Genomic DNA, 113,554 nt, shown 5'->3' with positions numbered 1-113,554 from the left:
TGCCACAGCGGTGAATCCGGCGCGGTGTCAGGGCCGTTGACGACGGCCGCCTTGAACTTCTGCGGCTCCTTGAGGACGGCCTTCAGCGCGGCGAAGCCACCGGACGAGGAGCCCATGAAGGCCCAGCCGTCACGGCTGTCGTACGTACGGAAGTTGGCCCGCGCGAAATCCGGTACGTCCTCGGTCAGCCAGGTGCCCATCTTGGGCTGCCCGGGGATGTCACTGCCGTCGTAGTACGTACGGCCCGGATTGAGCACCGGCATCACGACGATGAACGGCAGCGTCCGGCCCTGCCGCGACCACTTCGCGATCCGCTCCTCCAGCGCGAAGGCGTCCCCCGCCCAGTAGTTGAACGGAAAGCCGTAGGCGCCGGGCAGCGCGATCAGCACCGGGAAGCCGCTCCGGGCGTAGCGCGCCTGGTGGTACTCCGGCGGCACCCAGGCCCAGATGTCGCCGGAGAAACCGGACTTGCGGCCGCGCCACTTCGTCGTGACGACCCGGCTCCCTCCCCCGGTCGGACGGAACGCAGTGAAGGATGAGCGGGGTCCGCGGGGCGGCACCACCCGGGGCTGTCCGTTGCGGGCGTCCGCGGCATGGGCCGCCGGCTGCGGCACGCCGGAGGCGTGGACGGTGTCCCGGCCGCCGCCGCAGCCGGCCAGCATGCCCAGGGCCGCCACACTCACCGCAACGCGGACGCGCAGGCACTTCATCGGGACGTTCTCCTTGGCTTCTCGGCCGGCCGCGGGCAGTCACGCTGCCACCAAGCCGCCGATCGCAAGACATCACCTTAAGATCGCCCGCGGCGCCCCCGATGCCGCCTCCGGCCACCCTGACCTGGTGGTCCGCGCGCCCAACTCCGCGCAACGACGCACCGGCACGTCAAATACACCGGCCGGGTTTCCCTCGTTCGATGAGGCCACGGGTTGTTTACCGGTCGGTCGGTTCTGGCAAGGTGGGTTTCCAATTCCGAAGGGCGCGGCGCTGTGCCGTGGTTGGGGATGACCGATGACCGCGAGGGCCGATCGCCGGCCGCTGCCCGGCGTAGTGGGGCGGGCCGTTGAGCACGAGCTGGTGTCCGGGCTGCTGGGCAGCGCACCGCTCGTGACGCTCACCGGAGCCGCGGGAGTGGGCAAGAGCGTGCTGGCCCGCGCCGTCCTGGAGGAGCACACCGCCCGGCACGACGGCACGGTCCTCCGTGTCGGCTGCTGGGACGGTCTGCCCGAGGGCGGGCTGGCGGCGGCGCTGCTCCGGGCGGCGCGGCCGGCGGACAGCGCCCGCCGGGACACCACGGCGGCCCTCGCCCGGCGGGCCGCCCCGTCCCGCGTCAGCGAACCGGCGCACGGCCGGGCTGAGTCGAGGGAGGCCCCAACAGGGCGCGCCCCGGCGGACGATACGAAAATTGCAGCGCTCGCCGCGCACTGCCGCCGGTCTCGCGCGACCGTGCTGCTGGACGACTGCGATCCGCTGCGCGACGAATGCGCCCAGCTCGTGCGCCGGCTGCTGCGGGCCGATCCCACCCTGCGCATCGTGGCGACCGCGCGGGGTGCGCTCGGGCTGCCCGAGGAGCGGACCGTCGCGATCACGGCGCTTCCGGTGACGCTGGGCGAGGGGATCGCCGGGCCGGCCGTCGAGCTGCTGGCCGCACGGGCCGGGGCCGCCACACCGGAGCTCCTGGTCGCCGTGTGCCAGGCGCTGGAGGGCTCGCCGCTGGCGATCGCGCTGGCCGCGCAGCAGCTGGACCGGATGTCGTTGCCGCAGCTCGCGGCGCAGGTGGGGTCGGACGGTCCGCTGTTCTACTCGGGGCCGGCGGCGACCGTGCGGCACACCTCGCTCTACGCCGCGCAGGCCGCTGGCTACGCCCTCTGCTCGCCTCTCGACCGGCGGGTCTGGGCGCGGCTCTCTGTGTTGCCCGGCGACTTCGATCCCTGGCTCGCCGGTTGTGTCTGCACCAGCTGTGACGTTCCTGCGGCCGCGGTCGAGGGCGCACTGGAACGGCTGCTCACCGCGTCGGTCGTGGAGCGCGTACGGGACGCCGGGGGCACGCAGGAAGACACCGGGACGGCGCTGCCGCCGCGCTACCGACTCCCCCGCGCCGCCCGGGACTTCGGGCGGACCCAGCTGCGCGAGGCGGGCGAGGAGGCCGCGGCGCTGCGCCGGTTCCGGCAGGCCTGCGCGGCGCTCGCGGCTGAGGCCCAGATCGCCTGGCAGGGCCCCCACCAGCAGGTCGCCGTACGGCTGGTGGAAGACGAACAGGCCAACCTCGACGCGGCGCTGACCCGGCCCCCACAGGACGCGGAGGACGCGCTCGGCGCGCTGGAGATCGCGGTATCGCTGTGGTTCCACTGGGCGGCCTGCGGCTTCCGCCGCGAGGGGCGGGCGCATCTGGACCGACTGCTGCTGCTCTCCCGGGACGACACCGCGCTGCGGGCCCGCGCGCTGTGGCTGGCCGGATACCTCGCGGCGCAGGAGCACGCGCTCGGCGCCGCGGAGGCGCTGCTCGACGAGGCGTGGTCGGCGGCCGTGATGCATGCGGACTCCGACGGGCTGGCCCGTATCGCGCATGCGCACGGAGTGCTGGCGCTGTACCGGGGGAACACCGCGGCGGCGGTGTCCTGTCTGGAGGAGGCGGCCCGGCACCGTTCCCGGGACCCGTGGTTCGGCCCGGGGCCCGCGCACAGCTGGGCGCTGCTCGCCGTCGCCCTGTCGTCGCCCGACCCGGAGCGGGCCCGGGACGCGGCGCGTCGTGCCTGGGAGAGCCGGCACTCGGACGGCGATTTCTGGCTGTATTCGACGGTCCTCTATGCCTGTGCCGCGACCGAGCGCGCCCATGGGGAGCCGGCGGCGGCGCTCCGGGCCTGCCATGCGGCGCTGGCGGCCAAAAAGCTCATCGGTGACCCGCTGTTCATCGCCGGGGCCCACGATCTGCTGACCGGTCTGCGGCGTGAGGTGCGTGACGGGGAGCCGCCGCCGGACCATGACGAGAAGGCCCCGTGGTGGCGGCCCGGCGGGCCGGACGTACCGCCGCAGCCGTTCTTCTCGCGACTGCGGACAGGGCCATGAAGGACGGGGAGCCGGGGGCCACCCCGAAGGCGGACACGGTGGGTGATGATCCCGTCGCGCGCGGGATGCGGGGGTGCGGTGACGGTCGCATGCTGGGGCGTATGAAGCGTGCCCCCGTGATCGTGCATCCGCCCTGTACCGGCGGTCGCCGTGTGACGCTCTACGGACAGGATCTGGGGCGGGCGCTGCGCCCTGGCGACGTGGCCGCGATCCTGCGCCGGGCCGGTTTCTGCGCCACCACGTTTGTCTGGGACGACACCGGCGTCTTCGAATGGCGTGACGGCGGACCCGACGTCTGGCTGATGCCCTGACGCGCGATGCCCGTCCGTCAGCGCACGGAACGGGCATCGCCTGTAGGTGAGTTGCCGTGCTCGGGCGTTCAACTACCGGTGTTCATCAGCAGTTGCGCCCCACGGGCCGAGCCGCGGGAAGCGGCCGCGCGGTCAGTCGACCGTTGCCGCGACCGGGCTCTCCGCCGCCTCGCGGGCGGCGGCCGCCTTCTTCGCCCGGTGCTTCATCAGGAGGAAGGAACCGAGGCCGAACAGCAGGGCGGCGACCAGCCCGAGCCAGGAGAAGCGCTTGAGCCACTCCTCGGCGACGACGCCCACGCTGTAGATCAGCGCGGTCGTACCGCCGGCCCAGACGATGCCACCGAGGACGTTGGCGATCAGGAACTTCCAGTACGGCATCTTGAGGACACCGGCGAGCGGGCCGGCGAAGATGCGCAGCAGCGCGATGAAACGGCCGAAGAAGACCGCCCACATACCCCACTTGTCGAACTTCGCCTCGGCCATCGCGACATGGTCGGGGCCGAAGTGCTTGGGGAACTTGCGCCCGGCCCAGTGCAACAGGGGCTGGCCCCCCTTGCGTCCGATCAGATACCCGATGGAGTCACCGATGATCGCGCCACCGGTCGCACAGGCGCCCAGCACGAACGGATTGATGTGGTCCTGGGTCGCCGCGAGGATCGCCGCGCTGACGAGGACGATCTCGCCGGGCAGCGGAATGCCCAGGCTCTCCAGGCCGATGACCACCCCCACCAGGAGGTAGACGCTCACGGCCGGTACCGACTCGAGCCACTCCTGGATGTGCAACGCCGATTCCTCCGCTGGTGTAGGGCCCCGTGGGCCGTGGCCCGACGTCCGTGACACCGTGCCGATCAGTCCCCTGGCGCACACCTCAGCGCGCCCCGGGAAGCGTACTCGATCGGGCCACCCGGGGGCCGAATCCACGTGCGCTACGCAACATCTGGCGCCCGGACACGGCGACGGCCCGCCGCGCGGTGCACGGCGGGCCGTGAGGGCCTCATGGAGAGGCAGCTCACTTATTGGGGCGCAGGGTCCACACGATGCTCATCTCGCCGGTCACCGCGCCGTCCTCGCGGGTGATGGCGATGTTCACCGGGAATTCCGGGCGCTCGCCGGCGTCGAGCTCGGCGACGATCTCGGCCACCGACCGGCCCAGCTCCGCGGTGGCGGTGACGGGCCCCATGGCGAGCTTCTTGTAGCCGATCTCGGCGCGCACCGCGAGCGGCACCGCGCGGCCGAGCTGGTCGCCGAAGGCCGCCATGACGATGGCGCCGCTCGCCGACTCGGCGAGGGTGAACATCGCGCCGGCGTGCGGACCGCCGACGTGGTTGTGGAAGTCGGGCTGGTCGGGCATGCGGACCACGGCGCGCTCGGCGGTGGTCTCGGTGAACTCGAGGTTCAGGGTGCGGGCCATCGGCACGGATGCCGCCATCATTTCGCCGATCGACGGCAGGGTCTCGGAGGACATGAGGTCATGTTACCTAGCGGTAGCTTAGGTGGGAAGAGCCGGCCGTTTCCCGGGTCGGCGCTTCGCCGGACGCCGGGCAATAACCCGGTGCTGCCCGTCCCACGCCCGCCTTATCGTTGACGCCCATGTGGCCAGGACAGCAACACAGCGGAGACGGACGGGTGACGTGCCCGGCACACCCGGTGCACCGACCGGACGACCCGAGCCGGAAGCGGTCCGGCACGGCACCTTCCCGGTCGGTGCGGTCGTGGTGAAGTCACTCCCCCCATGGGCGGGGCGCAACTATCTGCTGCTCACCGGCGCCACGGTGATCGCGAGCCTCGGCAGCTCCGGCGCGCTGATCGCGAGCGCGTTCGCGGTGCTCGCCGCCGGCGGCTCCGCCACCGATGTCGGCCTGGTGGCCGCCGCGCGGACGATCCCGCTGGTCTTCTTCCTGCTGATCGGCGGTGCGGTCGCCGACCGGCTCCCCCGGCATCGCGTCATGGTCGCCGCGAACACCCTCAGCTGTGTCTCCCAAGGCCTGTTCGCGCTGCTCGTACTGGCCGGGGAGCCGCAGCTGTGGCAGATGGCGCTGCTGGCCGCGCTCGGCGGCACCGGGCAGGCGTTCTTCGCGCCGGCCTCCGAGGGCATGGTCCTCGCCAGCGTCTCCGGCGACCAGGCGGGACGCGCCTTCGCCGTGTACCGCATGGGCATGAACGGCGCGAACATCGGCGGCGCGGCACTGGGCGGCGCGCTGGTCGCCGCGGTCGGCCCCGGCTGGGTGCTGGCCGTCGACTCCGCCGCCTTCGCCCTCGCGGGGGCGCTGCGCGCCTTCCTCGACGTCAGCGGGGTCCCCGAGCGGGCCCCCGGCGGCGGGATGCTGCACGATCTGCGGGACGGCTGGCGCGAGGTCGTCTCCCGGCCCTGGCTGTGGGCGGTGGTGGTGCAGTTCTCCCTCGTCAACGCGGTGGTGTCGGCCGCCGAGGCGGTCTACGGGCCCCTGGTCGCCGAGCAGCATCTGGGCGGCCCCGGCCCCTGGGGGCTGGCGCTGGCCGCGTTCGGTGTGGGCACGGTGGGCGGCGCCCTGCTGATGGCCCGGGTGAGACCCCGCCGCATGCTGCTGACCGGTGCTCTGTGTGTCTTCCCGCTCGCCCTCCCGTCCGCCGCGCTCGCCGTCCCGCTGCCCGTGGCCGGACTCGCCGCGATCATGTTCGGCACCGGGATCGCCATCGAGGTCTTCGCGGTGACGTGGATGACCGCGCTGCACCAGGAGATCCCCGAGGAGAAGTTCTCCCGGGTCTCGTCCTACGACTGGCTCGGGTCGCTGGCCATGGTCCCGCCGGCCACCGCGCTGGCCGGCCCCGTACAGGACCTCATCGGCCGGACGGCTGCGCTGTGGGGCTGTACGGCGGTGATCGTGCTGCTGACGGCGGCGGTGCTGTGCGTACCCGAGGTCCGGCGACTGACGCGGCGTACGACTGCGGAGCCGGTCGCCGGGGTGTCGGCCGGGGCCACGGAACCCGACACCGCGGCTGCGGAGTAGCCGGTCGCGGCGGCGACGGGCCGCAGCGGGCCGAGGTCAGCCCACGCTGAACGCGCCGTCCGGCGGCACCGGGGACGCCACCGCCTCGGCATCGCGTACGGGAGCCGCGTTCGCGATCAGGCGGCGCAGCGCCGCGCCGTGCTCGACGCGGGCCGGGAAGGCGTCACCGGCCATCCGCCGGGCCAGGGCGGCGACGGGGAGCGGCGCCGGCGAGGCGAGCAGCACGGCGTTGCCGAACCGGCGGCCGCGCAGCACCGAGGGTTCGGCGATCAGCGCGAGATGCTCGAAGACCGTGGCGAAATTGGCGAGTTGGCCGCGCAGAAAAGCGAACGGGGCGCTGTCCGCGAGGTTCGCCGCATAGCAGCCGTCCGGCCGCAGCACCCGCGCGGCGGCCCGTGCGTACTCGACCGAGGTGAGCTGGGCCGGCACCCGCGACCCGCCGAAGACATCCGCCACGATGACATCGGCGCTGTCCTCCGGCGCGGCCTCCAGCGCCGTCCGGGCGTCCTCCGGATGCACGGTGATCCCGCTGTCGCCGCGCAGCGGCAGATGCTCCGTGACCAGGGCGAGCAGCCCGCGGTCGGCTTCCACGACGTCCTGCCGGGAGTGCGGACGGGTGGCGGCGAGGTAGCGCGGCAGGGTCAGCGCCCCGCCGCCCAGATGCAGCACGTCGAGCGGCTGCCCCGGGTCGGCCGCCTCGTCCAGGACGTATGCCAGCCGCCGCACATACTCGAATTCCAGATGGGCGGGCGCGTCGAGGTCCACGTACGACTGCGGTGCGCCGTCCACGGTCAGCAGCCAGGCGCGGGGCCGGTCGACGTCCGGCAGCAGCTTGGCGGTGCCGCAGTCCACGGTCCGGGTGACGGGTATCGGCTCGGGTGCTTCGTCCACCGTCCCATTGTGCCGGTGCGGCCGGGGCGCCCCTGCCACGGTCGCCGCAGGCACCGGCCGGCCGGTCAGTCCGACCAGATCCGCCGGATCTCCGCCACATGCGCGGCGGCCTGCCGGCGCCCCGCACGAGCCGCGTCCGCGCGCTTGGCCGGGTCGAGGACGTTACGGCCGAACGCCGACCTCGCCACCCGGTCCGGCGTGATCACACACACCCGGGCGCCACCGCGCGCCAGTCGCTCGCCCTGCGCCCGCGGTCCGGCGATCGGCCCACCGGAGGCCGCCATCGGCGCGACGACCACCACCCGGCTGTATCCGGCGGCCAGATCGGCGTTGGCGGTGGAGTGCACCCCGCCGTCGATCCAGCGGGTGCCGTCGATGGTGACCGGCGGATAGATGCCGGGGACCGCGCAGCTCGCGCCCACCGCGTCGAGCAGCCGCACCCCGCTCGTGTCGTCGAACGCGGTCCGCTCCCCCGTCGACGCCTCCACCGCCGTGATGACCAGCCGCCGGTCCGGCCAGTCGGTCATTCCCAGGGTCCGGGCGATCACCGCGCGCTGTTCCGCCTCGGGGAGGGTGCCGGCTGCGAGCGCCAGCTTGCCCATGCGGACGCCGAAGGAGACCGTGTCACGGGAGCGCAGCGCGATGGCCGCGAACCGGGCCAGGGCGGCCGGGCCCATACGGGCGGCCGAGTGGGCCTCCGGTACGGCGAGCTGGCGTTCGTACATCTCCTCCAGGGACAGCTGCCGGGAGGTGAGATGGGCGCCGACGATCGAGCCCGCCGAGGTGCCGATGACGACATCGGCCCCGGTGAGATCGGCGCCCGCCTCGGCCAGTCCGGCCAGCATCCCGATCTCCCAGCCGATCCCGGTGAGCCCGCCGCCGCCCAGGACCAGTGCCGTACCCGCCATGGGGTCTCCGTAAGTTGTTAGGCGGCCCGGGAGGGCCGGACTGGGCTGTGGACATCTCCGGTACTTCCTCCGCATTGCTGCTGGCCATGCTCGCAGCTCACGGTCAGCGGGCCGTCTATGTGCCCGGCCGCACCGTCAACCGCATGTCGGGCGCCTACCGGGGCGAGGCGAAGACCGATGCCCGGGACGCCTATGTGATCGCCGAGACGGCTAGGCACCGCAGCGACTTCGCCGCGATCGACGTGCCCGCGCAGCTGGCTGCTGACCTCGCGCTGCTGACCGCCCACCGCTCCGACCTGGTGGCCGACCGCACGAGGATGATCAACCGGCTGCGCGACGTGCTCACCGGGATCTTTCCCGCGCTGGAACGGGCCTTCGACTACAGCTCGCAGAAGGGCGCGCTGGTCCTGTTGACGGGCTACCAGACTCCGGCCGTGATCCGCCGCCGTGGCCGGGCCCGCCTGACGGCCTGGCTCGCCAACCGCGGCGTCCGCAACGCGGACACCGTCGCCGCGACTGCCTTGGAGGCGGCCCAGGCCCAGCAGACCGCGCTGCCCGGCGAGGACGTCGCCGCCCAGATCGTCGCCGACCTCGCGGCACAGATCCTGGCCCTGGACGACCGGCTCAAGCGCATCGACAAGCAGATCCGCGAGACATTCCGCAGCCACCCGCAGGCGGAGATCATCGAGTCCCTGCCCGGCATGGGGCCGATACTCGGAGCCGAGTTCGTCGCCGCCGGCGACCTGTCGGCCTACGCCGACGCCGGCCACCTGGCCTCCGCGGCCGGGCTCGTGCCCGTCCCACGCGACTCCGGACGCCGCACCGGCAACCTGCACCGCCCCAAGCGCTACAGCCGCCGCCTGCGACGAGTGTTCTACATGTCCGCGCAGACCAGCATCATCCGCGAGGGCCCGAACCGGGACTTCTACCTCAAGAAGCGCGGCGAGGGCTGCAAACACGTCCAGGCCGTCATCGCCCTGGCCCGCCGACGCGCCAGCGTTCTGTGGGCACTCCTGCGCGACAACCGGGTCTTCACCCCCGCCCTGCCGGTCACGCAAGCGGCTTGACTTCGTCATTGAGACTCCCTCGCGCCGTCGGGCCGGCCGGCCGCGCCCGTACGGCGCGGCCGTAGCACCCTCGTCATCCGTGGCGAGCAGTTTCGCACCCCGCCTGTCCCCGGGACAGCGGACGGCTGCGCCCGGCACCGGGAAGGCGCCGGGCGCAGCCTGATGACCTGCGGTTTCTCACTCCTCGACGGTACGTACCGTCCCCGCGCCGACGGTCCGGCCGCCCTCGCGGATGGCGAAGCCCAGCCCCCGCTCCAGCGGCACCTCACGGCCCAGTTCGACCGACACCGTCACCGTCTCGCCGGGGCGGGCGATGCCGCGCTCGCCGAGGTCGAGGTCGCCGACCACGTCCGCGGTACGGATGTAGAACTGCGGCCGGTAGCCGGTGGAGAGCGGCGTACGGCGGCCGCCCTCCTCGGTGGAGAGCACATACACCTCGGCGGTGAAACGGCGCCGCGGTGTGACGCTGCCGGGCGCGGCCACCACATGCCCGCGGCGCACCTGGTCACGGTGCAGACCGCGCAGCAGCAGCGCGACATTGTCGCCCGCCTCGGCGGACTCCATGGGCTTGCCGAACGTCTCCAGCCCGGTGACCGTCGTCTCGGCCTCCGCGCCGAGCACCGCGACCCGGTCGCCGATCCGCACCGTGCCGCGCTCGACGGCTCCGGTGACGACCGTGCCGCGCCCCGTAATGGTCAGCACGTTCTCCACCGGCAGCAGGAACGGCGCGTCGACATACCGCTCGGGCATCGGGACATAGGTGTCCACGGCGTCCAACAGCGCCTCGATCGCCTGCGTCCAGCGCGGGTCGCCCTCCAGGGCACGCAGCCCCGAGACCCGGACGACGGGCACATGCTCCCCGTCGTAGCCCTGCGCGCTCAGCAGTTCGCGCACCTCCAGCTCCACCAGGTCGGTGAGCTCCGGGTCACCGGCGTCGGCCTTGTTGAGGGCCACGACGATGTGCTGGACGCCGACTTGCCTGGCGAGCAGCACATGCTCGGAGGTCTGCGGCATGATCCCGTCGAGCGCGGAGACGACCAGGATCGCGCCGTCGAGCTGCGCCGCACCGGTCACCATGTTCTTGATGAAGTCGGCGTGGCCGGGCATGTCGACATGGGCGTAGTGCCGGGTGCCGGTCTCGTACTCGACGTGCGAGATGTTGATGGTGATGCCGCGGGCGGCCTCCTCCGGGGCCCGGTCGATCCGGTCGAACGGCACGAACGTCCCGCTCCCCCGGTCGCTGAGGACCTTGGTGATGGCCGCCGTCAGGGTCGTCTTGCCGTGGTCGACGTGGCCCATGGTGCCGATGTTCAGGTGCGGCTTGGTGCGCACGTATGCCGTCTTGGGCATGGTGTTCTTCCTCGCAACAGTGCGGTGAGAACGGCGACTTGGCGCCGTGGGGACCCCTGAGACCCGCCGACCCTCCCCCTGCGGGGTCCGCCGGACGATCCGGAGAGGGTCAGCTTCGTGCGCCGTCGGTCGCTGCGACGGCCGGGACGCCGGCTGCTGCGACGGCGGTGGCCACTGCCACCGAGACGGCACCCGCGGGTGCGAAGTCCGCTGCGGCGAGGGCCGCGAGAAGGTCGACGGCAGCCTTCGGCGCGTCCGCGACTGCGGACGGGAGCGCGAGGAAGGCGTGCCGGAACATGCGTCATATGGTGCCGGGCGGCCGATCCGGCGTCTAACGAATTATCCGGGGTCGGGGCCAGTACGGCAGGTACGGCGATGCGCTCGGCTCATGGGGGGTAGGCGACGCGCTCGGCTCACGGGGCGGACGTACGGGCCCGGCGACGGCTCCTGAGCGCCGCCGTCGGTTACGCTCCCGGAATGTTCCCGCCCGCCGCAACGCCCGACGGCCTCGCCGCGCGCTGCACGCGTGTGCTGTTCTCCCCCTGGGCCCGGCTGGGGCTGCTGCTGGCCCTGCTGGCCTGCGCCGCGGCCGCGATGCTGCTCTGGCAGCCGCAGCACCTCCTCACGGGTGGCTGGCCCGACCGGCTGTCCGGCCCGACCGCCCTCCTGCTCTTCGCGCTGGCATACGGCGGGTGCACCACCGCCTTCGTACCGCGCCCGGTCCTCAACCTCGCGGCGGGCGCCCTCTTCGGCGGCCAGGCCGGCCTGGCCGCCGCCCTCGCCGGGACGGTGCTGGGCGCCGGGCTGGCCTTCGGGCTCGGCCGGCTCCTCGGCCAGGACGCCCTGCGTCCGCTGCTGCGCGCCCGCTGGCTGACGGCCGCCGACCGGCAGTTGAGCGAGCACGGCTTCCGCTCGATGCTGGCCCTCCGGCTCTTCCCCGGCCTGCCGTTCTGCGCCACCAACTACTGCGCCTCGGTCTCCCGGATGCGCTGGTTCCCCTTCCTGCTGGCGACGGCGCTCGGCAGCATCCCGAACACCGCGGCGTACGCCGTCGCCGGAGCGCGCGCCGCGACGCCCACCTCTCCGGTCTTCCTCCTGGCCCTGGGCTTCATCGCCGTCAGCGGTCTGGCCGCGCTGGCGGTGGCGTGGCGCAAACGGAAGGCGCTGCGCGGGCACTGAACGCGGCAGCACAGCCGACGGAATTCACCCCGGCCGCCGCGGGGCGGGCACCGCAGTCCAGGACCCTTTGGCCGGCCGGACATCTTCGGACGTTACGCTGCCCGGGTCGGCGGTGATCCGCATCCGCCGCCACTGTCCGCTTTCTCCCGTCTCGCGCAGGTCAGCGCTTGATCACCCTTGGATAGCGTAGTTTCCATGTCTTGGTTTGAATCTTTCGTCCTCGGACTTGTCCAAGGGTTGACCGAGTTTCTGCCCATCTCCTCCAGCGCGCATCTCCGTTTGACCGCGGCGTTCGCCGGCTGGCAGGACCCCGGTGCGGCGTTCACCGCCATCACGCAGATCGGCACCGAGGCGGCCGTCATCATCTACTTCCGCAAGGACATCGGGCGGATCCTCTCGACCTGGTCCCGCTCCCTCTTCAACCGGGAGCTGCGGCACGATCACGATGCCCAGATGGGCTGGCTGGTGATCGTCGGCTCCATCCCGATCGGTGTGCTGGGCATCACGCTCAAGGACGCCATCGAGGGCCCGTTCCGCGATCTGCGGCTGATCGCCACCACCCTCATCGTCATGGGTGTGGTCCTCGGCATCGCCGACCGGCTGGCCGCCCGCGACGAGACCGGCGGCCGGCACCGCGCCATCAAGCAGCGCAAGACCCTCACCGACCTCAGCATCAAGGACGGCCTCCTGTACGGCGTCTGCCAGGCCATGGCGCTCGTCCCCGGCGTCTCCCGCTCCGGCGCCACGATCAGCGGCGGCCTGCTGATGGGCTACACCCGCGAATCCGCGGCCCGTTATTCCTTCCTTCTCGCCATCCCCGCCGTACTGGCCTCCGGCGTCTACGAACTCAAGGACGCCGGCCAGGGCCATGTCTCCTGGGGCCCCACCGTGTTCGCCACGATCATCGCCTTCGTCGTCGGCTACGCGGTGATCGCCTGGTTCATGAAGTTCATCTCCAACAAGTCCTTCATGCCTTTCGTCATCTACCGCATCCTCCTGGGCATAGCCCTCTTTGCCCTGGTCGCAGCGGGCACACTGTCACCGCACGCGGGGGAGACGGCGGGCTAAAGAGTTGGTGGGAGGCAGTTTCCGCCGCCTTCCCGAATGGTCATTCCTGGGAGGTTCTCGCAGAATCTCGCATCCCTTTGCAGATGCTTGCCATGATCATCTCCCACTCGTCTCCCACCTCTCGCCCTCGCGAGAAATGGCCGACCCCGAACCACCCGCCAGGGAGGTGGGATGACGGCCAGGGGTCGGTGATAGACCCGCCCGCCGATGCAGCAGGCTCCAATCCACAGTCAAGGCTCCCCCCCCGGCGTGCATTCCGGCACCCGCAGCTCCGCCACCTCCGGCGGCGGAGCCCTGCCGGCAACCTGCGGGAAGTGGCCGTCGGGGCCGGTAAGGACTTCGTCCTCATCTTCACGCCGGAGGGCCGGCCTTACTCGCCTCTGCTGACGGAGTAGAGCACCGCCGCGCAGTCGGCAAACACCTTGCAAGTCCGGGGCCGTACCCTCCCGGTTCGACAAACCGGCCGCCCCGATTCCCTCGCCGGACGCCGGAAGCCGGGTCGTAGCGCTGCTTGCGCACCATGAACCGGCGCGATCCACCGCGATCGCCCTCGCCCGGCGCCTCGTGTGACGCCGACCACGGGCGCCACCTTCCCCTCCCGCCCTCCCCCTTGGGCATCCGGCACGCCTGCCCGCGCGCCGTGCCCACCAGGTCTGTGGCCTGCTCTCTTGGCATCCTTGCCACGGCTCCGCACCAGGGGAACCGGGCGGGGACGCGTCGCCCCGGGCCGGACCGGGGACTGCCTACGAGGCAGGTACGTACGTATCGCCATGGCATCGGGTTCCGTCAAGAACCTGGCCGGTATCAGGAACTGAGGTGGTACTGAGCCCAGGGCTGATGGGCCGGTGCGGCCTCCTCGTGTGAGGGCGCGAGGGTGCCCCACGGGGCGAGCGCGTTGTCCCATTCGGAGGCCAGGGAGGCCATGTCCGGGACGGAGTCCGTGGACGGCATCGTGCCGGTGTGCCATGCGGACGCCATGGGGTGCGCCGAGGGGGCGGCGTTCCAGGCGGCGGTCTGCTGGGCGGGGATGGAGTATTCGGACTCGTGAACATCGCCGGGGCCGCGCCGGTGGCGTCCCGCGTGGGTTTCGACCGGGCCGGGATAGAACCGCCCCTGGGCGGAGAGCTGTTGGGCCCGGGTGACCAAGCGGGTGAGGTCGAGCCCGAATTCAGCGGCGAGTTCCCGCAGATCCACCCCGGTCTGCCAACTGCCGATGAGCACCGCGTCCATCGCCGGGGACCAGGTCTGCTCCGCGGCCCCCACGCCACCGGTGGCCTCGCGGGTGGTGCCGGCCGGGCGCGCTCCGGCGGGCGGGTTCTGGTGGGAATAATCGACCGCGGGCTCCGGCGCCGGGATGGCCTCCTCGTGCTCCCGCGGGGGTGTGGCGGGCGTGGCGGCCGCCAGCAATTCGTCGGCGACGGCGCGGGCGTCCTCCTTGCCCACCGTGCGCCGGGCGATGCGCACTTCCCGCTCGTTCAAACCGAACAGCCCGGCCACCGCGCCGGTGCTCCCCACCGTCACCGCGAATGCCGCCAGAACCCGCGACCGGTCGGCCTGGGCCTCGTCAAGCCTGGCCTGCGCCTCACGCACCCGCTCGTCCCCCAGGCAAAACGCTTCTGCCAGCACGGCGTTGCGGTCCCACAACTCTCTAGGATCCATACTCATTCAACGCCTCTTGGGCGCAGGTGTCCCGATCTGGTTCAGCAAAGCACCCCAAAGCACCCATCGAACCACCAGATGAAAATCGTCCCGGGTGCGCGACCGCGGATGGCCCCCATACCCCGTCTGGGGTCATATGCCCTGGCCAGAGGCCCGCGAAAATACGCAACGCGGATTGTCAGTGCCGTGAGCTACTGTCTCGATCAGTCGCATCTTCGCATTTCCATGTGTTCATGGGGGGACCATGACTTATCGCTCCCGCACCGCATTCCGCGTCGTCGGGGCGCTGCTCACCGGCGCCGTGCTGGGCGGCACGGCGGCGTGCACGGCCGGCGGCGCGGCCGGGGACCGCTCCGGCGCGTCGGCGCGTCCCGACGCCACCACGGTCGCCGCGGTGCAGCGGGCCGCCACCAAGGGCGCGGGGCTCAACTCCCTGTCGTATCGAGTCTCCGGCAAGGTCCCCGGGCAGGGGGCCGTCAAGGGCAAGGCATCGTTCAGCCTCCGCCCGCGCGTCGTCGAGATGCGGATGACGGCGTCCGGGGGCTTGCAGGAGGGCGAGTTCTCGGTGCGGCTCGTGCGGGACGCGGTGTATGTCGGCGGGGGCGAGCAGGCGGCTGTCGTGCTGGGCGGCAAGCACTGGCTCAAGCTCGCCATGACGGACCAGGGGGCCGGCGGCTTCGGGGGCATGCAGCGGCAGGCCGACCAGGACCCGGCGGCGCAGGCGTCGTTGCTGCCCGGGTCCGATGACGTCAGGAAGGTCGGCGAGGAGACCGTCGACGGGGCGCGGACGACGCATTACGCCGGGGTGGTCGATGTGGCGAAGGCGGCGAAGGCGGCGAAGAAGCCAACCGGCAAGCGTTCGTCGGGCGCCGAGCGTCGCACGAAGGTCATCGAGCAGTACCAAGAGCTCGGGGTGAGCGAGCTGAAGCTCGACCTCTGGGTCGGCCCCGGCGACCGCACGGTGAAGTTCCGTCAGCGGGCGCGGGCGACCCAGGGGCCGTTGGACATATCCATACGGTTCCTCGACGTCAACAAGCCGGTCACGGTCCAGGCGCCACCCGCGTCCGACACGGTGGATCCGGAAGCGAAGCTCAAGGGGGCGAGCCGGCGGCTGGGCTAGGCGTCGCGAGTCGGACGGGACTTTGCGGACACACCCTAGGCATCGGTGTAGCGGCGTACGGGCTCGTCGAGGTGGGGCAGGCCGATCGGGTTGGGGAAGGGGAGGACATCAGCGGCCAGGATGCGGCGGACCACGGGTTCCAGGCCGTGCAGTAGCCCCTCCGTCTCCGCCTCGGGGAGTGCGCGCAGCAGTCGGCCGGCCAGCCGGTCGGTGGCCTCCTCGATGCGCTCGCGCTCCCGGCGGCCATGGTCGGTCGCGTCGCCATGTGCGTCCACGAGGTCACGGGAGCGCAGCCGGTCCGTCGCGGCGGCCCACTCCTCCTCGGTCCAGCCGCGATCCTCCCGCATGGTGTCCTTGGGGACGCGTCCGGACGCGGCGGCCAGGACCAGGGCCTCGCACCCGTCCAGGCCCTCGTCGGCGAGCACGGCGTGGTGGGCGTCGCCCCTGAACTCCCGGACGGTGGTCGCCAGTTGCCACAAGCGCTCGACGGGGTCGGCGTGGTCGCACAGGGCGCGGTTGGCGGCGAAGAGCGGCCGTGCGGTGGCCGGCGCCTCGTCGACGACCGCCTGGAGTGGAGGCAGCAGCTCGGCCGCCGCGTGGTCCAGTTCGGGGTCGATCCCGCGCAGGGCGTGCGCCGCACGGCTGCCGCGTTCTTCGAGGACATGCGCCGGGCTGACGACACTCCAGGCCGCGGGCAGCGCACGGGCGACCATCCCCGGGGCGAAGCCCCCGAGGAGGGCCGTGACCGCCGCGGGTTCCACTGCCCCCAACGGCGCGGTGCGCGCGGCGAAGTACCCCATCCAGAAGCCCTTGAGGCCGAGGTCTTTGCCCAGGTCACGGCATCGCTCGTCGAAGTAGCACACGGCGTGCAGCGGCTCGGTCAACAGCCAAAGCGATCGTGCTTGCAGCTCCATGCAGCGCACGCTACCGCCGCCCGACGCCGACCGCAGCGCACGGAAGGCGAAGAGCGCTCGCGCCGACCCCGTCGGCGCACCCGACCTGCATCTAGAGCCATCGAGAGGCGGAGCGGCAGAGAGGCGGGCGGGGCCTCCGCCGTCGGCCGACCGTTGCGCCGTCGGCCGCAGCCGCCAACCGTCGCCGTCAGCCGCCCGTGCGGCCGCCGGCTCCGAAGCCCGACTGCCAGGCCCACAGGTGGGTGCAGTTGGGGCACTGGAGGTGCAGCACGCTGCCCTTGTTCGACAGGAGGTAGCGCCAGTGGTCGGCGCAGGTGCGGCCGTCGAGGCAGGTTCCGCAGTCCCGGTGGTCCTGGCAGCCGGGGCAGGGGACCCAGGCCCGGCGACCGATGTCGGCGGTGGGGTCGAGCGGCAGCATGCTCAGCCCTGACCGGAGGCCGGCAGCACCCCGGCGGCGACCAGCGCGTCGTAGGTGGCCTGCTGCTCCGCGTCCAGGCCGGAGTAGAGAAGCCGGTACGCGTTCGCCTCGCCCTCCATCACCGCGATCGGGTCCCAGGTGTCGCCCAGCGCCGCGAGGACCTCGGTCCGCCGCCGCGTTTCGTGCGCGGTGAGGTCGATCTCGAAGGTCCGGAGGTCCGGTATCCGGGGTTCCGAGGTGTTGCGGTCGTTCATGGTGCGCGTCCCATGCCACTTGCGGATGATTCGGACGTGTCTATCAAGTGGAGCGACACTGAGGAAGCGTCAGAGGGGGCGGGCAGGAGCAGGGGGACCACAGAGGGGATGGGTGGTGGCGGAGCGTGACGGGGCGAAGCGGGATGGAGGGGGGTGATTCGGACTCGCGGGCGGAACATTCCTTGCGGTATGACCGATATGTTTGGGAATTCATGGCGTGATGAAATTCATCCGTCCCTCATCGGCTGCCGACCGGGGTGTCGGGGAGTCCGGCCCTGTTGACGCGCCCCGCCGACCGGGCCACGCTCGGGCCTCCGCCCCTTTCCCAGGAGGTATCCATGCCCCGACGTACGGCGGCGAGCGGGCTCAGCATTGTCATGCTCGCGGCGGCTGCGCTGGTGGCCGCCGCCGGCACCTCGTACGCCGCCACTCCCGGCTCCCCCGGAACCGCCAGCGCGGCCCCGCGGACCGGCCCCGGGCTGTTCGCCAAGCTCACCCATGCCCAGGCCACCGCGAAGTTCCGGGCAGCCGGTATCAGCTGGTCCTCCAGCGGTGGCTGCTCGGACCGGAACAACGCGACCTGCACCTCGTTCGACCAGATCTACGCGGCCACCGTGGACGGGGTGATCACGCTCAAGGGCGCGACCGGCTGTGCGATCAACCTGACCGGCGGCACCGAGACCGGCCATGCGAGCGGCACCTACAGCCACTGGAACGGCTACAAGGTCGACTTCAGCCTCTCCTCGTGCCTGACCAACTACATCACCGGTACCTTCACCTCCCTCGGCGGCTCCAAGTGGCGCTCCGCCGGCGGGAACGTCTACTACAAGGAGGGCAACCACTGGGACGTGACGTACTACAACTGTGGTGGCTGCGTGGCCGCCGAGCGACGCTAGTGCTCTGACCGAGATGGTTCACCGGGTTACGGGCTCGCAGTCAGGGGCCAAGCGGACGCTTGGGTGTGAGGGCACATCCGGCTCGGCAGTGCAGCACGGTGGCAGAACCCGTCAAGGTCCGCGGACTGACCGATCAGGAGGGGCGGAGGCTTCAGCAGCAGATCGTGCGCGGGACAGCACCAGTTCGGTGCGCTATCGGAGGGCGATGACGCTGTTGGTCTCGGCCGGCGTTGCGTCGTCCCCCACCGGTACCGGGATGGCCAGGGGCAGGCGCGGGGCGAGCCGGGGCAGCCAGTCAGACTCCTTCCTGGCCTGCCCGATAGCCCCGGCGTGGCGGGGCAGTCGAACGGTCAGCTCCTCCCCCAGCCGGTAGATCACATCGTCCGAACCGGCCGGATCGTGCAGCTCCAGGCCCACTCTGGGCGGCGGGCAGTCGGAGCCATCACATTGCGTCGCGCCCTGGCATGTCGACCGGTTTTCTCGGCTCACTTGGCATGAGGCAGCGAACCCGCGTGTCCGCTTGCGGAGACACCCCGATCACCGTGGGTGGGCGGCTCGAACCCGGAGATGGAGGCGTGCGGCTGCTGGTACGGCCGGGCCGTCAGAGGCTGCTGGAGGGGGCTATCGATGGCAGGGGGCCGGCGAGGGCAGGCGGCTGCGGAGGGTGGCTTCGGAGGCTTCGGCGTGGGAGAGCTGGGTGTGGAGTTTTTCGACCTGTTCGGCAGCGGCCTGTTGGTAGGTGCGGACGCGGTGTAGCAGAGCTTCGCGCTCGTTGGTGCTGAGGGTGTCGTCCGTGTCGAGTTGGTCGGTGGCATCCAGGAGGTCGCGCATTTGGTGCAGGGTGAAGCCGAGGGGCTTCATGCGGCGGATGACCATGAGGCGGGCGACGTCGGTTTCGGTGTAGAGCCGGAAGCCGCCCTGCGAGCGGGCGGAAGGAACCACGAGGCCGGTCTCCTCGTAGTGCGGAGGGTGCGCAGGGGCAGTTCGGTCCGTGCGGCGGCCTCGCCGATCTGCATGTGCTTGCCGTCCATGCCCGTGATCCTCTGGTCCTTCTCGTCCTGACCGTGCCCCTGCACAGCCCCGGAACAGCCCCGCTGATCTCTACCTAACGTCAGGGTAGAGTTGCCGGCGGCGGTAGCGTCGTTGACGTCCGCCGTTGCCGTGTTGGGGCCGATGGCGCTCCCGGTGAAGATCCTGATGCTTGCAGGAGAGAAGCGTGCGCGAGCCCACGGTGCCCAGCGCTGCCGCCTGCCCGCCGTGAGGCTTCGCCCCCGGACGTGAGCCTGGGCGCCTACGAGCGCCGGTTCCGTCCCGTTCCGAACTCCCGGCTCCTGCTCACGGGGCCGCCCCGCGGGGTGCCGACCCGGCCCCTCCGCGTCCTCCCGCACGTCCCGGCCTGCCGCAGGGGAATGTGCCCGAGCACGACAGGTTCCTACGCCCTTGTCTTCCGCCGCTTCCACCGTGTCTCCGGTCGCGCGCCTGCGCGGCCGGAAACCCGACTGGCTGTCCGACCCCAAGGTCTGGCGCACCGAGATCCTGGCCGGCCTCGTTGTCGGACTCGCACTGATCCCCGAGGCGATCTCGTTCTCGATCATCGCCGGGGTGGATCCCGCGATCGGCCTGTTCGCCTCGTTCACGATGGCCGTGGTCATTTCGATCGTCGGCGGCCGCCGCGCGATGATCTCCGCGGCCACCGGCGCCGTCGCCTTGGTCATCGCCCCGCTCAACCGGGAGCACGGCTTCGGCTACCTGGTCGCCGCGGTCATCCTGGCCGGCGTCTTCCAGGTGATTCTGGGCGCGTTGGGTGTGGCCAAGCTGATGCGGTTCATCCCCCGGTCGGTGATGGTCGGCTTCGTCAACTCCCTCGCCATCCTGATCTTCATGGCGCAGGTCCCCGAGATGCGGAATGTGCCCTGGGCCGTCTACCCGCTGATCATCGGCGGGTTGGCGCTGATGGTCTTCTTCCCGAAGATCACCACCGTGATCCCGGCCCCGCTCGTCACCATCATCATCCTCACCGTCATCACCGTCGGCGCGGCCATCGCCGTTCCGACGGTCGGCGACAAGGGGGCTCTGCCGTCCTCGCTGCCCGTACCGGGCCTGCCCGACGTGCCGTTCACCCTGGATACCCTGACGACCATCGCCCCGTACGCCTTCGCCATGGCGCTGGTCGGTCTGATGGAGTCGCTGATGACTGCCAAGCTGGTCGACGACATCACCGACACTCATTCCAACAAGACCCGCGAGTCCGTCGGTCAGGGCATCGCCAATATCGTTACCGGCTTCTTCGGGGGCATGGGTGGCTGCGCCATGATCGGCCAGACGATGATCAACGTGAAGGTCTCCGGAGCCCGCACCCGGCTGTCGACCTTCCTGGCCGGTGCGTTCTTGATGGTGCTGTGCATCGTCTTCGGCTCGGTCGTCTCCGACATCCCCATGGCCGCCCTGGTCGCCGTGATGGTCATGGTGTCGTTCGCGACCTTCGACTGGCACTCCATCGCCCCCAAGACCCTCAAGCGGATGCCTGCCGGGGAGATCGCCGTCATGGTGATCACTGTCGCCTGCGTGGTCGCCACCCACAACCTCGCCATCGGCGTCGTCGTCGGCTCCCTCACCGCCATGGTCATCTTCGCCAAGCGCGTCGCCCACCTCGCCGAAGTCACGGCAGTGATCGACCCGGACGGCACTGCGGTCGTCTACCGGGTCACCGGCGAGCTGTTCTTCGCCTCCTCCAATGACCTCGTGGGCCGGTTCGACTACGCGGGCGACCCCGACAAGGTCATCATCGACCTCTCCGCCGCCCATGTCTGGGACGCCTCCTCCGTCGCCGCCCTCGACGCGATCGAGACGAAGTACGCCCAGCGGGGCAAGACCGTCGAGATCACCGGCCTGGACGACCCGAGCGCTCACCTGCACGACAAGCTCAGCGGCGAACTGGCAGCCGGTCACTGACGATTGCCGCATGTCGCGCAGAGAGCCTCCGGCTTGGCGCCCGGGGGACCTCTGCCCTTCAGGGGGCTCGGCTGCGCGGCGGTGGTCCGTGCGCGGTCCATCGCCGCCACATGTGGCCGGTCAGCGCACTAGCGGGCGCCTTAGCCTCCATGGCCCGGCGGCCGGCCCGGCAGGCGTCGTACGGCGACCGCGGCGGCGTCGTCGCCCAGGCGGCCGTTCGTATGTGCCAGCAGGTCCGTGCGCAGCTGCCGTAGCACCTGCTGCGGACTGAGGGCGCTCCAGGCGCCGGCGCGCTCGGCCAGTGGGTAGAACGTGCCCTTGTCGTCGCGGGCCTCGCTCACCCCGTCCGTGTAGAGAAGCAGCAGTTCTCCGGGCTCGAAGGGGAAGGTCTCGACCTCGTAATCGGGGGCGCCGGGCAGGTCGCCGAGCCCGATCGGCAGTGCGGGCCACTCCGCCGCCAGGGTGCGCACCCGCCCGTCGGCCAGCAGCAGCGGGGGCGGGTGGCCGCAGGTGATGGTGTGCACGACGTGCCTGCGGTCGGGGATGTCCAGCAGGATCACGGTCGCGAAGGTCTCATCGGGGTCGGAGTCGGTGACGGGGGCGGGATCGGGGGCGGCATCCGTAGCGGCGGGGACGGAAGCGGCGCCCGGCCCGGAGTCGGCCGCCACGTCCGGCGCACGGTCAACCACCACGTCCGCCACAGACTCGGCCCCCACCTCCGCCCCCGCGTCCCCTCCACCCCCACCCCCCGGCACGTAATGCCACTGACTGCTGTCCCAGCGGACCGCGCCGTCGAGGTGGATGGCCAGTCTGGGGAGGGTGGCCTCGCGGTGGGCGGCCGCGCGGAAGGCGCCGAGGAGGAGGGCGGCGTGGCTGTAGGCGGGCAGGCCCTTGCCCCGGACGTCGCCGATGATCAGCCGGGTGCTGGTGGTGGTGCGGGCGGCGGCGAACAGATCGCCGCCCATCTCGGCTTCCTCCTCGGCCGCCAAATACAGGGAGGCGATCTCCAGGAGGCCGCTGCGCGCGGGGAGCGGGCGGAGCAGGACCTGCTGGGCGACTCCGGCCACCGAGCGGCTCCGAGTGAGGCGGCGCTCGTTGCGGTCGCGGACGACGGTGAAGAGCACGACCAGTGCGGAGACCACCACCAGCGAGGCGATCTGGGCCTCCAGGTTCTCGGTGAAGAGCACATGGCGCGCGATGCCGATGAAGACCTGGGCGGCCACCGCCAGTACACCGATCGCCGCCGTGAGACGGGGACCGGCGAAGGCCGCGGTGATCGCGGGAGCCGCGACGAGCAGGGGCCCCAGATGGATGTCGGGCGGCGCGAGGACGTCGATGGTGCAGACCGCCACGATGATCCCGACCGGGATCAGCACCAGGACACGACTCAGCTCCCGTCGTCCCCGGAGCTGCCTCGGCCATGCAAAGGGCATGCTTCATGGTGGCACCGGGGCGGGCGGAATGCCCGGCTCATCCCGTTACCGCGACCGCTCCGCCGCCTCCTGCCGTATGGCCGCGATGAGCAGATCGAGCGTGGGCTCGACGGCCGAGCCCCCCATGAGCAGCAGCTGCTCCCGTACGCGGTGCAGGCTGGGGTACTCGTCCGCGGGCAGGTTGCCGTACTCGGCCTGCCAGGCCTGTTCGTCCGCCGCGCGCTGGGCGGGGGCCAGCCGCAGGACGCCGGCGTCCACGGCCGCATGACCGAGGGCGGTGTCCACGAGGGTGTGGTAGTGCCGGACGGCGGTGGCGTCGTCGAAGCCGGCCTGGAGCAGCAGGCCGATGCCCGTGTCGACGGCGCGCTGCTCATGGGGCCGGCCGGTGACCCGCACGGTGCTGAACACCGCGATCTGCGGGTGCCGCAGCGCGGAACGGTACGCCCGCAGTGTGAGGTCGCGCAGATCGGCGGCCCAGTCGCCGCCGGGGACGAAGTCGGCCATGGACTCGCCGATGAGCCGGTCGGCCAGCGCCAGCAGCAGATCCTCGGTGTTGCGGAAGTAGCGGTAGATGGCGGAGGGGTCTGCGCCCAGCGCCGCGCCGAGTTTGCGCACGGTGAAGGCCTGCGCCCCCTGGGCGTCGATGAGTTCACATGCCGCGTCGATGATGAGGTCGGCCGACAGGACCACGCCTGAGCTGGTCGGCCGGCGCCGCTTGCGCTTCACCGGGACGCGCTCGCTCTCCGCCACGCCGTACCCCTCCGCTTCGCTTCGCCCCGGCCCCCGGGCCGTTCTCGGAGCCAGTTAATCACCAGGTTACGTCAACACCGTTGACACAAGAATCAACGGCCTGTTTCATCGGCGGACATACACGGACCACCGCGGTGCCACATCCCGCACCACCCCCTTCCGTACGACGCGGCCAGGCCCCGATCCCGGGCCCGGCCCGTGCCGCCCTGCTCCGCCACACCCCGCCCGCACCTCCCCGTTCCCCCAGGTCCGGCCGAGACTGGCCCGGCCCGCCCGCCCAAGGAGTGAGTGCCATGCCTTCCGCAGTGCAGCAGGACCCCGGCCCACCGAGCATGCGACGCTCACTGGGCGTCAAGGACGGGGTGGCGATCGCCGCGTCGAGCACCGCCGCGACCACCAGCATCGGCATCGGTATGGGCGCCCTGGCCGCGTACGCCGGCCGGCAGACGCCCGCCCTGTTGCTGCTGGCCTTCGTGCCCATCCTCGGTATCGCGCTCTCGTACGCCCGGCTCAACCGCAGCGAGCCGAACTGCGGCAGCGGCTACACCTGGGTGGGCCGGACCATCGGCCCCTGGCCCGGATTCCTGACCGGCTGGGTGGTGCTGGTCGGCAACGTGATCTTCATGGCGTACACGGGGGCGGTGACCGGCTCCGTCGTGCTCCAGTTCCTCAACAAGCTGGGCCTGTACAGCGTGTGGGGGCTCCGGCTGGACCCGGCCTCGACCGGTGTCAGCACCGCCGTGGGCCTGCTCGCCCTGGTCGTCGTCACCCTCACCGCCATCACGGGCGTGCGGGCCGCGACCCGGCTCCAGATGGGGCTGCTGATCTTCGAGTACGCGGTCCTGCTGATCTTCTGCGGCTATGCGCTGGTCATCGGCGACCAGCCGTTCTCGCTGTCCTGGCTCAACCCCTTCGAGATCGGCTCGCTGCAGGCCGTGGCCCAGGGGATGGTGCTGGCGGTGTTCTTCTACTGGGGCTGGGACGCCGCGTTCAGCGTCAACGAGGAGACCCGCAACTCCTCCGACGCGGCCCGCGGCGGACTGATCGCGCTGGTGGTGATGATGGGTCTGTTCCTCGTCGGCGCGCTCGCTTTCCAGCGGGTGATGAGCACCGGGGAACTGCTGCACAACGGACCGCAGGCGCTCACCTTCCTCGGCGGCGCCCTGGCACCGGAACCCTGGGCCTCGCTGCCCCTGGCCGCCCTGATGTGCTCCGCCTTCGCCTCGCTCCAGTCGAGCGTCATCCCCACCGCCCGCGGTGCGCTGGCCATGGCCCGCGACCGGACGCTGGGCCCGGTGTGGCAGCGCCTGCACCCGCGCTACGGCTCCCCCGCCGTGGGCACCCTGCTGATCATGGCGATCGCCGCGCTGCTCGCCGTGCTCGCGGTCGGCATCCCCAAGCTCAACGACATGATCCTCACGGCCGTCAACTCGATCGGGCTGACCGTGGCCCTCTACTACGGACTCACCGCGCTCGCCTGTGCAGTGCGCTTCCGGGACAGCCTGCGCGCCGGAGTCGTGCGCGCGCTCCGGGACGTGGTCGTTCCGGCGGTGAGCGCGCTGACGCTGTTCGGGCTCGGCCTGTACCTCGTCTGGGACTACGCCACCATGAGCGACCACTTCGAACTGAGCCCGGACAACGGCTGGTTCATGCTGCTGCTCCCCGTCCTGTTCATCCTGGCCGGCCTGGCGACCGCCGCCTGGGCCAAGTGGGTACGGCGCGCCCCGTACTTCCGCACCGGCCAGGGCACGGACGCCGATGCGATCACCCTCCCGATGGACGGGGACGGCGGCCCGCTCCCGAGCCCCGTGAAGGGCTGACCACGCCCGAGCCGACCCCTTCACCCCATCCCACCGAGCCCCTGTATCCACCCCACTCCCCACACCACTGGAGCAGCCACCCCATGGACCTCAGCACCACCCCGGACGCCCGCACCCCCGACTCCGCCGCCGGCGGCCCCGCGGACCTCGTCTTCCTCTCCGGTCCCGTGCACACCGTCGACTCCGCGCGCACGCGGGCGAGCGCGGTGGCGGTGCGCGGCGACCGCATCCTCGCCGTCGGGCACGAGGAGGAGGTCCGCCCGCTGATCGGGCCCGCCACGGAGATCGTCGATCTGCACGGCAAGCTGCTGATCCCCGGGTTCCAGGACGCGCATGTCCATCCGGTCGGCGGCGGGCGGGAGTTGGCGCTGTGCGATCTGAGCGCGGCGGTCACGGCCGACGCGTACCGGGAACTGATCAGCGCGTACGCGGCGGCGCATCCGGAGGTTGCCTGGATCACCGGCGGCGGCTGGTCCATGGAGGCGTTCCCCGGCGGCACCCCGACCCGCGAGTTCCTGGACGCGCTGGTCCCCGACCGTCCGGTGTTCCTGGTCAACCGCGACCACCACGGCGGCTGGGCCAACTCCTGCGCCCTGGAGCGGGCCGGGCTCACCGACCGTACGCCGGACCCGGCCGACGGGCGGATCGAACGGGACGCCGACGGCCGGCCGACCGGCATGCTCCAGGAAGGCGCCATGCAGCTGGTGGCCGACCTGATCCCGGAACCGACGGTCGCCGAGCAGACCGAGGGACTGCTCCGGGCGCAGCGCCTCCTCCACGCGTACGGCGTCACCGCATGGCAGGACGCGATGCTGGGCTACGCCCCGGGGATGCCCGACGCCGCCCCCGCCTATGTGGCCGCCCGGCGCGACGGGAAGCTCACCGCGCGGGTGACCGGGGCGCTGTGGTGGGACCGGGCCCGCGGAGCGGAGCAGATCCCCGAACTCATCGCGCGGCGTGCGGAGTTGACGGCGGGGCGGCTGCGGGCGACCAGTGTCAAGATCATGCAGGACGGCATCGCCGAGAACCACACGGCCGCCATGCTCACCCCCTACCTCACCGCATGCGGCTGCGCCTCCGACAACAGCGGCATCTCCTTCATCGACCCAGAGGCGCTGCGGAGCTACGTCACCCAGCTGGACGCGGAGGGCTTCCAGGTGCACTTCCACGCCCTGGGCGACCGGGCCGTACGCGAGGCGCTGGACGCCGTCGAGGCGGCCCGGCGGACGAACGGGCTGCGCGACACCCGGCCGCATCTGGCCCACCTCCAGGTCGTGCACCCCGAGGACATTCCGCGCTTCCGCCGGCTCGGGGCGACCGCGAACATCCAGGCACTGTGGGCGGCCCACGAGCCGCAGATGGACGAGCTGACCATCCCGTTCCTGGGGTCCGAGCGCGCCGCCTGGCAGTACCCGTTCGGTGATCTGCTGCGTTCGGGCGCCACCCTGGCGGCGGGCAGCGACTGGCCGGTCAGCTCCCCCGACCCGATCGCCGCGCTGCATGTCGCGGTCAACCGCCGTGCGCCGGAGGACCCGCCGTCGGCGCCGGTCTTCCTGCCCGAGCAGCGCATCGACCTGGGTGCGGCGCTCGCCGCGTACACGGCCGGCAGCGCCTACGCCAACCACCTCGACGACACCGGCACCATCCAGCCCGGGAAGATCGCCGACCTGGTGGTGCTCGACCGCGACCCGTTCGACGGCGCCGACGAGGAGATCGCCGCGACCCGGGTGCTGCAGACCTTCGTCGGGGGAGAGCGGGTGTACGCGGCCGATGACGCCTGAGGGCGACGCATAACGGGCTGGCCCGTCGGCGCGTGCGGCAGGACCGCGTCCGACGGGCCCGTCCCCTTCCCTGGGCATGGGGGCGGGCCAGGGCGCCGCACCACCGGGCCCGTCAGCCACGCCCCACCCGTGCCCGTGCCTCCAGTGCGGTCAGCCACCCCGGCACGGCCACCCGCTCCCCCGGCCCGCCGGGGCGGCCCGCCGCTACTCGATGACCAGCTCGACCTCGATGTTGCCGCGGGTGGCCTTGGAGTACGGGCAGAACTGGTGCGTGGCCTCGACCAGCTGCCGGCCGGTCTCGCCCGCGAGGGTCTCCGGCAGCTCCACCCGCATCACGACGCCCAGGCCGAAGCCGGTGTCGTCCTTGCCGATGGAGACCTCGGCGGTGACCGAGACATCCTTGGTGTCGATCTTCATCTGCCGGCCGACATTGCTCATCGCGCTGGCGAAGCAGGCCGCGTATCCGGCGGCGAAGAGCTGCTCAGGGTTGCTGCCGGCGCCGTTGCCGCCGAGCTCGGGAGGCATGGCCAGGGCCAGGTCGATCCGGCCGTCGGAGCTGACGGCCCGGCCCTCACGGCCATTGGCGGTGGCGACAGCGGTGTACAGCGCGTCCATCACGGTTCCCCTTCGATAGCCGGCGGCCGTTCCCCGGCCGCCCGATGTCCCTCACAGTCGCACACATCTAAATTGCGCGCAACTAAGTTGCGCACAACTAAATACCTTGGCGAGCTAACCTGGGTCCATGACCCCTGCGACCAGGCCCCCGGTACCCGACGCCGAACTGCTCCGCCTCGACCACCAGGTCTGCTTCTCCCTGCACGCCGCCTCGCGCGCCTTCGGCGGCATCTACCGGGACGCCCTCAAGGACCTGGGCCTGACCTACCCCCAGTACCTGGTCATGCTGGTCCTGTGGGAGCACGGCTCCCAGCCGGTCAAAACCATCGGCGAACAGCTCCGGCTGGACTCCGGGACCCTCTCCCCGCTGCTCAAACGCCTGGAGTCGGCCGGCCTGGTCCGCCGCGAACGGAGCACCGAGGACGAGCGCTCGGTCACCATCCACCTCACCCCGGCCGGCGACGAGCTGCGCGAACAGGCCCTGCCGGTCCCCCGCAGGATGCTGACCGCGACCGGCCTCACGATCGAGGAACTGCGCACGCTCCAGGGCCTGTTGGGCCGGGTGACGAGCGCCCTCGACGAGGCCTGACCCCGGGCGGTTCGCGAGTCCGCCGCCCTTCGCCCCGTACCTCCCGGCGGTCCGCGGCGTTACGTACGTAGGTGCTTTCCGCGGTGTCCGCAAGGCGAGGTGCGGACACGTTGTCCACCCCGGTCGCTCATCACCCCATTGAGCTACCAAGGTTGGGGAGTCATCGGGACAAAGGCGTATAAAGGGTGGTCAAACCAGCCGGAGCCGCCGGTGATATCCCGCCCACGACGCGGTTGGCAGCATCGCCTACGACAAGCGGAGGAGCGCCACGTGAACGCGGCAGAAGTTGTCAACACCTTGCTGGTCCAACGATTCGGGGTTTCCCCCGCCGACATCACCGACGAGACTCCGCTGCGCAGCCTGCGACTGGACTCCCTGGCCCTGGAGGAGCTGCGCGTCCTCATCGAGGAGCGGCTGGACATCGACCTCGACGAGGTGTCACTGACCCCCCGGAACACCGTGGGCCAGCTGGTGACGGCCGTCGACGGCAACGTTCCGGCATGACGGCCCGCCAGGAGCCGTTCTCCGCGGCCGTGACAGGACTGGGACTGGTGACCGCGGCGGGCGTGGGGGCGAAGGCCACCTGGCACACCGTCACCCAGGAAACGGTGCCGAGCGGCGTGAGCCACCAGGAAGAACTCGCCGATCTGCCCTGCGACTTCATGTACACCATCGCGGATCTGGACACGACCGAGCTGCTCGGCGTGGCCACCCAGCGGCTGATGGACCGCTTCTCGCAGCTCGCGGTGATCGCGGCCCGGGAGGCCGTCGCCGACGCCGGGCTGGACCCGGAGTCCTGGGACAGCGCCCGGGTCGCGGTGGTCATCGGCTCCGCGCACGGCGGGCTGCCGTTCTACGACCAGCAGCATGTCGCGATGGCCGGGCGCGGCGCCCGCCGGGTCTCCCCCAAGCTCGCCCCGCTGACCGTCGTCAACAGTGCCGCGAGCAGCGTCTGCATGGACCTCGGCGCCCAGGGCCCCAGCTTGGGCGTGGCGACGGCCTGCTCCTCCGGCACGGTCGCCGTGGGCACCGCACACCAGCTGCTGCGCGCCGGGGTCTGCGATATCGCCATCGCGGGCGGCGCCGAGTCGGTGCTGTCCCGGCTGCTGATCGCCAGCGCCTGCCAGATGAAGGCGGTCTCCACCCGCCGGGACGACCCGGCCACGGCCTGCCGCCCCTTCGACGTGGGCCGGGACGGTTTCGTGGTCGGCGAGGGCGCCGGGCTCCTCGTCCTGGAACGGCCCGAGCACGCAAGCGCCCGCCGGGCCCCCGTCCGTGCCCATATCCGCGGCTACGGCGCGTCGAGCGATGCCTATGCGGCGGTCGCCCCGGACCCCGAGGGCAACGGCATCGAGCGGGCGCTGCGCAGCGCGCTGGCGGACGCGCAGGTGCAGGGCCGGGACGTCGGCCATGTCAACGCGCACGGCACCTCGACGATCGTCAACGACCGCGTCGAGGCCACCGTGCTGCGGCGGGTCCTCGGTGATCACCCGCTGGTCACCTCGACCAAGGGGATGACCGGGCACGCGCTGGGCGCCGCCGGCGGGATCGAGACCGCGCTCACCGTGCTCGCCCTGGAACAGCAACTGGTGCCGCCGACCGCCAACCTCGATGTGCCGGATCCGCGGATCCCGATCGACATCGTCCGCACGGAGGCCCGGCAGGCGGCGTTCGACTGCGCGGTCAAGACGTCGCTCGGCTTCGGCGGGCACAATGCCGCGCTCGTACTGACCCGCTAGGGCCTGTCCGCCACCGCGCGCCCCGTCCGCCGGTGCCCCGAGAAGGAAACTGCCATGTCCGAGGAAATGATCCGTTCTCTGTCGGTGCGCGGGGTGTCCTACTCCTACCGTCGACTGCGCCAGCCGGAGCGGATCACCGAGCCCGTTCTGGTGCTGGGCGGCGCCCTCCAGGGGATGTACGGCTGGCCGCAGATGGAGGACCACGTGGGGCCGGTGGCGGACGTGGTCACCGCCGATCTGCCGGGCATGGGCAGCGCGGACCCGCTGCCCCCGGGGCCGAGCATCGATGTCGTGTGCGCGGCGGTGGAGCGGATCATCGACGATCTGGAGGTCCCGCGGATCAACCTCTTCGGGTTCTCGTACGGGGCGGGTCTGGCCTACGGGTGTGCCCGGCGGTTCCCCGGGCGGATCGCGCGGCTGGCCCTCGGCGGGGTCCCGGCGCATATCAGCGACGCCCAGGTCGAGCTGTGGCGGCGGGCCTCCGAGCATCTCGCGCAGGGCGACAACGAAGCCTTCGCCACCCTGGTCGCGCAGGGCCTGATGTGCCTCGACGACCGCCGGCACGTGGCCCGCCGGAAGCTGGCCTACCGCTATGTCCGGCGCTCGATGCTGCACGCGGCCCGGAGCTCCCAGCACGCGGTCGAGTCGCTGCGCCGCGGGATCTCGGACCGTCCGGACTTCTCCGGCGGGCTGACCGACGTCCCCACCCTCGTCTTCAGCGGCGAGCACGACACGGTGACCTCCCCGGCCCGCCAGCGGGACTTCGCGGCCACCATCTCGGACAGCCGCTTTCTGACGATTCCCGATGCCGATCACTGGGTGGTACTCGAACGCCCGCAGGAGGTCGCGGACTTGGCGGCCCGGTTCTTCACCGACGGCCCGCTCAGCTCGGCGCCCTGTCTGGCGCCGGTGGTGCGCGAGGAGCCGTCACCGGCCGATCCGGCCTGTGTGTGAGCCGCGGGACCTCCGACAGCATTCCCTTGCGGCTATATAACCCGAGTGGCATGCTGAAGCCATGCCCCTACCGTTCGACGTACTCGCGGAGCCGAGCCGGCGCAAGATCCTCGACCTGCTGCTGGAGCGCCCACGGCTGGTCGGCGAGCTGACACAGCAGCTCGGGCTGAGCCAGCCCGGCACCTCCAAGCATCTCCGGGTGCTGCGGGAGGCCGGGCTCGTCCAGGTCCGGCAGGACGCGCAGCGCCGCTGGTACGAGCTCCGGCCCGAGCCGCTGGCGGAGCTGGACGCCTGGCTCGCCCACTACCGGCATCTGTGGACCGGCCGCCTGGACGTGCTGGAACGGCACCTCGACGCCATGGAGGACGACCCCCGATGAACCCGCACTCCGACACCCTCACCACCGGCGACGGCCGCAGCGCACTGCGTATGGAGCGCAGACTCGCCCATCCGCCCGCGAAGGTCTGGTCGGCGATCACCGACCCGGCGCACATGGGGCAGTGGTTCCCCTCCGAGGTCACCGTGGAGCTCCGCCCCGGCGGCGCGATGACCTTCGCCATGCCCGGGGTGAGCGATATCGCCATGACCGGCACGGTCACCGATGCCGAGGAGCCCCGGCTCTTCGCGTTCACCTGGGGCGAGGACCATCTGCGCTGGGAGATCACCCCGGACGGCGACGGCTCGCTGCTGGTCCTGGTGCACACCTTCGGCGACCGGTTCGGCGGCGCCAGCTTCGCCTCCGGCTGGCATCTGTGCCTCACCGCGCTGTCACAGCTGCTCGACGGCGACTCGCCGCATGTGGAGCGCGATGCGGGCGAGCTGCACGAGGCGTATCTGGAGCAGTTCGATCTCGGGCGCGGGGTGGTCGAGGACACCGCGGAGGGGCCGCGGGTCCGTTTCGAGCGTCAGCTCGTACGGTCCACCGAGACCGTCTGGGCCGCGCTGACCTCGGGGGACGAGCCCGCCGCTGGGGCGCCCGCGCCGGCCGGCTTCACCAGTCGGCAGGCGCCGGCCGGGCCCGTCACCGAGGTCGCGGCCTCGGCAGTGCTCGCGTACCGCTGGCACCCGGAGGGCACGGTCCGCTGGGAGCTGGGCCAGGGCACCGGCCACGGCCCCCGGCTCGTCCTCACCCAGACCGGCCCGCAGGGCTTCGACACGGACGCCGCGCTGGACGCGTGGCACGAACGGATCGAGCAGCTCGCCGCGCAGCTGATGGCGGGCTGAATTCCCGCCTCCCGCTTTACCGCCGCATACTCGCGCCCCCTATGGACTCCCTAGGGGGCGTCGCGCATGGGGCCGCTCCTCGGCATTGCCGACCCGTCGGCGCCCGCCGCGGAAATCGCGCCCGCACGGTGTGAGCCAGGCAACTCCGCGGTGCCGTGAAACGGAATGCCGTGCCCTGCCCGCGTGATGCGCGGCACGCGACGTACGTCACGTACGAGCATTCCTAGTCGCGGCTCCACCCCGCGCTTACCGCGATTCGCGGTATTTACAACGGACATTCCACCCAATCTCACGAAGATAGGTAGTACAAGGCATCTTTGCCACCATCCCGGGCCCGCGCTAACCATGTTTCCCGTTAGCACCGAGAACGAGCCCGCGATCTCAGCCGGAGCGGCGTAACGCGGCAATGACCCTCGGTCCTCACGCGCCAACCGAAGGCCGTTTCCCCCGCCACCAAGCCCTGGAAGAGGTCACCTCCGCATGCCCGACTTCACCCTGCCCCGCACTGTCCGCCTCACCCGTACGCACAAGGTCTCCGCCGCACTCGTGGCCACCGCGGGCTGCGCCGCCGCCCTGGCGTTCACCGCGGCGCCCGGCAACGCCGCGACCACCACGGCCGCCCACGCGCCGGCCGCGGTCAAGCCGGTCAGTGCCAACGGCATGCCGCTCACCGCGAAGGACCGGGCCGACGACGGCAAGCAGGCCCGTGCGGTGGCCTCCTCCGTCGCCGCCGGCCTCAAGGTGGCCCCGGCCGAGAAGCAGAGCCACGCCGCCGAGCAAGCCGCCAACCGCTCCATCGAGCGCAAGGCCCTGGTCGCGCCGAAGGCCGCCCCGAAGGCCGCTCCCAAGGCCCCGAAGGCCGCGCCGAAGCGCTACGCGAACAACCTTGACGGCTGGATCCGTGAGTCGCTCGACATCATGAAGGCCAAGGGCATACCGGGCTCCTACGAGGGCCTGCACCGCAACATCATTCGGGAGTCCGCCGGTGACCCCAACGCCGTCAACGACTGGGACATCAACGCCATCAACGGCGTGCCCTCCAAGGGCCTGCTCCAGGTGATCCAGCCGACGTTCGACACCTACCACGTCTCCGGCACCCCCCATAAGCTCACCGACCCGATCGCCAACATCACCGCAGCGGCCAACTACGCCGCGGACCGGTACGGCTCGATCGACAACGTCAACTCGGCCTACTGAGCCGGGAAAACGCGACCGTCAGGACGGTCGGAGCAGACTGATCCGGGAGCGCACCGCGGCCCCGAACACAGCAACGGCAGTGGCCCTGCCCGCATCCCGCGGGTGGGGCCACTGCCGTTGCCGTCTGCGTTCCGGCACCGGCGCCGGGCCTCGGCGCCGGCCGCCGCCGGTCAGTAGCGGTCGCGCCGGGGCAGACCCTCGCCGAAGAGCGTGTCGAGAACCTCGGAGGCGATACGGAGTCCGTGCCGCTCCTTGGCCGTGAGGCGGTCCTGGTGGCGGCCATCGACCGGCGCCGCGGCGGCCGCACCGGTCGCGAGGAAGCCGGTGACGAGAAGACCCGTGAGCACGACGGAAATACGACGGAGCATAAGGATGTCCCTACGGTGAGTGGTGACGGTGTGCGCTGCCACCTTCCGTGGGCGACGGGCCCGGAGTCATGCGACAGCTCCGGGCGCTGCTGCGAACGGACCAGCGGCACCGCCGTATTGCCGTAGCGGAGCTCTCACCAACGGCCGAGCCGGTCCCGCTTTCCCCTGCTCCGCACCGCGGCAAAATCCGGCCGTGGCCGATCGTGAATCAGGGCACAATTGCCGCCCTTTTGGCCGCCGCCACAGTGCCCTGCGCCACATTTACGGATTACCGGCCCGTCCGGCCGTGCCCGCACCCGGCTGAATTCGCTGCAACCCGCGCCCGAACCGGGGTCGGACCGCGCTAATTCCGGTGTGAGCCAGGCAACTTATGGACGGGGCGCGAGCGGCCTTTGAGGCCGTTATCGGGTGACCCGAGGCACGCGATGTATGTCACTTACGACCTTGCCTAGTCGATACCCATGCGCCCATTCCGGGTCAACGGCGCCGGGAACGCTTACCACTTCCGCGATACGGGTTTATCTCACGAAGATGAGTAGTACAGAGCACCATTGCCTCGATTCGGGACCGGCGTTAACCATGGATTCCGACGCACTGAGAGCGAGTTTGCGGTTCACGCCCCACGGCGGACGCAACAAAGACCTCCGGTTCGTTACGCGCCGCCAAAAAAGGCCGCCTCCCCGTCCCCAGTACCTGGAAGAGGTCACTCTGCATGCCCAGCTTCACCCTGCCCCGCGCTGCCCGTATCACCCGCATCACCCGTACCCACAAGGTCGCCGTGGCCGTCCTGGCCGCCGCGGGTGCCACCTCGGGCCTGGCCCTCACCTCCGCCCCGGACACCGCTCAGGCCGCTTCTGAGCACGCCCCCGCCGCGGTCCAGCCCGTCAGCGCGAAGGGTCAGCCGGCCAAGGCGGACGACGCCAAGACCAGCCGTCCGGTGACCGCCTCGGTCGCCGACCACGTGAAGGTCACCGCTGTCGAGAAGCAGCACAGCGCCCAGCAGGCCGCCAACCGCTCCGCCGAGCGCAAGGACGTCAAGGAGTACCCGAACAACCTTGACGGCTGGATCCGCGAGTCCCTGGACATCATGAAGGCCAAGGGCATCCCCGGCTCCTACGAGGGCCTGCACCGCAACATCATGCGGGAGTCCGCCGGTGACCCCAACGCCGTCAACGACTGGGACATCAACGCCATCAACGGCGTGCCCTCCAAGGGCCTGCTCCAGGTGATCCAGCCCACGTTCGACACCTACCACGTCTCCGGCACCCCCCATAAGCTCACCGACCCGATCGCCAACATCACCGCAGCGGCCAACTACGCGGCCGACCGGTACGGCTCGATCGACAACGTCGACTCGGCCTACTGAGCCGACGGAGCACAAGAGCCGTCACCGGCACCCCAGGCCGGCCGAGCCAGATGAGGCGAGGGATATGACGGACCACACAAGCGAGCCGGCAGGCTCGGCATAGAGCAGCTTGCGAAGCGGCGGAATGGCGCGTTCGCCGCTGCGCGGTGGAGCGGGTCCCGGCGGTGCCGGGGCCCGCTTCGCTCTGTCGTGCGACCGGGGAGGCCCGGAACGGGGGCGTGGGGATCCGTTTCCGCCCGCCGGACGGGTGAGATGCAGGGCCGGTCGGCGGACTGACGGGTCATTGGGTCATAGAGTCAGGCGGTTCTGCGTATATGTGTCTTATCGGCAGGATTCTGCTCAAAAGCTGCCGAACCTGACTCAACCGAAGGCCTTCGGAGGCATGCGATGCCCTTGCGCAGATCCGGTCCGGCCCGCCGTACAGTCCCCCTTGCGGCCGGAACTCTCGTTTCTCTTCTCTCCGTGCTCGCTCTGCCCCTCGCGCTGCCCGGCTCCGCCACGGCGTCAGACGCCGAGAAGAGACCCGCCCACCCCGAGCAGGACTGGATGGGTTCCACGATCATGGCCCATGAGGGCGGCGACCGGGCGGCGGCCGGCGGTTCCGGGGCGCGGGCCTCGTCCAGAAGGGGCGTGTCCGGCGTCGACGTCTCCAGTCACAACAAGAAGGTCGGCTGGTCCTCGCTGCGCAGGTCCGGGGTCCGTTTCGCGTACGTCAAGGCCAGCGAGGGGACCAGCTACACGAACCCGTACTTCACACAGCAGTACAGGGGCTCGTACAACTCCGGCATGATCCATGGCGCCTACCACTTCGCCCTGCCCGACCACTCCAGCGGAGGCTCCCAGGCGCGGTACTTCGCCGACCACGGCGGCGACTGGTCCGGGGACGGCAGGACGCTGCCCGGCGCGCTCGACATGGAGTACAACCCCTACGGCGCGACCTGCTACGGCAAGAGCCACAAGGCGATGGTCAGCTGGATCCGCGACTTCACGCGGACCTACCGGGAGGAGACCGGCCGCCACGCGGTCATCTACACCTCCACCAACTGGTGGAAGAAGTGCACCGGCAACTCCGGAAAGTTCGGCCGGACGAACCCGCTGTGGATCCCGCGCTACGGCTCGTCCGTGGGCGCACTGCCGGCCGGCTGGCACTTCCACAGCATCTGGCAGCACACCTCCTCGGGCCATGTGGTCGGCGACCGGAACCGTTTCAACGGTTCGTTCACCCGCCTCCAGGTCCTCGCTGACGGCGACTGACACCATTCGCAACGGCCGGTCCCCGGCGCCCCCCGCGGCGCCGGGGACCGGCCGTTTCCGTGGCGCGCGACGGCCGGGCACCGTTTTTGGACAACTCCTCCGGGATGACCGCGAATTCCCGCCGCGGTACAACCATCCACGGCCGAACGCTGTCCAACACTGCGAAATGACCACGCGACGCACTGCACCCAACGGGGGGTTTTCCATGAAGCGTTCTCGTGCCATCACAGGAGCCGCGGCACTGGCCGTGGCCGGTATCGCCACGATGGCGACAGCCACCACCGCGTCCGCCGCACCGGCGGCCGCCGCCAAGTACAACGGAGCCTGCGGAAGCGGCTACAGCGTAGTGAATTCCGTACCGGTCACCGGAAAGGGGACCGTGTACCTGACGTACAGCGCCAAGACCGGAAAGAACTGTGTCGTGACGGTGCGGAACAGCCCCGGCAAGAAGGTGTACATGTACACCTACCTCACGGCCACCGACGGCAGTTCCGACTGGGTTTACGACAGCGGTCAGTACACCTCGTACGCCGGTCCCGTCTATCTGCCCGGAAAGGGCATCTGTGTGGACTGGGGCGGCGCGATCGAGTCGGTCAGCGTCAGCGTTTCCGGCTCCAACTGCGGCCGGATGGCGGCCGGTGTGGTGACACACCACTGATCCCCCACGACGGCGGGTTCCCGGGCAGCGTCCACCCGGGAACCCGCCGTCGGCGTATCGCGGGGCGGGCCGGGGCCACAACTCACCTGCCCGTACGCCTACTTGGCGACCTTCAACGGGGGCGCGATCACGCCGGACGGCTCCGGTGCTCGGCCGCCGCGGCGGCCGCGATGTTGCGGGCCATACCGCCGAACACCGCGGCGTGGAAGGGGGAGACGGACCACCAGTAGGCGTGGCCGGTCAGTCCGTGCGGGTGGAACAGGGCCCGCTGCCCGTAGAGCGTACGGCCGTCGGCGTCGCGGCCGACCGTCAGTTCCAGCCAGGCCAGGCCCGGGAGCCGCATCTCGGCACGCAGCCGCAGCAGCCGGCCCGGCTCGACCTCCTCGACGCGCCAGAAGTCGAGCGAATCGCCGACCCGCAGCCGGCCGGCGTCCCGTCGGCCGCGGCGCAGCCCCACCCCGCCGACCAGCCGGTCCAGCCAGCCGCGCACCGCCCAGGCGAGCGGCAGGGAGTACCAGCCGTTGTCGCCGCCGATGCCTTCGACGACCCGCCACAGCGCCTCGGGCGGCGCGTCCACGGCCCGCTCCCGCCGGTCGGTGTAGAGGCTGCCGCCGGCCCAGTCGGGGTCGGTCGGCAGCGGGTCGCTCGGCGCTCCGGGTACCGCGGCGTTGGACCAGCGGGTGGCGACCTCGGCGTCCCGCACCCGGCGCAGCGCCAGTTCCAGCGCGTCGTCGAAGGCGATGGGGTGGCCCGGCGGGTCCGGGTCGGGGACGTAGCGGGCGATGTCGTGCTCGTGGCAGACGACTTCGTAGCGCAGCGATTCGGCGAGCGGGCGGGCCAGGCCGGGCGGCACCGGGGTGACCAGGCCGATCCAGAGGCTGGAAAGGCGCGGGGTGAGCATCGGCACGGGGAGGATCAGCCGTTCCGGCAGCCCGGCGACCCGTGCGTAGCGCTGCATCATGTCGCGGTAGGTGAGGATGTCGGGTCCGCCGATGTCGAAGGCCCGGCTGACGTCGCCGGGGAGGCGGGCGCAGCCCACCAGATAGCGCAGCACATCGCGGACGGCGACCGGCTGGATGCGGGTGCGCACCCAGCTGGGGGTGACCATGACCGGCAGCCGCTCGGTGAGATAGCGCAGCATCTCGAACGAGGCGGAGCCGGAGCCGATGATGACGGCGGCGCGCAGTACGGCGGTGGGGACGCCGGATGCCAGCAGGATGTCCGCGACCTCGGCGCGGGAGCGCAGGTGGGGCGACAGTTCCCGTTCCGGGATGCCCTCGGGGGTGAGGCCGCCGAGGTAGACGATGCGGCGGACGCCGGCGGCGCGGGCCTGCCGGGCGAAGATCTGCGCGGCCCGGCGGTCGGTGTCCTCGAACCGGCCGCCGCTGCCCAGGGCGTGCACCAGGTAGTACGCGACCTCGACACCGGCCACCGCGGTCCGGACCGAGTCCTCGTCGGTGACATCGCCGCTCTGCACCTCCGTCCGCCCGGCCCAGGGGTGATCGCGCAGCTTCTCCGGTGTCCTGGCCAGTGCCCGTACGGCGTATCCGGCAGCCAGCAGCTCGGGGATCAGACGGCCGCCGATGTAGCCGGTGGCGCCGGTGACCAGGGCGCGCGGGCGTCCCGTGGGGTGCCGCCTGGCGCCTGTGCCGGCCATCCGCGCGGCCTCCTCCGGCTCGGTAGCAGCATGATCAGCCTGCCCGCCAAGTGTGTCACCGGTTCCGCGACCGGGCATTACGGCGCGGGGTGCGGGTCAGCGGGTGTCCGGCCGGGCCGTCCTGATCAGGTGCACCTGGCGCAGCGGGCGGAGCGTGCGGTCCGGGTCGGGCTGCCAGCCGTGCTCCGCGGCGACCTCCAGCAGTCCGTGGGCACCGATGCCCCGGCAGACATGGAACCGGATGAACGTCGTGGTGACCGCGGGCTTCGGCCGGCCGAGCTGCTCACCGACCCAGGCGCAGTAGAACTCGGGGTCGCCCGCACGCTCGTGCCGCAGCTCCCGCGGGGTCACCCACCACCGGGGGCGGAACGGGAACGGATCGAGGGCCCAGTCCAGCAGGCGCAGCATCGGCTTGTCGAAGAAGATCAGCCGTAGGGGGCATAGGCCGGCGGGGCGGATCGGAGGGGGGAGGGTGTCGCTGGCACCGAGGCATTCCATCATTCCCGTCCGGGGCATGCCAAAGCGCGGGCCGTGACCCTCCTGGTCAGCGGGGTGAGGGCGGCGCGGTGCTCTCCCGCGCCTCCAGGTGCCGTGCGGCTGACCCGGGCGGGCGGCCGGTAGCGGCCGGACGGGGCCGGACGGGGCCGGACGGGGGGGCGGAGCGCCCGGGGCGTGGGTCAGGCCCGGGGCCCGCCCCACCGCGACCGGGGGTCCCGGCGCAGATCCGGCCGCCGCTCACGTCCGGAGCCGCGCCCGTTCCCCGGGCCGCCGTCACAGTCCTGGCCGCGCCCCCTCTCATGGCCGTACGCCGCCTCATGGTCCGGATCACGGCTCGGATCCAGGCCCAGCATGTCCATCAACAACGACAGGTCGTCCGCGTTCCGCGCATGGCCGGCCAGCGCCTTCCTGGCGAGCCGTCGTTCCTCGTCACACGGCACGGCGCGCGGCGCGGGGTCCTCGGCACTGCGGTGTTCATCGCTCACCGCTGCATTCTCGGCCGGACCACGGGACCGTGCCCGTCGAGCGAGCCGGGGACCGCCCCGTGGAAACCGCCCGGGAGACGCTGCTCCATACGGGTGGCACGAGCCCCGCGGCCCGGCTCGCGGCACGGGAACCCGCGGCCCCCCTTTTCCCTCTTTATGAGCACTTGATCGTGATCACTCAGCCGCGGAGTCCCCTGTGAAACGCCCCTACGCCGTCGTGCTCGCCGCCGCGCTCGCCGCCTCCTCCGTGCTGCTCGCCGGCTGCTCGGACGCCGGTCAGCCGGTCGACTTCAATGCCGGTGGGAAGGGCGACGGCGCCGCGCGGGCCAAGCCCGTCGACGACGACACCCTCATGCCGACCGGCCCGAAGAGCGACTTCCGTATCACCCGGACACTGGACGACGGCACCCACATAGCGCGGGCGACGCTGCACGGCCAGAAATCCGGCGTCACCGGAAGCGTCTGGGTCTGGGCTCCCAAGGAATACGGCGACCCGAAATACGCCAAAAGCGGATTTCCGGTGCTGATAGCCCTGCCGGGCGGCCTGGGCAGCCCAAAGGAACCCGGCGGGGTCACGAATTACTGGGTCGGCGGCGATATCGAGCTGCAGGAGAACCTCACCCGGTGGACCGAGGAGGGCAAGAGCCTGCCGTTCCTCGTGGTGATGCCGATGCTCAACCCGGACACCCGGTACCACGACGCCAGCGATATACCCGGCAGCCAGAAGATGGGGACCTGGCTGACCGAGGACGTCGTCCAGCTGGCCCGGGCCAACTTCCGTACCTTCAAGTCCCGCGACGGCTGGGCCTTCATGGGGTCGTCCTCGGGCGGCTTCGCCGGGCTGAAGTCGGTGCTGAAGCACCCGGACAAGTTCAAGGCGGCGATAGCCAGCGGCCCGGATCTGGCGCCCGATTCGCCGTTGTGGGCGGGCCACCAGGCGGAGAAGTACGCCAACGATCCGGCGAAGCTCGCCCAGGGCCTGCTGCGCAAGGGCGGTCCGGACGTCTATCTCGCCTTCCAGGCCGGCTCCAGGGAGTCCAGCAAGGTCATCGCCCCCATCAACCGCTTTCGGCAGACCTACGGCAAGGGCCCGATCCGCACCGCCCTGCAGATCATCCCCGACGGCCGGCACAACGCCTGGGACTACCAGAAGGGCATGGCGGCCGGTTCGATCAAGTTCATCAGCGACCGGATGAAGGCCCCGGTCCCGAGCGGTTCCTGAACGGGGCGCCCCCGCGGCCGGGGCCCCAGCGGCGCCCGGGTGCGCGGATGCAGATCGCCTGGGAGGGGGTGATGCTGGAGTCGTGGGGGACCTTCGTGAGGAGGACGCATCATGTCCATGATGGACAAGATCAAGAGCATGCTGAAGGGCCACGAAAGCCAGACGGACAAGGGCATCGACAAGGCCGGCGACATGGCCGACGACAAGAGCCAGGGCAAGTTCAAGGGCCAGGTGGACACCGGCCAGGAGAAGCTCAGGGACGAGTTCGGCGGCGGGAAGGGCCCGGATCAGCCGCCGCGGCCCTGAATCACCGCCCTGAACCTGCGGCGGTCACGACCGCCCCACCGCTTACGCCGTACGGATGAGCACCGCGTGGTCCGCCGGGCCACGCGCCACACGACGGTGCCCGCCCCGGGGGTCGGGAGCGGGCACCGAGGGGCGAGTCGCCCGGACCTACGCCAACCGGATCTTCTCCGCCTGGGGGCCCTTCTGGCCCTGGGTGACCTCGAAGGTCACCTTCTGGCCCTCCTGAAGCTCACGGAAGCCCGTGGCGTCGATGTTCGAGTAGTGCGCGAAGACGTCGGCGCCGCCGCCGTCCTGGGCGATGAAGCCGAAGCCCTTCTCCGAGTTGAACCACTTCACGGTGCCTGAAGCCATATTCCGTCTCCTTCGTTCAATGGGCTCGAATCGGCTTCCGCCTGCTGCGGAACCCGGAGGTGATCGCCCTGGCCCGGAGACGCGCTACACAGCAAGGACGCCCGTGAAGGCGACACGGGCGTCCGGCACTTCGGAACCACGACAGCTGATCAGGACGCTACACCGAGCAACGCCCGGCAGGCCGCACAACCGTGACTGACGCGTCGCCCTTCACCGGGCAAGGCCATCGGCTGTCCTCCGTATTCCTGACCGATCGGATGGATGTACGACAACCGGCGGCGCGCGGACGGCCTCAGGCGGACCCGGCCCCGGACTCGCCGTCCCCGCTCGCGCGCGCGGTGCGCCGGCGCCGCCACAGCGCGGTGCCGAGCCCGGCGGCGCCGATGACCGCGACGGCGCCGGCCGCGGACAGGAACCACCAGTTCCGCGTGAACAGCACGCCGTCCGTCTGCGCCGCGATCCCGGCCTTGTGCAGCGGCACCTGCCGCGGCCGGTGGGCGACAGGCCGCGGTTCACCGGTGAGTTCATCGCGCTCCATGGCGGGGAGCACGCCGACGGCCGCGGCCCGGGGAGCCGCCTCGAAGCCCCAGTCCAGCAGGGCGCGGGTCTCCTCGTAGACCGCGTTCCGGCCGCCGGACTGCGGATTCATGAGGGTGACCAGCAGCGTCCGGCCGTCGCGCCGGGCGGCGGCGATCAGGGTGTTGCCGGCATGGGTCGTATAGCCGTTCTTCACCCCGATCAGGCCGTCGTACGGTCTGACGCCGTGTGAGCCGACCAGCAGCCGGTTGGTGTTCTGGATGGTGAACGCGTCCGGGCCCCCGTCCTGCGGGAGCTGGGCCCGCTTCGTCGAGGCGAAGTGGGCGAAGTCCGTGTTGGTCAGCCCGGCCTGCCCGAAGAGCGTCAGATCGTAGGCCGACGAGACCTGTCCCGGCGTGTCGAAGCCGTCCGCGGACGCCACCCGGGTGTCGCGGGCGCCGAGGCGGCGGGCGGTCTCCTGCATATCGTCGACCGTCTTGCGCCAGCCGCCGTTCATGCTGGCCAGGGTGTGCACCGCGTCGCTGCCCGAGCTGAGGAACACGCCGTGCCACAGATCGGCGACCTGGTAGGGCATGTCCTCCCTGAGACCGGCGAGGGAGCTGCCCGACTCGATCCCGGCCAGGTCCGCCAGGGAGACGGTGTGCACCTCGCCCTGGGAGAACTTCGGCAGCACCGTCAGGGCGAAGAGCGTCTTGAGGGTGCTGGCGGGTGGCAGGGGCCGGTGGACGTCCTTGGCCGCGAGGACCTTGCCGCTCGCCAGGTCCGTCACCATCCACGACAGGGCGGTGACCTCCGGCAGCTCGGGCACGTCCGACCGGGGCCGGAACTGCACTCCGCGCCCGTCCAGCCGGCTCTCGACCTCGGCGGGTTCGGCCGTGTGCGCCGCGGGCCGCAGGTCGTCGATGCCGTGCGGGCCATCGGCGGCTGCCTGGCCGGGCACGACCCACAGGCTCGCGGCACAAACAGTGGCGGCGGTAACGACTCTGACGGAGGCCCAACTCACGCTAGACATGTGGCCCACGCTAAAAACGACCGCCGCCGCGCGCTGGTTGGCCTACTCCATCCGATGCGCGGGCGCCCCGACTGCCGTAGGCGGTGGGCCGGGCCCGGGGGAATGACCGCCGGGCCCGGCCGAAAGGGCTACCAGATCTTGCCGACCCATTCGGGGTGGTCGATGAACGGGTTCCTGTTGTGCTGGTACTTGTCGAATATCACCTGGTTGCGGTGCTTTTCGAAGGTGTCCGGCGGGTCCTGCTCGCTCCACTTCTTGAGGACGGAAAGCCGGCCGATATGCGGCTGGGTGCCGTTGTCGACGTTGTCATTGGGCTCCAGATCGGGGAATCCGTCGCCCCCGTCATAGCGGACGGCCATGTACAGGATCATGCGGGCGACATCACCCTTGACCGCGTCACGGGGCTCGAAGGAGTCGTCGTCGCTGAAGTTCCCGGGCGCCTCGTCGACCTTCGTGCCGCCGTTGTCGAAGTCCTTGTTGCCGCGGATGCTGTTGACGGACACATCCTCCGGGCGCAAATGGTGGATATCGGTACCGGGACCGGTATCCGTACCGAAGTCACCATGCGACTTCGCCCAGACGTGCTCACGATTCCAGTCGTCCGGGCTGCCGCCGTTGGCGTCCTTGCTCTGCGAACGGCCGGTGTACAGCAGAATGACATTTCCGCTGTTGTCCGGGTCCTGGTCGGTTTCCTTGAGGGCGTCCCAGACCTGGTCGTACGTCAGCTTTCCGGTCTGAGTGGTGCTGATGATCCGGTGCAGCGCGTCCTTGAGCGCCTGGCCGGTCTTGCCCTCGGCGTCTTTGTAGTACGTGTCGTCATACGACGTACCGTCAGCCGTGCCGGCGGACCGGGACGCCTGCTGAGCTGCGGCAGCGGCCCGGTGCGGTGCGGCCTGACCGGCCGTCGCATTCGCCGGAATCTGTGCGACCACCGCCGTCAATGCCGTGCCGCCGGCCAGCGCCAGCGCGATACGGGCGCGACGGGTCACGCGTTTGTTCTCCACGAGAGGTGTCCTCTCCCCGAATTGTGGCGCCGAGTCGTGAAAATGTGGGGCACGACCGGCACCGGCCGTTGGGAGCGGCCGTTAACAGCTTTCCATCGCAGTAATCACCACAGTGTGAACACCTGGGGAGAGTTATGTGTCCGCCCCGTGGCAATCACCGAATTCACCAGAAAATGCCGCCGGTTCAGCAAGGGCCGTGCGCTGTCGGTGAGTTGAATGCTTTCGGCCCGGCGGGGCCGGTCTCGCGACCGCCGGGGGCAAGCAGTTCGGCCGACCGGTGGGCCGCGGCGGCGAAGTCCAGGTGAGGGACGACCGCCACGGCGGTGAGGAGGTCGAACGAGATGAGGACGGCGGCAGCCCTTGGGCCCATCGGGTGAACTCACGCACCTTGCGCAACCGAACAGGCGCCGCCCGGCTTCCGGAGAAGTGACAGCCGCATTCTCCGAATCCCTTGGATTCTTCGGACCGTGAGTTGTGGAGGCCCCATGGCGCACTTTCGCCCCACTCCCCCGCCGTACGGCGTGACGCCGGATTATGTGCTCGCTCCCCCGCGCCCCGAGGAACGCCTCGGCGCGCCCATGGATCCGCAGGGGGCGCCGCCCCCGTCCCGTGTGGACCATGTGCTGCCGCCGCCGCGCCCGGAGGACCGGCTTTCCTTCGGTCCGCGGCCGCAGGGCCGGCCGTTCCTGCCGCCGCGCCCCGAGGAGCAGCGGCAGGGGCCGGTGGCCCTGCCCGATCGCCGGCGGCAGGATCTCCAGGCGGCGCTGACCTCGGCCGGTGTGGCTCCGACGGACGGGGACCTGGCCGCCCTGGCGCAGATCGCGGCCCTGGGCGACACCACGGCCGGGGCCGTCATCAACTGGCTCGGGACCGCCACGCGCGCTTCATGGCCGAGGCCGCACGCGGTGTGAGCGGCCGTCCGGCCCGCCATCGGCCCGGGGTTCGCCCCGGGCCGTTCCCGGCCGACGGGACCCGGCGGCGGGCAGCGGGCGGGCGCGGTCCGGGTCGAGGAGCGGGGCGAGCAGATCGCCGTACCGGGCGCAGCGGGGCTCGATCTCGTCGAAGAGAAAGGTGAGTTGCCGCGGGTCGGTGCATCCAGCGATCTCGTCCCAGGTGACCGGGGCGGAGACGGTGGGGGTGGCACGGGCGCGCAGGGTGTAGGCGACCGCGGTGGTCTTGGCGGCGGCGTTCTGGGAGAAGTCGATGAAGACCTTGCCGGGGCGCAGCGCCTTGGTCATCTTGTGCACGACCAGGTCCGGGAGGGCCGCCGCGGCCTCGACGGCGAGGCTTCTGGCGTAGGCGGTGGTCCGCTCGGACGGTGTGGGCTCGACGGGCACGATGAGGTGCAGGCCCTTGGAGCCGCTGGTCTTGGCGTAGACATCCAGGCCGTCGGCGGCCAGCCGGTCGTGCAGCCACTGTGCCGCGGTGCAGCACTCCACGATGGTGGCCGGGGCGCCGGGGTCGAGGTCGAAGACGAGCCGGTCGGCGACGCCCGGCGCCTGCCGGGTCCACTGCGGGGTGTGCAGTTCGACGACCAGGTTGGCGGCCCAGACGAGCGCGGGCAGGTCCTGGAGCAGGACTTGCCGGGTGGGTCCCGACCTCGAATGGGGGACCTCGCACGTCGTCACCCAGTAGGGCGTGCCGGGCGGCACGTTCTTGGTGAAGAAGCGCTGGCCGTCCGGCCCGTCGGGGTAGCGCAGGAAGGAGAGCGGCCGGTCGTGGAGGTGGGCGAGCAGCGGGACCGCGGTGGTGGTGCAGTAGTGCAGCACCTCACCCTTGGTGGTGCCCGTCTCGGGATAGAGGACCTTGTCCAGGTTGGTCAGCGAGAGGCGCCGCCCCTCCACGACGGTGATCGGCGACATACGATGAGAATCCCACACAAGGGATGAAATATGCGTTCTATATGGAATGGGTCCATATCGTTCGGTCTGGTCACCATCCCCGTGAAGACCTACAGCGCCACCGACCGCACCTCGTCGGTGTCCTTCGTGCGCATCCACGAGAAGGACGGCGCGCAGATCCAGTACCGGAAGATCTGTGAACTGGACGGCGAGGAAGTCCCGAACGAGGAAGTCGGCAAGGGCTATCAGGCGCCGGGCGACGACACCATCGTGCCGATCACCGACGACGATCTGTCGCGGCTGCCGATGCCCACCGCCAAGACGCTGTCGATCCTCTCGTTCACCGACCCCGACGAGATCGACCCGCTCCAGATGGACAAGGCCTACTACCTGGGGCCCAACGGGGCGGCCGCCACCAAGCCGTACACGCTGCTGCGGGAGGCGCTGGAGGACCACCGCAAGGTCGCCATCGGCAAGGTGGCGATGCGGGGGCGGGAGTCGCTGGCGATGCTGCGGGCGCACGACGGGGCGCTGGTGATGCATACGCTGCTGTGGCCGGATCAGATCCGGCCCGTCACCGGTGTGGCCCCCGACGATGTCGAGCTCCGCGAGAACGAGCTGACGCTGGCCGAGACCCTGATGGACTCCCTGGGCGAGCTGGACCCCGCCGAACTCCACGACGACTACCGCGAGGCCGTCGAGGAACTGGTCGCCGCCAAGCTGGAGGGCGAGCCGGTCGCCCCCGCCGCGCCGGGCACGTCCGGCGCCCAGGTCATCGATCTCACGGCGGCGCTGGAGAAGAGCGTGCGCGCGGCGCGGGGCGGCGGGGAGGCCGACGCGGAGGCGGAATCGGCGTCCGTGACGCCCATACGGGGGCGGAAGACGGCGAAGAAAGGCGAGGCGGAGCGGGGCGCCGCCAAGAAGAGCGGTACGGCGGCGAAGAAGGCCACGGAGACCGCGCCGGCCGCCGCGAAGAAGGCTCCGGCCAAGAAGACGGCATCCGCCCCGAAGGCGGCCGGCGGCCGGGCGAAGAGCGCGTCGACGGCCAGGAAGACCGCATCCGCCGGCACTTCCCAGAAGAGCACGGCATCGAAGACCACATCGAAGAGCGCTGCACCGAAGAGCACCGCGTCGAAGAGCGCCACCAAGAAGGCCACCGCCAAGAAGACGGCGGCCAAACAGACCGCGGCCAAGAAGGCGGGCAAGAGGTCGTCGGCGTAGGGCCGTCGGGCCGCCGCACCAGTGGGCGTCCGTTCTAGAGTCTTGGTATGGCTTCAGACGAGGGGACCACCCGCATCGACAGCTGGATCTGGTCCGTACGGCTCACCAAGACGCGCTCGCTGGCCGCGGCCGCCTGCCGCGCGGGGCACGTACGGGTCAACGGCGAGCGGGTGAAGCCGGCCCATGGCGTGCGCAACGGTGACGAGGTGCGGCTGCGGCACGCGGGCCGGGAGCGGATCGTGGTCGTCTCGCGGCTGGTGCGCAAGCGGGTGGGCGCGGCCGTCGCCGCGGAGTGCTTCATCGACAACAGCCCGCCGGCCCCGCCGCGCGAGGAGATTCCGGTGCTCGGGCATCGCGACCGCGGTACCGGCCGCCCCACCAAGCGCGACCGCCGCGAGATCGACGAGCTGCGCGGCGGACGGTGACCCGGCCCCGCCGCTGCGAGCACGGGGGTGCGCCCGCCCCGGCGGGTGACGGCTACGCCGACGGCAGCGCGTCGAGATAGACCCACTGGCCGCCCTCGCGGACGAAGCGGCTGTGCTCGTACTGGCTGTCGACCTCGCCGTGCAGGCTGTAGTGGGCGCGGAATTCCACGGTGCCTTCGGTGTGGAAGGCACTGCCGCCGGTCGTGCCGAGGATGTCCAGGCCGGTCCAGCGCTGCGCGGATTCGAGGTCGAGGCCGGCCGGGCGGGTCGTCGGATGCCAGGTGCGCAGCAGATACGCGGTGTCACCGACGGCGAAGGCGCTGTAGCGCGAGCGCATCAGGCGCTCGGCGGTCGGGGCCGTGGCCTGCCCCTGATGGAACGGGGCGCAGCAGTCGCGGTAGGTCTCGGCGCGTCCGCAGGGGCACGGCGAGGCGGGGGTGACGGCGACGGGGCGGCGGGGCTTGTTCTTCTGCTTCGACACCCCACGATTGTGCCGGGTCGGCGGGGCCGGTCCACGACACGCCGAGCACACCCGGACCCGGCACGCCCTGGAGATACCCCCATTTGGGGAATTTCCCTGACAAATCACCCATTTGCAGCTTTTCGTGGCTTGATACGTGCTGTGAGGCTGGAAGAACTCATGGTGACCGTCCCCACCACCCAGGAGAGAACCCCCCATGATTCTGTCCATTTCCGGCGTCGTCCTGCTCGGTGTCATCGTCTTCCTCTTCTTCCGGAAAGACGGCCTGAAGTTGTCCCACGCTCTGGTCTCCGCGCTCTTCGGGTTCTATCTCGCCAGCTCCGCCATCGCGCCCAGCATCAAGGCCGGCGGGGCGAGCCTGGCGAGCCTCCTCGGGGGGATCAAGATCTAGCGGACAGCCGCCGTCCGCTTCCGGCGTACCGCCACGGGTCCCGCCCGAACGGGCCGCACCGGCTCCCGTCCGGGCGGCTCCGTGTGCCGCCCGCTCACCGGCCCGCAGCCCCCGCCGATCCCCCACGACCACCGCACGAGCAACAGGAGAAGATGTGGCCCGGCGCCCCCTGCCCCGCATCCTGACCAACAGCGCACCGCTCGCCCGTATGGCACACAGCGCCTCGCTCGCCCGCAGCCGCGAATTCGCGCGTACCGCTGCCGACAGCGCCTCCGATGTGTTCCATCCGCTGATCACCATCGGCCGGGGGCTGCGCCGGCTGGGCGCGGCCGGCCGGGGACGCTGGGCCGACACCCCCAAGGATCAGCGCGGGCCGCTGGCGTTCTTCGTGGCCGCGTGTGTGCTGGTGGTGTGGCTGGTGCCGTACGGGCCGCTGCTCGCCCTGATCGGGGTGATGGGCGCGGGGGCCTGGGCGGGGCGGGAGCGGACGCCCGTGGTGACCGGCCCCAGCGAGGCCGAGACCGAGCGGCTGCGGGCGCTCTACGAGGCGCTGGTGCCCTATCTCTCCGCCGAGGGCGACCCCAGCCCGCTGTATGCGCACGGCGGTGACTGGGAGCGGGCCTTCGCCGAGTACGCCTTCGACGACAGCGGGCGGCTGGAACGTCTCCAGCTGAAGTACCCGGCGTACTTCACCGACGGTGAGGACCGGTCCCGGGTCCGCATCGAGCAGGTGCTGTACGCCAAGGCCGGCCGGGGCCGGGAGTATCACTTCACGTGGGACGAGCTGGCCAATCAGCTCACGCTGACCGTGCTGGACGCGCTGCCCACGGATATCGCCGCCCAGCGCTTCGTCACCTCGCCGGGCGAGACGGTGCTCGGGTTCACCGACCCGGACTCCGTACAGCGGACCCTGCCGGTCACCGGCGGGGAGGAGACCCGGGATGCCCCGCCGGTGGTCTGGCGTACCGGACAGCGCTCCACCGAACCGCATCTGCTCGTCCTGGGGCAGCCGGGGACCGGCGCCACAACGCTGCTGCGCTCGATCGCCCTCCAGGCGCTCCAGCACGGCGATGTGCTGGTCATCGACGGCAGCGGCACCGGTGAGTACGGGTGTCTGGTCGGGCGCCCCGGCGTGCTCGGGGTGGAGAGCGGGCTGGCGGGGGCGCTGGCGACGCTGGAGTGGGCCTCGCACGAGACCGAGCGGCGGCTGATCGCGGGGAACCGGGCGCGGCAGGCCGGCGGGGCGGCGCCGGACGACACCCGGCGGCCGCTGTGGATCATCGCGGACCGGCCGACGGCGCTGTCCCATATCGCGGTCGCCGAGGAGCGGGACGATCCGCAGCGATGGCTCCAGGTGCCGCTGCGGCACGGCCGGGCCGCCCAGGTCACGGTCGTCGTGGCCGACCAGTTCGAGACCGCCGAGCTGCTCAGCGATCCGGTGCGGGCGCACACCAAGGCGCGGGTGGTGCTCGGCCCCGCCACGGCGGAGGAGGTCCGGGCGGTGCTGGGGGCGCCGCCGCACACCACACCGCCGGCGCAGGTGCCGCCAGGCCGGGGCTATGCGCGGCTGGGGAACGCGCCCGTACTACGGCTCCAGGTCCCGGCCACGCCCGATCCGCTCGACGACGCCACCGGCCAGGCGCACCGGGAGGCGGTCACGGCGCTGCTGCCGGAGCGCACGGTCCCGGCCGACGGGGCGGGGCCCAGCGAGCCGGTGTCCGGCGGCGAGCCGGTGGATGTCGGCAAGCGGGTGGACGTCGGCAAGGCGGTGGACGTCGGCAAGGCGGTGGTGGGCAGCCCGTCCGTGGACGCCGACGGGGCGGAAGCGGACGACGGGCCCCCGGCGTCCGACGGGCCCGCGGCGGACGAGACGGCACCGGGGGCCGAGACGGCTCCGGAAGCCGAGGAGACCAGGCCCGTGGCCGAACCGGTGGGCGCGAGCGCGCGGGTGCGGACCGACAAGGACGGCGAGCCCCGGGTGATCAAGGGGTCGGTGGAGGCCGCGCGAACGGAGGGGTGAGCCCTTGGGGCGCACCGGCTCCTGACGGCCGCCCCAGCCCTCAACTACGGGGCCGGGCCCGCCCGTCAGGCCACGAACGTGTGCCGTAGCTCCGCCTCCACCGGCGCGCCCGTCGCCACCAGTCGCGCGGCACCGGCCAGCCGGACCGCGGCCTCGTCGGCGACCGCCCCGCTGACCGTGAACGGCAGCCGTACGAAGCCCTCGAAGGCACCGTCGACGCCGAAGCGCGGGCCGGAGGGCACCCGTACGCCGAGCCGCTCCCCCGCCTCCGCGATCCGGGAGCCGGAGAGTCCGCCGGTCCGCGCCCAGAGGGTGAGGCCGCCGCGGGGCACGCTGAATTCCCAGTCGGGCAGATGCCGGTGCAGCGCCTCGACGATGGCGTCGCGGTTCTCCCGGGCCTGCTCGCGGCGGATGCCGATGGCCTGCTCCCAGCCGCCGGTCTCCAGGAGCGAGGCGATGGCGAGCTGTTCGAGGACCGGTGAGCCCAGGTCGGAGTAGGCACGGGCGGCGACCAGGCTGCGGATGATGTCGGGGGCGGCGCGCACCCAGCCGATCCGCATCCCGGCCCAGAACGCCTTGCTCGCCGAGCCGACGGTGATCACCGCACTGCCGGCCGGGTCGAACGCGCAGACCGGCCGGGGCTGTTCGGTGTCCTCGTCCAGCCGCAGCTCGGTCATGGTCTCGTCGACGACGAGCAGGGTGCCGGCCGACCGGGCGGCGTCGACGAGGCGGCGGCGCTGGTCCTCGGTGGCGAGGGTGCCGGTGGGGTTGTGGAAGTCGGCGACGACATAGGCCATACGGGGGGCCGCGTCGCGCATCACCTGGCGCCAGACGGGGATGTCCCAGCCGGCCAGCTTGTCCCCGAGGGCGACCGGTACGAGCCGGGCACCGGCGTCCCGCATCAGCTGGAGGATGTTGGCGTACGACGGCGAATCGACGGCCACCCGCTCGCCGGGGCTGGTACAGAGCCGGCAGATCGCGGCGACGGCGCCCATCGCGCCGGTGGTCACCATGATCTGTTCCGGCATGGTGGGGATTCCGCGGGCGGTGTAGCGGTCCGCCAGGGCCTGCCGCAGGACGGGCAGCCCGGCCGGGTAGTCGCCGTGGGTGTGGGAGTAGAGCGGAAGGTCGGCCATGGCGCCCTGGACGGCGCGGGTGAGCCAGGGCTCGGGGGCCGGGAGGGCGGCGCAGCCGAGGTCGATCATGGACCCGGCGGCTTCCGGGGGCAGCGGTTCCAGACCACGGGTGGGCAGCGGGTTGCCGGCCGGAACGGCGGTCCAACTGCCCGAGCCGCGCCGGGACTCCAGGAACCCCTCGGCGCGCAGCGCCTCGTAGGCGGCGGCGACGGTGGTGCGGCTGACGCCGAAGGCGGCGGCCAGTTCGCGCTCGGCCGGCAGCCGGGCGGCGACCGGTATCCGGCCTTCCAGTACGAGCAGGCGCACACCGTCGGCGAGGCTGCGATACGCGGGCAACCGGCGGCCGCCGACCGCGAGTTGGGCATCGCGCGGGTCCTGCGACCGGAGCAGCCGGGCGAGTTGGGTCGCGCCAACCGCTGAAGTCCACTGAGCCATGAAGATCAGTCCACCTTCCCCGAATTGGCTCTACTTCCCGAGCCCGGACACGCCACATGGTGTCATGCGTCGGTCCAATCCTGCCAGGAGGGGGAAAAGTCGTGTCCATGATCAGTGAGCCCGGCCCACGGAGGGGCCTGCCGGTGCGCCGCCTGGTCCAGCTCTATACGGGACTGACGCTGTACGGCGTGAGCATGGGCCTGATGCTGCGGGCCGAGCTGGGACTGGAGCCATGGAGCGTGCTGAACCAGGGCATATCTCGCCATACAGGGCTGTCGATCGGCACGGTCACCATCGTCTCCGGCGCGCTGATCCTGCTGTTGTGGATCCCGCTGCGCCAGCGCCCCGGCCTGGGCACGGTGTCCAATGTGGTGATCCTCGGCCTGGTGATGGACGCGACGCTGGCCTGGGTGCCGGAGCTGGATTCGCTGGGCGCCCGTATCCCGCTGCTGGCGGGCGCCGTCCTCCTGAACGGCGCCGCGACCGGGCTGTACATCTCCGCCGACTACGGCCCGGGGCCGCGCGACGGGCTGATGACCGGCCTGCACCGGCGGACCGGCCGCCCGGTGCGGCTGGTGCGGACCTGCATCGAGGTGACGGTGCTGGCGGCGGGCTTTGCGCTCGGCGGCTCCGTCGGCATCGGCACGGTCGTCTACGCACTGGCCATCGGCCCCCTGGCGCAGTTCTTCCTCCGCCGTTTCGCGGTCCCGGGCGCACCCGTGAAACCGTCCCCGGTGGTGGCCCGCGGAGAGGCTTCACCTGAGCGCGCCATACTGCCGGAGTGACCTCAGCGATACGCACCCGCCATGCCTATCTCGACCACCCCGGACCGCTCCCCTTCGCCCACCGGGGCGGGGACGCCGAGGGCCTGGAGAACACCGCCACCGCCTTCCGGCGCGCGGTCGGCCTCGGCTACCGCTACCTGGAGACCGATGTGCACGCCACATCGGACGGCCGGCTCGTCGCCTTCCATGACGCGACACTCGACCGCGTCACGGACACCCGCGGCGCGATCGGCGAGCTTCCCTGGCGGGCGGTGCACCGGGCCCGCGTCGGCGGCCGGGAGCCGCTGCCGCTGTTCGAGGAGTTGCTGGAGGAGTTCCCCGAGGCGCGCTGGAACGTCGACCTCAAGGCCGAGGCCGCGCTGCCGCCGCTGCTGGACCTGCTCCGCCGTACCCGCGCCTGGGACCGGGTGTGTGTCGGCTCGTTCTCGGAGGCCCGGGTGGCACGGGCCCAGCGGCTGGCCGGGCGGCGGATGGCGAGTTCGCTCGGCACCCGTGGGGTGGCCGGGCTGCGGCTGCGCTCCTACGGCCGCGGAGTACTGCCGCTCGACCGGCTGCTGGGCGCGGCGGTGCGGCGCAGCGCGGTATGCGTCCAGGTCCCCGAGAAGCAGTCCGGCCTCCCGGTCGTCGATCCGCTGTTCCTGCGCGCCGCGCATGCGCTGGGCATGCAGGTGCACGTCTGGACGGTCAATGACGCGGATCGGATGACCGCCCTCCTGGACCTCGGCGTGGATGGCATCATGACCGATCACATCGAGACGCTGCGGACGGTGCTGACCGAGCGGGGGTGCTGGGTCTGAGCCGCCCGTGGGCCGTCGGCCGTCCGCCGCGGTGAACGGGGGCGGGATGACGGGGACTGGTGTGCACGGCGCACCGGCGGAGGCTCTGGACGAGTCGGCCGAGCGGCGCCGCGAACAGCGCGGCTGGTACTGGTACGACTGGGCCAACAGCGTCTACTCGACCAGCGTCCTGACGGTGTTCCTCGGGCCGTATCTGACCTCGGTGGCGAAAGCCGCCGCGGACGCGCACGGCTATGTGCACCCGCTGGGTCTCCCGGTACGCGCGGGCTCCTTCTATGCGTACACGGTGTCCGCGTCGCTGCTGCTGTCCGTAGTGGCGATGCCGCTCGCCGGGGCGCTGGTCGACCGGACCGGCCGCAAGAAGCCGCTGCTGGGCTGCTGCGCCTATGCGGGCGCGGCGGCGACGGCGGGGATGTTCTTCCTGGCCGGTGAGCGCTATCTGCTGGGCGGGGCGCTGCTGATCATCGCGAATGTGTCGTTCGTGGTGTCGATGATGCTCTACAACTCCTTCCTGCCGCAGATCGCCCGGCCCGACGAACGCGACGCGGTCTCCTCCCGGGGCTGGGCCTTCGGCTACGCGGCCGGGGCACTGGTCCTGGTCGCCGATCTGGCGCTCTACGGCAAGCACGACGCCCTCGGCATATCCGAGGGCACCGCGGTGCGCATCTGCCTGGCGTCGGCGGGGCTGTGGTGGGGCACCTTCGCGCTGATCCCGCTGCGCCGGCTGCGCGACCGGCGGACGGCCGCCACCCAAGCGCCCGGCGCGGGCCCCGGCGCCTCGCCCCGCCAGGGATGGCGGCAGCTGCGGGAGACGCTGCGCGGGATGCGCCGCCACCCCCTCACCCTGTCCTTCCTCCTGGCCTATCTCGTCTACAACGACGGGGTGCAGACGGTGATCACCCAGGCGTCCGTATACGGCTCCGAGGAGCTGAAGCTGGACCAGACGACACTGATCGTCGCGGTCCTGCTGGTGCAGGTGCTGGCCGCGGCGGGTGCCCTGCTGATGGGCCGCCTCGCCAGGCGGTACGGCGCGCAGCGGACGATCCTGGGCTCGCTGGTGGCCTGGGCGCTGACCCTCGCGGCCGGGTACTTCCTGCCCGCGAAGGCACCGCTGTGGTTCTTCGCGCTCGCCGCGGGCATCGGCCTGGTCCTGGGCGGCAGCCAGGCGCTGTCGCGTTCGCTGTTCTCGCATCTGGTGCCGCGCGGCAAGGAGGCGGAGTATTTCTCCGCGTACGAGATCAGCGACCGGGGTGTGAGCTGGCTGGGACCGCTGGTGTTCGGGGTGGCCTATCAGCTCACCGGGAGCTACCGGGACGCGATCGTGTCCCTGGTGGCGTTCTTCGTGGTCGGTTTTGTCCTGCTGGCGCGGGTCCCGGTGGGCCGGGCGATCGCGGCGGCCGGAAATCCGGTACCTGACCGGATTTAGCCTCCGGGCGCGCGGGGCGGTAGTGTACGCCTTTGACTCACCAGGCGGACCGTTACTGCGCGCTCAAGCATGGCGGGCGCTGGGTGACATCTGCTGCCAGATGTGACAAACCGGGCGCCGGTGGGTACAACAAGGGGCGGCACGAAGGTAGGCAGCGGCGCACAGCGCCTCCGTCAATGGCGGTGGTGGGCGACGGGTGGGCTCATATCCCGAATTCGGGAATCTTCACCGCCGACCGGACGTTGACCGGATGACGACGACAGCGACACCTGTCCTGTGGGCGACAAGCCCGGGAGGCACGATTCATGAGTGAGCGAGCTCTCCGCGGCACGCGACTCGTGGTGACCAGCTACGAGACCGACCGCGGCATCGACCTGGCCCCGCGCCAGGCGGTGGAGTACGCATGCGAGAACGGACATCGATTCGAGATGCCGTTCTCGGTTGAGGCCGAGATTCCGCCGGAGTGGGAGTGCAAGGTATGCGGTGCACCCTCTCTTCTGGTGGATGGCGACGGCCCCGAGGAGAAGAAGGGTAAGCCCGCGCGTACGCACTGGGACATGCTCATGGAGCGACGCACCCGCGAGGAGCTCGAGGAGGTGCTGGCCGAAAGGCTGGCCGTCCTGCGCTCCGGCACCATGAACATCGCCGTGCATCCGCGCGACAGCAACCGCAAGTCCGCCTGACAACGGACCTGCGCCAAGCAAGCACCAAGGGCCGGGGGCCACTGCATCTTGCAGTGGCCCCCGGCTTTTGTCGTCTCCGCGACGGGTCTGTCGGCGCGCTCAGCCGGTCAGCGGCGGATCCTGGCGGCGCGGGGCCGGCGGCTCGTCGTCGCGGATGACCTCGCCCTGGACGACCTTGCCGTCCGGCCGGTGCATCCGGGCCTGCTGGAAGGCGTCACCGAACGAGCCCGGGGCGTAGCCCGCCCGCCGGGACAGCAGCTTCTCGGCGCGGCGCTGCATCAGCTTCCCGGTCGGCGGGAAGAGGCAGAGCAGCCCCAGGGCGTCGGACACCAGCCCCGGCAGCATCAGCAGCAGCCCGCCGACCATGGGGAGCGTATTGCCGCTGCCCGACTTGTCGTTGCCGGATCTGCCGTTGCCGGATGAGGAGTTACCAGCCGGGGAGTTACCGGATGAGGAGTTGCCGGATGAGGCCGGATCGCCGGCGGTCTGAAAGCTCTCGGTGAGGTTCCGCCAGGCGCGGCGGCCGGCCCGCTTGGTCACATAGCCGCCGACGAGCACTCCGGCGACCAGCAGAAGCAGCACCGTCAGACCGTTGGTGGCACCGGCGACGACGGTCAGCAGCCAGATCTCCAGCACCATCCAGGCGGCGATGCCCAACGGGACGAACCTTCGGGCGCGCGAGCGCTGGGGCGGGCGGGGACTCGGCGATGGCGTGGCTCCGAACGTCATGCCTCAAGTGTGCCTGGCCCGTCCGGCCGCTTTTCCCAAGGGTCACCGGAGAGATCAACTCCCGGCGGCCGGGCGGTGGCGGGCCGGGTCAGCGCCCGCGGAGCTTGTCCACCCGTGAGCCGACACCCCAGGCCGTGACGCGCCACAGCGCCTCCACGACGATGTCCCGGCTCATCTTGCTGTCGCCGTACTCGCGCTCGACGAAGGTGATCGGGACCTCGACGACGTGAAAGCCGGCCTGCACGGCGCGGCGTGCGAGGTCGACCTGGAAGCAGTAGCCCTGGGAGGCGACATCGTCCAGGCCCAGCCCCTTGAGGGCCTCCGCGCGAAAGGCCCGGAAGCCGCCGGTGATGTCGCGCAGCGGAAGATCCAGCGCCAGCCGGGAGTAGGTGCTGCCGCCGCGGGAGATCAGCTGGCGGTACTTGGGCCAGTTGACGGTACGGCCGCCGGGCACCCAGCGCGAGCCGAGGACGAGATCGGCTCCCTTGAGGGCGGTGAGCAGCCGGGGCAGTTCCTCGGGCTGGTGCGAACCGTCGGCGTCCATCTCGACCAGCACGCCGTAGCCGTGGTCGATGCCCCACCGGAAACCCGCGAGATAGGCGGCGCCGAGGCCCTCCTTGCCCTTGCGGTGCAGGACATGGACCTGGTCGTCCCCGGCCGCCAGCTCATCGGCCAGCTTGCCGGTGCCGTCGGGGCTGTTGTCGTCCGCGACCAGGACATGGGCCTCGGGGACGGCGGACCGCACCCGCGAGACGATCGGCTTGATGTTCTCCGCCTCGTTGTACGTCGGAATGATCACCAACGTGGTGCCGAGCGGACCGTACTGCCGCTGACCGTCTGTCACTGCTGCCCCTTCTCGTCCTTCGTACGCCCACGCCGGCCGATGACTGCCGCAGCGGCGCAGGACAGAAGGCCCACGATAGCGAGCGCCCACTCCGGAGCGGCCCCGACGCGGTCGGCGAGCGTCGTTTCGTCCCGCAGCGGAATCCGCGCGGAGACCACGCCCTGGGTGAACTCGGGGATCCGGTGGGTGATCGTGCCGTCCGGGGCGACGACGGCGCTGATTCCGCTGGTGGCGGCGGTGACCACGGCGCGGCCGTGTTCGACGGCGCGCAGCTTGGACATCGCCAGCTGCTGCTCGGGCTGGCCGGTGCGGCCGTAGGTGGCGTTGTTGGTCTGGACGACCAGGGCCCGGGCGCCGGCGTTGACGGTGTCGTGGACGATCTGGTCGTAGGCGACCTCGAAGCAGATGACGTCGCCGAGCCGGGCGGGGCCGACCTTGAGCACGCCGGTGTGGTCACCGGGGTAGAAGTTGCGGGTCACCCGCTGGAACCGCGTGATGATCTTGCTGAGCTGCTCCTTGAACGGCACGTACTCGCCGAACGGCACCGGGTGCTGCTTGGTGTAGGAGGCGCCCGGCCCCTTCTTCGGATCCCAGACGATGCCCTCGTTGAAGACATAGCCCGGCTTGCTGGGGTGGTCGATCAGGGCGCCGACGAGGACGGGCACACCGATGGCCTTCACGGCCTCGTCGATCCGGTCGTACGCCTCCGGGTACTTGAACGGATCGAGGTCGGAGGAGTTCTCCGGCCAGATGACCAGGTCCGGCTTCCTGACCCGGCCGGCCTTGACGTCGGCGGCGAGCTTCTCGGTGGCGGTGGCGTGGTTGTCAGTGATCATCATGGGGCGGCCCAGGAAGTCCATACCGGGTGACTGGACGTTGCCCTGGACGACAGCGATGTCAACGGTGTCATCGGCCTTGGTGGGCACGGGCACCAGCACACCGGCCGCGGTGATCGCGGCGGCGAGTCCGAACGCCTCCATGGCCGACACGGCCCGGCGCAGCGACCCGTTCCCGCGCAGCCCCCAGAGGGTGGCGGCGCAGGCGGCGAGCAGGGCTCCGGCCAGCGCGACGGCGAAGGTCACCAGCGGGGCGCCGCCGAGCGCGGCGAGCGGGGTGAACGGCGAACCGGTGTTGGCGAACGCCAGCCGGCCCCACGGGAAGCCGCCGAGCGGCAGCCGGTCGCGGGCCCACTCCTCGGCGACCCACAGACAGGCGGTCCACACCGGCCAGACCGGCAGCCGGGAGGTGACGGCGAGCGCCGCGCCCAGCAGCGCCAGGAAGAACGCCTCGGCGATCGAGAGGCCCACCACCGCGTCCCAGCCGACGACATGCAGCCACTTCAGCAGGATCAGGAAGAACGGCAGCCCGAACGCGAAGCCCGTCCAGGCGCCCTGGCGGGCGGTCCGGCCGCGGGTCAGCAGCGACAGCGCGGCGACGGACACCAGGGACAGCGGCCACAGGTCGTACGGCGGGAAGGCGAGTGCGAGCACGAGACCGGCGACGACCGCGAGGCCGGTGCGCGGCGCCTCACGGCGGGCCAGTGCGGCGAGCCGCCGGGCGCGTCCGGGGCGGGCGGGCGCGGCGGCCGGGGAGTCCGTCCCGGCGGGGAGCACCGGGCCGTCGGGCGTGCTGCCGCTGACGGCTTCTTCGGTGGTGTCGGAGCCCGATGGCACGGTCGCGAGCCTTCCTGCAGGTCGTGGTGGTGAGCTGACCGTACATCGGGAGGCCGGGGTTACGGATGCGGGGTGCACAAAACGTGAAGGGGCATCCGGGGAGGGCGCGGGGATGCGGTGCGGTGCGGTGCGGATAGGGGCCCGGCGCCCTTCGGGCCGACCTGGGACCCGCTGGCTGCGGGTCGACCGAGAGCCGTTGTCTACTGAGCGTCCGGGCCCCACCCGGGTCGCACCCGCCGGCCGGCCGAAACCTTCCGTCGCCCCGTGCCGCGGGTCCTGGACCTGGCTCCCAGTGGCGGTGTGCCCCAGTGGCGCACCGCCCCATGGCCCAGCTGCGTTCGACGACTGCGCGGAGATCTACCGGTCGGACGTCCTGTGGTGGACTCGGCCGAACCTACCGGCCGCCGACCGCCTGCTGTCAACAGGTGCTCCGCCTGCGTCGTTTTCGCGTCGCCCCAGGTCAGCCGCGAGCGCCCACATGTGGGCCAAGGAGCAGCAAGCACGGTCCGTGGTGGCACCTGCCTGCGCGATGTCACTCGTTCGGCGGCCCGAAGACCGTCCGCCCGCCGACGACCGTGCGCAGGCACACCGGGAGGTCGTTGCCGGGGGTGAGATCGGGCAGGCCGGGGGTGCCGGAGCGGGGGTCGGTGGACCAGCGCTCCACCCGCTCGTCGGGCGCCTGGACGAGCAGTTCGCCGGTGCGCCAGACCGCGTAGTCGGCGGGCGCACCGGGGACCAGGACGCCCGCGTCGTCCCGGCCGATGGCGCGCCAGCCGCCGCGGGTGTGGGCGGTGAACGCGGCGCGGGCGGAGATGCCATGGGCGCGGGTGCGGTGGAAGACGGCGGCCCGCACGGTGCCCCAGGGGTCGAGCGGGGTGACCGGGCTGTCGGAGCCGAGGGCGAGCGGGACCCCTGCCTTGAGCAGCGCGGCGTACGGGTTGAGGGTGCGGGCCCGGTCGGCGCCGAGCCGGGCGGCGTACATGCCCTCCGCGCCGCCCCACGCCGCGTCGAAGGCGGGCTGGACGGAGGCGGTCAGGGCCAGGTCGGCGAAGCCGGCGATGGTCTGCTCGGTGAGCATTTCGGCGTGCTCGACGCGGTGCCGGGCGGCGCGGATCCGGTCGAGGCCGACGCGCTCGGCGGCGGCCCGTACGCCGTCGACGACGCCGGTCAGGGCCGCGTCACCGATGGCGTGGAAGCCGGCCTGGAGTCCGGCTTCGGTGCAGGCGGCGACATGGGCGGCGACGGCCTCGGCGTCGAGGTGCCCGGCACCGGTGTGGCCGGCGTCCGTGTACGGGGCGTGCAGATGGGCGGTGTGCGAACCGAGCGAGCCGTCAGCGAAGAGGTCGCCCGCGGCGCCGATGGCTCCGAGTTCCCGGATCCGCTCCGCGTCCTTTGCGGACGCGATCAGCTCGGCCCAGTAGCCGACGACCCGCGGGCCGTTGCCCTCCCGGGCCAGGGCGAGCAGTGCCGTGAAGTCGTCCTCGCCGGAGATGTCCGGGCCGGCGCACTCGTGGATGCTGCCGATGCCGAGCGAGGCGGCGCGGGCGAGCGCGGCGGCCTGCGCCTCGGCACGCTGGGCGGGGGTGACGGTGGCGTACGCGGCCTGCCGCACCGCGTGGTGGGCGTCGCCGGTCAGCGGGGCGTCGGCCCGGAATCCGGCCAGCTCACGCACGCCGGCGACCTGATCGAGCAGCGCCGTCGTGACGACCGCGGAGTGCACATCCACCCGGGTGAGGTAGAGCGGCCGGCCGCCGGTGGCCGCGTCCAGTTCCGCACGGGACGGCGGGCGGCCCTCCGGCCAGGCGCTGGCGTCCCAGCCGTGGCCGAGCAGGATCCGGTCCGTCTCCCGCGCGGCCGCGTACGCGTGGATACGGGCCAGCGCATCGGTCAGCGTGCCGGCGCCGGAGAGATCGAGGCCGGTGAGCGCGAGCCCGGTCGCGGTGGTGTGCACATGTGCGTCCGTGAACGCCGGGGTGACGAGCGCACCGTCGAGCCGGACGACCTCGTCCACTCCTTCGGCGAAGGAGTCGGCCGCGCCCTCCTCACCGACCCAGGCGATGCGGTCGCCCTCGACCACCATGGCGGTGGCGAAGGGGTCCGCGGGGCTGTGCACCTCACCGCCGCGCAGCAGGACCGTACGGGGGCGTGCCGGGCCGGTGGGGTGCGGTCGGGCCGGATCGGAGATGCGCTCACTCATACCGGACAGTTTGGCCCCTGGGCGCGGACGGGCCGCGCGCAGGGGGGCGATCACCGGTCAGATGCGCGGCGGGCGGGCCTCGTAAGGCGTGGACAGCACGACCGTGGTGCGGGTCGAGACGCCGGCGAGGGTCCTTATGCGGGTGAGCAGATGCTCCAGCTCCAAGGGGGTGGCGACCCGCACCTTGAGGATGTAGTTCTCGTCGCCCGCGACGCTGTGGCAGGCCTCCAGCTCGGGAACCTCGGCCAGGCGGTCGGCGATATCGTCCGGCGCGCTGGGGTCGAAGGGTTTGACCGAGATGAAGGCGGTGAGCGGCAGGCCCACCGCTTCGGGGTCCACGATGGCGGCATAGCCCCTGATGACACCGCGCTGCTCCAGGCGGCGCACACGTTGGTGCACCGCCGAAGTGGACAGGCCGGTGGCCTTGCCCAGGTCGGTGTAGCTCATCCGCCCGTCCTTGACGAGCAGATCCACGATTTGTCGGTCCAACTCCTCCACGCACTCAACCTACTGCGCGCGGGCGCGTGTGCGCACCGCGCGCCGGGTCGTGGACACCCTTACGCCGGTCCATGTGACCAATGCCACACGTGCGATCCGGTGTCGATGGGGTGCCGGCGATTATGCGTGCGGCACGAAGGGAATTGCTGCTGGTGGCCGGGACCGCCCGTCACAGGAAGTCAGCGGTACGACCGGCCCACCCGAGGGGGATGGACATCATGCGACGCCTTAAGCAGGACTCAGCTGCCGCGAACACCGGCGCCCAGGAGGGCGACAGTTCCGCCCTCTCCGGCGACGACGGTGCGTACGACTCTTTCGACACCTATGAGATCTACCGAGTGACCTGCCCCGACTGCCTTCAGCCGATCGCGCTGCTGGCGGACGAGGACACCCTGCCGGAGCACGCCCTGTGCGCCTCGCCGTGGAACCCCTTCGGGCTGACGGTGTGCCAGGGCTCCGGCCGGGCAGCGTCCGAGGCGCCGGAGTCCGAGGACGCCATGGAGGCCCAGGAGCAGGACGTGGCGATGCTGCTGACGCTCCCGGAGAGCCTGGACTGGCGCCGTCAGCCGTTCTCGCACATCGGCGGGCCCGGCACCCGCCCGGTCCAGGTGCCGGGGATGCGTCCGGGCGTCTGAGAGGTTTCCGGGTTTTCACGAAGGGCCGCGCTCACCAGTAGCGGCCCTCGATCATCGCCTCCAGCGTCTCCCGGTGGAGGATCAGCGCATCGGCGTCGGCCGGTACCGGCATCTCTCCGAAGTGGACCTGGCGATAGGCCACTCGCAGCATGACGATGGCGTGCCGCAGGGCCGCGTAGAGGGTGTGGAAGTCCATATCGCGGGGCGGGTGCCCGGTGAGGGCGGCATAGCGGCTCTCGACGCGGTCGCGGGTCAGGAGCCCGGGCAGTCCCCGTTGACCGCCGGCCTCGGCGAGATCCTGGAAGAAGCGGTGGAGATAGACCAGCCACCCCAGGTCGAGTTCGCGGGGGCCGAGCGCGGCCATCTCCCAGTCGAGGACGGCGGCCGGTTCGAACCCGTCGTAGACGATATTGCCGATCCGGGCGTCGCCCCAGCTCAGCACGGTCTCACCGGGGTCCGACGGCCAGTGGTCGGCCAGCCGGGCGAAGGCCCGCTCGATGAGCGGTGAGCGCGGACGGCCGTCAACGACCCAGGAGTAGTAGTCCCGTTGGGCCTCGACGTGCCGGTGCAGCGCGCTCCCGGTGCCGGGCGTGGTGAGGAAGTCGGCCGCCGCGGGCGGGACTTGGTCGTGCAGCCGGGCGAGGACCGAGACGCTGGCGGCTTCCAGATGGTCGCGCTGGGCGTCGGTGGCGTCGTGCAGCCAATTCCCCTCGTACGTATAGGGCATGACGTCCGGGGGGACACGGCCGTCGGCGCGGGCCATGACGAAGAACGGCGCCCCGAGGTGTGCCGGGTCCTCCTCCAGCCAGAGGGTGCGGGGCACCGGGAGATCGGTGTGCGTGGCGACCAGGCGCATGGTGCGGTACTGCCGGGGCATGTCGTAGCGCGGGAAGACGGTGTACGCGGCGGGGTCGGCGGCGAGCCGCAGTGCGCAGGAGACGGGAGCCGCTCCCCGCTCCGGCCCGGACGGGGGCGCGGGGGACGGCGGCTCGGGGTGCTCGATGTCGAAGAGCAGCGTCTCGCTGGACATGCCGTTGGAGGCCGGGACGGTCGCGGCGACGGCGCGGGCGCCGGGCAGACGGGTGCCGAGCCAGGCGGTGAGCCGGCGGGTGAGGGCTTCGGGGTCGCGAGTGGTGGTGCGGGGGCGCCGCCCGGCGGGCACTCCCCCAGGCTCGTTTCCGCCGGGGGGCGCGGCGGGCGGGGGTTGCACCGTCATCGGCCCGCCTCCGACGCGACGGAGTCATAGCCGGTGAAGCCGCTGGGGTCGTGCCGGCCGAAGCTGCCGTACTCGAAGATGCCGTAGCCGGTCCGGCCGTCGAGGGTGAAGCGGGCGGCGTGGTCGGTGACTCCGTAGGCGGCGAGAGGGTGTGCCGCTGGGTCGGTGAGGTCGTAACTGCGCCGGTCCGTCCAGCCGCGGCCCCGCCAGGTGCCGTGCTGCCAGTCGTCGGCGGGAGGGTAACCGGCCCCGAGGGCGAGGGGCGAGGAGGTGAGGATCTCGGCGGTGAGTTCCAGGGGTTTGCGACCGGGGCCGGTGAGGTGGAGGACGGCGCGTTCGGGGTGGCGGGTGCCGGGGCGGTAGCCGATGTCCGTGTGCGGCCAGCCGAGTTGGACCTCGCGGCCGTCGTCGTGCACCACCAGGGCCTCGTTGAGGGTGCGGTGGCCGTCGGCGTCCTCCTGGACGATGACCATCACGAAGCGGTCGTCGAAGCGCACCGGGCACCAGATCCAGTGGAAGCCCTCGGGCCTCAGTTCCTCCGCGGCCCGTCCGCCGTCCTCGCCGGGTATCGGGCGCACGCCCCAACTGCGGTCGCGGGTACCGGTCCACTCCCCCGCCGTGACGGCGAGTTCCTGGCCGGCGACGCGGATGCTGCCGGTGCAGGTGCCCGCCTGGACGAACCGGCGGCCTTCCAGCATCAGCCGGTCGCCGCGGTACTGGGTGTGGTGCGGCTCCCAGGTGGCGGGAAACGCCGCGCTCCAGGTCAGGTCGCAGGACAGGCCGTCCGGGTCGCCGGGGTCCGCGGCGCAGGTCAGCCGGAGGCGGGCGAGCGGCTCCTCGACGGTGATCGCGAGCGGGCCGACGGTGAGCGCGAGGCGGTCGTCGGTGAGCGCGTCGGAGGCCCGTACGGCATACAGCCGGTCGCCGAGGCGGAGGGTGGCATAGGCGTCGATGACACCGGTGTTGGGGTAGACGCCGAGGCCGACGATCAGCAGGGCGCGGCCGGAGTGGTCCATGACGTGGAAGATGCACCGGTCGTAGGCGTTGCGGTCACTGGTGGCGACATGCCGCAGGGACAGCGGGGCCTGATGGATCGGGTACTCGTCGAGCGCGATCGGGCGGTCGGGCACGGTCTCCTCCTGGGCGCGCGGGCAGCCGGGCGTCACCCCGGTACGACGCTCACAAACGGGAATTGACGGTACGTCAGCTATGGGCGGACGGCCAGACCCGGAAGGATAAGTAGGGGGCATGGTGGACACTTTGCCTGTTACCGCCTCCTGGTCCACGTGCCGCTGATCCCTGTCGGGGTGGCCGCGGCGGTGGCGGCCGGTGCGGACACGGTGGTCGCCGCGTCCTCGGGCAACGCGGGGGCGGCGGCCGCGGCGTACGCGGCGCGGGCCGGGCTGCACTGTGTGGTGTTCACCAACGAGGCGGTGCCGGCGGGGCTGCGGGCCCAGATCGGCCGAGGGCCTGCTCCTGGAGCCGTCGTCCGCCGTGGGGGTCGCCGTGGCACGTACGGAGGCCCGTACTCCGGCGCGCTGGTGGTGGCGGTCGGGACGGCGACGGGGCTCAAGGGGCTGGTGCGCTGACACCGCGGCCCGGTCGGGCGGGAGGCCACGGGGTGGGAGGGAAGGTCCCCGCCCACCCCGTCCGGCTCAGCGCTTCTCGGGGCCGGCGAGATGCCGGGCGATGACCATCCGCTGGATCTGGTTGGTGCCCTCGACGATCTGGAGGACCTTGGCTTCGCGCATATAGCGCTCGGCCGGGAAGTCGAGGGTGTAGCCGTAGCCGCCGAGGAGCTGGACTGCGTCGGTGGTCACCCGCATCGCGGTGTCGGTGCAGAACAGCTTGGCCATCGCCGCTTCCTTGGAGAACGGCAGACCGGCGTCGCGCAGCCGGGCGGCGGTGAGGTAGAGGGCGCGGCCCGCCTCGATCTGCGTCGCCATGTCGGCGAGCATGAACCGCAGACCCTGGAAGTCGGCGATCGGGCGGCCGAATTGCTGGCGTTCGGCGGTGTACGCCAGCGCCTCGTCCAGCGCGGCCTGGGCGACGCCGACGGCACAGGCCGCGATGCCCAGGCGCCCGGAGTCCAGGGCGGACAGGGCGATGGCGAAGCCCTGGCCCTCCTCCCCGATGCGGCGGGAGTCGGGGACCCGGACGGCGTCGAAGTGCAGCTGGGCGGTCGGGGAGCCCTTCATGCCCATCTTGCGCTCGGGTGCCGCTGCGCTCAGGCCCTCGGCGTCGCCGGGGACGAGGAAGGCGGTGATGCCATGGGCGCCGCTGCCGCCGGTGCGGGCCAGCACGGTATAGAAATCGGCCACGCCACCGTGGGTGGTCCAGGCCTTGGTGCCCTCCAGCGTCCAGGTGTCGCCGTCGCGGGTGGCCCGGGTGGTCAGGGAGGCGGCGTCGGAGCCCGAGGAGGGCTCGGAGAGGCAGTACGCACCGAGGAGTCCGCCGCCGAGCATGTCCGGGAGGCGCTCGGCGCGCTGCTCCTTGCTGCCGAATCCGGCGAGCGCATGACAGGCCAGGGTGTGCACGCTGACGCCGAGGCCGACGGTGAGGCGAGCCGCGGCGAGCTCCTCCAGCACCTGGAGGTACACCTCGTACGGCTGGCCGCCACCGCCGAATTCCTCGTCGTAGGGCAGCGACAGCAGGCCGGATTCCGACAGCAGGGTGAAGGTCGCGCGCGGGAAGTGGCCGGCGTCCTCCTCCTCGGCGGCCGTAGGCCGGATCTCGCGGTCGGCGAGCTCGCGTACGAGCGTCATCAGGTCACGGGCTTCTTCGGTGGGCAGCCTGCGGTCCACCGGCCGGGGGCCGTACTCGGTCATGGCGGCGCTCTCCTCCCTGTCGGGCGCTGCGGCGACACGCGCGCGGGGTGGGCGGCGGCGCCGGTTTCCGTAGTGCCAGGCCGATGATCGCGTTCCGGGTCTCGGAAGGCGATGACCTGCGACTGTGGCGCTAGGAGTATGCCCGATCGGAGGCTCCGCGTCACGGGTTGATCATCACTGGCCAAGGGGATCCGGCTCTGGCAGCGGCCGGATGCGAAATTGGTCCGAACCATTGACCTACTGGTCTAGTCCTTCTACCTTCTCCTCCAACACTCAACGCGTTCATGCCAATTCGGAACGCGGGTCAGGCTCCCCCCAGGGAGTGTCCGCAGAGCCCCGCCGCCCGTCCGGAGCGCGGGCCGTTGGGGAGCGCGGGCACCCCTACCCCCCTCCGAGGAGACGACATGCCCCTACCGCACCGGCTGCGCGCCCCGCGCAGAGTGATCGCCGCCGTGACCGCGCTGTGTACGGCGGCGCTGGCCGGCACCCTGCTCGCCGGACCGGCCTCCGCCAGCCCCGCGAACGCCCCCACCGCACCGCGCGACACCGCCCGGTCGGCACCCGCGGCGGCAGGCGGCAAGGTCGTCGGATACTTCACCAACTGGGGTGTCTACGACCGCAATTACCACGTCAAGAACATCGAGACCTCGGGTTCGGCGGCCAAGCTGACGCACATCAACTACGCCTTCGGCAACGTCCAGGGCGGCAGGTGCGCCATCGGCGACTCCTACGCCGACTACGACAAGGCCTACACCGCCGACCAGAGCGTCGACGGTAAGGCGGACACCTGGGACAACGGCGCGCTGCGCGGCAACTTCAACCAGCTGCGCAAGCTCAAGAAGCTGCACCCGAACCTCAAGGTGATCTGGTCATTCGGCGGCTGGACCTGGTCGGGCGGCTTCGGCGAGGCCGCCAAGAACCCCGACGCCTTCGCCCAGTCCTGCCTCGACCTGGTCGAGGACAAGCGCTGGGCGGATGTCTTCGACGGCATCGACATCGACTGGGAGTACCCCAACGCCTGCGGTCTGACCTGCGACACCAGCGGCCGGGACGCCTTCACCAAGGTGATGCGGGCGCTGCGGTCGAAGTTCGGCGGGAGCAATCTGGTGACCGCCGCGATCACCGCGGACGCCTCGGCCGGCGGCAAGATCGAGGCCGCCGACTACGCGGGCGCGGCCCAGTACGTCGACTGGTACAACCCCATGACCTACGACTACTTCGGCGCCTGGGACGCCAAGGGCCCGACGGCCCCGCACTCCCCGCTGACCTCGTACAGCGGCATCCCCAAGGCGGGCTTCAACAGCACCGACACCATCGCCAAGCTCAAGGGCCTGAGCGTGCCGGCGAGCAAGCTGCTGCTGGGTATCGGCTTCTACGGCCGCGGCTGGTCCGGCGTCACCCAGGACGCGCCGGGCGGTACGGCGACCGGCGCGGCACCGGGCAAGTACGAGGCCGGCATCGACGACTACAAGGTGCTCAAGAGCCGTTGCCCGGCCACCGGCAAGGTGGCCGGCACCGCCTATGCCAAGTGCGGCGACCAGTGGTGGAGCTATGACACCCCGGAGACCATCGGCACGAAGATGGCCTTCAAGGACGCACAGGGGCTGGGCGGCACGTTCTTCTGGGAGCTGAGTGGCGACACCACCAATGGTGAGCTGATCAAGGCGATCAAGTAGCGGTAGCCGGTGCGGAGTCGGGCGGGAGGCAGCGGCCTTCCGCCCGTTCGCCGCCCGGCGGCACCGGCCGCCCCCGCGGGCTGCCGTAACGGCGCACGACCGCTCGACGCGCGCTCCTCGATGACGCCCGGCACGCCCCGCGGGGTTTACGGTCCCGCCCGCTACGAGCACCATCGGCCGTACGGGGGCAGGAGCCGCATCGGAGAGGTGACACGTGGTCAACCCTTGGCTGGCGATGGAGGCCGGAGCCGATCCGGTGGAGCGCACCCGCACGGTGCGCAGGGCCCATGCGGCTTTCCTGGCCGACGGGACGGTCACGCCGCCGGTCCGCCGGGTCGTCGCCGACTCCTGGCGCCGTTCCGCCGACGCGCACGCGGCGGCCGACGGCGCCGTGCCCATCGAGCTGGACGAGGCCGCGCTGAGCGCCTACCGGGACGGGCATCCGCTGGCCCGCGCCATGCCGGTCTTCCGGGAGCTGCTGGGCAGCTTCGCGCAGGACGGCGCACATCTGCTGGCCGTCTGCGATCCGCAGGGGCGGCTGCTGTGGGTGGAGGGGCACCCCGGGGTACGGCGCAGTGCCGAGCGGATGAACTTCGTCGTCGGCGCCCGCTGGGACGAGCGGCACGCCGGCACCAACGCCCCGGGCACCGCCCTCGCCGCCGACCACGCCGTACAGATCTTCGCCGCCGAGCACTACAACCGGCAGGTGCAGCGGTGGAGCTGTGCCGCCGCCCCGCTGCACGATCCACGGACCGGCCGGCTGCTGGGCGCGGTGGACCTCACCGGCGGGGACCATGTGGCCAGTCCGCACAGCCTGGCGCTGGTGCAGGCCACCGCCCGCGCCGCGGAGTCCCATCTCACGTCGGGCGTCCGGGAGTTGGGTGTCTGCCTCGCCGCCCTCGGCCGGGACGAGGCGCTGCTGGTCATGGACGGGGAGCGGCTGCGGCTGGGCCGCCGGCACAGCGAGATCATCACGCTGCTGGCCCGGCACCCCGAGGGGCTGACGGGCGATCAGCTCTCGGTGCTGCTGTACGGCGAGCGGGAGATGCGCCCGGTGACGCTGCGGGCCGAACTGTCCAGGCTGCGGCAGCTGGTCGGCACCCTGCTGCACTCCCGTCCGTACCGGCTCAGCAGGCCCGTCGAGACCGATCTGGACGCGGTCGAGGAGGCTCTGGCGGCCGGTGAGGCGCGCTCCGCGCTGAACGCCTATCGCGGCCCGCTGCTGCCGTCGTCGGAGGCGCCCGGTGTGCAGCGGCTGCGCGGTGCGCTGGTGGACCGGATGCGGTCCGCGCTGCTCGGCGCCCGCGATCCCGGCCTGCTGCGCGAGTGGTCGCGTACCTCCTGGGGCGAGGACGACCTGGAGATCTGGGAAGCCCTGGTCGACGCCCTGCCGGAGCGCTCCCCGGCCCGCAGCGCCCCGCTGGCCACCACGCACCGGCTGCGCGCGGCGTACGGCCTGACCAGTGGTGGTGCGGTGGGTGCAGCGGCCACCGCGCGCGCCGCAACGTTCACGCAACCTCCCCGGTTCTAGCCTGCGCGCAACGCCCGTCACACGGGAGTGGCGGGCACCGCGCCGAGAGCGATTGGGAGGCCTCACCATGGCCCGTTACGCCAGCCCGGGTTCCGCCGATGCCGTGATGAGCTATCTGCCCCGCTACGACCACTGGATCGGCGGCGAGTACGTGGCGCCCGCCCTGGGCCGGTACTTCGAGAACCCGACCCCGGTCAACGGAGCACCGTTCACCGAGGTCGCCCGCGGCACCGCCGAGGACGTCGAGCGCGCCCTGGACGCGGCCCACGCGGCCGCCCCCGGCTGGGCCCGCACGGCCGCCGCCGAACGCGCCGCCGTCCTCAACAAGGTCGCCGACCGGATGGAACAGAACCTGGAGGCGCTGGCGGTCGCGGAGAGCTGGGAGAACGGCAAGCCCGTACGGGAGTCCCTGGCGGCCGACATCCCGCTCGCCATCGACCACTTCCGCTACTTCGCGGGCGCCATCCGCGCCCAGGAGGGCTCGCTGTCGGAGATCGACGAGGACACCGTCGCGTACCACTTCCACGAGCCGCTCGGCGTCGTCGCCCAGATCATCCCCTGGAACTTCCCCATCCTCATGGCGACGTGGAAGCTCGCTCCGGCCCTGGCCGCGGGCAACACCGTGGTCCTCAAGCCGGCCGAACAGACCCCCGCCTCGGTGCACTTCTGGATGAGCCTGATCGCGGATCTGCTGCCCCCCGGCGTGATCAACATCGTCAACGGTTTCGGCGCCGAGGCCGGCAAACCACTGGCCTCCAGCCCCCGGGTCGCCAAGGTCGCCTTCACCGGTGAGACCACCACCGGCCGGCTGATCATGCAGTACGCGTCCGAGCACCTGCGCCCGGTGACCCTGGAACTGGGCGGCAAGAGCCCCAACATCTTCTTCGACGACGTCTCCTCCGCCGCGGACGACTTCCACGACAAGGCGCTCGAAGGCTTCACCATGTTCGCCCTCAACCAGGGCGAGGTGTGCACCTGCCCGTCCAGGGCGCTGATCCAGCGCGGCCACTACCAGGACTTCCTGGCAGCCGGCGTGGCCCGTACGGAGAAGATCGTCCAGGGACACCCGCTCGACACCGACACCATGATCGGCGCCCAGGCCTCCAACGACCAGCTGGAAAAGATCCTCGCCTACCTGGACATCGGCCAGAAGGAGGGCGCCCGCATCCTGACCGGCGGCTCCCGCGCCGAACTCGGCGGCGAACTGGAGGGCGGCTACTACGTCCGCCCGACCATCTTCGAGGGCAACAACGACATGCGGGTCTTCCAGGAGGAGATCTTCGGCCCCGTAGTGGCCGTCGCCCCCTTCAGCGACTTCGACGACGCCATCGGCATCGCCAACGACACCCTCTACGGCCTGGGCGCAGGCGTCTGGACCCGCGACGGCTCCACCGCCTACCGCGCCGGCCGCGCCATCCAGGCCGGCCGCGTCTGGACCAACTGCTACCACGCCTACCCGGCCCACGCGGCCTTCGGCGGCTACAAGCAGTCCGGCATCGGCAGGGAGACCCACAAGATGATGCTGGATCATTACCAGCAGACGAAGAATCTGTTGGTCTCGTACTCGGCCAAGAAGCTCGGCTTCTTCTAGGGGCATGAGAAAAGGCGCCTGACCTGGGCTTTGTCCGCCAGGCGCCTTCCGGCCGGTCCGCTCAGAGCAGGGCCCGGTTTACGTCGTAACTCCCAGTTCCTCCCACCCTTATCCCGCTCCTGACCAGCTCTTCCGGACCAGTCACGGACCAAAGCCCCCGACTCACCCGGCAGGCGCCGCGCCCTGGCTGACGCGGTCCCACTCCTGCATGGACTGCTCGATGAGACGGTTGGCCTGCTCCCGGACGCCGTCCAGGAACTTGGCGTAGTGGCGGAAGAGGACCTCGATGCTCTGGCCCGCCCGGCGTGCGCATTCGGCCGGGTCCACACCGGAGTACAGCCAGAACGAGATGCCGGCATGCCGGAGGTCGTAGGGCCGCCTGGCCAGGCCGGAGGCAAGCTCCATCCGCGTCAGTCGGACTTCCGTGCCCGCGCCCACGTTGTGCCATACGCCGAAGCGCATCCGGTCTCGGGCAGGTGGCACTGTTCGAGCCGGAGGTGGATGACCTCCGCCGGCCGCATGGCCACGTAGTAGATGCAGCCGAAGAACGTCTCGAGGTGAGGGCCTCGCCCGCGCTGCTGGGCAACCGCCGCGAGCAGTCGGGCAACCTGAGCCGGATTGGGAACGGCAGCCGGGTCCACCTCCTCGTTGACCGCCGGGGCATTCCACCTGAGCCCGTTGAGAGGGTTCTCAGCGAAGTACCCTTTTTCGACCGCGGTGTTGAGAACCTCGTTGAACGCGGCTCTCTTGCGCCGTGCCGTCTTGGCCGCAGCTGCCCTCCCGTCCAACTTGCAACACAGGGCGTCCAGCGTCCGTCGCAGCACATCGACTTCCGCGAGAGCGCTGACGGGCAGGGAGTTCCGCCTTATACAAGCGCCAGAAGACCGTCATCCATGAGGCGGTCAAGACTTCGCGCTGCAACGCGCTCAGTGACCCCGACCGCACGGGCTACGTACCGGGTATCAGCTCCGGGGTGTGCCGCAACGGAAGTGGTCCGCGCCGCCAGCGAGCACGCCGTCTCCGTCCCACGGCCACACGGACAGCCCGGAGCTGCGGGAGCAGATCAGGGCGCACTGAAGGACGAGATTCCGCAGCACGCCTGAGGCACGGACCCGCCGCCCCTGAACCGGGGCGGCGGTTGCGCGGTGCCCGGGCGTCGTCGCGGTGACTGAGCGCTTCAGTCCGCGAGCTTCGCCGGCTGAAGCGCTCGGCGCGGGGCGTGTCCGTTACCGTCTTGGTCCTGCGATGGCGTACACCACGGTGCCGCTCGCGAACAGGGCCCACGCGGTCCCGGTGGACGCCGTCGTGGCGGGGGAATAGGTCATCCACATGACCACGTCTCCCGCGGTGCCGCCCGGAGGCGGTCCAAAGAGGGTGAACGCGAGCCAGCCGGTCGGCAGGGTCCATGCGAACTGTGCCCCGCACAGCGCCGCCCCGAGCGCGGCCAGGCCGACCAGGCCCGCGCTGTCCCGGACGACGACCTCGGCGGGGGCGAGCTTCACTCCCGCCGCCTGGACCGTCAGCAGCGCCGCACCAGCGCACGCGCCGGCCAGCAGCACGTGCGCCGCCCGGCGGGGCATCCACCGGATCGCGGCCGTCCTCTCCAGCACCGCGTCCCACCCACCGAGCCCGACGGAAGCGGCCGCCACGTTCGCGGTGAGGACCAGGACCGCCATCGCCTGATCCACCGGTCCTGGGCCGTGGAGGGCCCACACCGCCAGCGCGACGAGCGCGACCGCGGCGGCCGAGGCGGGCACCTGCCGTGAACGGGCGTAAAGGATCAGCCACCTCATCGCGTCGCCTTCCCCGCCAACACCGCAAGCTGGTGGTCCGCCGCGCAGGAGAGGCCGGCGGTGTGCAGTTCGGCGATCCGCGAGCGCTGCTCGGCCGGTGACAGCGCCGTCAGCCTCTGCCAGGCGACGTCGGCGTCCGGCCAGATCGTGCGCAAGTACGCGTCGCTGCCCCTCTCCGCCAGTGGTTGGAGCCGGGAATCGTGCAGGGCCCAGCTCACGGCGACGCTCTGGACAGGGACGTTGCCTTGCCCCCCGCCCTCCCGGTCGTTGTTCCCGTAGCAGCTGGGTGCCAGACCCTGGGCGATCAGCGCGCGGGTCAGTTTCCCACCTGTCGCATCGGCGAGCAGCCGGTCGTCGAAGTCGACCAGCACCACGTCGCCGGAGGGTTCGCGTTTGTCGGCGATCGCGCGCAGCCTGGTGTCCTCCCGCACCGCGTTCGGCGCCTTGTCGCCCAGGACCTCGTGCAGCACGCGCAGCGCCTCCTTGCCGCGCCGCGCGAGCTCGGGCAGGCGTGAGCGGTTCGCCTGCGTCACGCACACCGGTCCGTCGCAGACCAGGGCGGCGGCGGCCTTGTCGACGACGTAGGTGTCGCGTGCAGCGGCCGGGAGGACCAGCAGGGCCAGGGCCGCACCGGTCAGGACGGGGATCACCGCAAGCAGCCGGGCCCGGCGGGTCACGGCCGACAGCAGTGCGAAGCCGGTGGCGAGCAGGCCGAGCAGCCAGAGCGTCTGACCGAGGTGCACGGAGCCGGACAGGGTCAGCAGCATCTCCCGCGGCTCCGCGGTCACCGGGAGCAGCTGGGCGAGCCGGTTCGGCGCGATGCTCGACGGCAGGGTCTCGTCACTGTTCTGCTGTAGAAGGGCCGTCAGCATGAGGAAGAACAAGACCAGGCCCGGCGGGGTGAGCACGGAGGGCAGGGCTCGCGCGACGCCCATGCCGAACACGGCCCCCGCGACGAGGGCCAGCGCCGCCACGAGTGAGATCGGCAGCCAATCGAGCGGCGTGTAGGTGGTCCGGCCGAGGGCCACCTGGACCCCGCCCACGAGGACCAGGAGGCCGAAGCCCGACGCCAGCGCGAGCGCCATCGCACCGGCCGGCAGCGCCGCACGGCGCCAGGCCGGCCGCGGCACGGTCGTCAGCAGTTCGGCCATCCGCGAGCGGGGTTCGCGCAGCCCGTACACCGCTCCCGTGCCCACCGCGAGCGGCCACAAGAAGGTCAGCAGGGACCGGGTCCACAGGGCCATGGAGGTCCACTGGGCCGTCCACCCCGCGGTGCCCCTCCACCAGAGCCCGTCGTACAGACAGAAGATCGCCAGACTGCCGCCCAGGACGACGATGCCGGGCCACGGGGCGACGGAGCGCTTCAGCTCGATGCGCAGTACACGTCCGGTCACCAGGTGCCTCCCCGCTGCCCGGAGTTGCGGAGCAGCGCCGAGTAGCCGCGCTCCAGGGGGCTGTCGCCCGGGAAATCGGTGCTGCCCGCCGCGGCCAGGTCCTCCGGCGTGCCCTGGAAGACGAGGCGGCCGTCGGCGAAGAGCACCACGTCGGAGCAGGCGGCCGCGACGTCCTCGACCAGGTGGGTGGAGACGACCACACAGGTGTCCCGGCCCAGTTCCTGGAGCAGCTCGCGAAAGCGCAGTCGCTGCGCCGGGTCCAGGCCGGCCGTCGGCTCGTCCAGCAGCAGCACCGCGGGGTCGTTGACGATGGCCTGGGCGATGCCGGCCCGCCGCACCATGCCGCCGGACAGGGTCTTCATCCGATGGTCGGCGCGGTCCGCCAGGCCCACCCGTTCCACGGCCCGCTGGACGGCCGCGGGGACCTCCGCCTTCGGGACCTCCTTCAACCAGGCCATGTACTCGACGAACTCACGCACCGTGAAGCGCTTGTAGTAGCCGAAGTCCTGCGGCAGGTAGCCGATCCGGCGACGCAGGGCCCGGTGGTCGACCATCCTGCCCAGGGAGGTGCCGAGCAGCTCCAGTTCGCCCTCGGTGGGGTGCAGCACGGTGGCCAGCGCCCGGATCAGGGTGGTCTTTCCCGCGCCGTTGGGCCCCAGGAGGCCGTGGGTGCCGATGTCCAGGGAGAGGTCGAGCCCGTCGACGGCCATCTTCTTCCGTCCGACGCGTACTCTCAGGCCACTGGCCCGGATCTGCCAGGCGTAGGTTTTCGGCGCGGTGTCGGCCGCGCTCGTGGTGGGCGTCATGCGGTAGTCCCTTGCGAGGGTCGACGATGGTTTCACAGCGTTGAGTACGCGTTTCTGCGGGCGATCACGGCGCCGATGCCGAGCGCCAAGAACAGCCCCCACGCGGGCAGTTGGTCCGGCTGTAGGACACGCTCCAGGTCAACGGGGCCGTGGTCGGTGGCCCACGCGAGTACCACGACGACGCCCCAGGCGCCCACCAGCCCGGTGGCGGCGCGGGTCACGCCGACCACGCTGCCCAGCGCCAGGGCGGTGGAGGTGAAGGCCAGGGAGGGCAGCAGCCACTGCGCGGCCGTCATCGTTCCGGTCAGCCATCCCTCCACCAGGAGCGCGGGCAGGACCACCACGAGAACCGCCGCGGTGCGCCGGAGGAGCAGGGGCAGGCCGGCTCGGGCGGTCGAGGCCGTCAGTTCGTGCGCCGGGTCCAGGCCGCGCGACCACGATGCGGCGACACCGCACAGCGGCAGCACGGGTGCGATCGCCAACACGGGAGAGACGCCGCCGAGGAACACGGGCCGCGCGACTGCGTCCAGCAGCAGCGCCATCAGGGTGATGAGGACGGTCATGGCCAACCACGGGGCCATGACCGGCGTCAGCCAGGCAGCGACCCACCTCGGGCGGTGTCGCCGCGAGGGCGCCCTGACGGCCGCGTCCAACTGCGGTTCCAGACCGGCCCGGACGGTGTCGACGAGCGCGGCGATGCCGGGCGCCTCGGTGGACACACAGGCCGCCAGGTGGCCCCGGCACAACGTGCAGGTCTCCAGATGGGCCTCCAACGCCCATACGGTGTCCGCGGCCATCGTCGCGTCACCACGTGCGTAGTCGTCGATCAACTGCCTCGACGCGTGTTCCCCGCTCATGTCAGCGCCTCCCGCATCGCGATCCGGGCCCGGCGGGCGCGGGTCTTGACCGTGCCTTCGGGCAGTCTGAGCAGGACGGCGGTCTCCCGGATGGAGAGCCCGTCGAGCACCGTGGCCCGTAGCACTTCTCGGAGTTCCGGCGCCAGCCGCCGCAGGGCGTCGCCGACGTCGCCGCCGACGGTCCCGGCGAGTGCCTCTTCCTCCGCCGCGGGCACCACCGCCCGCTCGGCGGCGGCGACCGGCGGTTCGGCGTGGTGGGCACGGCGCCGGAACGCGTCGACGAGGCGGCGCGCCGCGATCGTCCACAGCCACCCGACGGCAGTCCCGCCGACCGCGCTACCGGCGAACGCGCCGGCCGCGCGCCACACCGCCAGATAGGTCTCCTGCATGACCTCGGCGACGATCTGCTCGTCCGCGCAGCGGCGGCGCAACCGCACCGCCAGCCACGGCGAGGTGCGCCGGTACAACTCGTCGAACGCCCCGCGGTCACCTCTGGCCACCAGCCGGACAAGGCGTTCCTCGTCCAGTTCGTCCAGTGCTCTCCTGCGTGATCTCACACCAGCCAGACGCCCGGTGCGGCGCGCAGGTTCTGGATCTACTGTGAACTGAGTCACAGACGCCCGTATGTTCCTGCGGCCTGAGCACCGCGGAGCCTCGCGGGTGCAGGCCGCGTTCCGCGCCGCCTACCTCCTGCCTCCTGCCTCCTCGGTCGCGGTGGGCTCGGACGACGCAGAACACCTGCGTGAGCTGGTCGACGCACTGATGGTGACCGTGTCCGGCGTCGCGACCACTCCCTGGTTCGGCTGGACGCCCCAGGAAACGGGTTACGACCTGTGCCAGGTGGTACCCAGCGCGGCGCCGAGGACGAGTACGGTCGTCGTCGGGGCCGTCGATCCGGTGCTGCAGGGTCTTCTCACTCTCCCGGCCACGCTACCGGGCCTCTGACGCCGTCCTGACGCCCGGGTCAGGAAGGAGCCGTCGGAGTGTGGCCACCAATCGCGCCCGAAGCGGAGTTTGCGGAGGTCAGGGCCTGGCCGCCGCCTGCTCAAGCTGCTGCTTACGCCTGAGAGCGCACCCTCGAACGCGGCACGGGCCCCTTGTTGAGGTTCCAGCATCACGCGGGGGTGGCTGATCAGCCGGTCAGGACGGGTTGTGGGTGTTCAGGTTCGCCGTTTCGGCCGTCGCCCCGTTCCGGCGATTACCGTGTGACCTGTGCGTGCCGGTCACGTTCATCGGCCGTGCGAAAGATCATCACGTGTGGCCGCTGTATCTGGTGTGCTCCGGGGACCGGCGTTCTCGGTAGCGTGACCATCTGCTGCATGGAGGGGCCATGTGTCCGGCTGGTCCGTGCGACGGCTCCCGGCTGAGAGTGATGAGGCTGCAATGAGTGAACTGACGAAGCCCGAGGTCGACGTTCCGGAGGGTGACGCTCCTACCGAGCTGGCCATCCGGGACCTGGTCGTCGGGGACGGTGCCGAGGTGAAGCCGGGCATGGTGGTCAGGGTCCACTATGTCGGGGTGACCTTCGAGTCCGGGAAGGAGTTCGATGCCTCCTGGGACCGGGGTCAGCCGTTCAAGTTCACCCTGGGCAGTGGCAAGGTCATCAAGGGCTGGGACCGGGGGGTGAGGGGGATGAAGGTCGGCGGTCGGCGCGAGATCATCGTTCCCCCGCGTCTCGGCTACGGCAACCAGTCGCCCTCGCCGTTGATCCCGGCGGGCTCGACCCTGGTCTTCGTGGTGGACCTGCTGGACTCGTATTCCAGCACAACCGGGTGGAGCAAAGCCTGGTGACCCTGGCCGCTCCTCCCCTGCGGCGTGCTGCGTCGTCCGCCGGGGTGGGCGCCGCCGTGCTCCTCGCTGCCGCTCCTGCTTCCGCCGCCGCAGCGTCCGAACGGTTCCGCTGCGACTCATTGACCGCCGAAGGCCACAAGGCGACCGACTTCCTCAACGGCCTACCCGGCGCCGCCGCCCGGACGTCTGAACCCGCCGGCCGTGCTCGGCAAACGGGGGAGGTCCCCGGCGGAATCCAGCTCGTCACACTGCCGATCACAGCGCCGGTCCGAGGCCCCGCCCAGCAGCAACACATTGCGCAAGCCGCGACGGACCAAGATCCGGACCATTTCCGGACCAGCACCCCGCCAGCGAGCCGCACCAACTGCTGTTTCCATTGGTCAGCTTGGGTGCAACTGCTGCACCACCAGCAGGCGAAGAACGTTCTTGTTTCATACAGCCCAAAGAAACTTGGGTTCTTCTAGAACCTCAAGTCGGTTGCCTGGAGGCTTCGTTGGACTACAGGCAACCGACCACGGATGCCACTCTCTGTCATCAATTCGACACCTCACGCTGCTGTCCGAGCTCCAAACGGATCCGCCCTGGACCAGGCGCGGACCAACCCAAGTCCCTCGTCCGGCGAGTGTGTCCCTACGCCGCCGAAGGTATCTGAATGAGGATCCCAGTTTGCTGTTGGCGCCTCTCGCACCTGCTGGTGGCACTGACACATTCAGCCCGTTTGCGGCGGGGTAGTGGAAGGGCCCGTTGGTTCAATTTGGACGACCCATCCCCCAGTCTCTGAGCACGCATCGTTGCCTCATGCACCGCAACGAAATCCCGTCGAGGCGTCACCTGTCGAACAGTTGCAACTTCCCTTCGACGTCAGCTCCCATAGCCTCAGATCCAGGTCCGGCGGGCGCTGTTCACGTCGATTTCGAGGGACAACCTGATACGTGACCGGCGTCAGGCCCGCACCTTGTACTCATCAGCGAAGTACGGCCACGGCTGCCGGCCGGCTCTGCCCATCCGAAGCAGCTGGTCCATGCCGCACGCCCAGGCTTGCAGATCGCTGAGCTCCAGCATGAGCTGCCGCGTATGCGGCGTGGAACTGCCGGGCTGTATCCGCATCCCACCTGTTGCGGCGCAGCGCAAGTATGTAGCGCCGGTCGTACCGGAATGCCCGCCAGGCCATGGCGTCACCGATCGAGCGCAGTTGGCGCCCCACACGCTCCAGAACGTCGGGCTCCTGTCGCCAGCCCTCGTACCCGAGCAACCCTCAGTGGTCAGCGCGAGCACCTTCATGAACGCGCCTTCGCTCCGTGACCACGCTCTGGTGACGCAACTCCCCGAGCCACGTTCGAGTGGCTTCCGCCGTCGTGACGAACTCTCTGGTCGGCGAGGGTCGTCTGTGTGGTCATGAAGATCTCTGCGGAGCACCTGAGCGAACCGGGCCTGGTAGCCATCGACATCATTGCGGCCGACGTAGCGACTGCCACCGAAGCCGCGGCGGCACTCGGCGGTACCTCGAATCCCGAGAGCAGCGCCCCAAGTTCCTCTACTGGAAGGAGTGCAAAAACGGCCATCCGGATGGTTCCCTGTCTCGGTTCGTCCAGGCGGCTCGGCCTCCTCCAACGTCACCTCAGCCAGGACACGGGCTCGGCTTCGGGCGGCAGGGCGGTGCAGCGGCGGCGGAGCTCGGCGGCCACGGCCGGCCGGGCGTGTCCGGTGAGCTTGAGGGCCATCTGGCAGTAGTCGGCGGATTGGAGGGTGCTCGGGCCGCTCCAGGCGATGACGATCGCACTCACCGCGATGCGCGACCTCGCCACCCGGCACAACACCGTCCACCTCGGCATGCCCGGCTTCCGCACCACCGCCGGCAGGATCCCCCCATTACCGGAGCCTTACGGTGCCCCCCAGAGAGCTGCGGTGGAGCACGCCCACAGGATTCCCTACAGATGATGAGGGCGGCCGTTTCCGGTCCGGCCGTTCGTACACCTGAGGAGGCCTTGTGTCCCTGTCCCGCAGTGTCCGCCTGTCCCGCCGCACCGTCCTGACCGTCCTCCTGGTGCTGGTCGTGGCCGCCGGACTCGGGCTCGCTGTCTTCCAGCCCTGGAAGGCGTTCACCAACACGGAGGTGAACGAGGCGTTGCCGGCACCCTCCTCCCCCTCGACAGAGACCCAGACCGTGTCCCCCCGGCCCGCCGCCGCGCCGAAGGATCTCGCCGAGGGCCGCTTCGTGACCCACGAGCACGCCACGAGCGGCATCGCCCGCACGGTCCGGCTGGCCGACGGCGGCCACGTGCTGCGTCTGGAGGACCTCAAGACCTCGGACGGTCCGGATGTGCGGGTCTACCTGTCCCCCCGTGACGCCGATGCGGTGAAGACGGGGCTCGGGGACGGCGCGGTGGAGCTGGGGAAGCTCAAGGGCAATCTGGGCAACCAGAACTACACCGTCCCGGCCGGCACGGACCTGTCGCAGTTCCGCAGCGCCGTCCTCTGGTGCCAGCGGTTCTCCGTCGCCTTCGGCGCAGCCGACCTCTCCACCGCCACGGGCTGATCCCGCTCCCGGCATCCGCGCCGACGCAAGGACCGCCCCTCAGTCACCGCTGTCATCCGGCTCCCAAGGCCCGGGCCTGGCCGACCTCGTGAAGATGCGGGATCCGTGTCGGTCGCTGCCGCCGAACCGGCGCGGCCACTGCAACGTGATTTGGCCGAGGTCTTCCGGGGCGGTGAGGTCGGCGCTCACTTCGATTCCGTCCGTGCCGAGCCGGCTGACCTCGTCGAGGGCGGTGCGGGCCTGGTCGATCTGGGCGTAGTGGCCGATCGCGACGGTGGCGCCGGCGCTGGCGAGTGCGCGGGTGGTGGCCGCACCGATTCCGGTCGCGGCGCCGGTGACGAGGGCGACGCGGCCCTGCAGGGGGCGGGCTGTCAGGGACGGGGCGAGCAGAGGGGTGGTCACAGGTTCTCGCCGCACCCGACTTCCCTCTGCTCGCCGTCGACAACCCACCTGGAGAACCCGCAGCGTCCTTTCGTATCCCCACGCCACCGGCCGCCGTCCCCATCCACCGACGCCTGGAGCAGCCCGCTGCCGTCCTGCCAGAAGCCCCGCCCGAGCCGACCCTTCTTGTGCGGTACTGCTCGCCGTTCCCGGCCTCGCACGTCGCGCAGGGCGTTTGCGGGACTTCCACGGCGACCGCCGACTCCCGCTCCCGGCACCTGCGAGCGGAGGGTCACCGCCCTCGGCAACCAACGGGGACTGGACTCCCATCGTCCATCCCACGCTGTACGAGGTCACCGGACTTCACGCTGCTCTGACAGTGGCCACCGACGCCCTCCACCTCACCAACCACCTGGCCGCTTCCTGACGCCATCCACCCCAACCGTTGAGGGCTGCCCCACGTCGGGGCAGACCTCAGCTGGCTTATGAGGTCTTTGGGGCATCCGCCCTGACTACCCTGACTGTTCTTTTTCAGCCAGTTCCTCGGGCGTGCCGACGAAGGCGCGACCGCAGTCTGGCGGGAGTCGTTCGACCACCATCGCGATGGCAGCCTCCGCGGTCGGGGCGGGGCCGACGCGCTGGGACCGTGAGGGGCCGCCGACGAAGAAGCCGCCGCCCATCATCGGGGCGATGAACGGGATGTCCCAGGTCCAACGCGGCTCTGTGCACCGACTGAAGTGCAACTCGGCCATGCCTACCCAGGGGAACAGCTGCCGTAGTCGGGGCTCGGCGTAGGCGGCGCGTAGCAACTGGCCATCCACGCGTCGGGTGGTAAGCAGCTTCCCCCATGCGGCTTCGATGATGTCTTCCTCTGTCGTGCCCTCCGTCATGCCCCGCATTCTGCTCGACGTCGAAAGATTTCGGCCAGCTCGCGGTGATAACTCTTGGACCCGTGTCCCGGGCACTCCTCGCCTTCAGAGGGCGAACGTTTCGTGTCGTCCCGTGTGGGCCAGGCAAGCGGCCGACTACGAGACGGTCAGGCGGGTGGGAACTCATCCCACCCAGCGCACACCGTCAACCGCCCCCGCGCCCAAGCACGGGCCCCGGACCGCTTGCGTGGCAACGGCCATGGTCAGCACGGGGTGCGGAAAGCAGTCCAGCAACGCCCCGGTGATGCTCACCCCGGCCAGACGCGCAACACCGAAGGCCACGAACAGGGCGCGTAGTCCGAGTCGCGGTGGCCGAGCCGTATGACGACGTCGAAGGCGTCGTCTGGGCCGAGGGCGGTGCCGACCGGGCCGACGGCGACGAGGGCGCACTGCCGGCAGCCGGAGCAGCCGAGTCCGGCCTGCGACCAGACGCAATCGTCGGCAAAGCCGCGCGGCCGGGCGGCCTCCCAGCTCCACCGCGATTGACCGCAGCCACCGTCAGTCCGACGCTGGAGCGGCGGTGCCGTTCGGACAGACCCGCCACTTGCTCGACGAATGTCGCGCGGGAACAGCCCTTTGTCTGGGCCGAGCCGTCGCGCCAGGAACACATTCGGTGCCTCTCGCCCCGTCGCACGGGGCCACGCGAGCTGGGGTACAGGCTTGTTTGCCCCGCTACTACGCGACCGGTTCAGGCCGGAAGGCGTGGTCGATGTTTTCCTCTACCCACGACCGAAGCGCGTTGAGATGAGGACCCCATGGACAGCGCATCGGACAGCGCTCTGTCGCCGCACGCACTCGGTGCTCGGCTGCTTAGGCGGCTCACCACACCACTGCGGCTGGCTGGCTGGAGCGAGGAGGAGCAGTGGTGCGAGGAAGAGGAGGTCCCGGCTGATGCTGCCCTGTCGGTGGAGCTGTCCCGCTCGAACTTCCACCTCTACGTCAGCTGGTACCCCGCCGACTGCCGCCTCGTCGTCGACGACCCCACCGACGGCTGGGACTGGGCCGAGAGCCTGCCCCCGCTGTTCCCGCTCAACGAGCCGCTCAGTATCGACCTGAGCACCCATCCCACTCAGGCAGTGAAGGCCGAGGCCGCCCGTCGAGCCTTCGCCGCGGCTGGACTCCTCGACGCGACCCGGATCCACCTGCCCGAGGACGCATCGGAACTACGCCACAACCTGGTCCTGCTGCTCTGGGCCGACAGCTGGGGTTCTTCTAGGAAGCCACGGAAGGCGCCTGACCTGGCATTTCACCGGTCAGGCGCCTTCCGGGCGGCCCGCTCGGAGCAAGGCCCCGGGGGCGCCGCCCGCTCAGTGGGCGAAGCCCCAGTCGAGCATCTTGGTGGCGTCGTCGAAGCGGCCCGCGTCGTCCTTGAGGATCGCGCCGACCAGGGTGCGGTTGTCCCGCTCGGCGGCGAAGACGAGGGCGTAACCGGCCTCCGGGCCGCTGCCCGTCTTGATGCCCAGGGCGCCGTCGTAGCTGCTCAGCAGCTTGTTGGTGGTGTCCCAGGTGTAGTACCGGATGTGCCCGTTGGCCGCCACGGCCTCGGTCTTGAACTGCTTCTTCTTCACGATGTCGGCGAACACCGGCTTCAGCATCGCGCGCTGGCCGAGCTTGGCCAGGTCGCGGGCGGTGCTGTGGTTGTTGCCCTGCGAGACACCGTCGAAGCTGTCGAAGTTCGTGCCGGTCAGACCCAGTTGCTGTGCCTCGACGTTCATCTGGTGCACGAAGTCGGCAATCCGCGCCTCCGCGGTGCTCCCCGTGCCGAGATTGTCGGCCAGGGCCATCGCGGCGTCGTCGCCGGACGGGATCAGCAGGGCGTGCAGCAGCTGCTCAACGGTCAGCGTGTCGCCGGTCTGGAGGTCGGCGGTGCTGCCGCCGACCTTCTGCACATAGTCCCGGTACTCCTGCGTCACCGTGATCTGCCGGCCCAGCCACTCCGGGTGCTTGAGCACCACCAGGGCAGTCATGATCTTGGTGGTGCTGGCCATGGACACACTCTCGTCCGCCTTGGCCCCGCCCCACAGCTCCCGCTCCTGGCTGCCGTCGCGGGCGTCCAGCAAGAAAGCGTGGTCGGCCTTGATCTGAGGAGCGTCCTGGTCGTTCGCGTCCTGCGCACCGGCGGCCTCACCCCGGACCACGCGCTGCGCTGCATGCTGCTGCGCGCCGTGCTTCTGGGCGGCCGTGGTGGTGGCCTCGCCACCCTGCCGGCCGTTCTCATCCGCGGAGTGCGTGGCATCGGGCGTGGCCGCCTGGGCGAGGCCACCGGCACTGATCGGCAGGGCGGCACCGACAAGTGCCACCATCGCTATCCGGACTCCGGTGCGGTGTATGCGGTTGGGGCGGGCGTGGGCACCCATGGGGCGTCCCTTCTCCGGCGAAGGGACGCCGGTGCATAGGAGTAACTCGATCTATGGCGAAGCTCCTTGCAGGATAAGAGCGAAGATCAAGAAGGCCACGTCAAAGGCACGCGACGGGGTTCATCTCTGTGGTTGGGTGGGGCCCGGCCCGGTGTCGTGGTGTGCTGGATTGTCTGTACGGAGTCGTTCCGGCGGTTGAACTGAGGGCTGGGCGCCAAGCTGAGGCGGCGGGGGGAATGTGCACCCCCACGCCACTTCGTGGAGGGCGCCAGCCATGGCGGGCGCCTGCCCTTCACCCCATCTGCCCGATATCAACCGGGCAGATGCGCACAGGCGAACGCGATCGTCGCCCCGATCTGTCTGATGCGTTCGCCGGCGACCAGTGAGCCGTGTCCTGCGTCGTAGCGGTATACCTCGTGCTGTTTGCCCAGTGTGGCGAGGCGGTTGACGTAGTTGTCGATCTGGCGGATCGGGCAGCGGGGGTCGTTCTCGCCGGCGATCACCAGGACCGGTGCGGTGACGCGGTCCGCGTAGGTGAGGGGGGAGGACGCCCGGTACCGCTCGGGGACTTCGTCGGGCGAGCCGCCGAAGAGTGAGCGGTCGTACGCGCGCAGGGCCTCCATCTCGCCCTCGTAGGCGGCGAAGTAGTCCGCGACCGGCATGGTGCTGATGCCGACGGCCCAGTTCTCCGGGCGGGTGCCGAGGCCCAGCAGGGTGAGGTAGCCGCCCCATGAACGGCCGGACAGGACAAGGCGCTTGGGGGCGGCGAGGCCGCTGGTGACGGCCCATTCGCGGACGGCCTCGATGTCCTCCAGCTCGGTGAGGCCGGGGCGTCCCTCGATCGCGTCGCGCCATCGGGAGCCGTAGCCGGTGGAGCCCCGGTAGTTCACCTGGACGACTGCGAAGCCGTGGTCGACCCAGGCGGCGACCACGGGGTCGAAGGCGTCGTCGTCGTAACCGATCGGACCGCCGTGTACCTCGAAGACGCACGGGAGCGGGCCGTCGGTGCCCGGGGGCCGGGAGATCAGGGCGTGGATACGGCCCCCGGGGCCGTCGACCCAGGCATCGGTGACGGGGACGGAGGGCGGGGCCGTCGGTCCCGGTGGGGCCAGTACGGTGCCGCCCGAGGTGGACCTGACGACCGGGGGGTGTGCGGCGCTCGACCAGGCGAACTCCACGGTGCCGTCCGGACGTGTTCCGGCGCCTCTGATGACGCCCTTAGGGGTGTCCAGTCGGATCAGGCCGCCGGCTTCCGCGGTGTTGAGGTCCAGTCGGTAGAGCTCGTCGCGGGCGTGGTGGGTGTGCCAGATCAGCAAGGCCGAGCCGTCCTGGTACCAGGCGGCGCTGACGTCGCCGGGCAGGTCGAGGGCGATCTCGCGCTGCTCGCCGGTGGCGACGTCCAGGATCATGGGCTCGGGCCGGCTGTGGCGCTCGTGCTCGATGAGCAGTCTGTTGTCGCCGGGGACCGGGGAGAACGCCATTCCGCCGAGGCCCTTGCCCGGGCCGTCCCAGATGCCGCCGAGGCCGCGCCCCTCGCCGTCCCACAGGTCGGCGACCACCGTGCCGTCCAGGCTCAGTACGCGCACCGCCTTGTGTCGGCTGTCGCCGTGTTCGCTGTGGCCGATCGCAACGAGAGTGTCGTCAGCGGACATGGCCCCGACATGGGCGTCCGAGGGGTGGGTGCAGAGCGTCCGTGGTGCGGTTCCCGGGCGGCAGATGCGGATGGTGGTGCCGCCGGTCGCGGTCGTACCACCGGTGGTCGTACCGCCGGTCGTAGTCGTACCGCCCGTCATCGTGGTGCCGATTACGGCGAGGCCGTTCGTGCCGAGGGCCAAGCCGGCCTGGTGGGCGGGGCCCAGAGCGGGTACGGCGGGTTCGTCGTGGTCACCGCCGAACGGTCGGCGCATCCAGACGCCACGTTCGTCTCCGTCGGTGTCAGCGAACCACCACACCCAGGTGCCGGCCGGGTCGAGGAAGCCCAGGGCGGTGCCGTGGGGGCGGTCGGTGAGCCTGCGTCGGGTGTCGCTCGCCCGGTCCCACTCGTACAACTCCCAGGTACCGGTGGCGTTCGACCGGTAGACACAGCGGTCGGGGGCGTCGCGAGCCCAGCGGGGCACCGTCACATGGGCGACTCCGATACGTGCCTTCCATCGCTCCTCATCGGCCCCGCCACCCGTTTCAGCCACTGACGACTCCGTCCGCACTCCTGGGACTCCATTTCTCGGTATCGAACACCGCGCCGCGCAGCAGCAGGACGACGGCGAACAGGCCGGCCACCGCCCCCGCGCAGATCACGGCGCTCGGGCTGAACAGCTCGGCCACCGCGCCACCCGCGGCGAAGCCGAGCCCCTGCCAGAACATGAGCCCGGCCGTCTGGAGGCTGAGCGTCCTGGCCCGCAGTTCCTCGGGCACCACCTGGAGCAGCAGCCGGTCCTGGCCGAGTTGGGTGCTGAACCCCAGGCCGCACACGAACAGCACAGCGATCGCGGGCACCAGGCCCGGGCGGAGTGCGAAGAGCAGCATCGGCACGAACACCAGCAGGGCGGCCGGGCCGATCATGCGGATCTGCCGTTCCTTCGGGACCAGCCAGTTGGTGAGGACCTCGCCGGCCACGGTCCCCAGCGGGATCGCGGTGAGCAGCAGGCCCGCGGCGGTCGCCCCGCCCCCGAGCCCGGCGGTGTACGGCACCGCCAGGGCTTCCGGGATCACTCCCAGTGCGGGGACCGCCCAGCCGAGGAGCAGCGTGCGGCGTACGGCCGGAACCCGCATCACCGCGCCGATCCCGTGGAGGGAGTCGCGCAGCAGGGAGGTCCGCCCGGTGGTGCCGTCGTCGGGGTGCAGCCTTCGTTCCTTGGTCCCCAGGCGCAGTACGAGGGCCGAGAAGAGGAAGCAGCCCGCGTTGATGAGCAGCATCACCTGCGGTGAGAAGGCCGCCATCAGCAGGCCGCCGACCGCGAATCCGCCCAGCTGTGCGCCTTGGGCGACCAGTCGCATGAGGCTGCGGCCCGGCACGTAGGCGTCGCCGGGGAGTACGTCGGGCAGGGTGGCCGCGCGGGCGCCGGAGAACACCGGCTCGATCAGGCCAAGGGCGAAAGCCAGCGCCAGTACGGCGGGCACCGGGGTGCCGGACAGCGAGATGACGAGGACGAGCCCCGCGGACAGCAGATTGCAGCAGACCAGCAGCCGCCGGGCCGGGAGCCGGTCGATGAGCGCGGACAGCAGGGTGCCCGCGATCAGATGCGGTGCGAGGACCAGCGCGAAGACCAGTGCCGACAGCAGCGACGAGCCGGTGCGGGAGTAGACGAGCATGGCCAGCGCGAAATTCGCGGTGACCGCTCCCACCATGGAGACGATATGTGCCGTGAAAATCGCGCGGAATTCGCGTATGCCCAGCGCAGTGCGGTACCTGCTCATTTACTGAATTCCAGGGGAAGTTCGGCGAGGGTGCGGACGGTGGCGAGTTTCTTGTGTACGGCGGGCCCGGCCGGCTTGAGAGTGGTACCGCGCTCCACGAGTACGGTCAGCAACTCCCGCAGGAGCAGATGGGCGAGCAGCGATCCGGTGCAGGCGTGGGCGCCGTAGCCGAAGGTGAGATGGTGGTTCGGCCACCGGTCGAGCCGTACGGTGTCGGGGCCGTCGAATTGCTCGGGGTCGCGGTTGGCGGCCGCGAAGAGCATCAGCATTCCCTGGCCGCGGCGCACCTTTACGCCATTGAATTCAAGGTCCCGGACGGCCAGCCGGGTCGTTCCCTGGATGGGCGCCTCGTAACGGAAGAACTCATGCGGCGCCCGGTCGATCGCCTCGGGGCTGCCGAGCTGGTCGGCAAGGAGGCTCGCGTCCCTGGACAGCACGTTCAGCGCGTTGCCGAGGGAGGCCGGTACGGCGGTGAAGCCGTTGACGACCAGGGTGCGCAGCGAGTTCATCGCGATATGGCGTGGGACGCCGGCGGCCATGGCGTTGGCCACCAGTACGCGGATGGGGTGGTCCGCGTCCATCCCGGTCACCCAGCCCTCGATCATCGCGGCCAGTTGACGCTGTGCCGCGACCCCCGGCTCCCTGGCTGCCGGGTTGAGACCGGAGTCCATGGCCTGGGTGATGGCCTCGGCCATCGGCCGCACGGTGGTCAGATCGAAGGGCGGAACGCCGATGGCCTCGGGGATGAACCAGCGTGCCAGCGGCTCGGTGAATTCGGTGATCGCGTTGAAGGGCCCGTCCGGCCGCGCGTCGAGCACGGCCGCGATGTGAGCCCTGGTGCGGGCGGCGAGGCCGTCCGAAGCCATGTCCCGCAGTGAGCCGGCGAGCACTCCGTAGATCGCGGTGTGGTCGGGCGGGTCGATGGTGTGGACGTCCAGCGCGGGGTCGGGGACGGTCTCGCCCGCCCGCCGCCAGTCGGCCGCGAAGTTCTCGTGATCCAGGAGGACTTGGCGGCAGTCCCGGTACGAGGTGAGCACCCAGCTGTCGAGCTTCTGGTTCCACACGGGCGCGCCGGTCGCCCGCAGGGACGCGTACACCGGATAGGGGTCGAGCAGGGTGTCCGGGTCGAGTGGGTGGTATTCGACTGCGGCGTCAGTGGTCATGGCTCTCACTCTCAGCGTTCGGGCTCAGCGTTCTGGAACGTGACGGGCAGCCGGTCCGGGTAGCGCAGGGTGGCCCGCGGCACCCTGACGGGCGGGGCGGCGAGACGCGGGGGCGCGGGGGCGGCCAGCAGCTCCTGGACCAGGGCCCTGATGATGATCCGGGCGAGGAGGGCGCCCGAGCAGGCATGCGGGCCCCAGCCCAGGGAGAGATGCCGGTTGGGGTGCCGGTCGAGCAGCAACTCGTCGGGGCAGGCGAACCGTTCGGGGTCGCGGTTGGCGGCGCCGAAGAGCGCCAGCACCAGCTGGCCGCGCTCCACGGTGACGCCGTCGATCTCGGTGGTTTCGACGCAGGCGCGGGTGGTGCCCTGCACCGGGCCGTCGTACCGGAGGAGTTCCTCCACTCCGGAATCCAGCAGGGCCGGGTCACGCAGGCGTTCCAGCGCGCCGGGATGTTCGAGGAGGGCGAGCACGGCGTTGGCGGCCGCGCCGACGGTGGTACTGAATCCGGCCAGGAAGAGCACCCGGACGTTGTTCCACACCGCGTCTTCCGTGACGCCCGCGGCGCCCGCGCCGTGGAGGACCTGGGTGAGCAGGCCCGGCCGGCGGTGAGCGGTGAACCACTCGGCCATGAGCGCGTTGATCCGGCCGCGGGCCGCCATCGCCGGTTCCAGCACCTCCGGCAGCAGGCCCGCGTCCATGCCGCGTACGAGCGCGTCGGACAGCTCGGCGAACGCGGCGACCGGCGGGGGTTCCACGCCGAGCAGCCGGCATACCGCCTGGAGCGCCACCGGACGGGCCACTTCGGCGGTGAAGTCGAAGGACGGCGTGTCGGCCAGCTGCTCGAACACCGCGGCAGTGTCCCGGACCGCGAAGGCCGCTATCGCGTCGAGATCCTGGTCGCGCAAGGCCGTCGTGAACAGCCGGCGGACCGGCGTGTGGTCGGGCGGATCCAGTTCCTGCATGCTCAGGGCCGCGGTGGGTGGCGCCTCATGCCCCGCCCTGCGCCAGTCGCTGGCGAATACGTCCACGTCGCTGAGCACGCGGTGACAATCCGAGTAACGCGTCACGATCCACGAGCCGAAACGCTCACTCCAAAACACCGGCGCATTCTTCCGCAGCCGCTCATAGACGGGATACGGATCGGCCACCGTGGCCGCGTCAAGCGGATCGTAGTCAGACACATTCCGTCCTGAGCGAGTGAGAGGAACACGAGGGCTACGCACATCAAAAGTCGCGCGGGCCGGGGTCCATCGACCCCGGCCGACGCCTCATATACCTCAGTACGCGTAACGCATAATGGCACCCCCTTGCCGTAGCGCAACGGCCCATTGAAACGGAATCCAGAAATCCGCGAAGGGGAATCAGAATTTCCGCCCTCAAGGGCAACCGGCGAACTCCCGCCGGACACCAGAACTCTATTCACACAGGAATTCGCCGCACGAGCCGCCCGACATGGCCGAAATGGCGGGTTGCTGAAGTAGGGGAGACTTTGAGCCCTCGGCAGATCCTCTCAAAGGGCGCGTATCGGCGTCGAAACGTGACCCACATCACGGGCGGGAGTGGCGTTTCTCGGCCACTGCGGCCGAATAGGGATTGCGGAATGGGGAATTCGGCCTTGGGGAGAGCTTGATCGGTATGGCGATTCGGCCGTTCTTTTTCGTGTGAGTGCTCGACCGCGGAGCCCCTACGGGCGCCCTGGCTGGAGAAGATCGCTGGGACCTCGCTCCGTGGCGGCCCGGCCATGTGCCCACGGCGGCGCGGAGAAGTGCGCCTCGGTCCAGGTTCCCTGGACAGTGTGAGGGCTCGGGCAGCACCAGATCCGCTTGCGTCACCGCACCCACACCGCCGTGCCGAAGGGCGTGGCGTCGTGCAGGACTTGGAGGTGCCCAGCATCTCCAGGCCCTGCCCATGGCCAACGTCGGGATCGTGGGTGACGCCGAGGACGGCACGCTCTCCACGCCGAACCACGAGCGCAGCACGACGCACCACGAACTCCGGGGAATACCGCGCCTCACCTGCGGAGAAGGAAACGGGAAACAGCACCATTCGCCTTGTCCGTCCGGCCGCGGCTGCTGCACGCTTTCGTGCGCACCCCGTTCGCCTGGATGGATGGTTATGGAGGTTCCCGTGCCGCAGCCGTCCACCGCGTTCGGCGAGGAACTGAGGAAGCGACGTTTGGACGCCGGACTCAGCCTCACCGCACTGTCTGCCGCCGTGCACTACAGCAAGGCGCAGCTGAGCAAGGTCGAACGAGGCATCAAGGCGCCCAGCCGCGATCTCGCCCGACTGTGCGACGCCACCCTCGGGGCCGGCGGAGCACTGATCGCTCTGGTCGCCACATCCGTATCCGGCACACCGGATGAGCCGGCACCAGGCGGAATCGACGAAGAGGAGTGGACGATGAAGCTGTCACCGGACGGCTCGGGCTCGTTCCGGCCCATGGGCCGGCGCGAGGTCGTGAGCGCCGGCGCCGCCTCGTTGATGAGCTGGCATACCGGCGGCGTCGGCCCCGTCTCGCAGGCCACGGGAGCCGGAATGCTGGAGGCGTCCCGCTCCCTGTTCTCGCACTATCGGCGGCTCGGCCAGAGCGTCGAGCCCGGCTTCCTGCTCCCCGGGCTGATCGCGCAGACCCACACGCTGCGGGAGCTGTCGGCGCATGCGGACCCCCGCACCCGCCGGGAGCTGCTCGCGCTCGGTTCCCGTTACGCCGAATACGTCGGCTGGCTGGTGCAGGAGACCGGGGACGAACAGGCGGCGCTGTGGTGGACACAGCGTGCGGTGGACCTTGCGGCCGCGGGCGGCGACCGGGCGCTGGCCGGATATGCGCTGGTCCGCCGGGCGCTGGTCACGATGTACCAGGACGACGCCGAGCAGACGGTCGCGCTGGCACAGCGGGCGCAGAGCGGCACGCTCCCGTCCCGGATCCGCGGACTCGCCGCGCAGCGCGAGGCGCAGGGCCATGCGCTCGCGGGCGACCGTGATGCCTGTCAGCGTGCCCTCGACAGGGCTCGGGCGCTGCTCGCCGCACAGGTTGACGATGCCGATGTACCGGTGATCGGCCCCATGCACCTGCCCGACTCGGTCGGCATGGTCACCGGCTGGTGTCTGTTCGACCTGGGCCGCCCGCAGGAGGCGGCCGAGGAGCTGAACCGGCAGCTCGCGCGGGTCTCCCCCGACGCGGTACGGACACAGGTGCGTTACGGCGTACGCCGGGCACTCGCCTACGCGGCCGACGGCGAGATCGACCATGCCTGCACATTGACCGAGCCGCTTCTCGACGGGGTGGCAGCCGTACGTTCCGCCACCGTCACGATCGACCTCCGGCGTCTCGCCCGCGTCCTGGCCCGCCATTCGGATCACGCCGCGGTGCGCCACCTGTCGCCGCGGCTCGGCACGTTTTCCCGCTTCACCCACTCCTGAGGAGGAACTCCCATGGCCGATGTGTTCATCAACTACCGGACGGGCGACGGCAATGAGACCGCCGCTCTGATCGACAACGAGCTCTCCAAGCGTTTCGGGAAGGACCGCGCGTTCCGCGCCTCGAAGTCCATCCCTCCCGGCACCGCCTACCCCGATGCCCTGCTGACGAGCCTGCGCCGCAGCGCACTGGTTCTGACGGTGATCGGGGCAGACTGGATCAACTTCCAGGCCAGGCTCCGTGACCCGGAGGACTGGGTTCGGAAGGAGATCCAGGAGGCGTTCGCCTGCGGACTGCCGGTGGTCCCTGTCCTGGTGGGCAGGACGACCGAGCGCCTGAAGAAGGACGATCTGCCGGACGAGCTGGCGCGGCTGGCCGAATTGCAGTCCGTACGGCTGGACACGCAAAACGCCGAGGCCGATCTGAAGCGCCTCGGTGACCTGGTCGCCGACATGGTTCCCGAGCTGCACGACCTCGAGCACGCCGAGGCACCAGCCCCCGACCCCGCCTCGGTGTCCAACTCGGCCGGCGACATCCACGGCACGGCCGTACAGAGCCGGGACTTCACCGGCGACGTCGGCAGCACCGTCATCAAGGGGTCGACCGGCCCCGTGCACTCCGGCAACGGCAACATCTATCAGAATTCCCGCCATGTGTCGGGCGGCCGGCACTACTCGGGCGACGGCATGACGAACGTCGAAGGCGACCATCACGGTGACATCCGGCACCGGTTCGGCGGGCCGGGACGGCACGAGGACGACGAGCGGTGAACGATACGTTCACCCGGGTCGACAATTCCGGCGGCTCGGTGCATGCCGGCCAGGGCGACGTCTACAACATCACCTACACCACAAGCCACTTCAACCACCAGCAGACGGCCGGACGGAGTCCCCGCCGCATCGCCGATGACCAGCTTCGTCTGCTCAGACAGCGGTTCGTCGACCCCGAGGGTATGGGCGAGGCACGCCGTCTGCTGGCAGAGCACAGCACCGTGATTCTGGACGGCCCTCCGGGGAGCGGCCGAACGGCCGCAGCACGCGTCCTCCTGTACGAACTCCACCAGAGCACCGGCATCTTCCGCGAATTGCTGCCCGGCGACCACGAGGAAGTCGCGCTCACCGATACCGGGCTGGTGGGCGCCGGCGACCGCCTGCTGCTGGACCTCGCCGAGGCCGACGTCCAGAGGTGGGCGAGGACCCGCCGGGATCTGTCGGCGCTCCGCAAGGCCGTGCAGGAACAGCAGGCCCACTTGGTGGTCGTCATGCCGCACGACGGCACGCTGGAATCCGACCTCCAGCTCTACCGTGCCAAGATCTCGCACCCTCCGGCTCAGGAAGTGTTCCGGCGCCACCTACGACTCCACCACGTACCGCACGAGGAGTACCTGCAACCCGCGCCCGCGTTTGCGGACTTCTTGGACGACCGGCGTTCGATGGAAGAGATCGCGGACTTCGCCGACCGCGTGCGGCGGGCCCGTACGGCGCATCGACCGCCCGACGATTTCGCCGGCTGGTGCGAGCAGGCTCGTGACGCGCGGAAGACCTGGCGGCAAGAGGTCGCCGGCCTCGTCGCCGAACGGCGCGAGGCACCACAGCGGGCCTTGCTGTTCACCACAGCCATGCTGCACGGCGCGCACGCCGACGTCATCCACCACGCCACCGCACTTCTGCTCCGCACCCTCAAAACCCCTCGTGACAACGCTCACTTGCTGGAGGGCAAGGACCTGTCCGAGCGCCTGACGGAGATCACCGCGTCGGCCGGACCGGACGGCCACGTACGCTTCGACAAGCTGGGCTTCGACACCGCCGTGCGCGTCCATTTCTGGGACCACATGCCCGACCTCAGGCCCCTCCTCAGCGCCTGGACCGACCGGACTGCGGAGCTGGCCGATCGGCACCTCACCGCGGACCGCCGCAGAGAGCTGGTGCAACGGCTCGCCGACCAGTACCTGCGCACCGGGAAGTGGCGGGAGTTGGCGGCCCTGGCGGATGTATGGGGCACCACCACCACGAACCCGGCACGTCCGGCGGCAGCAATCCACGTGCTCAGCCGCGGCCTGGAGAGCAAACAGTACGGAGGAAACTTCCGGGAGCTGATCTACACGTGGTGCAGGGACAAGCAACTGGCGGGAGATCTCGCGGATGTCCTGCTCCGCGTCTGCACCGACGTGATCGCGCCGACCCATCCCGATCAGGCAATGGTCCGGCTGCACCACCTCGCCCGCCGTGAGCGCGGTGCCACTCCGGCGCTGGACGCGCTGTGCGATCTGGTGGCGACGAGCAGTCGGCTCAGGCGCCGCATGCTGGACCGCCTCACGCGGCATTCGTCCGCTCCAGGCGCCGATGCCGGTCTCTTCCTGCGGATCTGCGACCCGGTGCCGCTGACGGACCCGGGCGGCTCGCCTCGCGCGCTGATGGACGAGAACTACGTACAGGGCTGTGTGACCACCGGCTGGCGGGAGGTGTTCGCCCAGCTGCCACAGCCGCGCTGGCAGCCGTACGCACGGCGCTGGCTGCACACCGCCTCCGACGCCGGCGACCGTCGTGACCTGTTGCTCGACCTACTGGTCGACGCCGCGGACCGCGACGGCACACATCTCGCGGCGCTGTACTCCGTGGCCCGGGCGGCGGAACCCACCACCTCCGGTGGCGCGGCACGCGGCGTCGACACCACCGACCGCCTCCTCCAGAAGATCTCCGCGGCGCAGGGCCTCCGCCCACCAGCCACGCCACCTCGACCGGAACCACCCAGGGGGACCACACCATGACGACCGGCTGCAAGACGACGACCGTCTTCCTCACCATCCTGTGCGCTCTGCTGTTGACGATCCTCGGCCTGACACAGGGGTGGCCCTCCTGGGCGTGGGCCACCCTCGCCGTTCTCCTCGTCGGAGTACCCACGGCAACCTTCAAAATCGCCGCGGCGCGGCGCGGCCCCGTACCGGTCGACTTCGACGAGCAGCGCACCGCGATGCCCATCGAGCGCAGCGAACACCGCGTCAGCTGCGTGGCGCTGCCCAGCCAATGGGCCGACTACGACTTCCTGTTCTCCGCGACCGTACGGTGGTACCCGCTTGAAGGCCCCGGCGACGGCCCCGTCGCCGGCCCGGCGGGCCTCGCCGTCGAAGCGGTGCTGGACCGCGCCCGTGCGATCACGGAGCAGCGGGAGCCCGGCCGGGCCTCACTCGTCCAGCACGAATTGAGTGGTGCACTCGGCCGGATGTGTCCGGACCGCACCGGCCACCTCCAGATCATGGCGGAGGACGTCACGCTCACCTTGCGCGAACACGATCAGGAGCGGTTGGACAAGCTCTCCGAAGTGCGCAAAGACAAGGCGGTCTGGGAACACCAGCGGAAGTACGAGCAGAGCAAGCGCGAGTACCTCGGCGAAGACGTGCTCAAGGACACCGGCAGCGCGGTGGTCTGGTGGCTCGCGAAGAACGACGATCACGTGGAGAAGGCTGTGGCCGATATCGGTCTGCTCGCCCAGCTCACCTCCGCCGCCAACGACACCGATGTGCCCGAACGACTGCGGGACCTCCTGCCTCAGCCGCGACACGAGCGGCCCGACCTGCACGTCGTGGACGCTCCACCCGCTTCCTTCGAACGCGAGCCCACCGCCGCTGACCACTTCGAGGGGTTCCTCGCCGGCATGGGCTTCGCGGACGGAGATGTCAGGCGCGTCATGCTGACCAAGCAGATCGCCGACATCATCAAGACGCAGGACCGGAACGAGACTGCCGAGGAACTGCTGCGCAGGTTCGACCCGCCCGCGAGGCACACACCGGATGACGACACGTCCGACGAGACGCCCGGACTCTGAACCTCCTGGAGGAAACCCTATGGACAGCGAGCTGGCCGCTCTCGCCGCATCCGGAGCGACCACCTTGGTCTCCCTCATGGTCACCGATTCCTGGACGCACGCCCGGGAGCTGGTCGGACGGTTCCTCTCCCGCGCCGGTGCGGAGGGTGCCTCGGTCGCCGATCTGGACTCCGCCAGGGCCCGTCTGCTTGCCCTCGGGGCTGTAGAGGGCACACAGACCACCCAAGACATCACGCACCAGTTGCATGCCTACCTACGACATCTTCTACAGGCCGGCGCCACTGGGGACGATCTGCGCGCTTTGCTCGCCTCCTTGCAGCGGCTCGCGAACGATCCGGGTACACGACCGGGGACGGTGCACAACGACATCAGTGGCGGGGTCCAGCACGGCCCCGTCATTCAATCCGGCCAGGTCACGGGGCTCACCTTGCACTTCCACCACCCCACCGCCTCTTCGCAGGACTGAGCTCACGGCCCTCAGCACCCGGGCAGGCCGCCGCCCTCCCCCGGTGTCTCCCCGACTTCGATCGCAGTGGTGAGGCGGGGACGAGAGCCGGGCACCGGGTGCTGTGTTTGCCAGTCGGCGGATGGCGATGATCTCGGCGCGATGGAGGGGGCGCGGCCGCCCCACTGTGCTTCGACCTGCGCGAGGGGCTGCCACGGGCAGCGTGCTCAGCCCGGCGCATCGCCCCCGCGCCGGGCACCCACGGCTTTCAGGCCGACGAACCCCGCGAGGTCGTCGACGTCAAGGCCGAAGCGGTCATCAAGCCCGCCAGCGAAGCCGAGGCCCGCGTGGCCGACCTACCACACCCACAGACAAGCGCCCCCTCCGCCCCCAGCTGTGACGTGTCTCATGTGGTGATCTCCCGGGCCGCCGATGAGTGGCGGCCGGGGAGTGAACGGGCCGTGCGTGTGGGGCTGTTGGACCGGGGATCGTGGTTCGGCGGGGTCCGTCCGGGCGATGTTCGGGCAGCTCAGCGGCGTTCTCGAGGGTTGGCCGGAAATAAGGTGGTTGGCGGCAGACGAGAGCGGCCCCGCCGATGTGCGGGGGTATGCGCACCACCAGGACGGACAACACTTCCCATGGATATGAGCGCCGGCGAGCGCAAGGGGCTCAGCCTCTTCGCCCTCATCATGATCGGCATCGGTTCGATCTTCGGCTCCGGCTGGCTCTTCGGGGCCGGCTCCGCTGCCCAGGTGGCGGGCCCCGCGGCGCTGGTCGCCTGGGTGATCGGCGTCATCTTCATCGGGATGATCGCGATGTCGTACGCGGAGGTCGGTTCGGCCTACCCGATCCCCGGCGGTATGGCCCGCTATGGGCACCTCTCGCACGGTCCGGTCCTCGGCTTCCTCACCGGCTGGGCGGTGTGGATCGCGACCGCCTCGCTGATCCCGATCGAGTCGATCGCGGCCACCCAGTACATGACGTCCTGGAGCTTCGACTGGGCGAAGGGCCTGGTCGATCCGGCCACCCACCAGCTGACTCTCTCCGGCACGGCGGTGTCGCTGATCCTGACCCTCGCGCTCTGGCTGACCTGCTTCTGGTCGGTCCAGCTGCTGGCGCGCGCCAACACCGTGCTCACCCTGGTCAAGTTCGCCATCCCGGTGCTGGCGGTGCTCGCCCTGGTCGGGTCCGGCTTCCACACCTCGAACTTCACCGACCACGGCGGCTTCGCCCCGTACGGCTGGCCGGCCGTGCTCACCGCCGTCACCACCTGCGGTGTGGTCTTCGCCTTCAACGGCTTCCAGGCCGTGGTCAACCTCGGCGGGGCCGCGAAGAACCCGGGCCGGGCCATTCCGGTCGCGCTGATCGGTGCGCTCGCACTGGGCCTGGTGATCTACACGGCGCTCCAGGTCGCGTACCTGGGGTCGGTGCCGCCCGAGCTGCTGGAGCGGTCCGGCGGATGGCAGGGCGTGAACCTCAACTCGCCGTTCGCCGACCTGGCGGGGCTGTTGATGCTGCACTGGGTGGTCACCATGCTCCAGTTCGGTGCGTTCATCTCGCCGGCCGGATCCAACATCGCCAATGTCGCCTCGGCCGCGTACATGGTCACCAACCTCGCCGAGACCGGGTTCTTCCCCCGGAAGCTGGCGGCCGTGCACCCGCGCTACGGCACCGCCCGCCCCGCGATGTGGCTCAACCTCGCCTTCTCCGTCGTACTGCTGCTCACCGTCGGCCGCAGCTGGCAGGCGCTGGCCGGTGTGGTGTCGGCCGCCATGGTCATCTCGTATCTGATCGGCCCGATCGCGGTGGGCGTGCTGCGGCGGACCCGCCCGGAGCTGCCCCGTCCGTTCCGGCTGCCGGCCGCCAGGGTGCTGTGCCCGGTCACCTTCGCCTTCGCCGCCTGCGCGCTGTACTGGTCGAAGTGGCCGGAGACCGGAAAGATCACCGTGCTGACGCTGGTGGCGGCGCCGGTCGCGGCCGTGGTGCTGTGGCGCCGCGGTGAGCGACAGCTGCTGCGGCAGTTCGCGCCGGCCTGGTGGATGATCGCCTTCCTGGTGTGGACCGCCGCGGTGTCCGCGCTGGGCGGCGAGGAGTTCGGCGGCCGGGGCGTCCTCCCCGGCGTACTCGGCACCGCCCTGATCGCGGTCACCGCCCCGGTCTTCTACTTCTGGGCCGTACGCTCCGGGGTCAAGGCCCACGAACGCGGGCTGACCAGCGATCCGACCCCCGCGGAAGCCGACCCGGCCTCCGCTGTCACCCCCGACGACGCCCGTCCGATGGCGTCCGTCTAGAACGCCTCGCCGGGTCCTGGGCACGCTCGGGCCCGGCGTCCTATCTCCTCTCAGCGCCGGTCCATTCCTGAGGGCGAGCCGCAGATCTTTCGCGGGGCCGTCACCTGATTCAGGTGGCGGCCCCGCGAAATGTCTGCCGTGAACCGCCAATTGGGCCAGGTTCCGCGGCCTCAACCAGGGTGGGAATTTCAGGGCTACAGATACGCACGGCGCGGTCTATAAGGCCGCCTCTTAACAGTTCCGGGTGGACTTGCGGGAGACCGATGCCCGGTGGCGGCGGGGCCTTCGGTCACAAGGGGGCCGACTCCTTGCCCGAATACCGCCTGCTCGTGCCCTCCGTGGGCACGGAACCACAACACCCTGTACGGAGCAGCCCGTGACGACGGGCGGAACCGGAACCCCATGAACCAACCCCTTCGCGGAAATCCCCGTCTTACCTCCCAGCAGGCCGGAACGCCCTTGCTCCGGCGGTGCAGGGACCCTTGGCTCCGAGATCCGGGCCGGCTCTCCGCGCACCGCTCCCCCGGTAGCCCGTGAATCATGAACGGTCGCCACCGCCCGGTGTTTTGTACCCCGGGTCGGCGTGTGGCCGGACGTCACAAGAACGGAGTGTGGCTATGGCAGATTCCCCGAAGCCGCAGGCGGGAGCCCCTTGCGGAGACGCCTCCCCGCTTGCCGACTCCCACGAGGGCCCGGCCGGGCCGGGCTCGGACTCCCCCGGACCGCATGAGCCCCGCCCCAAGCCGCGCGGTCCTTGGCGGGCTGGCCACCGTGTGGTGCCTCAATGGCGCCGTGGCCGTCGCTGACCCTCTCCACCAAGCCTCCTGCCGGCCCGCCCAGTGGCCATCAAAGCCCTCATCGGAGCCGGCCAAGGCCGGTGCCTCCCGCTCCCCCTCCCCGGAACAGAAGACCGCCTCAGCACCTGGTAGCAGCCCGGCGAGCTTCCACACCACCTACTGCTTCAAGAATGGGGTCCAGGCGACGGTCTCGACGCCCAAGCCCTACACCCCCCGCCCCATGAAGCACGACTGGGAACGCGGCTACACACCGGGCAATCGCACCATGGCCGTTGAGGTCACGATCCGCAACGGCTCCACCAACGTGGTCGATCTGGAGGAGTTCTTCGGCATCTCGGCCAAGGACGCCAACGGGCGCACGGCCGAAGCCGTCTTCGAAGGGGACGACCACTCCCGCGGCCTGGGCAAAACACTGCTGCTGCCCGGAATGACGAAGATGGTCACCCAGGGATTCGCCCTGCCCCCGAACGCGTCGCAGAGCATGGGGGTGGAGGTGAGCCTGGCCCTGGCCGCAGACAGAAGGGCAGTGTGGAGCGGCCCGGACGAAAGCGCATGGTGGAGCGGGCGCGTGAGCTGACCGGAGCGCGGGCCTCGTGGCTGTGGTGGAGCCTCAACTGTCCGATGGGCGGGGGCCGTACGTCCGGTGGGACTCGCCGCAAGCCAGCGCAGGAGTTCGCCCTAGAGGCGGAGACCTCACTCAGATGGATGGCCCGTACCCCTGCGCGCTACAGGGGTCCACGGGCACGAGGCGGGGCCTTCTTGCATACCCTTCGCAATAACAAAACCGCGGCAATAGTCGATGCCGCAGTGCGCGAGAAGGGAACGGAACGGCATGCAGGGAACGCCCGTGGTGCTGGGCATCGAATCGTCCTGTGACGAAACAGGGGTGGGGCTGGTGCGCGACGGCCGGCTGCTGGGGCATGCGGTGGCGTCGAGCATGGCGGAGCACGCGCGGTTCGGTGGGGTGGTGCCGGAGATCGCGGCGCGTGCGCATGTCCACGCGTTCACCCCGGTCGTGCACCGGGCGCTGGCGGAGGCCGGGTTGCGGATGTCCGACATCGGGGCGGTTGCGGTGACCACCGGGCCGGGGCTCTCCGGTGCGCTTCAGGTCGGGCTGGCCGGTGCGAAGGGGCTGGCGTATGCGCTGGGCGTTCCGCTGTACGGCGTGCATCACTTGGCGGGACATGTCGCCGCCGACACCTTGGCGCACGGGCCGCTGCCCGACCCCTGCGTGGTGCTGATCGTCTCCGGTGGCCACACCTCGCTGCTGCTCGTTCGCGATCTGGCCCGCGATCCGATCGTGCACCTCGGCGACACCCTCGACGACGCGGCGGGCGAGTGCTTCGACAAGGTGGCGCGGGTTTTCGGGCTGCCCTATCCCGGCGGGCCGGCCATCGACCGGGCGGCGCGCGAGGGCGACGCCCGCGCGGTCGCCTTCCCCCGGCCGCTCACCGGGCCGCGCGATGACCCGTACGCCTTCTCGTTCTCCGGGCTGAAGACCGCCGCGGCACGGTGGGTGGAGCGGCATCGCGGACAGGCCCTGCCGGTGGCCGACGGCGCTGCCGCGCTTCAGGAGGCGATCGCCGATGTGCTGACCCGTAAGGCGGTCGCCGCCTGCACCGCACATGGCGTCGACACCCTCGTCGTGGTCGGCGGGGTCGCCGCCAACTCCCGGGTGCGGGCGCTGGCGGAGGAGCGGTGCGCGGCGGCCGGCCTCACCCTGCGCGTCCCGCCGCTGAAGCTGTGCACCGACAACGGCGCGATGATCGCCGCCGTCGGGGATCTCCTGGTCCGAGCGGGCGCCGCACCCGCGCCGCTCGATGTCTCGATCGACCCGTCGGCGCCCCTGGTGTACGCGGCGCTCCATCCGGTCGCCCGACCCCTCACAGGGAAAGCCGGGACCACGCCTGCCCGCTTCCCCACCGAGCCGGGACGGACTGGCAAGGTAAGCCTTACCTAACCTTCAGGAGTCCTTATGCGTATCTCCGGTGGTGCGGAGCAGCAGCCGACCAGCGCCGAAAGAGTCCGGGCGATCCTGGCCTCGGCACACTCGATGACGATGGTGGCCGATGGCCGCAGCACCGAGGTGTCCCGCGGAAACGGGCCAGGAGCGACACAGCACGTCCACCTGCACCCATCTCCCGCGGATGCCGGTCTCACCGGCGCGGCCGGGGCGGGTGAGCGGGTGCTCGCCACCCTGAAGTTCACGGATGTCGCCCCGCTCCCCGTGCGCGACCGGGTGCGTGCCCGCGTCACCGTGATGGGGTGGCTGACCTCGCGGGACAAGGCGGCCTCGCCCGCCGGTGACTGCATGGAGTTCGCCACGGCGGTGTTCGAAACGGCAACGTGCAAGGCCGGCATCGGTCTTCACGACCTGATGGCCGCTCCCCCGGACCCCTTGGCCACCTATGAAGCCGACATCCTCACCCACCTGGTGGAGGAGCACCCTCACTACATTCCGCTGCTGCTGCGACTGGTGGAGCCCCGCTTCCTGCAACTCATGGAGCGTGTGGTGCCGCTGGCCATCGATCGCTACGGCATCACCCTCCGCGTGGAGTACCCGCTCGGCCACCACGATGTACGGCTGCCCTTCCACAAGGCGCTCACCGACGCCGATCAATTCGGCATTCAGCTCCAGGCGTTGATCACCACCGCCCGGCGCTGTTCACACGGCAGTCGGCTGCTCAGCGGAGAGCGCGGGCCGGACGAGAACGCGATATCGCGCCGTAGCTGAACGGGGCCGGGGCGCCCGGCGCCGGGTTGCTCGCCGGGCGCCCCGTGTCACGTACGGCGCGGGAAGGCCGTGACCTGCATCCCGGCGTCAGGGCCGGTATGCCTGCCGCAGGGCGCAGGTCCAGATGACGGCGCGGCTGGTCGACCTGGCGTCGGCCGCGGAGCCGCCGACGCGCTGGTCGTCGCTGACGGCGTACGCCTGGGAAGCGCCCTCAGGAGAGAGCCGGGGCAGCGCCAGCAGGGGGCCGGTTCCCGGCCAAATCTGCGCCTGCTCCGGGGGCGCCGTCTCCGGCGGGAAGGGCCCGACCATGTGACTGTCCGAGGCCGTGCCCACGCTCACGTTGGTGGTGGGGCTGATGGCTTCGAAGGTGCCGCTGGTGCGCTCCCCGAGCAGCCCCGGTTCGCTCTCGGTCGTGTACGGGGGCAGCCACTGGGTGGGAGTCCGGGTGTCCAGCCGGGTGTAGTCGTGGGTGCCCACGATGCGTCCGGCGCGGTCGATATCGCGGGGGTACCAGAAGTCGTAGGGCACTCCCGCGGGCCAGAACCGTTGGAGCGGAATGGCCGCGGCGCTCCTCCTGGCGGGCCAGACGAGGCCCGCCGACCACGACTCGTCGTCCTTGACGGCCTCACCGGAACCGGCGATCTGACCGGCGTTGTTGAGGGCGGTCACCGAAGTCAGCGAGTACCCGGCCGGTGGCGCGAGCCGACGCAGGATCCGCGCGCCCTCCCATTCGAGGCCGACGAGAGAGCCGCCCTTGACCGCGTCACCGACGATCAGCCCCTGGTCGCTGACGTCCGCCGCATGCGCCCCTTCCGGCAGCAGGGTCACCGCGCGGGCGCCGGCGCGGAAACTGAAGGCGGCGGTACGGCCCGCGGCGTGCAGCGAACCGACCATCAGCCCCTTCGCGTTGACCGCCGCGACCTCACCGCCGGTGAATCCGGCGGGCAGCGGTACGCGATGGACCCGGGCCCCCGTCCAGTACACGGGCAACCCGCGCGATACCCCCACCGCCAGGGCAGTCGGCCCAAGTCCCTTGACCTGGCTGCCACCTGAGCCCGGCAGAGAGGCCAGGACCTGGAGGGCGGGCCGACAATCGGCGGGCTTACGGGCGCCGTCGGCGGGCCGGCCCGACAAGGCGGGCGCCGGACTCGCCGTCAGCAGAGGTATGAGGAAAGCGGTCGCGACCACCGCCACCGCGGCACGGATAGGTCTTCGCATCATGGTCTCCGTTTCCGAGAACACGGGAATGGCCCCCGTCGGCACCGGATTGAGCCGGTGGGGCACGACGGGAAGGACCCGGCAACGCCGGAGGGGAGCTGTTCGTTCGGTGCGCTCACGGGAGAGGCGGGGCCGATCGCCTTACCTCACGGGAGAGGCGGGGGCCGATCACCTCACCTCACGGCCGCGCGGAGCGGTTGCCCTCCCCGCACCGCCCTGCACCGCCTTGGGCATGCCACGCACCCGTCCGTGACGTACCGAGAACTCCCTCAACCTCCCTGGATGGGAGGTTTCCGCGAACCGGCCCCTTTCCTACCGCACCCCTGACCGGTCGGGACGATTCCGCCGCCCAATGGCCGGAACTCATCCGGGAGTGTCCGGGTCCGTCCCGGGAGGGACCGGCTCCACTTGAGTCGGCGGCCTGCTGCGCTTACCGCGCGCCGACACGGTCCACGGCAGCCGAGGCCAGGCCGGTGATCAGGGGGTGGGCCGGGGCGCCGTCGCCGTCTACGCCACAACCGATCCCCCTGCAACTCAAGATCATCGAGCGTGCAGAATGACCCGTATGCCGATAACCAACCGGAACAACACCACAAACACCCCGATGACGGCCGCGATCGACGACGCTCCGCTCATCAGCCGGGTGCTCGCCGATGCCTTTGACGACGACCCGATGATGCGCTGGTTCTTTCCCGACGATGCCGCTCGTCCGGCGGGGCTCGTCCGTTACTTCAGCACCCTGTTCACCCGGCAGTACGGGCGGCACGGTGTGTGTGAACGTACCGGGGCGGCAGCTGCGTTCTGGGTGGCGCCGGAGGCGATGGCCAAGGCCGTGCCCGATGCGGAGACCATCGAGGAGCTTCAGGACATCCTGGGCGACCGGGCTGCGCTGTTCCGGGAGGCCGTCGAAGCGGCGGCCGAGCACGCCCCGCAGGAGCCGCAGTGGCATCTGGCGGTGCTGGGGGCCGACCCCGCCGCCCAGGGCCAAGGGCACGGGGCCGCCCTGCTGCGGTCGGGGCTGGCCAAGGCCGACGCGGCGGGTATGCCCGTCGCTCTGGAGTCGTCGAAGCGGACCAATCTTCCGTTCTACGAGCACTTCGGGTTCACCGTGCGGCAGGAGCTCCAGCTGCCGGGCGGCGGGCCGACGCTGTGGGCGATGCGACGGGAGCCGCGTCCGTCGGGCGACGCCTAGGGTCAGGCCGGGGGCTGCGCGAGTCGGCATGGCTCGGGCAAGACCGGTATTCGCTTGTCAGTGCGGTGCGGCCTCTTACAAGCTGGCGGCTCATGTGTGCGCGTCGGGCGTACGCAACGGGCTTGGGGAGGTCGCAGGAGTGAGTCGGCGGGTGGGAACAGCAGCGGTGGATGGCGATGCCGGGTCCGTGAGCCGGGCGGACGGGCGTGCGCTCGCCGCGGCCGGCGTCACGGTGGTGCTGTGGGCGTCGTCGTTCATCGCGATCCGTAGTTCCGCTGCGGATTTCGGGCCGGGTGCGCTCGCGCTGGGCCGGCTGGTGGTGGCGTCCGTCGTGTTGAGCGCCCTCTTGCTGGCCCGGCGTGGCGGATTCCCGCCCCGCGAGGCCTGGCCGGGCATCCTCGCCTCGGGAGTGCTGTGGTTCGGCGCGTACATGGTCGCGTTGAACTGGGGCGAGCGGCATGTGGACGCCGGTACGGCTTCCCTGGTCGTCAATGTCGGGCCGATCCTGATGGCGCTGCTGGGCGGATGGCTGCTGAAGGAGGGCTTCCCGCCGAAGCTGATGGCGGGTATGGCGGTGTCGTTCGCCGGGGCCGTGGTGGTCGGGCTGTCCATGTCTGGCGGTGGCACGTCGTCTCTCGTCGGCGTGCTGCTGTGTCTGTTCGCGGCGCTGGCGTACGCGGTGGGTGTGGTGCTTCAGAAGCCGACCCTGAAGCACGCCACACCGATGCAGGTGACGACGTTCGGCGCGCTCGCCGGAGCGGTGGCCTGTCTGCCGTTCGCCGACCAGTTGGTGTCGCAGGTGAGCCGGGCTCCGCTGTCGGCGACCTTGCAGATCGTGTACCTGGGTGTGTTCCCGACGGCCCTTGCGTTCACCACGTGGGCCTATGCGGTGTCCCGTACGACCGTCGGGAAGATGGGTGCCACGACGTACGCGGTACCGGTGATCGTCGTGTTCCTGTCCTGGCTGCTCCTCGGCGAGATCCCCGGCTGGCTGACGCTGCTGGGTGGCCTCCTCTGTCTGTCCGGGGTGGCGGTGTCGCGGATGCGGGGGAAGGGGCGGGCGCAGGTACCGGAGGCCGCACGCGGGAGTCGTACGGCTGCGCAGGCCGAGGTGTCGGCGGAGTGCGCACAGCGCACTGCCGGCTGAGCACTGCCGCCGGGGCGGCGGGGGCGATAGCGTGCGGAGCACGGTGGACTACACCACCAATACTCCGAATGGATAAGGGGGTTGTTCTGGTATGAGACCGACCGGACACAGCGGCTTACGCAGAACACTCACCGTCTTTATCGCCGTGCTCGCCGTCGCCCTCGGCCTGGGTGCGCAGACCGGAACGGCTCAGGCCGATGACGGTTCGGGCCTGAATGGACTGACGTTCACGTCGGTCAACAACGGCCGGAACCTGGATGTGCAGAACGGCAACACCGGGGACGGTGTCTTCATCGTCACCAACTCCGCGCCGGGCTACCACCAGAAGTGGAACGCCGGCCTTCAGGCCGATGGGTCGTTCACCCTCGTCAATGACGTCACGGGCAAGTGCGTCGGGGCGGGCTATCCGCTCAAGCAGCAGTCCTGTTCCGGATCGTCCGGTCTGCGCTGGTACTTCCAGCCCGTGAGCGGCACCAGCGACACTTTTATGATCCGTAACGCCGGTGACAACAAGTGCGTCGATGTCGTGCTGGGCGCCCAGTACAACGACGCCTGGACCCAGACCTACGGCTGCAACGGCAGCAAGGCGCAGCAGTGGAAGATCCCCTCCTCGGCGACCGGCGCAGTGTTCAAGGCCGCGGTGGCCTATGCGTCGAAGCGCTGCCAGAAGGACGCCGCGACCTGCTCCTGGACGAAGGGGTCGCAGGCCCCGGCCGAGCCGCTTCCGAAGCAGTGCGTCTCTCCCGTTTGGTACAACGGCACCGAGGCGCCGGTGCCCTGGACGTTCTCGCTGAACACCTCCACCGGCTGGTCGAGTCAGCTCGGAGTGTCCTTCACCTCCACCCTCGGCACAGGCATGGCGAGCCCCGTGCAGACCAGCGTCAGCCTCACCCTCTCCGGCCAGGTCACCTACGACCTGCGGACGGACCTCGGCAACAGCCTGGTGATCACCGTGCCGTCGCATCAGTACGGCTGGGTGGCGCTGTCGGAGCTGGCGACGAAGGTGACCGGCGAGTGGACCTTCGATGCGGACGGCTTCCCGTGGAAGGCGCAGGACACCGTCACGGTCCCGCTGCGCAGCGATGACCAGGGCCGGTCCAGCATCTATCTGGCGCAGACCAGCCCGGACTTCACGAACTGCAACAGCTGAATCAGAAGGGGTGGGCCCGCACGGGTCGTGCGGGCCCGCCCTACGGTCCTCAGACGGCCATGGCCTCCTGGATCCACCGGTTCACCCGGTACGGGAGCCACCACAGCAGCGGGCCGGTGCGGGAGACCAGGTGCTCCGCCAGGAAGTCGGCGGCGATGGCCGGGGGCACGTCCCGGAGCGGTGCGCCGTAGGAGAGCCGGTCGATCGCCTGCTGGTATTCGGGCTCCTCGGCGGTGAAGCGGCGCAGTTCGCCCCAGCGGCGGTCGCGGATCTGGACGAAGCCGGGGCCCTGGCGCCACAGGCACTTGCAGAGATAGTGCCCGTTGCGCCATTCGGCCAGCGCGGCGGCGGGGTCGGTGGGGCCGCTGAGGGTACGGGGTGGCTGGAGGTGGCTGAGGTCGCGCCAGCCGTCGTCGGGCTCCGGGGGCAGCCGCAGCTGCCACTGCACCAGTACGGCCCGGGCGGTCAGATCGCGGATCAGGCACAGGCTGCGGACGGCCCGGGCGGCGTCGGCGGGGTCGTCGACCGCGGTCAGGTCGATCTCCCCGGTGAACTCCACCCGGCGTGCCCCGAGTTCCCACAGCCGGGCGGCCTGGCCGTCCGGTGGTGCGGTCAGGTCGACCGCGCCCAGGCTCATGCCCGGCAGGGCGCAGGCGTCCTGGTCGTAGTCCCGCCAGGCGTGGAGGGTCAGTGCTCGGGCGGGCGGGGTGGCGGTGCTGGTCATGGCGTTCTCCTGCGGGGCATGTGAGTCCTGCTGCGGGCCGGGCGGGGTCAGACGTGGGCGACGAGAGCCCGGACGGCGTCGTCGGGGCGCTCCGGCGCGGCCGCCGCGGCATGGGTGTGGCGCATGAAGTCGAGGCGCAGCAGGTCCTCGTTGACGGCGGCCGGTGCCAGGTGGACGTACTGGCCGCCGTCGGTGAAGACCAGCCCGAGCGTCACCCAGTGCTGGAGGAGGGCATGGACGGCGGCCTCGTCGACGGTGTGCCCGGGAAGCTTGGCGGCGAGCTTGCGGGTCAGGGCGGCGGGGGCGTGCGGCTGGTCGAGCAGCCGGAAGGCGGCGATCTCGGTGGGTGCGGTGAGTTCCAGGGCGCCCCAGCCGAAGGCGTGCCGGCGGCTGACGAGCACGATGCGGTCGCCGAGGTCCGCGTGGGTGAGTCTGCTGTCCGCGTGGCGCTTCTTCCAGGCGGCGAGGGCCTCGTTGAGCGCGGCGACGGTGGGCTTGGTGATCCCGCGTTCGGGTGCCTCGAAGACATAGGCCATATCGAGGAGTTCGGATTCGGGCAGGTCGTAGGTGAAGCGGTAGTGCTCCTCGGGGCGCAGACCGGTGAAGCCGAGTTCGGGCCGGTTGAAGTAGGGGCTGAAGCGTTCGATGGCGATACGGGCGGACAGGTCGACCGGCGGGTCGAGGTGTTCCAGGGCCGGTATCTGGGCGATGACGGGCTCGTAGTCGGTGGCGCTCTCGCCGGGGAAGCCGTGGAGGTAGTTCCAGGAGACGGAGAGTCCGGTCTCGGCGCCGTCCCGGAGCATGCGGACGTTCTGGCAGCCGCTGACGCCCTTGTCCATCAGGTCCAGCACCCGGCTGTTGAGGCTCTCGATGCCCGGCTGGACGTAGATCATCCCGGCCTGGGCGAGGGTGCGCAGCTGGGTCCGGCGCATATTGGCCTTGATCTCGATATGCATCCGCAGGTCGTAGCCGCTGTCGATGATGCGGGGCAGGACGGTGGTGAGGTAGCCCATGTCGAGGATGTTGTCGACGAGGTACATGTCCAGCACCCGGTGCCGGCGGGCCAGCTCCATGATCTCGTCGTAGAAGGTCTCGGGGCTCTTGCTGCGGAATTGCATGAAGGAGCCGTTGAGACCGCAGAAGGTGCAGTGGTGCTTCTCCCCCCACCAGCAGCCGCGGGCCCCCTCGACGACGAGTTTGGGCTCCACCCAGTTGCGGGCGACGGAGGACGCCAGCCGCTCGAAGTAGCCGCGGTAGTCGGGCGGCAGGATGGTCGCGGGCGGCAGCGGCCGGGTGCTCATCGGGTTCGCGATGCTTTCGCCGTCGGCACCGCGGTGGCACAGCCCGGGGACGGCGGACAGGTCACCGCCCTCGTCGAGCGCGGTGAGCAGCTGGGGGAAGGCGGCCTCGCCCTCGCCCCGGACCACGAAGTCCACGAACGGGAAGTTGCGGTGGGTGGCGTGACCCTGCTCGGCGTCACAGTTGGCGCCGCCCATGACGGTTCTGATGTGCGGGGCGAGGCGTTTGACGTACTTGATGGCGGCGAGCGCGGCGGTGTTCTGCTGGAAGGTGGAGGTGAAGCCGACGACGTCGGGGCCGGCCGCGACGATCCGCTCGGCGGTCTCCTGCACGAACTCCGGTACCACGCGGTGCAGTTCCTTGGACATCCGCAGCCGCTCGTCGCGCAGTTTGCCGCGCATCGAGGCGGTGAACTCCGGCACCCGCCACTCGGGGTCGTCGTAGAGGGCGGAGGAGAAGACCCAGTCGCCGCATCCCATGAAGTAGGAGGAGAGTGCGTAGTACTGGTAGTCGTCCGCGGTGAACTCGGTCCGCCGGGTGATCCAGTCGGTGAACTCCAGGTTCGCGTGCAGGACATCGGCCCGGCCGGAGGTGCGCTCGTCGACGCTTCGTCTCAGGATGCCGAGGGCGAGGGACGGCAGGTCGATCGGGGACCAGGGCATGTTGACCAGCAGGACGCGCATGGCGGCTCCTCGTACGACGGGTGGGGTGGGAGGTGGCCGACGGCCGGCCGGTGAGGTGCGGCGGTCCGGCCGGCCCGGTGTGCCACCGGGCCGGCCGGGGAGGGTCAGTCCTCCTCGGTGTCCTCGGCGTTACGGAACGGGACGGTCACCGTGACGCCGATGCTCGGTCTGCGGTTCTCCTCGTCACCCGCGAGCGGGTCGTTGTGGATGATGTCCTTCTGCATGGCTGTTCTCCTCTTCTGCCGGTTGCGGAACGGTTCTTACGCCCCGGGGGCACCGGACGGGCCGGTGCCTCCGGAGACCCCGTCCACCTCGGGACGGGGGGTTCGGTGGGCCGCGGGAGCGCGGCGCAGACGCTGGTCCAGGAAGCCCAGCGCCCGGTGGAGTACGGCCACGTGGTGGGCGCCGGTGTAGCCGTCGTGGCCGGTCTCCAGCCACATCGAATCGTGTGCCGCACCGGCCCGCCGCAGGGCGCCGAGGTAGCTCCGTACCTGGCCGGGCGGGCATTTGGTGTCGAGGGTGGCGGCGATCACCAGCAGCGGGGCGCGGACGTCGGCGACGTAGTGGAGGGGGGAGCTCCGGGCGTAGCGCTCGGGCACCGTGTCCGGCGTGCCGCCGAACAGCCGCTCGTCCAGGGCGCGCAGGGCGGGGGTGCCGGTGCGGTACGCCGCCGCGCAGTCGGCGACGGGTTTGACGGCGACGCCCGCCTGCCAGAGGTCCGGCCGGGTGCCCATTGCGAGCAGGGCCAGGTAGCCGCCCCAGGAGGTGCCCCACAGGCCGATCGCGTCCGCGCGGGCGAGGCCGCGGCGGAGCAGATCGCCGCGGACCGCGACGAGGTCGGCGACCTGGGTGAGCCCGACGCCCGCGCCGTACGCGGCGCGCCAGCGGGGGCCGTAGCCGGTGGAGCCGCGGTAGTTGACCCGGGCGACGGCGAACCCGGAAGCGACCAGGGAGTGCACCTCCGGGTCGTAGGCGTCCCGGTCGTGGTCGGCGGGGCCGCCGTGCACCAGGAAGACCAGCGGGGGCCGGCGGCCGGTGACCGGTTCCGGTTCGCTGAGCAGGGTGTGCACGGGGCCGTCCGGGCCGGGGGTCCACAGTTCGCGGTGCCGGCCGGGTGCGGGGGCGGGCAGGGTGGCGAGTTCCGGGAGCCGGGTGCCGGCGGTGGAGCACATCCGGGGCGGGGTGGCGGTGTCGGTCCAGAGGTAGTGCACCTCGTCGCCCGGGTGCGGGGCGGCGTCGAGCAGGGTGCCGGGCGGGGACGGTATCGGGGTCAGGGTGCGCCGGTCGAGGTCGGCCGCGGCGAGGGTGGAACGGCCGTGCCGGTCCTGGCGGATGAGGACGCGGCGTCCCGCGGGGTACCAGCGTGCGGTGATCTCGGTGTCGAAGCGGCACCAGTCCTGCGGCAGCAGTCCGCTGCCGGGCCGCCATGTCGCCAGCCGGTAGCGGTTGTCGTGCTCCTGGACCAGCAGCAGCTCGGTGCCCGCCGGGGACGGTGCGAAGCCGAGCGCCCAGAGCCGGCCGTGGTGTCCGGAGAGCTGGTCGAGCACCTTCCCGGAGCAGGTCACGAGCGTGACCGCCCGGTCGGAGCCGGCCGCCCCGGACAGGGCCAGCAGCCCTCCCGAGGGTGAGATGCCCGTCAGCAGCGCCTGCCCGTCGACGGTCCACACCTGCCGGGCCGGGCCGCCCGGTCTCCCGAGGTGGACGGTCATTCCGCTGCCGTCCCCTAGGCCGAGGGCCACCGTCCCGGCGTCGCTGACGGCGAGGCCGTGCGGGCGGCCCGGTGCCAGGCCGGTCAGGCCCGGCTGCCGCGCTCCGCCCTCGAAGTCCTGGAAGTACCAGAGTCCGTGGCCGTGACGGTCCTCCGCGAACCACCACACCCGGGCGTCCGCGTCGAGGGCGCAGTGCAGGGTGCCGTGCGGGCTGTCAGTGACCTGGCGGGCGGTGCCGGTGGCGGCGTTCCAGGTGAAGATCTCGCAGCGGCCGTCGGCGTCCGCGGCCAGCGCCATCCGCTCCGGGTCGCGTGGACAGACCTCGGGCAGCGCCGGCTGGTAGACCCGGAAGCCGGTGCCGGCCGGGGGCTGTGCGGTGAGGTGTGCCGTGGTCGTGCTCATGCGGGCTCCGAACCGGTGCAGCGGGTGCGGGACGGTGCCACGCAGGTCGTGTGGAGCGCGAGCACGGCCAGCAGTGCGGCGCAGCCCATCAGGGTGACGGCGGCTCCGGCCCGGTCGGCCGACAGCCCGGCCAGGGCGGGTGCCACGGCGGCGGTCGCGCCCGACGCAGTGGCCAGCACGGTCCCGGTGCGGGCCTGGAGTCCGGGTGGGATGACCTGGATGATCCGGGCCTGGAGCGCCACGGTGGCCACCGGCGTCAGCAGACACAGCAGACCGAAAAGCAGGCCGAAGTGCCAGGCGTCGCGGGCCAACGCGAGGGCCGCGGCGGGCGGCACCATCAGCCAGGAAACCGTCACCAGCACCCGGCCCGCGGAGCGCCGGCCGGCGATCCGGGGTGCCGCGAGCGCTCCGGCCAGACCGGCCGCCCCGGCGAGCGCGAGGACCAGTCCCAGCGGTGCGGCACCCCGGCCGTCGTGCTGCAGGGCGAACACCGTCGTGTAATACAGCGCGACGAGCAGGGCGTTGACAGCCGAGATCCACAGGAGCGCCAGCCGCAGGAAGGGTTCACGGCGGATCAGCGCCAGCCCGGCTGCGGCTTCGGCGACCAGGGCCCGTCGGCCGCGGCGCACCGGTGCGGCCGGAGACTGCGGCTCACGGGGCGGAGCGAGGGGCGCCCGCATGGCACAGATACAGCCCGCCGCGACGGCATAGGAGAGGGCGTCCGCGAGGAACGGCAGCCAGCGTTCGGCGTGGAAGAGCAGACCGCCCAGTGCGGGCCCGAGCACCAGGGCGCCCCGCTCCCCCGCCTGTAATCGGGACAGGACGCGCCGGTACTCCCCGGGCGGGCACACCAGGGCGACGGTGCCGAGCGCCGCGGCCTCGTAACAGGAGGTCGCGCACCGCTCGACGAGCACGGCGGCGATGAGCACGGCCAGCGGGACCGGGCCCGCCGCGACGGCGGCGGTGACCCCGCCCATCGCGGCGGCGGAGACCAGTGCGGAGCCCACCATCAGATGCTTGCGCGCCCCGCGGTCGGCGGGGACGGCGGCGAACGGGCCGAGCAGCAGCGTCGCGACCGCGGACAGTCCGGCGAGGGCGCCGACCTCGGCGGGTGACCGGCCGAGGGTCAGCAGCAACAGGGGCAGGACCAGCCCGGATGTCTGGCTGCCCAGGGCGTCGCAGGTGCCCGCCCACCAGAACAGCCGGATATCGCGGCGGACATGGGGCTGCGGTGCGGCCGGTGCCACCGCCGGCGCGGTCCCGGTCATCAGGGACGGCCCGGGGACGGTCTCGCAGTGCCGTGGTGGGCATCGCCGTGCGGGGTCCGTGCCGGGCGGTGCGTACGGCCGCTGGTGCGGGCGCGTGTCAGGCCGTCCGCTGTCCCGGCCCGGGAGGCGGCGCACGGTAAGTCGGAGGGTGCGCCGTCTGCCGGGGATGCCGTTGACCGTTCCATGCGAAGCCACCTCACACATGTGGGCAGATCATGAAGATCAGGCACACCAATAGGTCAACTTACGGAGGAAATGTGCCCGAATCGTGCCGGAGCTTAGCCAGACAGTGACGTGGGCCACAAGGTGTGTGCGAGGAACAGCTTCGCGCGGCGCGGCCGGGCAGGCCGTAGCCCGAAGAGGCAACGACCGCCCGGCCGTTCGCGCGATCGTGGAGCCCTCGTGGAGTCCGGCCACACCGTTCGGGCCGCGGACCATTCGCCGCGGAGCAGGGCGACGACTCCGTAGGCGGCGACGGGACCACGGCACCGAGAAGGCGGCTACATCAGCGCGTGGTTTCCACCAACTGCGCGTACTCCTTGCCGAGTTGGGACATGGCGTGACCGAACTCCTTGCGGGAGATGGCCTCTTGGAGCGTGCCGAGAACCGCGCGTACACCGCGGTCGGCTTCCGACGCGGACAGGCCGGTGCGTGCTCGTACCCTGCGGATCGACTCGTCCGGCCCGAAGATCTCCATCTCCCGCCGCTCCCGCTTCAGCGAGACACGCAGCGGCTCGGGAAGTTCGAGGGCCAGATCGCGGGCTTCGCCGTCGCTCAGACGCAGCGCGAGCGTTTCGAGGGTGGCGCGGGTGAGATCTGCCCCTTCCTGCCGCGAGAGCCTCGCGCGGTCCGCCACTGCCCGGAAGAACTCCTTGTCGTCCATGCGAGCCTCCACATCGGAATCAGGGGATGGGCGAGGGA

Annotated in this window: 104 protein-coding genes and 4 pseudogenes (1 of these 108 only partly in view); 53 read left to right on the top strand and 55 right to left on the bottom strand. The window is 71.1% G+C overall.

From position 1 onward, the window contains the following. Positions 1-710, bottom strand: the 5' portion of a protein-coding gene (locus tag QT196_RS36160; protein WP_168482828.1) for an alpha/beta hydrolase-fold protein. Its footprint begins 283 nt before the window's first position; only the first 710 of its 993 coding nucleotides appear in the window; its start codon is at positions 708-710; the stop codon falls past the left edge of the window. A 295-nt stretch (positions 711-1,005) separates the two neighbouring features. Between QT196_RS36160 and QT196_RS36155 the strand changes: the two genes are divergently transcribed. Beyond that, entirely contained in the window at positions 1,006-3,060 is a 2,055-nt protein-coding gene (locus QT196_RS36155; RefSeq protein WP_266736654.1) for an AAA family ATPase, read from the top strand. A gap of 101 nt (positions 3,061-3,161) precedes the next feature. Next, positions 3,162-3,371, top strand: a complete 210-nt coding sequence (locus tag QT196_RS36150) for a hypothetical protein (protein ID WP_167536182.1) — start codon at positions 3,162-3,164, stop codon at positions 3,369-3,371. A gap of 132 nt (positions 3,372-3,503) precedes the next feature. On the opposite strand, the gene QT196_RS36145 is transcribed toward QT196_RS36150, so the two are convergent. Together QT196_RS36145 and QT196_RS36140 are read right to left on the bottom strand one after the other, a co-directional pair. Then, the gene (locus QT196_RS36145; RefSeq protein ID WP_168482826.1) at positions 3,504-4,154 is read right to left on the bottom strand and encodes a DedA family protein; all 651 of its coding nucleotides are present in this window, start codon (positions 4,152-4,154) and stop codon (positions 3,504-3,506) included. Between the two features lie 226 nt (positions 4,155-4,380). Further along, positions 4,381-4,836, bottom strand: a complete 456-nt coding sequence (locus QT196_RS36140; protein WP_085922194.1) for a DUF4442 domain-containing protein — start codon at positions 4,834-4,836, stop codon at positions 4,381-4,383. A gap of 247 nt (positions 4,837-5,083) precedes the next feature. Between QT196_RS36140 and QT196_RS36135 the strand changes: the two genes are divergently transcribed. Then, on the top strand, positions 5,084-6,358 hold the full coding sequence (locus QT196_RS36135; protein ID WP_290356800.1) for an MFS transporter: 1,275 nt from the start codon (positions 5,084-5,086) through the stop codon (positions 6,356-6,358). Between the two features lie 36 nt (positions 6,359-6,394). Here the strand turns inward: QT196_RS36135 and QT196_RS36130 are convergent, their stop codons facing one another. Beyond that, entirely contained in the window at positions 6,395-7,249 is an 855-nt protein-coding gene (locus QT196_RS36130; RefSeq protein ID WP_266736650.1) for a fused MFS/spermidine synthase, read from the bottom strand. Positions 7,250-7,314: 65 nt separating this feature from the next. Further along, on the bottom strand, positions 7,315-8,157 hold the full coding sequence (locus tag QT196_RS36125) for a patatin-like phospholipase family protein (RefSeq protein WP_266736648.1): 843 nt from the start codon (positions 8,155-8,157) through the stop codon (positions 7,315-7,317). Positions 8,158-8,198: 41 nt separating this feature from the next. On the opposite strand from QT196_RS36125, the pseudogene QT196_RS36120 reads away from it, so the two are divergent. Further along, a pseudogene (locus QT196_RS36120) lies at positions 8,199-9,224 on the top strand (IS110 family transposase); the annotation flags it as partial. A gap of 177 nt (positions 9,225-9,401) precedes the next feature. Here QT196_RS36120 and tuf read toward each other — a convergent pair. Further along, positions 9,402-10,574, bottom strand: a complete 1,173-nt coding sequence (tuf, locus tag QT196_RS36115; RefSeq protein ID WP_168482823.1) for an elongation factor Tu — start codon at positions 10,572-10,574, stop codon at positions 9,402-9,404. Between the two features lie 109 nt (positions 10,575-10,683). Further along, complete coding sequence (locus tag QT196_RS36110; RefSeq protein WP_168482822.1) at positions 10,684-10,872, bottom strand: hypothetical protein; 189 nt, start codon at positions 10,870-10,872, stop codon at positions 10,684-10,686. A 179-nt stretch (positions 10,873-11,051) separates the two neighbouring features. On the opposite strand from QT196_RS36110, the gene QT196_RS36105 reads away from it, so the two are divergent. Then, on the top strand, positions 11,052-11,753 hold the full coding sequence (locus QT196_RS36105) for a VTT domain-containing protein (RefSeq protein WP_168482821.1): 702 nt from the start codon (positions 11,052-11,054) through the stop codon (positions 11,751-11,753). A gap of 195 nt (positions 11,754-11,948) precedes the next feature. Beyond that, a complete protein-coding gene (locus tag QT196_RS36100) occupies positions 11,949-12,821 on the top strand; it encodes an undecaprenyl-diphosphate phosphatase (RefSeq protein WP_168482820.1) in 873 nt (290 codons plus the stop codon). Between the two features lie 804 nt (positions 12,822-13,625). Here the strand turns inward: QT196_RS36100 and QT196_RS36095 are convergent. Then, positions 13,626-14,486 carry a hypothetical protein gene (locus QT196_RS36095; protein WP_248001484.1) on the bottom strand — a complete coding sequence of 287 codons (861 nt, stop codon included), beginning with the start codon at positions 14,484-14,486 and terminating at the stop codon, positions 13,626-13,628. Between the two features lie 238 nt (positions 14,487-14,724). On the opposite strand from QT196_RS36095, the gene QT196_RS36090 reads away from it, so the two are divergent. After that, entirely contained in the window at positions 14,725-15,600 is an 876-nt protein-coding gene (locus QT196_RS36090) for a hypothetical protein (RefSeq protein ID WP_290356443.1), read from the top strand. Positions 15,601-15,635: 35 nt separating this feature from the next. Here the strand turns inward: QT196_RS36090 and QT196_RS36085 are convergent, their stop codons facing one another. From QT196_RS36085 to QT196_RS36075, 3 genes are all read right to left on the bottom strand, one after another. Next, a complete protein-coding gene (locus tag QT196_RS36085) occupies positions 15,636-16,514 on the bottom strand; it encodes a hypothetical protein (RefSeq protein WP_290356442.1) in 879 nt (292 codons plus the stop codon). Positions 16,515-16,701: 187 nt separating this feature from the next. Further along, positions 16,702-16,932 carry a hypothetical protein gene (locus tag QT196_RS36080; protein WP_085922202.1) on the bottom strand — a complete coding sequence of 77 codons (231 nt, stop codon included), beginning with the start codon at positions 16,930-16,932 and terminating at the stop codon, positions 16,702-16,704. A gap of 2 nt (positions 16,933-16,934) precedes the next feature. Beyond that, positions 16,935-17,186 carry a DUF6400 family protein gene (locus tag QT196_RS36075; RefSeq protein ID WP_168482817.1) on the bottom strand — a complete coding sequence of 84 codons (252 nt, stop codon included), beginning with the start codon at positions 17,184-17,186 and terminating at the stop codon, positions 16,935-16,937. Positions 17,187-17,524: 338 nt separating this feature from the next. Between QT196_RS36075 and QT196_RS36070 the strand changes: the two genes are divergently transcribed. Continuing rightward, entirely contained in the window at positions 17,525-18,082 is a 558-nt protein-coding gene (locus QT196_RS36070) for a hypothetical protein (RefSeq protein WP_290356441.1), read from the top strand. A 240-nt stretch (positions 18,083-18,322) separates the two neighbouring features. Here the strand turns inward: QT196_RS36070 and QT196_RS36065 are convergent. Beyond that, positions 18,323-18,493, bottom strand: a pseudogene (locus tag QT196_RS36065) (phosphotransferase); the annotation flags it as partial. Between the two features lie 210 nt (positions 18,494-18,703). Further along, positions 18,704-19,113: pseudogene (locus QT196_RS36060) on the bottom strand (MerR family transcriptional regulator). Positions 19,114-19,543: 430 nt separating this feature from the next. Here QT196_RS36060 and QT196_RS36055 point away from each other — a divergent pair. Next, positions 19,544-21,034, top strand: a complete 1,491-nt coding sequence (locus QT196_RS36055) for a SulP family inorganic anion transporter (RefSeq protein ID WP_290356439.1) — start codon at positions 19,544-19,546, stop codon at positions 21,032-21,034. Positions 21,035-21,174: 140 nt separating this feature from the next. Here QT196_RS36055 and QT196_RS36050 read toward each other — a convergent pair whose 3' ends face one another. Both QT196_RS36050 and QT196_RS36045 read right to left on the bottom strand, forming a co-directional pair. Beyond that, positions 21,175-22,410 carry a PP2C family protein-serine/threonine phosphatase gene (locus QT196_RS36050; RefSeq protein ID WP_290356438.1) on the bottom strand — a complete coding sequence of 412 codons (1,236 nt, stop codon included), beginning with the start codon at positions 22,408-22,410 and terminating at the stop codon, positions 21,175-21,177. A gap of 102 nt (positions 22,411-22,512) precedes the next feature. Further along, on the bottom strand, positions 22,513-23,217 hold the full coding sequence (locus QT196_RS36045) for a TetR/AcrR family transcriptional regulator (protein ID WP_168482814.1): 705 nt from the start codon (positions 23,215-23,217) through the stop codon (positions 22,513-22,515). A 293-nt stretch (positions 23,218-23,510) separates the two neighbouring features. On the opposite strand from QT196_RS36045, the gene QT196_RS36040 reads away from it, so the two are divergent. Together QT196_RS36040 and QT196_RS36035 are read left to right on the top strand one after the other, a co-directional pair. After that, the gene (locus QT196_RS36040) at positions 23,511-25,037 is read left to right on the top strand and encodes an APC family permease (protein ID WP_248001482.1); all 1,527 of its coding nucleotides are present in this window, start codon (positions 23,511-23,513) and stop codon (positions 25,035-25,037) included. 83 nt (positions 25,038-25,120) lie between these two features. Next, entirely contained in the window at positions 25,121-26,818 is a 1,698-nt protein-coding gene (locus tag QT196_RS36035; protein WP_290356437.1) for an amidohydrolase family protein, read from the top strand. A 204-nt stretch (positions 26,819-27,022) separates the two neighbouring features. Here the strand turns inward: QT196_RS36035 and QT196_RS36030 are convergent, their stop codons facing one another. Continuing rightward, positions 27,023-27,433, bottom strand: a complete 411-nt coding sequence (locus QT196_RS36030) for an organic hydroperoxide resistance protein (protein ID WP_168482812.1) — start codon at positions 27,431-27,433, stop codon at positions 27,023-27,025. 127 nt (positions 27,434-27,560) lie between these two features. On the opposite strand from QT196_RS36030, the gene QT196_RS36025 reads away from it, so the two are divergent. From QT196_RS36025 to QT196_RS35995, 7 genes are all read left to right on the top strand, one after another. After that, positions 27,561-28,022, top strand: a complete 462-nt coding sequence (locus QT196_RS36025; RefSeq protein ID WP_266736631.1) for a MarR family transcriptional regulator — start codon at positions 27,561-27,563, stop codon at positions 28,020-28,022. 270 nt (positions 28,023-28,292) lie between these two features. Continuing rightward, complete coding sequence (locus QT196_RS36020; protein ID WP_042158118.1) at positions 28,293-28,526, top strand: acyl carrier protein; 234 nt, start codon at positions 28,293-28,295, stop codon at positions 28,524-28,526. Then, positions 28,523-29,761, top strand: coding sequence for a beta-ketoacyl-[acyl-carrier-protein] synthase family protein (locus QT196_RS36015; RefSeq protein WP_168482810.1), 1,239 nt, complete (start codon positions 28,523-28,525; stop codon positions 29,759-29,761). The genes QT196_RS36020 and QT196_RS36015 overlap by 4 nt, the downstream gene beginning before the upstream one ends. A 54-nt stretch (positions 29,762-29,815) precedes the next feature. Next, positions 29,816-30,715 (top strand): alpha/beta hydrolase, encoded by a 900-nt coding sequence (locus tag QT196_RS36010; protein WP_168482809.1) that lies wholly within the window; start codon positions 29,816-29,818, stop codon positions 30,713-30,715. Between the two features lie 61 nt (positions 30,716-30,776). Further along, on the top strand, positions 30,777-31,094 hold the full coding sequence (locus tag QT196_RS36005; RefSeq protein WP_168482808.1) for a metalloregulator ArsR/SmtB family transcription factor: 318 nt from the start codon (positions 30,777-30,779) through the stop codon (positions 31,092-31,094). Next, complete coding sequence (locus QT196_RS36000) at positions 31,091-31,939, top strand: SRPBCC family protein (protein ID WP_168482807.1); 849 nt, start codon at positions 31,091-31,093, stop codon at positions 31,937-31,939. Before QT196_RS36005 ends, QT196_RS36000 begins: the two co-directional genes overlap by 4 nt. A gap of 480 nt (positions 31,940-32,419) precedes the next feature. After that, complete coding sequence (locus tag QT196_RS35995; RefSeq protein ID WP_168482806.1) at positions 32,420-33,136, top strand: transglycosylase SLT domain-containing protein; 717 nt, start codon at positions 32,420-32,422, stop codon at positions 33,134-33,136. 170 nt (positions 33,137-33,306) lie between these two features. Here QT196_RS35995 and QT196_RS35990 read toward each other — a convergent pair whose 3' ends face one another. Then, positions 33,307-33,504 carry a hypothetical protein gene (locus QT196_RS35990; RefSeq protein ID WP_168482805.1) on the bottom strand — a complete coding sequence of 66 codons (198 nt, stop codon included), beginning with the start codon at positions 33,502-33,504 and terminating at the stop codon, positions 33,307-33,309. Between the two features lie 712 nt (positions 33,505-34,216). Here QT196_RS35990 and QT196_RS35985 point away from each other — a divergent pair. The 3 genes from QT196_RS35985 (at position 34,217) to QT196_RS35975 (ending at position 36,782) form a co-directional block, all read left to right on the top strand. Further along, entirely contained in the window at positions 34,217-34,870 is a 654-nt protein-coding gene (locus QT196_RS35985; RefSeq protein ID WP_211117501.1) for a transglycosylase SLT domain-containing protein, read from the top strand. A 387-nt stretch (positions 34,871-35,257) separates the two neighbouring features. Next, entirely contained in the window at positions 35,258-36,124 is an 867-nt protein-coding gene (locus QT196_RS35980; protein WP_168482804.1) for a lysozyme, read from the top strand. 205 nt (positions 36,125-36,329) lie between these two features. Then, on the top strand, positions 36,330-36,782 hold the full coding sequence (locus tag QT196_RS35975) for a spore-associated protein A (RefSeq protein ID WP_168482803.1): 453 nt from the start codon (positions 36,330-36,332) through the stop codon (positions 36,780-36,782). Positions 36,783-36,909: 127 nt separating this feature from the next. On the opposite strand, the gene QT196_RS35970 is transcribed toward QT196_RS35975, so the two are convergent. From QT196_RS35970 to QT196_RS35960, 3 genes are all read right to left on the bottom strand, one after another. After that, positions 36,910-38,439 carry an SDR family oxidoreductase gene (locus QT196_RS35970; RefSeq protein WP_168482802.1) on the bottom strand — a complete coding sequence of 510 codons (1,530 nt, stop codon included), beginning with the start codon at positions 38,437-38,439 and terminating at the stop codon, positions 36,910-36,912. A gap of 96 nt (positions 38,440-38,535) precedes the next feature. Further along, a complete protein-coding gene (locus QT196_RS35965) occupies positions 38,536-38,955 on the bottom strand; it encodes a hypothetical protein (protein WP_290356435.1) in 420 nt (139 codons plus the stop codon). A 161-nt stretch (positions 38,956-39,116) separates the two neighbouring features. After that, positions 39,117-39,422 carry a hypothetical protein gene (locus QT196_RS35960; RefSeq protein WP_266736618.1) on the bottom strand — a complete coding sequence of 102 codons (306 nt, stop codon included), beginning with the start codon at positions 39,420-39,422 and terminating at the stop codon, positions 39,117-39,119. A 196-nt stretch (positions 39,423-39,618) separates the two neighbouring features. Between QT196_RS35960 and QT196_RS35955 the strand changes: the two genes are divergently transcribed. Together QT196_RS35955 and QT196_RS35950 are read left to right on the top strand one after the other, a co-directional pair. Beyond that, on the top strand, positions 39,619-40,644 hold the full coding sequence (locus tag QT196_RS35955) for an alpha/beta fold hydrolase (protein ID WP_290356434.1): 1,026 nt from the start codon (positions 39,619-39,621) through the stop codon (positions 40,642-40,644). A 111-nt stretch (positions 40,645-40,755) separates the two neighbouring features. Beyond that, positions 40,756-40,950, top strand: coding sequence for an antitoxin (locus tag QT196_RS35950; RefSeq protein ID WP_085922225.1), 195 nt, complete (start codon positions 40,756-40,758; stop codon positions 40,948-40,950). Positions 40,951-41,097: 147 nt separating this feature from the next. Here the strand turns inward: QT196_RS35950 and QT196_RS35945 are convergent, their stop codons facing one another. The 3 genes from QT196_RS35945 to QT196_RS35935 form a co-directional block, all read right to left on the bottom strand. Beyond that, positions 41,098-41,301 carry a cold-shock protein gene (locus QT196_RS35945; protein WP_085922226.1) on the bottom strand — a complete coding sequence of 68 codons (204 nt, stop codon included), beginning with the start codon at positions 41,299-41,301 and terminating at the stop codon, positions 41,098-41,100. 292 nt (positions 41,302-41,593) lie between these two features. Next, entirely contained in the window at positions 41,594-42,778 is a 1,185-nt protein-coding gene (locus QT196_RS35940; protein ID WP_248001481.1) for a serine hydrolase, read from the bottom strand. Between the two features lie 200 nt (positions 42,779-42,978). Continuing rightward, a complete protein-coding gene (locus QT196_RS35935; RefSeq protein WP_248001480.1) occupies positions 42,979-43,854 on the bottom strand; it encodes an endonuclease in 876 nt (291 codons plus the stop codon). Between the two features lie 485 nt (positions 43,855-44,339). Between QT196_RS35935 and QT196_RS35930 the strand changes: the two genes are divergently transcribed. Beyond that, positions 44,340-44,765, top strand: a complete 426-nt coding sequence (locus QT196_RS35930) for a hypothetical protein (RefSeq protein ID WP_290356433.1) — start codon at positions 44,340-44,342, stop codon at positions 44,763-44,765. On the opposite strand, the gene ligD is transcribed toward QT196_RS35930, so the two are convergent. After that, a complete protein-coding gene (ligD, locus tag QT196_RS35925) occupies positions 44,739-45,716 on the bottom strand; it encodes a non-homologous end-joining DNA ligase (RefSeq protein WP_248001479.1) in 978 nt (325 codons plus the stop codon). The two genes, QT196_RS35930 and ligD, sit on opposite strands and share 27 nt — an antisense overlap. Before the next feature lie 30 nt (positions 45,717-45,746). Here ligD and QT196_RS35920 point away from each other — a divergent pair, with 30 nt between their 5' ends. Beyond that, complete coding sequence (locus QT196_RS35920) at positions 45,747-46,916, top strand: Ku protein (RefSeq protein ID WP_290356432.1); 1,170 nt, start codon at positions 45,747-45,749, stop codon at positions 46,914-46,916. A 47-nt stretch (positions 46,917-46,963) separates the two neighbouring features. Beyond that, entirely contained in the window at positions 46,964-47,341 is a 378-nt protein-coding gene (locus tag QT196_RS35915) for an RNA-binding S4 domain-containing protein (protein WP_266736604.1), read from the top strand. A gap of 52 nt (positions 47,342-47,393) precedes the next feature. On the opposite strand, the gene QT196_RS35910 is transcribed toward QT196_RS35915, so the two are convergent. Further along, a complete protein-coding gene (locus QT196_RS35910) occupies positions 47,394-47,822 on the bottom strand; it encodes a YchJ family protein (protein WP_266736602.1) in 429 nt (142 codons plus the stop codon). A 196-nt stretch (positions 47,823-48,018) separates the two neighbouring features. On the opposite strand from QT196_RS35910, the gene QT196_RS35905 reads away from it, so the two are divergent. Beyond that, the gene (locus QT196_RS35905; RefSeq protein ID WP_018092434.1) at positions 48,019-48,213 is read left to right on the top strand and encodes a hypothetical protein; all 195 of its coding nucleotides are present in this window, start codon (positions 48,019-48,021) and stop codon (positions 48,211-48,213) included. A gap of 154 nt (positions 48,214-48,367) precedes the next feature. Then, positions 48,368-50,233, top strand: a complete 1,866-nt coding sequence (locus tag QT196_RS35900) for a hypothetical protein (RefSeq protein ID WP_168482794.1) — start codon at positions 48,368-48,370, stop codon at positions 50,231-50,233. A 65-nt stretch (positions 50,234-50,298) separates the two neighbouring features. Here QT196_RS35900 and QT196_RS35895 read toward each other — a convergent pair whose 3' ends face one another. Continuing rightward, entirely contained in the window at positions 50,299-51,804 is a 1,506-nt protein-coding gene (locus tag QT196_RS35895) for a PLP-dependent aminotransferase family protein (RefSeq protein WP_168482793.1), read from the bottom strand. 107 nt (positions 51,805-51,911) lie between these two features. Here QT196_RS35895 and QT196_RS35890 point away from each other — a divergent pair, with 107 nt between their 5' ends. From QT196_RS35890 to QT196_RS35875, 4 genes are all read left to right on the top strand, one after another. After that, entirely contained in the window at positions 51,912-52,589 is a 678-nt protein-coding gene (locus QT196_RS35890; protein WP_248001477.1) for a hypothetical protein, read from the top strand. After that, positions 52,586-53,386 carry a glycerophosphodiester phosphodiesterase family protein gene (locus tag QT196_RS35885; RefSeq protein ID WP_211117499.1) on the top strand — a complete coding sequence of 267 codons (801 nt, stop codon included), beginning with the start codon at positions 52,586-52,588 and terminating at the stop codon, positions 53,384-53,386. Before QT196_RS35890 ends, QT196_RS35885 begins: the two co-directional genes overlap by 4 nt. 46 nt (positions 53,387-53,432) lie before the next feature. Next, on the top strand, positions 53,433-54,812 hold the full coding sequence (locus QT196_RS35880; protein WP_290356430.1) for an MFS transporter: 1,380 nt from the start codon (positions 53,433-53,435) through the stop codon (positions 54,810-54,812). 305 nt (positions 54,813-55,117) lie between these two features. Further along, on the top strand, positions 55,118-55,495 hold the full coding sequence (locus QT196_RS35875; protein WP_030080286.1) for an RNA polymerase-binding protein RbpA: 378 nt from the start codon (positions 55,118-55,120) through the stop codon (positions 55,493-55,495). Positions 55,496-55,594: 99 nt separating this feature from the next. Here the strand turns inward: QT196_RS35875 and fxsA are convergent, their stop codons facing one another. The 5 genes from fxsA to QT196_RS35850 all read right to left on the bottom strand — a co-directional run bounded on the left by fxsA (position 55,595) and on the right by QT196_RS35850 (position 61,436). Then, positions 55,595-56,224, bottom strand: coding sequence for an FxsA family membrane protein (gene fxsA, locus QT196_RS35870; RefSeq protein WP_168482791.1), 630 nt, complete (start codon positions 56,222-56,224; stop codon positions 55,595-55,597). Positions 56,225-56,312: 88 nt separating this feature from the next. Beyond that, the gene (locus QT196_RS35865) at positions 56,313-57,068 is read right to left on the bottom strand and encodes a polyprenol monophosphomannose synthase (RefSeq protein ID WP_168482790.1); all 756 of its coding nucleotides are present in this window, start codon (positions 57,066-57,068) and stop codon (positions 56,313-56,315) included. After that, positions 57,065-58,741, bottom strand: a complete 1,677-nt coding sequence (gene lnt / locus QT196_RS35860) for an apolipoprotein N-acyltransferase (RefSeq protein WP_168482789.1) — start codon at positions 58,739-58,741, stop codon at positions 57,065-57,067. The genes QT196_RS35865 and lnt overlap by 4 nt, the downstream gene beginning before the upstream one ends. Before the next feature lie 532 nt (positions 58,742-59,273). Then, positions 59,274-60,938 (bottom strand): amidohydrolase, encoded by a 1,665-nt coding sequence (locus tag QT196_RS35855; protein ID WP_168482788.1) that lies wholly within the window; start codon positions 60,936-60,938, stop codon positions 59,274-59,276. 57 nt (positions 60,939-60,995) lie between these two features. Beyond that, complete coding sequence (locus tag QT196_RS35850) at positions 60,996-61,436, bottom strand: Lrp/AsnC family transcriptional regulator (protein ID WP_026170119.1); 441 nt, start codon at positions 61,434-61,436, stop codon at positions 60,996-60,998. 209 nt (positions 61,437-61,645) lie between these two features. Here QT196_RS35850 and QT196_RS35845 point away from each other — a divergent pair, with 209 nt between their 5' ends. After that, positions 61,646-62,071 carry a hypothetical protein gene (locus tag QT196_RS35845; RefSeq protein WP_168482787.1) on the top strand — a complete coding sequence of 142 codons (426 nt, stop codon included), beginning with the start codon at positions 61,646-61,648 and terminating at the stop codon, positions 62,069-62,071. Between the two features lie 31 nt (positions 62,072-62,102). Here QT196_RS35845 and QT196_RS35840 read toward each other — a convergent pair whose 3' ends face one another. Together QT196_RS35840 and QT196_RS35835 are read right to left on the bottom strand one after the other, a co-directional pair. After that, entirely contained in the window at positions 62,103-63,287 is a 1,185-nt protein-coding gene (locus tag QT196_RS35840; RefSeq protein WP_290356426.1) for a phosphotransferase family protein, read from the bottom strand. Continuing rightward, positions 63,284-64,417, bottom strand: a complete 1,134-nt coding sequence (locus tag QT196_RS35835; protein ID WP_290356425.1) for a hypothetical protein — start codon at positions 64,415-64,417, stop codon at positions 63,284-63,286. Before QT196_RS35835 ends, QT196_RS35840 begins: the two co-directional genes overlap by 4 nt. Positions 64,418-64,573: 156 nt before the next feature. Between QT196_RS35835 and QT196_RS35830 the strand changes: the two genes are divergently transcribed. Further along, positions 64,574-64,876 (top strand): pyridoxal-phosphate dependent enzyme, encoded by a 303-nt coding sequence (locus QT196_RS35830; protein ID WP_248001476.1) that lies wholly within the window; start codon positions 64,574-64,576, stop codon positions 64,874-64,876. 66 nt (positions 64,877-64,942) lie between these two features. On the opposite strand, the gene QT196_RS35825 is transcribed toward QT196_RS35830, so the two are convergent. Then, on the bottom strand, positions 64,943-66,115 hold the full coding sequence (locus QT196_RS35825; RefSeq protein WP_168482784.1) for an acyl-CoA dehydrogenase family protein: 1,173 nt from the start codon (positions 66,113-66,115) through the stop codon (positions 64,943-64,945). A gap of 404 nt (positions 66,116-66,519) precedes the next feature. Here QT196_RS35825 and QT196_RS35820 point away from each other — a divergent pair, with 404 nt between their 5' ends. The 3 genes from QT196_RS35820 to QT196_RS35810 all read left to right on the top strand — a co-directional run bounded on the left by QT196_RS35820 (position 66,520) and on the right by QT196_RS35810 (position 70,913). Continuing rightward, positions 66,520-67,791, top strand: coding sequence for a glycoside hydrolase family 18 protein (locus QT196_RS35820; protein WP_290356424.1), 1,272 nt, complete (start codon positions 66,520-66,522; stop codon positions 67,789-67,791). 214 nt (positions 67,792-68,005) lie between these two features. Next, the gene (locus QT196_RS35815) at positions 68,006-69,322 is read left to right on the top strand and encodes a helix-turn-helix domain-containing protein (RefSeq protein ID WP_290356423.1); all 1,317 of its coding nucleotides are present in this window, start codon (positions 68,006-68,008) and stop codon (positions 69,320-69,322) included. A gap of 67 nt (positions 69,323-69,389) precedes the next feature. Further along, positions 69,390-70,913 (top strand): aldehyde dehydrogenase family protein, encoded by a 1,524-nt coding sequence (locus QT196_RS35810; RefSeq protein WP_290356422.1) that lies wholly within the window; start codon positions 69,390-69,392, stop codon positions 70,911-70,913. Positions 70,914-71,075: 162 nt separating this feature from the next. On the opposite strand, the gene QT196_RS35805 is transcribed toward QT196_RS35810, so the two are convergent. The 7 genes from QT196_RS35805 to QT196_RS35775 all read right to left on the bottom strand — a co-directional run bounded on the left by QT196_RS35805 (position 71,076) and on the right by QT196_RS35775 (position 76,320). Next, positions 71,076-71,318, bottom strand: coding sequence for an integrase (locus tag QT196_RS35805; protein ID WP_290356421.1), 243 nt, complete (start codon positions 71,316-71,318; stop codon positions 71,076-71,078). Positions 71,319-71,323: 5 nt separating this feature from the next. Next, positions 71,324-71,737: a hypothetical protein gene (locus tag QT196_RS35800; protein WP_290356420.1), complete on the bottom strand. Its 414-nt coding sequence runs from the start codon at positions 71,735-71,737 to the stop codon at positions 71,324-71,326. A gap of 402 nt (positions 71,738-72,139) precedes the next feature. Next, positions 72,140-72,706 (bottom strand): hypothetical protein, encoded by a 567-nt coding sequence (locus tag QT196_RS35795; protein ID WP_168482779.1) that lies wholly within the window; start codon positions 72,704-72,706, stop codon positions 72,140-72,142. Continuing rightward, entirely contained in the window at positions 72,703-74,100 is a 1,398-nt protein-coding gene (locus QT196_RS35790) for a hypothetical protein (RefSeq protein WP_168482778.1), read from the bottom strand. Before QT196_RS35790 ends, QT196_RS35795 begins: the two co-directional genes overlap by 4 nt. Beyond that, entirely contained in the window at positions 74,097-74,906 is an 810-nt protein-coding gene (locus tag QT196_RS35785; RefSeq protein ID WP_168482777.1) for an ABC transporter ATP-binding protein, read from the bottom strand. The genes QT196_RS35790 and QT196_RS35785 overlap by 4 nt, the downstream gene beginning before the upstream one ends. A gap of 32 nt (positions 74,907-74,938) precedes the next feature. After that, positions 74,939-75,763 carry a zf-HC2 domain-containing protein gene (locus QT196_RS35780; protein ID WP_211117498.1) on the bottom strand — a complete coding sequence of 275 codons (825 nt, stop codon included), beginning with the start codon at positions 75,761-75,763 and terminating at the stop codon, positions 74,939-74,941. Further along, on the bottom strand, positions 75,760-76,320 hold the full coding sequence (locus QT196_RS35775; protein WP_026169289.1) for an RNA polymerase sigma factor: 561 nt from the start codon (positions 76,318-76,320) through the stop codon (positions 75,760-75,762). The genes QT196_RS35780 and QT196_RS35775 overlap by 4 nt, the downstream gene beginning before the upstream one ends. Positions 76,321-76,387: 67 nt before the next feature. Here QT196_RS35775 and QT196_RS39490 point away from each other — a divergent pair, with 67 nt between their 5' ends. The 3 genes and pseudogenes from QT196_RS39490 to QT196_RS39485 all read left to right on the top strand — a co-directional run. Beyond that, entirely contained in the window at positions 76,388-76,708 is a 321-nt protein-coding gene (locus QT196_RS39490; protein ID WP_168482776.1) for a hypothetical protein, read from the top strand. 438 nt (positions 76,709-77,146) lie between these two features. After that, positions 77,147-77,554: an FKBP-type peptidyl-prolyl cis-trans isomerase gene (locus QT196_RS35765; protein ID WP_168482775.1), complete on the top strand. Its 408-nt coding sequence runs from the start codon at positions 77,147-77,149 to the stop codon at positions 77,552-77,554. 1,395 nt (positions 77,555-78,949) lie between these two features. Continuing rightward, positions 78,950-79,039: pseudogene (locus QT196_RS39485) on the top strand (DUF6207 family protein); the annotation flags it as partial. A 128-nt stretch (positions 79,040-79,167) separates the two neighbouring features. On the opposite strand, the gene QT196_RS35760 reads toward QT196_RS39485, so the two are convergent. Beyond that, positions 79,168-79,338 carry a hypothetical protein gene (locus QT196_RS35760; RefSeq protein ID WP_266732894.1) on the bottom strand — a complete coding sequence of 57 codons (171 nt, stop codon included), beginning with the start codon at positions 79,336-79,338 and terminating at the stop codon, positions 79,168-79,170. A gap of 203 nt (positions 79,339-79,541) precedes the next feature. Between QT196_RS35760 and QT196_RS35755 the strand changes: the two genes are divergently transcribed. Beyond that, positions 79,542-80,090: a DM13 domain-containing protein gene (locus QT196_RS35755; RefSeq protein ID WP_248001474.1), complete on the top strand. Its 549-nt coding sequence runs from the start codon at positions 79,542-79,544 to the stop codon at positions 80,088-80,090. 39 nt (positions 80,091-80,129) lie between these two features. Here QT196_RS35755 and QT196_RS35750 read toward each other — a convergent pair whose 3' ends face one another. The 7 genes from QT196_RS35750 to QT196_RS35720 all read right to left on the bottom strand — a co-directional run bounded on the left by QT196_RS35750 (position 80,130) and on the right by QT196_RS35720 (position 89,515). After that, complete coding sequence (locus tag QT196_RS35750) at positions 80,130-80,492, bottom strand: SDR family NAD(P)-dependent oxidoreductase (protein ID WP_266732892.1); 363 nt, start codon at positions 80,490-80,492, stop codon at positions 80,130-80,132. A gap of 491 nt (positions 80,493-80,983) precedes the next feature. Beyond that, entirely contained in the window at positions 80,984-81,361 is a 378-nt protein-coding gene (locus QT196_RS35745) for a DUF6193 family natural product biosynthesis protein (RefSeq protein ID WP_248001472.1), read from the bottom strand. Between the two features lie 1,346 nt (positions 81,362-82,707). After that, positions 82,708-83,757: a serine hydrolase gene (locus tag QT196_RS35740; RefSeq protein ID WP_168482772.1), complete on the bottom strand. Its 1,050-nt coding sequence runs from the start codon at positions 83,755-83,757 to the stop codon at positions 82,708-82,710. 311 nt (positions 83,758-84,068) lie between these two features. Beyond that, positions 84,069-85,880 (bottom strand): prolyl oligopeptidase family serine peptidase, encoded by a 1,812-nt coding sequence (locus QT196_RS35735; RefSeq protein WP_290356799.1) that lies wholly within the window; start codon positions 85,878-85,880, stop codon positions 84,069-84,071. 55 nt (positions 85,881-85,935) lie between these two features. Next, positions 85,936-87,171, bottom strand: coding sequence for an MFS transporter (locus QT196_RS35730; RefSeq protein WP_168482771.1), 1,236 nt, complete (start codon positions 87,169-87,171; stop codon positions 85,936-85,938). After that, positions 87,168-88,334: a cytochrome P450 gene (locus QT196_RS35725; protein ID WP_168482770.1), complete on the bottom strand. Its 1,167-nt coding sequence runs from the start codon at positions 88,332-88,334 to the stop codon at positions 87,168-87,170. Before QT196_RS35725 ends, QT196_RS35730 begins: the two co-directional genes overlap by 4 nt. Positions 88,335-88,345: 11 nt before the next feature. Then, positions 88,346-89,515, bottom strand: coding sequence for a cytochrome P450 (locus tag QT196_RS35720; protein WP_290356419.1), 1,170 nt, complete (start codon positions 89,513-89,515; stop codon positions 88,346-88,348). Between the two features lie 946 nt (positions 89,516-90,461). Between QT196_RS35720 and QT196_RS35715 the strand changes: the two genes are divergently transcribed. The 9 genes from QT196_RS35715 (at position 90,462) to QT196_RS35675 (ending at position 101,841) form a co-directional block, all read left to right on the top strand. After that, positions 90,462-91,754: a helix-turn-helix transcriptional regulator gene (locus QT196_RS35715; protein WP_266732882.1), complete on the top strand. Its 1,293-nt coding sequence runs from the start codon at positions 90,462-90,464 to the stop codon at positions 91,752-91,754. Positions 91,755-91,766: 12 nt separating this feature from the next. Then, a complete protein-coding gene (locus QT196_RS35710; RefSeq protein ID WP_168482767.1) occupies positions 91,767-92,522 on the top strand; it encodes a TIR domain-containing protein in 756 nt (251 codons plus the stop codon). Further along, positions 92,519-94,519, top strand: a complete 2,001-nt coding sequence (locus QT196_RS35705; protein ID WP_290356418.1) for a hypothetical protein — start codon at positions 92,519-92,521, stop codon at positions 94,517-94,519. The genes QT196_RS35710 and QT196_RS35705 overlap by 4 nt, the downstream gene beginning before the upstream one ends. After that, positions 94,516-95,574 (top strand): hypothetical protein, encoded by a 1,059-nt coding sequence (locus QT196_RS35700; RefSeq protein ID WP_248001471.1) that lies wholly within the window; start codon positions 94,516-94,518, stop codon positions 95,572-95,574. The genes QT196_RS35705 and QT196_RS35700 overlap by 4 nt, the downstream gene beginning before the upstream one ends. A 19-nt stretch (positions 95,575-95,593) precedes the next feature. Further along, positions 95,594-96,040, top strand: coding sequence for a hypothetical protein (locus QT196_RS35695; RefSeq protein WP_290356417.1), 447 nt, complete (start codon positions 95,594-95,596; stop codon positions 96,038-96,040). Positions 96,041-96,657: 617 nt separating this feature from the next. Then, complete coding sequence (locus QT196_RS35690) at positions 96,658-98,310, top strand: APC family permease (protein WP_168482764.1); 1,653 nt, start codon at positions 96,658-96,660, stop codon at positions 98,308-98,310. 1,017 nt (positions 98,311-99,327) lie between these two features. Further along, on the top strand, positions 99,328-99,684 hold the full coding sequence (locus tag QT196_RS35685) for a hypothetical protein (protein ID WP_290356416.1): 357 nt from the start codon (positions 99,328-99,330) through the stop codon (positions 99,682-99,684). Between the two features lie 255 nt (positions 99,685-99,939). Then, positions 99,940-101,067 (top strand): tRNA (adenosine(37)-N6)-threonylcarbamoyltransferase complex transferase subunit TsaD, encoded by a 1,128-nt coding sequence (gene tsaD / locus QT196_RS35680; RefSeq protein ID WP_290356415.1) that lies wholly within the window; start codon positions 99,940-99,942, stop codon positions 101,065-101,067. A gap of 15 nt (positions 101,068-101,082) precedes the next feature. Beyond that, positions 101,083-101,841, top strand: coding sequence for a DUF2470 domain-containing protein (locus tag QT196_RS35675; protein ID WP_290356414.1), 759 nt, complete (start codon positions 101,083-101,085; stop codon positions 101,839-101,841). A gap of 87 nt (positions 101,842-101,928) precedes the next feature. Here the strand turns inward: QT196_RS35675 and QT196_RS35670 are convergent, their stop codons facing one another. Then, positions 101,929-103,062 (bottom strand): hypothetical protein, encoded by a 1,134-nt coding sequence (locus QT196_RS35670; RefSeq protein WP_290356413.1) that lies wholly within the window; start codon positions 103,060-103,062, stop codon positions 101,929-101,931. A gap of 553 nt (positions 103,063-103,615) precedes the next feature. Between QT196_RS35670 and QT196_RS35665 the strand changes: the two genes are divergently transcribed. From QT196_RS35665 to QT196_RS35655, 3 genes are all read left to right on the top strand, one after another. Then, on the top strand, positions 103,616-104,251 hold the full coding sequence (locus tag QT196_RS35665) for a GNAT family N-acetyltransferase (RefSeq protein ID WP_290356412.1): 636 nt from the start codon (positions 103,616-103,618) through the stop codon (positions 104,249-104,251). A 151-nt stretch (positions 104,252-104,402) separates the two neighbouring features. Further along, positions 104,403-105,398: a DMT family transporter gene (locus tag QT196_RS35660; RefSeq protein ID WP_290356411.1), complete on the top strand. Its 996-nt coding sequence runs from the start codon at positions 104,403-104,405 to the stop codon at positions 105,396-105,398. Between the two features lie 91 nt (positions 105,399-105,489). Beyond that, positions 105,490-106,548, top strand: coding sequence for an RICIN domain-containing protein (locus QT196_RS35655; protein WP_290356410.1), 1,059 nt, complete (start codon positions 105,490-105,492; stop codon positions 106,546-106,548). A gap of 49 nt (positions 106,549-106,597) precedes the next feature. Here QT196_RS35655 and QT196_RS35650 read toward each other — a convergent pair whose 3' ends face one another. The 5 genes from QT196_RS35650 to QT196_RS35630 form a co-directional block, all read right to left on the bottom strand. Continuing rightward, the gene (locus QT196_RS35650; RefSeq protein ID WP_168482758.1) at positions 106,598-107,272 is read right to left on the bottom strand and encodes a DUF5825 family protein; all 675 of its coding nucleotides are present in this window, start codon (positions 107,270-107,272) and stop codon (positions 106,598-106,600) included. Between the two features lie 47 nt (positions 107,273-107,319). Next, a complete protein-coding gene (locus tag QT196_RS35645) occupies positions 107,320-109,254 on the bottom strand; it encodes a RiPP maturation radical SAM C-methyltransferase (protein WP_168482757.1) in 1,935 nt (644 codons plus the stop codon). Positions 109,255-109,514: 260 nt separating this feature from the next. After that, positions 109,515-111,365 (bottom strand): prolyl oligopeptidase family serine peptidase, encoded by a 1,851-nt coding sequence (locus QT196_RS35640; RefSeq protein ID WP_290356409.1) that lies wholly within the window; start codon positions 111,363-111,365, stop codon positions 109,515-109,517. Next, entirely contained in the window at positions 111,362-112,633 is a 1,272-nt protein-coding gene (locus tag QT196_RS35635) for an MFS transporter (protein ID WP_168482755.1), read from the bottom strand. Before QT196_RS35635 ends, QT196_RS35640 begins: the two co-directional genes overlap by 4 nt. 505 nt (positions 112,634-113,138) lie before the next feature. Next, entirely contained in the window at positions 113,139-113,516 is a 378-nt protein-coding gene (locus QT196_RS35630; protein ID WP_168482754.1) for a DUF2267 domain-containing protein, read from the bottom strand. Between the last annotated feature and the right edge of the window lie 38 nt (positions 113,517-113,554).

Source organism: Streptomyces sp. P9-2B-2 (genome assembly GCF_030406865.1).
GTDB classification, from domain to species: Bacteria; Actinomycetota; Actinomycetes; order Streptomycetales; family Streptomycetaceae; genus Streptomyces; species Streptomyces platensis.
This window is presented reverse-complemented; position numbering and strand designations above follow the sequence as displayed.

Excerpts from the sequence above, each read along its gene's own strand:
- QT196_RS35640 (WP_290356409.1), bottom strand. The coding sequence starts at position 111,365 with ATGAGCACGACCACGGCACACCTCACCGCACAGCCCCCGGCCGGCACC.
- QT196_RS35655 (WP_290356410.1), top strand. The coding sequence starts at position 105,490 with ATGAGACCGACCGGACACAGCGGCTTACGCAGAACACTCACCGTCTTT.
- QT196_RS35700 (WP_248001471.1), top strand. The coding sequence starts at position 94,516 with ATGACGACCGGCTGCAAGACGACGACCGTCTTCCTCACCATCCTGTGC.
- QT196_RS35905 (WP_018092434.1), top strand. The coding sequence starts at position 48,019 with ATGATTCTGTCCATTTCCGGCGTCGTCCTGCTCGGTGTCATCGTCTTC.
- QT196_RS36125 (WP_266736648.1), bottom strand. The coding sequence starts at position 8,157 with ATGGCGGGTACGGCACTGGTCCTGGGCGGCGGCGGGCTCACCGGGATC.
- QT196_RS35635 (WP_168482755.1), bottom strand. The coding sequence starts at position 112,633 with ATGACCGGGACCGCGCCGGCGGTGGCACCGGCCGCACCGCAGCCCCAT.
- QT196_RS36035 (WP_290356437.1), top strand. The coding sequence starts at position 25,121 with ATGGACCTCAGCACCACCCCGGACGCCCGCACCCCCGACTCCGCCGCC.
- QT196_RS35780 (WP_211117498.1), bottom strand. The coding sequence starts at position 75,763 with ATGAGCGGGGAACACGCGTCGAGGCAGTTGATCGACGACTACGCACGT.
- QT196_RS35880 (WP_290356430.1), top strand. The coding sequence starts at position 53,433 with ATGACGGGGACTGGTGTGCACGGCGCACCGGCGGAGGCTCTGGACGAG.
- QT196_RS35965 (WP_290356435.1), bottom strand. The coding sequence starts at position 38,955 with ATGCCCCGGACGGGAATGATGGAATGCCTCGGTGCCAGCGACACCCTC.
- QT196_RS35875 (WP_030080286.1), top strand. The coding sequence starts at position 55,118 with ATGAGTGAGCGAGCTCTCCGCGGCACGCGACTCGTGGTGACCAGCTAC.
- QT196_RS35740 (WP_168482772.1), bottom strand. The coding sequence starts at position 83,757 with ATGGGTGCCCACGCCCGCCCCAACCGCATACACCGCACCGGAGTCCGG.
- QT196_RS36040 (WP_248001482.1), top strand. The coding sequence starts at position 23,511 with ATGCCTTCCGCAGTGCAGCAGGACCCCGGCCCACCGAGCATGCGACGC.
- QT196_RS35805 (WP_290356421.1), bottom strand. The coding sequence starts at position 71,318 with ATGGAGCTTGCCTCCGGCCTGGCCAGGCGGCCCTACGACCTCCGGCAT.
- QT196_RS36005 (WP_168482808.1), top strand. The coding sequence starts at position 30,777 with ATGCCCCTACCGTTCGACGTACTCGCGGAGCCGAGCCGGCGCAAGATC.
- QT196_RS35840 (WP_290356426.1), bottom strand. The coding sequence starts at position 63,287 with ATGACGGTGCAACCCCCGCCCGCCGCGCCCCCCGGCGGAAACGAGCCT.
- QT196_RS35665 (WP_290356412.1), top strand. The coding sequence starts at position 103,616 with ATGACCCGTATGCCGATAACCAACCGGAACAACACCACAAACACCCCG.
- QT196_RS35915 (WP_266736604.1), top strand. The coding sequence starts at position 46,964 with ATGGCTTCAGACGAGGGGACCACCCGCATCGACAGCTGGATCTGGTCC.
- QT196_RS36090 (WP_290356443.1), top strand. The coding sequence starts at position 14,725 with ATGACTTATCGCTCCCGCACCGCATTCCGCGTCGTCGGGGCGCTGCTC.
- QT196_RS36110 (WP_168482822.1), bottom strand. The coding sequence starts at position 10,872 with ATGTTCCGGCACGCCTTCCTCGCGCTCCCGTCCGCAGTCGCGGACGCG.
- QT196_RS35630 (WP_168482754.1), bottom strand. The coding sequence starts at position 113,516 with ATGGACGACAAGGAGTTCTTCCGGGCAGTGGCGGACCGCGCGAGGCTC.
- QT196_RS36095 (WP_248001484.1), bottom strand. The coding sequence starts at position 14,486 with ATGAGTATGGATCCTAGAGAGTTGTGGGACCGCAACGCCGTGCTGGCA.
- QT196_RS36150 (WP_167536182.1), top strand. The coding sequence starts at position 3,162 with ATGAAGCGTGCCCCCGTGATCGTGCATCCGCCCTGTACCGGCGGTCGC.
- QT196_RS35785 (WP_168482777.1), bottom strand. The coding sequence starts at position 74,906 with ATGACGCCCACCACGAGCGCGGCCGACACCGCGCCGAAAACCTACGCC.
- QT196_RS36085 (WP_290356442.1), bottom strand. The coding sequence starts at position 16,514 with ATGGAGCTGCAAGCACGATCGCTTTGGCTGTTGACCGAGCCGCTGCAC.
- QT196_RS35825 (WP_168482784.1), bottom strand. The coding sequence starts at position 66,115 with ATGACCGAGTACGGCCCCCGGCCGGTGGACCGCAGGCTGCCCACCGAA.
- QT196_RS36080 (WP_085922202.1), bottom strand. The coding sequence starts at position 16,932 with ATGCTGCCGCTCGACCCCACCGCCGACATCGGTCGCCGGGCCTGGGTC.
- fxsA (WP_168482791.1), bottom strand. The coding sequence starts at position 56,224 with ATGACGTTCGGAGCCACGCCATCGCCGAGTCCCCGCCCGCCCCAGCGC.
- QT196_RS35675 (WP_290356414.1), top strand. The coding sequence starts at position 101,083 with ATGCGTATCTCCGGTGGTGCGGAGCAGCAGCCGACCAGCGCCGAAAGA.
- QT196_RS35970 (WP_168482802.1), bottom strand. The coding sequence starts at position 38,439 with ATGGCCGGCACAGGCGCCAGGCGGCACCCCACGGGACGCCCGCGCGCC.
- QT196_RS36105 (WP_168482821.1), top strand. The coding sequence starts at position 11,052 with ATGTTCCCGCCCGCCGCAACGCCCGACGGCCTCGCCGCGCGCTGCACG.
- QT196_RS36030 (WP_168482812.1), bottom strand. The coding sequence starts at position 27,433 with ATGGACGCGCTGTACACCGCTGTCGCCACCGCCAATGGCCGTGAGGGC.
- QT196_RS35695 (WP_290356417.1), top strand. The coding sequence starts at position 95,594 with ATGGACAGCGAGCTGGCCGCTCTCGCCGCATCCGGAGCGACCACCTTG.
- QT196_RS35685 (WP_290356416.1), top strand. The coding sequence starts at position 99,328 with ATGAAGCACGACTGGGAACGCGGCTACACACCGGGCAATCGCACCATG.
- QT196_RS35930 (WP_290356433.1), top strand. The coding sequence starts at position 44,340 with ATGGCGCACTTTCGCCCCACTCCCCCGCCGTACGGCGTGACGCCGGAT.
- QT196_RS35855 (WP_168482788.1), bottom strand. The coding sequence starts at position 60,938 with ATGAGTGAGCGCATCTCCGATCCGGCCCGACCGCACCCCACCGGCCCG.
- QT196_RS35920 (WP_290356432.1), top strand. The coding sequence starts at position 45,747 with ATGCGTTCTATATGGAATGGGTCCATATCGTTCGGTCTGGTCACCATC.
- QT196_RS36010 (WP_168482809.1), top strand. The coding sequence starts at position 29,816 with ATGTCCGAGGAAATGATCCGTTCTCTGTCGGTGCGCGGGGTGTCCTAC.
- QT196_RS35670 (WP_290356413.1), bottom strand. The coding sequence starts at position 103,062 with ATGATGCGAAGACCTATCCGTGCCGCGGTGGCGGTGGTCGCGACCGCT.
- QT196_RS35690 (WP_168482764.1), top strand. The coding sequence starts at position 96,658 with ATGGATATGAGCGCCGGCGAGCGCAAGGGGCTCAGCCTCTTCGCCCTC.
- QT196_RS35765 (WP_168482775.1), top strand. The coding sequence starts at position 77,147 with ATGAGTGAACTGACGAAGCCCGAGGTCGACGTTCCGGAGGGTGACGCT.
- tsaD (WP_290356415.1), top strand. The coding sequence starts at position 99,940 with ATGCAGGGAACGCCCGTGGTGCTGGGCATCGAATCGTCCTGTGACGAA.
- QT196_RS35650 (WP_168482758.1), bottom strand. The coding sequence starts at position 107,272 with ATGACCAGCACCGCCACCCCGCCCGCCCGAGCACTGACCCTCCACGCC.
- QT196_RS35985 (WP_211117501.1), top strand. The coding sequence starts at position 34,217 with ATGCCCAGCTTCACCCTGCCCCGCGCTGCCCGTATCACCCGCATCACC.
- QT196_RS35810 (WP_290356422.1), top strand. The coding sequence starts at position 69,390 with ATGGCCCGTTACGCCAGCCCGGGTTCCGCCGATGCCGTGATGAGCTAT.
- QT196_RS35995 (WP_168482806.1), top strand. The coding sequence starts at position 32,420 with ATGCCCGACTTCACCCTGCCCCGCACTGTCCGCCTCACCCGTACGCAC.
- QT196_RS36140 (WP_085922194.1), bottom strand. The coding sequence starts at position 4,836 with ATGTCCTCCGAGACCCTGCCGTCGATCGGCGAAATGATGGCGGCATCC.
- QT196_RS35710 (WP_168482767.1), top strand. The coding sequence starts at position 91,767 with ATGGCCGATGTGTTCATCAACTACCGGACGGGCGACGGCAATGAGACC.
- QT196_RS35845 (WP_168482787.1), top strand. The coding sequence starts at position 61,646 with ATGGACATCATGCGACGCCTTAAGCAGGACTCAGCTGCCGCGAACACC.
- QT196_RS35890 (WP_248001477.1), top strand. The coding sequence starts at position 51,912 with ATGATCAGTGAGCCCGGCCCACGGAGGGGCCTGCCGGTGCGCCGCCTG.
- QT196_RS35945 (WP_085922226.1), bottom strand. The coding sequence starts at position 41,301 with ATGGCTTCAGGCACCGTGAAGTGGTTCAACTCGGAGAAGGGCTTCGGC.
- QT196_RS36070 (WP_290356441.1), top strand. The coding sequence starts at position 17,525 with ATGCCCCGACGTACGGCGGCGAGCGGGCTCAGCATTGTCATGCTCGCG.
- QT196_RS35795 (WP_168482779.1), bottom strand. The coding sequence starts at position 72,706 with ATGAGGTGGCTGATCCTTTACGCCCGTTCACGGCAGGTGCCCGCCTCG.
- QT196_RS35975 (WP_168482803.1), top strand. The coding sequence starts at position 36,330 with ATGAAGCGTTCTCGTGCCATCACAGGAGCCGCGGCACTGGCCGTGGCC.
- QT196_RS35950 (WP_085922225.1), top strand. The coding sequence starts at position 40,756 with ATGTCCATGATGGACAAGATCAAGAGCATGCTGAAGGGCCACGAAAGC.
- QT196_RS36100 (WP_168482820.1), top strand. The coding sequence starts at position 11,949 with ATGTCTTGGTTTGAATCTTTCGTCCTCGGACTTGTCCAAGGGTTGACC.
- QT196_RS36075 (WP_168482817.1), bottom strand. The coding sequence starts at position 17,186 with ATGAACGACCGCAACACCTCGGAACCCCGGATACCGGACCTCCGGACC.
- QT196_RS36015 (WP_168482810.1), top strand. The coding sequence starts at position 28,523 with ATGACGGCCCGCCAGGAGCCGTTCTCCGCGGCCGTGACAGGACTGGGA.
- QT196_RS35725 (WP_168482770.1), bottom strand. The coding sequence starts at position 88,334 with ATGACCACTGACGCCGCAGTCGAATACCACCCACTCGACCCGGACACC.
- QT196_RS36025 (WP_266736631.1), top strand. The coding sequence starts at position 27,561 with ATGACCCCTGCGACCAGGCCCCCGGTACCCGACGCCGAACTGCTCCGC.
- QT196_RS36155 (WP_266736654.1), top strand. The coding sequence starts at position 1,006 with ATGACCGCGAGGGCCGATCGCCGGCCGCTGCCCGGCGTAGTGGGGCGG.
- QT196_RS39490 (WP_168482776.1), top strand. The coding sequence starts at position 76,388 with ATGTTCCTGCGGCCTGAGCACCGCGGAGCCTCGCGGGTGCAGGCCGCG.
- QT196_RS35645 (WP_168482757.1), bottom strand. The coding sequence starts at position 109,254 with ATGCGCGTCCTGCTGGTCAACATGCCCTGGTCCCCGATCGACCTGCCG.
- QT196_RS35980 (WP_168482804.1), top strand. The coding sequence starts at position 35,258 with ATGCCCTTGCGCAGATCCGGTCCGGCCCGCCGTACAGTCCCCCTTGCG.
- ligD (WP_248001479.1), bottom strand. The coding sequence starts at position 45,716 with ATGTCGCCGATCACCGTCGTGGAGGGGCGGCGCCTCTCGCTGACCAAC.
- QT196_RS35895 (WP_168482793.1), bottom strand. The coding sequence starts at position 51,804 with ATGGCTCAGTGGACTTCAGCGGTTGGCGCGACCCAACTCGCCCGGCTG.
- tuf (WP_168482823.1), bottom strand. The coding sequence starts at position 10,574 with ATGCCCAAGACGGCATACGTGCGCACCAAGCCGCACCTGAACATCGGC.
- QT196_RS36000 (WP_168482807.1), top strand. The coding sequence starts at position 31,091 with ATGAACCCGCACTCCGACACCCTCACCACCGGCGACGGCCGCAGCGCA.
- QT196_RS35730 (WP_168482771.1), bottom strand. The coding sequence starts at position 87,171 with ATGAGCAGGTACCGCACTGCGCTGGGCATACGCGAATTCCGCGCGATT.
- QT196_RS35820 (WP_290356424.1), top strand. The coding sequence starts at position 66,520 with ATGCCCCTACCGCACCGGCTGCGCGCCCCGCGCAGAGTGATCGCCGCC.
- QT196_RS35745 (WP_248001472.1), bottom strand. The coding sequence starts at position 81,361 with ATGACGGAGGGCACGACAGAGGAAGACATCATCGAAGCCGCATGGGGG.
- QT196_RS35990 (WP_168482805.1), bottom strand. The coding sequence starts at position 33,504 with ATGCTCCGTCGTATTTCCGTCGTGCTCACGGGTCTTCTCGTCACCGGC.